This window comes from Salmonella sp. NW38, from assembly GCF_051807745.1.
Classification (GTDB): Bacteria; Pseudomonadota; Gammaproteobacteria; order Enterobacterales; family Enterobacteriaceae; genus Salmonella; species Salmonella enterica.
The window spans coordinates 2,883-114,205 of the sequence record NZ_JAMMTO010000010.1; the positions used below are offsets into that span (position 1 = coordinate 2,883).

Sequence of the window (111,323 nt, forward strand, 5' to 3'; positions counted from 1 at the left end):
GGGGCTATAGCTCAGCTGGGAGAGCGCTTGCATGGCATGCAAGAGGTCAGCGGTTCGATCCCGCTTAGCTCCACCAAATTTACTCCCGATAAATTTGGCGTATACGTAAAAGCACTATGGGGCTATAGCTCAGCTGGGAGAGCGCTTGCATGGCATGCAAGAGGTCAGCGGTTCGATCCCGCTTAGCTCCACCAATATTCAAACCCTCGCTGAAAAGCGGGGGTTTTTGCTTTTTGTCACAAAATTCATGGCGTCTGATCTGTTCTTCAGGTGCGTTTGTTTGCCGCTGCTTTTGCGGTCAATATGAGCTTTTGTTAGATTGCTTCATAATGCGAATATACTTATTATTCATGCGCCTTATATAATGATGTGAGCATTAAAGCAATGCCGGATAAGTGTAACATATTAAAAAATATAAAAATATTTTTACTGGCTTTCTGCCTGACCGTTCCGGCTATTCTGCTATCTCGTCTCATTTCTCCCCGCGCCACAATTGATTCCAGCTATATCTTTCTGGCCTGGCTACCGCTCTGCGTCATGTTTTCCGTGCTGTTCTTATTTGGCCGCCGTGGCGTCGCGCCGATGGTAGGCGGAATGATGTTGACTAATGAATGGAATTTTCATTTACCTCTGCCACAGGCGATGGTGCTGCTATTTTGCCAGACGTTTCCCGTGTTGCTGGTTTGCGCTATCGTACGCTGGCAGCTGGGCGCGCGCTGGCGCTACGGAATACCCAACCAAGGCATCTGGCTACGCGTTTTCTGGTTAGGGTTAATGACGCCGTTTGGCATAAAAATCAGTATGCATCTGGCGGGGCACTACCTGGCTTTCCCGGTGACCATCTCTACCTTCTTTGGCACCGGCACCGCTATTTTCTCGATTGTTGATTTATTGAGTCTGATTTCTGCCGCGCTTATTTTTACCCTCTTTTTCTATTATCCGCTGCGGATGATAGTCAGCCCGCACTATATTCGTATTTTCTGGCGGAGGGATATCGCTCCTTATCTCGCCAAAGAAAAACGCCTGTTTACGCTTCTCTGGTTTGCCACTCTGGCGACGCTATTAGCGGTGCTGTGTACGCCTTTCGAGACAAAGTATATTGCTGGCTATCTGGTGCCAGTCCTGTTCATTGGATTTACCATCGGCGTGGGGAAAATCAGCTATCCGCTGTTGAATTTTAGTTGGGCTCTCACTGCGCTATTCCTGCTTAGCTATAACCGCAATTTTCTGCAGGGCGTGGGCTCAGAATATTCGCTGGCATTTATCCTTTCAGTTCTCATTTCTTTTAGTATTTGTTTGTTGTACATGGCGCGGATTAATCAGCGTAGCGAATGGTTGAATCGACAATGGCACTCGCAGGCGTTGACCGATCCGTTGACGCAGCTGCCTAACCTGCGTGCGCTGGAGCAGTTTCTTTTACAGGATACCGGGCAAAGCGTGTGTTATCTACGCATGGAAAACCTGGAATTTCTGAGCCGTCATTACGGTATGCAGATGCGCGTGCATTGCGAACGCGAGGTGTTTCGCGTGTTGCAGCCGCTGCTGCTGGAAAAGGAGAAAATTTTCCATCTGCCGGGCAGTGAATTATTGCTGGTACTGACGGGATCGGAGACGGAAGCCCGCCTGCAATATATGCTCAATGTGCTTAATAACCGCAAAATTTACTGGAACAATACCGGTCTGGACATGGAATATGGCGCATCGTGGGGAACATTCGATGGTCGCCAGGAAACCTTGCAACCGCTGTTGGGGCAATTAAGCTGGCTGGCGGAGCAATCCTGTTCGCACCGTCGGGTGCTTGCACTGACCCAGAGTATTGAAGCCGCTTCCGGGCAGACGACGGAACGGGTGCTGCGGTTGCAGAAAATCCGTCAGGCGCTGGAGCGCGGCGCGCTTGTTTTGTATGCGCAACCCATTCGCGACGCGCAGGGAAAAGGGTATGACGAGATTCTGACGCGGCTTCGGTGCGACGACGGTATCATGATGCCCAATCAGTTCATTCCGCTTATCGCCCAGTTTAACCTGAGCGTACGGTTTGATATGCAGGTGATGGAAGCGCTGCTGCAATGGCTGTCCGCGCATCCTTCAGCGGAGCAGGGGGCGCGTTTCTCGGTTAATTTGATGCCGCTGACGCTGCTGCAAAAAGAGACGGCGTCGCGCATTATGCAGCTTTTTAAACGCTATGGCGTCCCGCCAGCTTCGGTCATCATCGAAATTACTGAAGAACAGGCCTTCTCTCATTCCGAAATCAGTATGCACAATATCAACCAGTTGCGTAAGTTTGGCCTAAAAATCGCCATTGATGATTTCGGTACCGGTTATGCAAACTATGAACGGCTAAAACGCCTTAAGGCGGACATCATTAAAATCGACGGTTGTTTCGTAAAAGATATTCTGACGGACTCCCTGGATGCGATGATCGTGAAATCCATCACTGATTTAGCGAAAGCGAAATCGTTGAGCGTCGTGGCTGAGTTTGTTGAAACGCCTGCGCAGCGCGATCTGCTATTGCAGCTTGGCGTACACAGTTTGCAGGGATATCTGATTGGCCGCCCGCGCCCGTTAGGTAAATAAGCGGCATAAAAAAACCGGGGATAGCTCCCCGGTTTCTACATTAAACGCAGACTTACAGTACCAGCGCCGCGATAGAGGCGGACAGTACGCTCACCAGCGTAGAACCGTACACCAGCTTCAGACCAAAACGGGAAACCACGTTGCCTTGCTCTTCGTTCAGGCCTTTAATCGCGCCCGCAATAATACCGATGGAAGAGAAGTTCGCGAAGGACACCAGGAAGACGGAGATAATGCCTTCAGCGCGTGGAGAGAGGGTAGAGGCGATTTTCTGCAGATCCATCATCGCCACGAATTCGTTGGAAACCAGTTTGGTCGCCATGATACTGCCCACCTGCAGCGCTTCACTGGACGGTACGCCCATTACCCATGCGACCGGGTAGAAGATGTAACCCAGAATGCCCTGGAAGGAGATGCTGTAACCGAACCAACCGGTAACCGTTGCGAACAGCGCGTTCAGCGCCGCGATCAGCGCGATGAAGCCGATCAGCATCGCCGCGACGATAATCGCCACTTTAAAACCTGCCAGAATGTACTCGCCCAGCATTTCGAAGAAACTTTGGCCTTCATGCAGGTTCGACATCTGAATATTTTCTTCGCTGGCATCAACGGTATAGGGGTTGATCAGCGACAGTACGATAAAGGTGCTGAACATGTTCAGAACCAGCGCTGCGACCACATATTTAGGGTCCAGCATGGTCATATACGCGCCCACAATAGACATGGAAACGGTCGACATCGCCGTTGCAGCCATGGTGTACATGCGGTTACGGGACATTTTGCCGAGGATATCTTTATAAGCGATAAAGTTCTCAGACTGGCCGAGGATCAGCGAGCTGACGGCGTTAAAAGATTCCAGTTTGCCCATACCGTTTACTTTGGACAGCAGGAAACCAATAGCGCGGATGACCACTGGCAGAACACGGATATGCTGGAGAATACCGATCAACGCGGAAATAAAGACAATCGGGCACAATACTTTCAGGAAGAAGAACGCCAAACCTTGATCGTTCATACTGCCGAAGACGAAGTTTGTCCCTTCGTTGGCAAACCCGAGCAGTTTTTCAAACATCTCGGAGAAACCTTTTACGAAGCCAAGGCCAACATCAGAGTTCAGGAAGAACCAGGCCAGTAGCACTTCGATAACAAGTAACTGAATGACGTAACGAATGCGAATTTTTTTACGGTCGCTGCTAACCAGCAGTGCGAGTACCGCAACAACGGCAAGCGCCAGGACAAAATGAAGGACGCGGTCCATATTTGCTCCAAATATGAGGCAGGTTTAATTTTCGTGCACATTCTATGCAACAGCCGTAAAGAAAACGAGATCCAACACACACTATAATAAGGACCTGTGACGAGATTCAAAATTAGTGATCTGTAATACACTTTTACTGTACTGAATATGAAAATGAAAAGTTATATCAGTGTGCTAATCTTGTAATGTTAAGCCAAACTGTTCTGATACAGGTCGCCATCGTATCGGTCTATCGTTTCACACTATCAAAGTAATCACCCGTACCCATTGAAATGCACTTGATAATCATTATCAATAAACATAGCATAAAACATAGCAAAGGCTATGTTTTTGAGGCAAAAGATGACTGACAATCGCGTAGAGAATAGCAGCGGACGGGCGGCGCGCAAGCTACGGCTCGCATTAATGGGACCTGCGTTCATTGCCGCGATTGGTTATATCGATCCTGGTAACTTCGCGACCAATATTCAGGCCGGCGCCAGCTTTGGCTACCAGCTACTCTGGGTGGTGGTCTGGGCGAACCTGATGGCGATGCTGATTCAAATCCTTTCGGCAAAACTCGGAATCGCCACGGGCAAAAACCTGGCGGAGCAAATTCGCGACCATTATCCGCGCCCGGTAGTCTGGTTTTACTGGGTACAGGCGGAAATCATCGCGATGGCCACCGATTTAGCTGAATTTATCGGCGCGGCAATAGGTTTTAAGCTGATCCTGGGCGTCTCTTTATTACAGGGCGCGGTATTGACCGGTATCGCGACGTTTCTGATTTTAATGTTACAACGCCGCGGTCAAAAACCGCTTGAAAAAGTCATCGGCGGTTTACTGCTTTTTGTCGCCGCTGCTTACATTGTGGAGCTGTTTTTCTCTCAGCCTGATATGGCGCAGCTCGGCAAAGGAATGGTTATCCCGGCGCTACCGAACCCGGAAGCCGTATTCTTAGCCGCCGGCGTGCTTGGCGCGACGATTATGCCGCACGTGATTTATCTGCACTCGTCATTAACGCAGCATCTGCACGGCGGAACGCGGCAACAACGGTACTCAGCAACAAAATGGGATGTCGCTATTGCCATGACGATTGCCGGTTTTGTCAATCTGGCAATGATGGCAACCGCCGCGGCGGCGTTTCATTTTAGCGGCCACACCGGCATCGCCGACCTCGATCAGGCATACCTGACGCTGGAACCGTTACTAAGCCATGCGGCGGCAACGGTGTTTGGTCTTAGTCTGGTAGCGGCAGGGCTTTCCTCCACCGTGGTAGGGACTCTGGCGGGGCAGGTGGTGATGCAAGGGTTTGTCCGTTTTCACATTCCGCTGTGGGTACGGCGCACCATTACCATGCTGCCCTCATTTATTGTGATTTTGATGGGGCTGGACCCTACCCGAATTCTGGTGATGAGCCAGGTGCTGCTGAGTTTTGGTATTGCGCTGGCGCTGGTGCCGCTCCTGATTTTCACCAGTAACGCTACGCTAATGGGCGAGCTGGTGAACACCCGGCGGGTAAAACAGATTGGCTGGATAATTGTCGTGCTGGTCGTCGCCCTGAATATCTGGTTGCTGGTTGGAACGGTAATGGGATTGTCATAAAGACAGAAAGATAGCAGGCCCGATGCGTGGGCGTCATCGGGCTGTTATTCAGCAGGAGGCTTAGTGATGATGTTTGTGACCCCGGCCTCGCCCGCGATGATCGTCGCGATCGCGCCAGCCTTCCCGATAACCGCGTTCATACGCTTTACGCTTATCCCAGCCGCGATGATAGCCGTTGTCATGGCGCCACCAGCGATTTTTACGCCATTCATAATGGTTGTGCCAGTAATCACGGTCGCGCCAGCGACCACCGTCCCAGTAGTTACCGTAATCATCGCGATCGCCAATCTGTAATTTTATTGAGGGCAACAGGGTGATTTCGCCCGCATTCGCGGCAAGCGGTGTAAAAGCCAGCAAGGCTGCCGCCAGAATCAGTGACCTGAACATACTTTCTCTCCTTCACGATCGAGCCGTCGCCGGCCTGTTAATGCAATATTACAAAGCAGTAAAGATTTGTTTCATCGCCTTAACTCTTAAATCATGAAGGAGAGCATTTTTTGCTAAAACCGGCCCTCCAGAATAGCGTCAATTTCTGCACATTCCGCCGCCGAAAAACGGCGATTGGCCAGCATTCCTACGGCGTCTTCGATTTGCGACGGTTTGCTGGCGCCAATCAGTACCGAGGTAACGTTATCGTTACGCAGCACCCAGGCGAGCGCCATCTGAGACAATTTTTGGCCCCGTCGCGCAGCCAGTTCATTCAACTGGCGAACTTTTTCCAGTTTGTCGGCGGTAATCTGTTCTGGTTTAAGGAAACGGCTTCCGCTCGCCGCGCGGGAATCTTCCGGAATGCCATTCAGATAACGGTCAGTGAGCTGCCCGCCCGCCAGCGGCGAGAAGGCAATACTACCGACGCCTTTTTCCTGCAACAGCGCCAGCAGCCCGTCCTCTACCCAACGCTCAAAAAGCGAATATTTAGGCTGATGAATCAGGCAAGGCGTGCCGAGATCCTCCAGAATATCGATAGCTTGTCTGGCCAGATCGGCAGGATAGTTAGAGATCCCCACGTACAACGCTTTGCCCTGGCGCACAAGGTGATCTAACGCTTTCATCGTCTCTTTAAGCGGCGTTTCGGGATCGGGACGATGGTGATAAAAGATGTCGACATACTCCAGCCCCATACGTTTCAGGCTTTGATCGAGGCTGGCGATAAGGTATTTCCGTGAACCCCAGTCACCATAAGGGCCATCCCACATGGTGTAGCCCGCTTTGGTGGAGATGATCAATTCATCGCGCCACGGTAAAAAATCTTCCTGCAGAATGCGGCCAAAATTGCATTCTGCGGAGCCCGGCGGCGGCCCATAATTATTGGCGAGATCAAAGTGGGTAATGCCCAGATCGAACGCGCGTTGCAGCAGCGCCCGGCTATTTTCTACCCGTGTCGCATCGCCGAAGTTGTGCCATAACCCCAGCGAAATGGCGGGAAGTTTGACGCCGCTGCGCCCGCAGCGACGATACTCCATTGTGTGATAACGATTTTCATCGGGCTGATAAATCATGACCTTTCCCCCTGTGGCGTGAATAAATAGTGTATACGGTTACACTCGCCAGGCGGTATCCGGATTTTACTGTTCGCCGCTGTAAACATTGTTTTCCAGGCTTTCATCCCCGTCGTGCTGGACAGCCATCGCCATTCCTTAATACTCAACATAATGTCAACGTCAGAAGGAAAGCTGTCATGCAAAACCCCTATACCGTGGCCGACTATTTGCTGGACAGACTGGCAGGATGCGGCATTGGCCATCTTTTTGGCGTACCGGGCGATTATAACTTGCAGTTTCTTGACCATGTGATTGACCACCCGACCTTGCGTTGGGTGGGATGCGCTAATGAGCTGAACGCCGCTTATGCCGCGGACGGTTATGCGCGCATGTCGGGCACTGGAGCGCTACTCACCACCTTTGGCGTGGGAGAACTTAGCGCTATTAACGGTATCGCGGGCAGTTACGCGGAATATGTCCCGGTCTTGCATATCGTCGGCGCGCCCTGTAGCGCTGCGCAGCAGCGTGGCGAATTGATGCACCATACCCTCGGTGACGGCGATTTTCGTCATTTTTATCGCATGAGTCAGGCGATATCTGTTGCCAGCTCAATATTGGATGAACAGAACGCCTGTTTCGAGATTGACCGTGTATTGGGTGAAATGCTTGCCGCACGCAGGCCAGGATACATCATGTTGCCCGCCGACGTGGCGAAAAAAACGGCCATCCCGCCTACGGAGGCGCTGGCGTTGCCCGTGCATGAAGCGCAAAGCGGTGTGGAGACGGCTTTTCGTTACCACGCCCGTCAGTGCCTGATGAACAGTCGGCGCATTGCGCTATTGGCCGACTTTCTTGCCGGGCGTTTTGGTTTACGACCACTGTTGCAGCGCTGGATGGCGGAAACGCCCATCGCTCATGCGACACTACTGATGGGGAAGGGGCTTTTTGATGAGCAGCACCCGAACTTCGTTGGCACCTATAGCGCAGGCGCCAGCAGCAAAGAAGTGCGTCAGGCCATAGAGGACGCCGATAGGGTTATCTGCGTCGGCACCCGTTTTGTAGATACCCTTACGGCCGGATTTACTCAACAATTGCCGGCGGAACGCACGCTGGAGATTCAGCCTTACGCGTCGCGCATCGGCGAAACCTGGTTCAACCTCCCGATGGCGCAGGCGGTGTCTACGCTGCGCGAACTGTGCCTTGAATGCGCTTTTGCGCCGCCGCCGACGCGTTCCGCCGGACAGCCAGTGCGGATTGATAAGGGAGAACTGACCCAGGAAAGTTTCTGGCAAACTTTACAGCAGTATCTCAAACCCGGCGATATTATCCTTGTCGACCAGGGGACCGCAGCTTTTGGCGCTGCCGCGCTGTCGCTTCCTGACGGCGCGGAGGTTGTGGTACAGCCGCTGTGGGGATCTATCGGCTATTCCTTGCCCGCCGCGTTTGGCGCGCAAACCGCCTGCCCCGATCGGCGGGTGATTCTGATTATCGGCGATGGCGCGGCGCAGCTCACGATTCAGGAGATGGGCTCGATGTTACGCGACGGGCAGGCGCCGGTCATCCTGCTGCTCAACAATGACGGCTATACCGTAGAGCGCGCCATTCACGGCGCGGCCCAGCGGTATAACGACATCGCGAGCTGGAACTGGACGCAGATACCACCGGCGCTAAACGCGGCGCAACAGGCGGAGTGCTGGCGGGTGACGCAGGCTATCCAACTGGCGGAGGTCCTCGAACGGCTGGCGCGCCCACAACGTCTGTCATTTATTGAAGTGATGTTGCCAAAAGCCGATCTGCCGGAATTACTGCGTACCGTGACCCGGGCGCTGGAAGCCCGCAACGGGGGATAATGGCCCCCGCTGCGCCGGATTAGGGTTCGTGACGGTTGGCGGCCAGCAACGGTTTTCCCGCCAGCAATAGCCAGGCGGGGAGCATCACAATGCAGAGCAGCGGCAGCAGATTGGTATCCGGTACGACAACTGCCGCCATAAACAGACTGAGCCAGCCATCACGCGTCACTACCAGCACTAAGCCAAGAATCGCGCAGGAGACGGTAATCGCCGCGGGTACGGCCTCAACATGGGCATGGAGCATGAGCCCCAGCGCCGCGCCGATAAACACAGCCGGAAAAATGCGCCCGCCGCGAAAGCCGCTCGCCGCCGCGATGACCAGCGCGGCGAGTTTGACGACGGCTAAGGTAAAATAATCTCCCGCGCCCAACGTCTGGCTAAACGCCATTTGTTGCATTTCGTCCAGTCCTTTAAACAGGGTAAGCGGCCCGCCAATGACGCCCAGAATACCCAGTATAAAACCGCCAATGCCGAGAATCAGGACCGGATTTTTTAGTCGGTGCAGCAACTCGTGCAGACGCGGAAGGCACCAGACGGCGACCATCCCTGCAGCAATGGCGATCGCCGCGACGATCGCTCCGCTGGCAATGTCCACCAGCCGCATCTGCGTGTAATGGGCGATGGGTAACGAAAAATGCGGATGAAAGAACAGGCTGGTAGTGAGTGACCCCGCCGCTGCCGCCATTAACGGCGCAAACAGGCGATCCCACATGGGAATATCGTTAGAGCCGCTAAGGGTTTGCGAAAAAATCAGCGCTGCGGCGACGGGCGTGCCGAATAGCGCGCCGATGGTGCCCGCTGAGGCCAGAATCGTCCAGTCTAACGCCGTGATACGCGGAAACAGGCGGGAACCGAAAGCCGCCGCCAGCGCGATATTTATTGTCATTATCGGATGCTCTGGCCCCAAACTTACCCCACCAGCAAGGCCGATGATTAAGGCGAGAAGCAGCCCGGGCAGCGCAGATGGCGAGACCGGCATACTGATTAACGGTTCGATGGCCGGATCGGGGCCAGCGTGTCCGGGACTGTAACGGATAATCAAACCCACCACGATCCCAGTTAGCGTGAGCATACCCACTATCCAGAACGGCGAATCATAAGCGATGCCGATGCTGGTGGGCAGTTGTTGCCAAAGAAATTGCTGAAAAACCGACGCGACTTTCATCGCAGCGATTAAAACCAGGCTTGACGCTACGCCAATAATCAGCGCGGGGAGCGACAGCAGCAGCATCGTTCGGGCACGCGGGTGGAACATAATCTCTTCCTTACACGGGGTCGTATACCTATTTTGCACAGCCTGCCCGACGGCATTGCTGCAATTGGTGCTGAAACAAGAAAGTAATTCTGTGATGAAGATCTATATTTATAGGCAGTCAGCCTGATGGCCGTTGTTGTTATGCCCCCATGAATTTACAGTGTGACAAAGACTTATTTTGACTTTAGCGGAGCAGTAGAAGAATGACAAAGTATGCTTTAGTAGGAGATGTAGGCGGCACGAATGCGCGTCTTGCCCTGTGTGATATCGCCAGTGGAGAAATCTCGCAGGCCAAAACGTATTCCGGCCTGGATTATCCCAGTCTTGAGGCCGTGGTGCGCGTTTATCTCGATGAGCATAGCGTCAGCGTGGAAGATGGTTGTATCGCCATAGCCTGCCCGATTACCGGTGACTGGGTAGCGATGACTAACCATACCTGGGCTTTTTCTATTGCGGAAATGAAAAAAAATCTCGGCTTTAGCCATCTGGAAATCATCAACGATTTCACCGCCGTGTCGATGGCGATCCCGATGCTGAAAAAAGAGCATTTAATTCAGTTCGGTGGCGGCGAACCGGTAGACGGCAAACCTATTGCGGTGTATGGCGCGGGAACCGGCTTGGGCGTGGCGCATCTGGTGCATGTGGATAAGCGTTGGATTAGCCTTCCGGGCGAAGGCGGGCATGTCGATTTTGCGCCTAATAGCGAAGAAGAAGCTATGATTCTGGAAATATTGCGCGCCGAAATTGGCCATGTTTCCGCCGAGCGCGTGCTGTCTGGCCCGGGGCTGGTGAATCTTTACCGGGCGATTGTTAAGTCCGACAACCGTCTGCCGGAAAATCTGCGCCCGAAAGATATTACCGAACGCGCCCTGGCGGATAGCTGTATCGATTGTCGCCGCGCGTTGTCGCTCTTTTGCGTCATAATGGGGCGATTTGGCGGCGACCTGGCGTTAACCATGGGGACATTTGGCGGCGTTTATATCGCTGGCGGTATTGTCCCGCGCTTCCTGGAATTTTTTAAAGCGTCCGGCTTCCGTGGTGGCTTTGAAGATAAAGGCCGCTTTAAAGATTATGTACACGGTATTCCGGTCTATCTGATTGTCCATGATAACCCTGGCTTGTTAGGTTCCGGCGCGCATCTGCGCCAGACATTAGGTCATATTCTATAAGCCAGATGGCGGCATAAACGCCTTAGCCGGCCTACAAAAGTGTGTCATCTGTAGGCCTGATAAGCGCAGCGTCATCAGGCAATTAATCATTCTCTTGCCAGTCTCAAACCGCGAGCCTCACGCGGTTTTTTTCATTGCCTTTCCTGTGCATGAATACTTCAACTGACTGAATTATTTCACTTTACTCTTGCTGAGCGAAAGGTCAAACACCAGCGCGTTGAGTCATCACGTCATGGCGGTTAGTCAGGCGAAAACAGGGATTTATTTTATTATACGTACCCGGTTCGCTGCCTTATTTACGGTTTCATCGCGGCATCTTGCCGGAAAGGATCTTTATTTTCGGGGAAATGTCCCTGAAAAACACCGCAATATGACATGATTGAATACCATTATCCTTAGTAAGGATTTTGGTTAAAGAGGAAAAGCCACAAAATCAAAAGGGGATTATTTGAGATAAGGTTTATTGACAGGAAATTATCGTCGGCTGCGCCACGTTACGTAAATTCAAAGATATCAAGTTGTTAATAATATGATTTGTTTGATGCTATAACTGACATGCTTAAAAGGTAAATTTTTACGCTTGTTCCTCTTTTTTCGACGCTAAAAAATATTTTCATTAGCCTCTCGACAGGAAGAAAATTTTCAGGCTATTTTCTAAAGGAGCCACCATCGTGGCAGCGTCGCTCGGACGGTCCGGGCGCTAACGTTAATCTGAGGATATTATGGCTGACTTCCGCCCTGAACGTCGCTTTACGCGTATCGATCGCCTTCCGCCCTATGTTTTTAACATCACCGCTGAACTCAAAATGGCTGCGCGTCGGCGCGGTGAAGATATTATTGATTTCAGTATGGGTAATCCTGATGGCGCAACCCCTCCCCACATTGTCGAAAAACTTTGCACCGTCGCGCAGCGTCCGGATACGCACGGTTATTCCACGTCCCGCGGCATACCGCGTTTACGCCGCGCGATTTCTCACTGGTATCAGGAACGTTATGATGTCGATATCGATCCGGAAACCGAAGCGATTGTGACCATCGGTTCCAAAGAGGGACTGGCGCATTTAATGCTGGCGACGCTGGATCATGGCGATACGGTTCTGGTGCCGAACCCCAGTTACCCGATTCATATCTATGGCGCCGTTATCGCCGGGGCGCAGGTGCGTTCGGTTCCATTGGTAGAGGGGGTGGATTTCTTCAACGAGCTGGAGCGCGCTATTCGCGAAAGTTATCCGAAACCGAAAATGATGATTTTGGGTTTTCCATCTAACCCTACGGCCCAGTGCGTCGAACTGGAATTTTTTGAAAAAGTGGTCGCTCTGGCTAAACGTTATGATGTGCTGGTGGTGCACGATCTGGCGTATGCCGATATCGTGTACGACGGCTGGAAAGCGCCATCCATTATGCAGGTGCCCGGCGCGCGCGACGTGGCGGTCGAATTTTTCACGCTGTCGAAAAGCTATAATATGGCGGGCTGGCGTATTGGGTTTATGGTGGGCAATAAAACCCTGGTCAGCGCGCTGGCGCGCATTAAAAGTTATCACGATTATGGCACCTTTACCCCGCTTCAGGTGGCGGCTATCGCCGCTCTGGAAGGCGATCAGCAGTGCGTGCGCGATATCGCCGAGCAGTATAAACGTCGTCGCGATGTGCTGGTGAAGGGGTTGCATGAGGCGGGCTGGATGGTTGAAATGCCGAAAGCCTCAATGTACGTCTGGGCGAAAATCCCGGAGCAATATGCGGCGATGGGGTCGCTTGAGTTTGCCAAGAAGCTGCTGAATGAGGCGAAGGTTTGCGTTTCTCCAGGGATAGGCTTTGGTGACTATGGCGACACCCATGTACGCTTTGCATTAATAGAGAATCGCGACCGCATTCGCCAGGCCGTCAGAGGGATTAAAGCGATGTTCCGCGCCGATGGCGTGCTGCCGTCACATCCAAAACCCGTTGAGGCGAGCACGGAGTAGAAAAGCAAACAGGAGCCCCATGGCTCCTGTTTTTCTTTGCATTGTACTTTTAAATCATCAGGGCGAAAGTACCGGCCCAAACGATGACCATAAATGAAATGCCCATAAAGAAATATTTCACGTTTCATCTCTCCGCGTACCTGTCGTACGCCTAAATGAACTTACACTTACCTGATTATAGAGAGTTGATGCCGGACAATACGAAATTGAGAATTATTCGTGTTTCGACCGCCTGCATCACCTCAGAATTCTGCGCGTCATCGCTCCAGACGGCGCTAATGTACGCCTAAAAATGAGGTGAAACAAGAGGCATTTTCTTATTTACTTTTAGTAACTTACAAGTGTCGGGAATCGGCGACAGTTTAATTTCTGACAGTGATGAATCGCTATTGAGCGACGCCGCCGACACAGTAAAAAATCGCCTGTAAACAGGAGACTTATCGCTAAAAGCAGGAATGAGTAATTTACGATATGAATATTATGGCAATGCGGAATGACAAAATAAAAGGCCTTGCGGCCTTTTTCAGATGTAGAGTGACGCTTCTCCCAACGGGCGAGTCTTGAAACGGCGATGAATCCAGAGATATTGCTCCGGGGCGCGCATGATCTCTTTCTCAATAATTTTATTCATATAGGCAGCGGCTTGATTTTCATCTGCCGGGTAACCTTCCATTTCAGGGGTAATATACAGACGATAACCCGAGTTATCGGATTTCCTTACCATTGTAACGGTCAACATGGCGGCGCCAGACAGCCTGGACAGTACATAGGTACCGTTGGTGGTGGCGACGTTTTCAACCGCGAAAAATGGCGCAAAGGAGCTGCCTTTAGGACCGTAGTCCTGGTCGGGAGCAAACCAAACGGCTTCCCCTTTTTTTAGCGCGCCCACAATGCCGCGCAGATTGTTTCTGCCGATCATCGCTTTATTTGAGCGCATACGACCGCGCGTCTGCACCCACTCCATGAGCGGATTGTTATGCGGACGATAGGTCGCCATCATCGGCTGGCAGAGACCCATTACCCGGCCTCCCAATTCCAGCGACATAAAATGCACGCCAACGACCATTACGCCGCGATTTTGCGCCTGCGCACGGGTAAGGTTGTCCAGCCCGTCCACATCAAACCATTTGCGAACCCGGCTATCAGGCCAGAACCAGGCCATGCCCGTTTCAAGCAGCGCCATGCCAAGAGAGTGGAAATTCTCGGCGATCAGTTTTTCCCTTTCTTCCCGGGAGAGGGTCGGAAAACAGAGTTCAATATTTTTCTGGGCGATCGACTCACGTCGCTTCAGGAAGGGGCGCGCCAGTTTACCGGTGCGGGTGCCCAGAAAACGCAAAACCGGGTAGGGAAGCTGCACCAGTAACCAGAGGACGCCAACGCCAAACCACGTCAGCCAGTAGCGCGGGTGCAAAAACGCGCGTGAAAATTTGCTTTGAGAAAACATAAAATACCTTCTGTAGATACGAAAATAATGTATCGCAGAAGAGTCATTATCCGCAGCGGTACACTCTGAAATACGCATCATCCTTCAAGTTGCGTTCGCTTATCCGAAGCACTTACTTGAGTAAGCTCATCAGGGTAACTTGAATGATTTGCGTATAGTTAGGCCATCATGTACGACAATGGTTCCCGTAAGGAGTGTAAAACTAAGTCAGTACTAAACCACGAGGGCATGAACGCCAGGCAGGCTAATGTACCACCAGTTATTTACTCGCGCCCAGAAATTCTTTATCAAGAAGCGTAAATATTTCTTCCGTAGCAAAAATAAGCTAATCATTATTTTTAATGCATTGTTTTTACAGTAATAATTTTATTTCAGACGAAGGTCATTGAAAAATGATTAGAAAAATAAAATGTGAGATAAATGTTATGGAAATGACGTGCTGATAAGGTTTATCTTAAAGGAGAAGTGAGAGGGACCGTAAGGCTATATGGAAGCCTTGCCATAGACAGGAGGTATTATAGATGATCTATTTATGGACATTTCTTGCAATAAGTATCCTTGCCGTGAGTGGCTATATCGGTCAGGTGATGGGGGCTTTTTCTGCGGTTTCTTCTTTTACGGGAATGGTTATCCTTGCCGCGCTGATTTATTTACTCAATGTATGGCTGCAGGATGGCGATGACATCGTTAGCGGATTATTGCTTTTTCTCGCACCGGCATGTGGGTTAATTATTCGCTTTATGGTGGGATACGGTAAGCGTTAGTCAGTACATACCCTTCATACTTCAAGTTGCTGATGTGTTGGCTATGGATTACTCGGCCCATTCATGGGCCTCGCCCTGACGGGACGTCGCTCACCCCAGTCACATCGTTATCTATGCTCCCGGGGACTCACTCCCTTGCCGCTTTTAAGCAACTCGAATTATTTTTGGTATACACGATGTCAGCGAATAGATAGCGCCGACAATGTCGGCGCTTCTGTTCCCCGGGAAGGCTAATCGTTTATTGCGCGTCCGCAAGCTGCAGCGAGTCCTGATTATGTAACGCATTCTGGCGCTGACGTTCTAGTTCCAGCGCGCCGCGATGGGAGAGGTAACAGAATAGAATGCAGCACACAATACCGCCCATCAGAAGATAAAATCCGCCGTACCAGCCCAGTTTATCCACCATGACGCCAAACAGGCTGGTGCCCAACGAGGCGCCGAAAATATAGCTCATGAATCCACGTAATCCGACGGCGGAACCTACGGCAAAGCTGGGGACTATCTCCATTGTCTGTACGGACGCGAGGAATTGCGGGACGTAAATCAGACAACCTACAATGGCGGCGAAAATCGTTACCATCAGCAAAGATTCACTTTTCCAGTATCCGATCAGACAGACAAAAATCAGCGCCATGCAAATCATGGCTAACGGCATTCTGCGGCCCTTAAACAGTTTATCTGACAGCCAGCCTGCCAGTAGCGTAGAGGGAATCGCCGCCCATTCGAAAAAGAGAAACGCGACGCTCATCTGTTCTTTTGAAAAGTGTTTTACTGTCAACAGATAGATAGGCAACCAGCTAATCATGCCAAACCGCACCATATAGACGAAGACATCCACCAGCGAAATATACCAGGCATTTTTATTGCGCAGCACATAAGTACAGAAGATTTGCCATGCGCTCATATTTTCCGGCGCTTTTGCCGTATTCTTCGTTTTCAGTACGACTTTTTCTTCCGGCATCATCTGTTCCAGGGAGGGAAGACCTTCTTCGCGCGGCGAACCTTTTCCCAATACCAGAACAATTAAGGCAAAAATGACGGCGACGCAGGCCGGAACGATATAACTGGCGCTTTGCCAGTGTTCGCTGCCCAATATCGCAAAAGCCGCACCGACGATAGGCGCGACGATCCCGCCGCCAACGTTATGCGAGATATTCCAGAAGGCGCCTACGCGTCCGCGCTCCCGACGAGGGAACCAGTTTGCAATAGTAATAAACGAGGGGCCGACGCCCATGCCCTGAAAAAGGCCATTGAAGACCACCAGAGCGGCAAATATCCAGAATGCGCTACTGAATCCCAGCCCAACGTTAACAATCGCGCAGAGTACCAGACCGCACGCCATGAAGACTTTTGGGCTGGCTTTATCCGCCAGACTGCTCATTACGCCTTTACTGATTCCGTAAGCAATAAGCATACAACTACTCAGCAGGCCGATTTGCGTAGCGCTGAGATCCAATTGCTCTTTTAAATAAGGCGTCGATAATGTGAAATTGTTTCTGACTATATAGTAAGCGAGATATCCCAGAAATACGCTTAACAATGCCTGTATACGATATCGACCATATGTGGTCTGGACTTTTTCCGGTGGGACTTTATGCGCCGATTGCCCTGTTTTTAATATTGTTAACATGGAGTCACCTGTATTTTATAGTGAGATGAACATCAGGAGGTTTTGTCGGTAGAGTGAAAGGAGTGACAATAAAATTCAAGTCGAAGAAATGTGTCAAAATTGACTCAATTGGGTGAATTTAAAGGTTATTTTTGACCCATCCTGAAGGGGGTGGTGAAACTTTAATTATTGGCATGGCCGTTTTATCGTTAGCATGTGCGGATATTAACAAATTTGCTGCCAGTAATCTGATACGCTTTATTGATGTTTTCGAGCGACGGACCCGTTATTATTCAAATAACGCTGTTCTGGATGCCAACAGAAATAAAAGGGTAAGTTTTGTCTCAATATTTTCTTTATGTGATATCGATATTTATGAACGGGATCACAAATCGACTTTTCTCATGCTGTGGTCGTTTCGCCAGAGTGGGCGCTTTTACGCTATGGCTGGCGGCGATGTTCGGTTCTTGCCAGGCGTACAGCCGCGAGCTGGTGATGGCAACGACCTTTTCACCCAGCGCGACCGCCTGGATTATCCAGCGCTGGCAGACGGAGCCGGGTTCCGTCATGATTCGTACGCTCAACCGCACCAGCGGTTCTTTAGAGCAATTACTTGATACGGCGAATGCGGAAAATGTCGATCTGATCCTGACGTCATCCCCCATGCTGTTGCAACACCTTCAGGAGCACCAAAAGCTGGCGCTATTAGATAGCGCGCCTGCCGCCAGCCAGAAGCTGGTGCCGCGTTCTATCCGCTCAACTTCAGTGGCGGTAGCGGTATCCGGATTTGGGCTATTGATCAATCGTTCAGCGCTCGCTGCGCGCCATCTTCCGCCGCCTGCCGACTGGCAGGATATGGGCCTGCCCAGTTACCAGGGCGCTCTATTAATGAGCAGTCCGTCACGCTCAGACACCAATCATTTGATGGTGGAGTCGCTGTTGCAGCAAAAAGGCTGGACGGCAGGATGGGCGACGCTGCTGGCAATCTCGGGTAATTTGGTCACGATTTCCTCTCGCAGTTTCGGCGTAGCGGATAAAATCAAAAGCGGGCTTGGCGTTGCCGGGCCGGTCATTGATAACTATGCTAATTTGCTACTTAACGATCCTAATCTTACTTTTACCTATTTCCCGTATTCTGCGGTGTCGCCCACTTACGTCGCGGTGTTGAAAAACAGCCGTCATGCAGACGAAGCGCGTGCTTTTATTCATTACTTATTAAGTCCGAAAGGGCAAAGGATACTGGCTGACGCGAATACCGGTAAGTATCCCGTCGCACCGCTTAGCGCCGATAATCCTCGCGCCGCGCAACAACAGCGTTTGATGGCCCAGCCGCCGTTGAACTATCGTCTGATCCTGAAGCGTCAGCAACTGGTACAACGCATGTTTGATACCGCGATCAGTTTTCGTCTTGCGCAGCTTAAAGATGCATGGCGAGCGTTGCACAGTGCAGAAACGCGGCTTAAACGCCCCTTACCTGAAATCAGAGCCTTATTGACCAGCGTCCCGGTGGATGCGGCAAGCAGCGAAGATGAAACCTGGCTGGCGCAGTTTGATAATAAAAGCTTTGCCGAACAAAAAATGATGGAGTGGCAGATCTGGTTTCTGAACAATCAGCGGCTGGCGATTCACAAACTGGAAGAGCTGAAATGAAGGGGAGATTATTGCAACGGCTTCGTCAGCTCAGTATCAGCAACAGTTTACGGGGTGCATTTTTAACGGGCGCATTACTGACGCTGATTGTCAGTATGGTCAGCCTTTATTCCTGGCATGAGCAAAGTTCGCAGGTTCGTTATTCGCTTGATGAATATTTCCCTCGCATCCATTCCGCTTTTTTAATTGAGGGGAACCTGAATCTGGCCGTGGATCAACTCAATGAATTTTTGCTGGCGCCGAACACGACGGTACGTTTGCAGTTACGTACGCAGATTATTCAGCATCTGGATAAGATTGAGCGTCTCAGTCAGGGGCTTCAGCTTGCTGAGCGCCGGCAACTGGCCGTCATTTTACAGGATAGCCGGACCTTGCTGGCGGAGCTGGACAACGCCCTCTACAACATGTTTTTGGTGCGGGAGAAAGTTAGCGAGCTTTCCGCTCGCATTGACTGGCTCCATGATGATTTCACCACGGAGCTAAATTCGCTGGTACAGGATTTTACCTGGCAGCAGGGGACGCTGCTCGATCAAATTGAGGCGAATCAGGGTGATGCAGCGCAGTATTTGCAACGTTCGCGCGAGGTGCAGAACGAGCAGCAGCAGGTATATACCCTGGCGCGAATTGAAAATCAGATTGTTGACGACCTGCGCGACAGATTGAATGAACTCAAGTCCGGCAATAATGACGGGATGCTGGTGGAGACCCATATTCGCTATCTGGAAAACCTAAAAAAAACGGCGGATGAGAATATTCGTGCGCTGGATGACTGGCCCAGTACGATCACGCTGCGGCAAACCATCGACGAACTATTGGAAATCGGGATGGTAAAAAATAAGATGCCCGATACCATGCGCGATTATGTTGCGGCGCAAAAAGCCTTACTGGACGCCAGCCGCGCCAGAGAGGCTACGCTAGGGCGCTTTCGCACGCTGCTTGAGGCGCAGTTAGGTAGTAGTCACCAGCAAATGCAGACGTTCAATCAACGCCTGGAACAGATTGTTCGCGTTAGCGGCGGGCTTATTTTAGTGGCGACGCTCCTGGCATTGCTGCTGGCCTGGGGACTCAACCACTATTTTATCCGTTCCCGGCTGGTAAAGCGTTTTACCGCGCTTAATCAGGCTGTGGTACAGATAGGGCTGGGGAGAACCGACTCGACTATCCCGGTTTACGGGCGCGATGAGCTAGGACGGATAGCCCGTTTGCTACGTCATACGCTGGGCCAGCTCAATATGCAACGCAGGCAGCTTGAACAAGAGGTCGCCGAGCGCAAAGAGATAGAAGCCGACCTGCGCGCCATGCAGGATGAGTTGATTCAGACGGCGAAACTGGCGGTAGTCGGCCAGACCATGACCACGCTGGCGCATGAAATTAACCAGCCGCTGAATGCGCTTTCAATGTATTTATTTACGGCGGGACGCGCGATTGAACAAGGTCAGAGCGGACAGGCGAGAAATACTCTCACCAAAGCGGAAGGGCTCATTAACCGGATTGACGCCATCATCCGTTCGCTGCGGCAGTTTACCCGCCGGGCGGAGCTGGAAATGCCATTGTATCCCGTTGATCTGCGCCAAACTTTCGTGGCGGCATGGGAGTTATTGGCCATGCGCCACCAATCCCGGCAGGGAGCGCTTTCACTGCCAACCGACACCGTATGGGTTAGCGGCGATGAAGTGCGTATTCAGCAGGTTCTGGTGAATGTACTGGCGAATGCGCTTGACGCCTGTTCGCATGATGCGGCGATCGCGGTGACGTGGCAGACGCAGGGAGAGGCGCTGGAGGTTTATATTGCAGATAACGGCCCTGGCTGGCCTGTGGCGCTGTTGCCCTCTTTACTCAAGCCATTTACTACCAGTAAAGCTGTCGGATTGGGTATTGGGCTGTCGATTAGCGTGTCGCTGATGGCGCAAATGAAGGGCGACCTGCGTCTGGCGTCGACGCTGACGCGTAACGCTTGCGTGGTGCTGCAATTCTCGGTAACGGATGTCGATGATGTTGAATGATGAATGTTCTATTTTGCTGATTGATGATGACGTTGATGTACTTGACGCCTATACCCAAATGCTTGAGCAGGCAGGCTACCGCGTGCGTGGCTTTACCCATCCTTTCGAGGCCAAAGAGTGGGTAAAAGCGGATTGGGAGGGGATCGTTTTGAGCGATGTATGTATGCCGGGGTGTTCCGGTATCGATCTTATGACGCTGTTTCATCAGGATGACGATCAACTGCCAATCTTATTGATTACCGGACATGGCGATGTACCGATGGCGGTTGATGCGGTGAAAAAGGGCGCCTGGGATTTTCTGCAAAAACCCGTCGATCCGGGCAAGCTGTTGATATTAATTGAAGACGCGCTACGCCAGCGCCGGTCGGTCATTGCACGGCGGCAATATTGCCAGCAGACGTTACAGGTTGAACTGATTGGGCGCAGCGAGTGGATGAATCAGTTTCGACAACGGTTACAACAACTGGCGGAAACGGACATTGCCGTATGGTTTTACGGTGAGCATGGCACTGGACGTATGACTGGCGCCCGTTATCTCCATCAACTGGGGCGTAACGCGAAAGGGCCGTTTGTACGCTATGAACTCACGCCGGAGAATGCCGGGCAGTTGGAGACATTCATCGACCAGGCGCAAGGAGGTACGCTGGTGTTGAGTCATCCCGAATATCTGACACGCGAACAGCAGCACCATCTGGCGCGTTTACAAAGCCTGGAGCATCGGCCTTTTCGTTTGGTGGGCGTTGGCAGCGCTTCGCTGGTGGAGCAGGCGGCAGCTAACCAGATTGCGGCCGAGCTTTACTACTGTTTCGCCATGACCCAAATCGCCTGCCAGTCTCTTTCTCAGCGACCGGATGATATCGAGCCGTTATTTCGCCATTATCTTCGAAAAGCCTGCCTGCGACTCAATCATCCAGTGCCGGAAATAGCGGGGGAATTACTGAAAGGAATAATGCGACGCGCCTGGCCAAGCAATGTGCGCGAACTGGCTAATGCGGCAGAGCTTTTTGCTGTTGGCGTGCTGCCGCTGGCGGAAACGGTCAACCCGCAGTTGCTTCTTCAGGAGCCGACCCCGCTTGACCGGCGCGTTGAAGAGTATGAGCGACAAATTATTACCGAAGCATTAAATATTCATCAGGGACGAATTAATGAAGTGGCGGAGTACCTGCAAATTCCCCGTAAAAAACTTTATCTGCGCATGAAAAAATATGGTTTAAGTAAAGAGCATTATAAATTCTGATATTACAGTTACTTTCAATCTGGCTGACAACATCAGCAACGATGTCGTTAGCCAGATAACGCCGCATCACCGTAATGGTAAATCATTCCATCATGATTATAGCTTGCTTATTATTCTCCTGAGCATCGAATTCTATTTCTTAACTTCAATATAAAGTAAAAATGCGTCAATTTCTCTGGCGTAATAAATGTACTCTTGTCCGACGATTTGACAAGATGAAAACTTCATTACCTCTCCAGATTACATCTGAATATGAGGACAAGAGAAATGAAAAAACATGCTATTGCAGTAATGATGATCGCCGTATTTTCTGAGTCGGCTTATGCGGAGTCTACCTTATTTATTCCGGACGTCTCTCCTGAGAGCGTCACGACATCCCTTTCCGTGGGAGTGTTAAATGGTAAATCCAGGGAGCTGGTTTATGATACCGACACCGGGCGGAAGCTGAGTCAACTGGACTGGAAAATAAAAAATGTCGCCACGTTGCAGGGGGATTTATCATGGGAACCCTATTCGTTCATGACGCTGGACGCCCGCGGCTGGACGTCTTTGGCGTCGGGATCGGGTCATATGGTTGACCATGACTGGATGAGCAGTGAGCAGCCAGGCTGGACCGATCGTTCAATTCATCCGGACACCAGCGTCAACTATGCTAATGAATACGATTTGAACGTGAAAGGTTGGTTATTGCAGGGCGATAACTACAAGGCGGGCGTAACAGCGGGCTATCAGGAAACCCGTTTTAGCTGGACGGCAAGAGGCGGGTCTTATATTTATGATAATGGTCGATATATTGGTAATTTTCCTCATGGCGTGCGCGGCATAGGTTATAGCCAGCGTTTCGAAATGCCCTATATCGGGCTGGCGGGTGATTATCGTATTAATGACTTTGAGTGTAATGTACTGTTTAAATACAGCGACTGGGTAAATGCGCATGATAATGACGAACACTACATGCGCAAACTTACCTTCCGTGAAAAAACGGAAAATTCACGATATTATGGCGCTTCTATTGACGCCGGATATTATATTACCAGTAATGCAAAAATCTTTGCTGAGTTTGCTTACAGTAAATATGAAGAAGGTAAGGGCGGTACGCAAATCATAGATAAAACCAGCGGTGATACGGCGTATTTTGGTGGCGATGCCGCAGGTATAGCTAATAATAACTATACGGTTACCGCGGGGTTGCAGTACCGCTTCTAGACCACATCAGCATGTCATCGGTCATAACCGGCCGATGACGACTTTTTGCTGAACGTATGGCATGTCCGGTGATATTGCATAGGGGCAATAAAAGCAACATGAAAGGGGAACCGCTCGAAAGGTTATGCAGCAAGAAGAGAATGTCCTGGGTCCTGCAGGAATGTGATTAATAAATTAAATAATTGATTTTTATGAATATAAAAATTTTAAAGTCATAATTCTATACACTTAGTTATACACATAAGAAAAAATCAATGGTTTTTATGGACTGGGTGTATCTTCCCCAGCCCAGCCCAGCCCAGCCCAGCCCAGCCCAGGAAGATAAAGCGGCACTTGAACAGGTTCGGGACTTCATGACGCGTAATCAGTTCAGTCGTTTTGCTGACTGGAATGACTATAGGAACCGGCCTGTTTCAATGATGGGATTCAGAAAAGTCGATAAAGAAGACAACGTGACAGAGCCGGTTGTGACGTTCTGCGTTCTCCCGTCAGGCTGGAAGGAGATCTGTAAGGGATTTTACTTGCGTAAGGTGGCCAGGTTGTGTGTGGATGCGGGCTGGCTGAAACCCGGTGAAGATGGCCGGACGCAAAACAGAATTCGCCTGCCAGAAATAGGGCTTAAACGTGTGTACCAGTTCAATACGCAGGTACTGGGAAGCGCCGAACCTGAGTAATTATCGCGTGAGTCTTAGTTTTATGAGGTAACACTGGTAACAAAAAATGGTGTGTTATCACGCGTTACCTCTTGATTATGCTGACTGGTAACAGGTTAAATCCTTTTAAATCAATGATGTTACACGTGTTACCAGTGTTACACGTTCAGAACAAGAGGTAGGGAACCAAATCCCTTCCTCTGGCGGGCAACAGGATAGGGCACAGAACTATGAAGATGATGAGAATGTACTGCTCCACATGTCAGGCAGTAGCGCGGATAGGCAAAACAAACAGGAAACACCCACAACTGTACGATGTGTAGTGCTATTGCTCTAATGTGGAGTGCGGTCACTCGTTTGTGATGAATGTTGCTTTCTCCCATTCCGTTAGTCCAAGCGCGTTGAACGGTCAGGGGAGGGTTAAAGAGCTAATTGATGTAATTCCACCCGAGGAACTGGCAAAGGCTTTAAAGTTGCTGCTGGCTGCGCAAAAGAATGGGTAAAGTATGCGTCGGGAATGGCCGCTCCGTCCCCGGAATCTGAACGCAGGATTTCAGTTTATGCAGACATAAAATTATTATTTTTCAAATTGTTATGTTTTTCATGTTTCACAAGCCTCCATAAAATTATACACCTAAAATAAATTATCCCTTTAATATCATAGTGTTGCGTATTCAGGCCACAAATGCGACGGACAGTAAAACTGAAAAAAGCTGAATTTCTTTTCATTCTTTTCAGTTCCTGTCTCGCAGAGCATCCCCAGAATGGGCGCGGACTGGCGATATCGTTTGTAAAAAATCACAACTGAAAAATTTTAGTGATATGAAAACCGCAGGTGGGTGCGGTGTAGTGCGATTTTGGTCATTTGAGCGTTTTATAATGTTGAGGTATGATTCTTCAGCAAAGGACGTGTCACTGATTTAGGAGGGAAAATTGTATATATATAAGTATCGAAGATTTGATGAAAATAGTTTGAATGCATTGAAGAATAATGAAATTTGGTTTTCTAGAGGTGTTAAGTTTAATGATCCTTTTGATTGCTCTTTAAATGTTCCTATTACATTAATGTCAATAACATCTATAAGAAAGTTTATTAACGTTAATAAGAATAACAGTCTATTATTGGAGTTGGCAAAAAATAATGAGGATTTAATTGATTTTATAGTTAACCAACAAATTGAAAAGAATAGGGAATATATAGAGAACAATAGTATTGAACGGACAGATCTTTATCCGGTTTATGAACTCGTAATGGCATCATTGTCAAGAGCATTTATATGTTGTTTTTCTCAGACTGCAACAAATTCTTTATTATGGTCTCATTATTCTAATTCACATACTGGTTTTTGCCTAAGATTTAAGAAAGATGTGTTATTGAATGATTTGTCGTTATTTGATTATGGGGAGGTTAAATATACTAATGAACCAATAAACCTTATGGAAGGATTGTATGATAATAGCAATCCAGCTAGAAATATAATTTTTACGAAGGATGAAAACTGGAGATATGAACAGGAGTTTAGATTAGTTCATCAGGATGTGGCGAGAAATAATGAGGATGACTATAGAGTATGTAAATATTCTGATGAATCTATTGACTGCATTATACTAGGATATAACTCAAGCCCTGAGTGTTATCAAGAAATAAGAAAAATAATAAACGACAAAAAAATAATACTTAAAAAAATAGAACGTTCAAATTATGGGTTTAAATTATACGTGGGAACTGATAGATATTAAAGGTAACGAAATGAAAGTTTATAAATATAGAGGTGGGAATAAAAGCATTCTTAAGAGAGATCTGCGTAGTCTTTATAATAATGAAATTTATAGTGCGCCATTTAATTTATTGAACGATATCTTTGAAGCAAGATTTACAATAAATGAAAATCATTTTGCATTAAGTCAAATGCGATCTGTTATAAAAGAGCAAGATCTTAAAAAGATAAACGCATCGACTTTGAAAGTTTTACGGGAGTATGCCGATAATGTTAATGAATTTGGTATTTATTCATTGAGCAAAACGTTTGAAGATGAACTCCTTTGGGCTTATTACGCAGATTCTCATCGTGGATTTTGTCTTGAATATGAATTAGATGAACTAATGGAATACAGAATGAGGGATGAATTGGTCATTCCAGTTGACTATCAGGAAAAAATGCCTTGTATAACGGATATAGATCTTCTTGATTTCTTTGAAAGTAAGAAAATGGCAGGGAACTTGAATAGGAAGATGATAGGTACAAAATCTCTTCGATGGAAGCATGAGGATGAAGTTAGAATAGTTACAGGGCAATCAGGATTGTATAAATATAAACCATCAAGTTTAAAATCAATATATTTCGGTTGTAGATGTGATTCTAGATTTATAAAACTTGTAATGAAAGTCTTATGTGGTCGTGGTTTAAAATACTATAAAATGTCTATGAAGGCGGATACTTATAAATTAGAAAGAAATAGATTGGAGGATTGTTACAAGGGCCGGAGTTATAACAATAAAGTGCTTGCTACAGTCGAGAATGGTGTTCCATATATCTTCGAAGGTAATGAAAAATATGTTAAATACATTAATGTAGCAATAGATATTGTAAGGCGACTACCTGATTGCAAAAATATTTTCAATGCTGACTTGTCAGTCAATAAAGGTACTCCATCTAATCCGGTTGTATATGTTCAGTATGAGTCTATAGATGGAAGAATACAAAGTGAATATTATACTTTAAATGTATTAGATTATTATTTTAGGAAGCAAAGTAAGTCGGAATAAAATTGCATCATCAATCTTCTTTTTTCAATATATTGCGCATAATTGTAAGTCCCTCGAATGGAATTCTTATCAACATGCGCAAGCTGCATTTCAATCCAAGGGCTTTCAAAACCATGTTCATACAAAATAGTACTCATGGTATGCCTGAAGCCGTGACCCGTTAACCGACCATGATAGCCCAGTAGTTTTATCACTTTGTTGATACTGGCCTCGCTCATTGGCTTTCTGACATCGTTTCGTCCAGGGAAAACGAGACTGTAATTCCCAGTTACTTCTTGCAGCTTTTTCAGGATGCTGATCGCCTGAGTAGATAACGGAACCAAATGGGGGCGCGTTTCTTCATCCGTTCTTTGGGGATCTCCCATAAGGCATTATCTAAATCAAACTCAGCCCACTCCGCTGCACATAGTTCAATTGTGCGCACTCCGGTTAGCATCAACAGATGCGTGGCATATTTAGTGACTAAACTGCCTTGATAGTTTTCCAGAGCATTGACAAAATCAGGCAATTCACTTTCAGTAAGGAACGGGAAGTGTTGAGTTTTAGGCTTGTTGAGTGCAATAGCCAAGTCAGGAGCAAAGTTATATTTAGCCCGTCCGGTGGCGACGGCATAACGTAAAACCTCACCGCAGCGGCGGCGGATCTTACTGGTTTGTTCCAGTGCACCTCTTTTCTCTATTTTTTGCAGGACGGTTAGCAGCTCTAGTGGTTCAATCTGCTCAATTGGGCGCTGACCGATAAAAGGAAAAATATCCTTTTCCATACAATTGAGAACCTCTTTTGCATATCCCTCTGACCAGGTAGCTTTTTTCGATGAGTGCCATTCTCTGGCCACAGACTCAAAGCTGTTCTCATGCGCGAACTGCAAAGTTATCTTATTTGCTTTTCTGGCTTCACTTGGGTTGATCCCTTTGGCCAACATCGAGCGCGCTTCATCACGGCACGTGCTTGTGCCAATGACACATCGCCATATACGCCAAAGGAAATCATCTTTGGCTTACCTGCAAAGCGATAGCGGAAACGCCAGCCTTTGCTGCCCGTTGTGTCGATGAGGAGTGATAGGCCCATACCATCGTTAAGCGTATAGGGTTTGTCCTTCGGTTTTGCTCTTTTTATTTGGATGTCAGATAGCAGCATATGTATAGAAAAAAGATCGAACTCAGTTATACACAATGTTATACGCAAAGATGTATAGATTCCATTAGAAATAATGGCATTTTGCTGGACAAGTAAAAGGAGATGAGAACAGTAGAAACAGTGAGTTATGGAATTAATTGGACTTAGTGAGAAGTGTTCATGGTGTCCCCTGCAGACACCTAATGAATGTCGTAAGTGCAGGGGATTTATGATGAATTACAGAAGTGAAGAATTTTATGCCCGCATTTATGCCCACAAAGGCAATTCATGAGACATTTTGAAGGGGTGAGAAGTGGCTGCGTTTCCAGTTTTGATAGTCGGCATAAACCCACCTGGATGCGCTGCCGATTTTGTGCGGGGAAGGCAATTTACCTTTCTTGATTTCTGAGTAAATGAACGTTTTACCCATGCCAGAATCCTCCATCATGAACTTCAAGTCAACAAGCGAGTCATCGCGTAATTCGCGCATAGGTTTTATCTCCGGTTTGGGAATCGAACTTGGAGGGAAGGGATATCTTGAGAAATGCACAGGCCTCATCGAGTGTGAGACTGTGTGATTCCATGGTTACTCCTGGTCAGAAAGAAGCTCTTTTATCCATTTATATGTTTTTGGTGCTCGCTTATCTGGCCTCTTAAGCTCAAGCTTAAGCAGAGCAATAAGTGAATCCCACTCACGTAAAATCGGAGAAAACCGCTTTACCTTTTTCGCTATGAGCGGAAAGCTATCTTTAATTTCAGGTATTTCATCTACGAGCATCATGCATCTTCGCAAATCTGCAGGGTCGCTTGGTGCGTCAAACCGTCCGTGGTAGAAGTTCTTTTCCAGCCCAAGAGCAATAGATGCCATAGTTGCGCTACTTATGCCAACATGGCCTTTCGTTTGCCACTTCAATACCTTCATTGCTAAATCAGACATCATTCACTCCATAAAACAAAACTCGCCGTAGCGAGTTCAGATAAAAGAAATCCGCATTAAGCGGCGTCGGTGAATTCAAATAAAAAACCGGCTTGCGCCGGCTCTCTCATCTTTCTGTCTACCCACGCTGATATCGATGGTGGGTGCACCTTTTCAATAGCTGCGCGAAGTACAGCTGTACGTGCCAGTTTGTCGGTAATCTCAGGAAATCGCCTCTCTGTCTTCGGTACGTTAACAGCAACATTAGTAGAATCCGCACTGGCGAACGGATACATACCAAGAACTCTCACGTCGAGCATTCGAAGACCATGAATTTTCACTTTCAAATTACGATTGATATAAAGCTCAGCGAAAACTTCATCCATTCTCTGTTGCCACCATTTAGAGCGTATGTGCCTGTGTGGGCCGCAGCATCCAATCGCTACCCATTCAAATTTGCCAGAAAGGCGTAAAAGACGTTCAATTGATTCGTCGGTGTGCCAGACCGGAACCGCTTTTGATTTGAGCCAATCAGGAACCAACTCAATCTGCTCGTCGTTTTCTGCCTCTGTCCCTTCGATAACGTCAGGTATAAGAAACCATTCAATTCTGCTGAACCACTTCCCAACAAAGTCGTAGAATTTTGCACGTCTCTTACTCCAGTCTACAGGAGTACCTTTCTTAAATGCTTTCATCCAGTCGCTAAAAGCGCCGTTATCAAGGCGTATGTCACAAGGGAACATGGCAATCTTTTTCATCTGCTCTGGTCTGGCAAATGAAACAAAAGCCCCACCATCACGGTAAAGGGCTTTAATCAGCATATCTGTAGGGGCATGCTCATCCCCCCATATTGGGCTGCCGTGAAAGTGGATGGTCATATTATTCCCATATAAAAGAAATCCCCGCGAGTGCGAGGATTGTCATTCATTGTCGATATTCACCTTTATCGCGAACACCTTTACCGGTTTATCGCCGAAGTGGGGATGTGTGATTGTCTTGATTTCATATCCTTCATACGGGACGTCAATTCTGCGGCTGGAATCGTCGCGCTTCGGATATCCCTTTGTGATAATCAGGCGGTCATACTCCCGGAACATAATTCGCTTATTCCAGTAATCATTACACAAGCGATACTCTTCCGTTTTCTCTCCGCGAATCATGGCATCGAAGTATTCACCTTTGACGGCAAGTTGCAGGTTAGCCACGGTTAACCTCCTGCTGCGGTTCCGGTAGCGGCATCCAGTGTGTGACATTGCTAATCAGGTCATATTCATTAGTTTGAGGATGGTTGCCGCTATCATCTCCATATTTAAGACTCTCCATAAAACCATAATGCTTATTCCCATTAACTCTCACAAAGCCGTAATAAGCAGGTATAACGCCGATCTCACACGTAATCAGCAAAGGAAAACTAGTTCTCCAATTTAGCTCGCCAATTATAGGCATTCTCTCACTACAGCTTATCCAACCATCCTGAGTTACTGGAGAGCTTCCGGCGAACCCGGGCATATCTGGACCTTTTCTGATAGCTTTAGCCAGCTCCAGCGGGTCATCGTAAAGCCAGTCGCCTGTAAGCGGGTGGTTTGCTTCTGCAAGCTGCGCAGCCCATTCAAGGCCGTCTTTTTGACCTTGCAGATAATACAGCGCCAACTCATCATGATTACTTACAGGTTCAGCACCCTGAAGCATGGCGGCGCGGCAGGAATTCATAAATTCCAGCGCAGTCACCAGGTCGCGCCTGTTGACCTTGCAAGAATGCTCATCGATGTGGTGCCATTCACTTAGATGGTCTGCCTGATACTGGAAACGCTCAATGATGCCACTGATATCTTCCGGCACTACCGGAACTGGCTGGGCGTGACGATAGAGCGGGATATCTCCCACCTCCTGGTTTTGTTTACCCCAAATCAAAGAGGTTTCTCGACCCCTGGCAATATGATGAAGATTTCGTTCGTCGGTGAACACAACGGGGTCGGCACCTTTCTCCGCTTCGAGCGATGCCAGCGCTATACGCGCCAGATCCTCCGCCTCTTCTGCCGGCAGCATAACGTTGCTATCAGCTCCATATGTTTCGCGCCAATGCTGAATTTTGAGCAGGCGTTCTTTGGTAATAGTCATGGTGTACTCCAGTTATCTTCGATAGCCACACTAAGTCGGTGCAGCCAGTCAGCTAATTTCAGCATGCTTCGCGTTCGCTAAACCCTTCCGGAAAACCTTCAAGTTCAACGAAAGGCTTAAACCGCCCGAAGGAGTCGTTCTTAACTGTAAGTTTCTGTTCAAGCGTGGTCTTCTTAACCTTGCTGTGATGCCGTAGAAGGTAAACAGACTGAGATTTTTGGGTTTCCGGATCGTATTCGTAGGAAGTCAGAATCATCTGGCTGCCGCCGCGATTTAATCCTCGCCACATGGTCACTCCCCCTCAACCTTGATGCCAGCGGCATGGATTGCATTAGCACATTCATTTCTCATGCTGGATGCACCATCAGCAAATCCCTCGTACCGCTCAGCAGTAGAGCCAAGAACTGGAAGTTTAGGGAGGCAAACTGTCCGCGCCTCCAGCTCTGCTATGCGACTCTCGGCACTGTTTGCACGGGTGTGTTGTGTAATAAGCGATCGATTCGCCATTACTAATTTCTCGCGCTCTGCATTTAATGCAGCCGCCAGCTTATCTGCGCGGTACCGCTCATTATCAAAGCTGATACGCCAGTTTTCCCGCTCCTGCTCTGCGGCTGCCAGTTGCTCCCGTGCCTGTCGCATATCATCACGCAGCGCCAGCGCCACGGCCTCTATTGCGTCTTTTTCCCGCTGGAGTTGAATATTCTCGTCAAGCAGCGCCAGCACATCCGGGTCGCTCACATCGACGACAGTGACGCGTGATTGCTCGTAGTGGTCATCTGCGATACTGCGACCTTCTGCGTAGTGGCAACCTTTAGCGTCGTATGTCGCGCCCGTGCAGCCATAGGTAATTCGACTGGCAGACATGCGCTGTATAGTCATTTCTTTGCCGCAAATATGGCATTCAGGTACAGGTTTTGGTGAATAGCGCTCACGAAGCGCCTGTTTGTCGATGTTGCTCATTGGGCAGTCTCCATTAGTTGCATTACGTGTCGCTTGTGCTCTTCGCTTTGCGGAACGCCAGTAAAGTTCACCACCATGAAATAAGCCAAGCGATCCTTGTACGTCACCTCATCCAGCACAACTGCTGGGAGTGGACGACGCCCAAATCCCAATTGCTCCGCACGAGTCATGTCTCGCCAGTAAAGCGGACCATCAGCTAGGATGATTGGAATCTCATTGGTGATGAATTTTTTCAAAGTGGTGAGACGCTGCTTACCGTCAACAACTTCTATGTAAGGAAGTTCACGCGAACACCAGTCAGGTGCCTTTGCCAGCGCCACTGAGCCGATAGGAAAACCAGAAATAACTGCGTTTAAGAATGCCTGCTGCTCTTCATGCCCCCAGACATACCCGCGCTGATAATTGGCATCAAAATCAAGTTCACCGCCAATGATCCAGTGAATGTACATATAAACCGGGTACTCACCGGTGCGCGCGTCGAATACCTGAGCATTGCGAATTCGGTTGCTCATTGAGCTGCCTCCTCGCATTTGTGATTTTCTGGATCATCGGCTTTGAAATAACCGCCGCAGATTTTGCAGGGTATCGTCGGCACTTCGTCGTAATTTGAGGTTCCCGTAATCATGACTGCACTCCTTTGCGAAGCTGGGCGGCGATATCTTCGATAACGCCATCGGCGAATGAGCGATCAAAATCGCCTTCCGGCGCATCAGCCATAAATTCTGTGGAGGTCAGTATCATTCGTGCGATGTCCGCAGCGTTCTTTGCTGTGTCGTCGATAAATCCTGCATCCCATGCGGCCAGCATTCGGTTAGCAACAAAGTAAGCGCCTTCCTTGTGGGCCTTAGCCCGCACCTCAGCCAGAAAAGCGTCAGTGGCTGGGGTCTCAGTGAAATCGTCCACCCACGTATCGCCAACGTCCTCGCACTCGCGACGACAATATTCGTTGAATTCGACATCTGATTTTTTCAGTGCAGTGTTCTCCGCTGCCATCGCCGAAAACTTCTCGTGTGCCAACTTAACAACTGCATTAGCCTGCTTAAGTGACTCCATTGCTTTATCGTTATCCGCCGCTAACGCCGCGTATTTAGCATCAAGTTCCGCATAATCACTATGACGCACCATATCAGTACAGAATGATTCTCCTGTTATTGGTGGTGATAACTGGTCACTGACAATCGTGTATATTTTCACTTCTTTCATTTCTTCCCACTCCGCAACATTGCATTCAGATATTTGTTTTCATTCACTGATGGAAAACTCTTTCTCGCCAGCATTTCTTCGCGTGGAATATCGTTGATGGGCTTGAAGCGGTGTCGAATAATCATTTCAGATGGCAGGATACCGGGGTCATAGGACAAACCTCTCATGATGAATTCCTCAGTTATTGCTGATAGCGCCGTAACGCGAACGGTAATTTTTAAGGCGCGGGTCTATTTCAATGAATTGGGTGTAAGTGGCTTTGCGGAATGGCCGGATGGATGTCTGGTAAATTCGCTCGCGTTCTTCTTTCTCTGCGAGCCACATACAGTGGCGAAATTCCTTTTCCTCTTTCGTTTCCTGCGGTAGTGACATTATCAGGTCGTAGTTTTTTCTGAATTTATCCAGCACCTCCGAGACGGAATTGCCGGAACAGCGGCGCGGGTCATCCGCACCATACAAAGGCGCTGGCATAATTTACTCCAGGGTAGGTTATCCGAATAATGTGGTACGTATAGGGTTATTTCTTTCGTAAACGTGATAGCCTGCTTTTTACCGACTCTTCACTTCGCCCGAGAATTTTTGCTACATTTCTTTGTGTATAGCCTGATGAGATAAGCGTCTGCATTCTTTTGTCTTCGTCGTCGCTCCATCTTGGCTTAACGAATGCCGTTTTTAATGACAGTTTTTTTGCTATGTAATAAAACTGATTTATGTTTAGGCCCAGATGTTCTGCTGCACGGCAAGCTACCATGCGACCGCAAACTGACTCCATCTCAGCTGGAGTTATGTTTAATCTTCTCATTAAGCCACCTGTTTAAGCTCATTTATTCTGATATTCATTACCTGAACGCATTTATCCTGCGCCTCCTCGTTGCCAGCCAATAATTGCCAGTCATGCTGATAACGCTCGATGAGTTTTTTCTTATCAGTTTCTTTCGAAGCATAATCGCTGAAGTCTTTCAGGATTTGTTCGCAGTCAACCGATGGAGATTTCTGGTTGGTATTTTCTGGTGATGGTTGATTGCCTGATGCTGGCATGGCCCAGTTCGGCAGCGATGGAGGGAGCCAGTAAAATCCTGTTCCATCCTTCAGTTTGGCCCTGTGCCATCCTTGTTTCTTATCACTGGATATCTGCGCAAAACCTTCCTCAAGGTTATACAGATACCGACCAATTCCCCACTGAACGGCAGCACGCTTCATTGCGCCGGAGCGACCACCTTTGACGGCTTCTACCTGTGTGTTTTCAGCAGCATCCCATTTAGTTACCCATTCGGAATCAATCTTGATTGATATGCCGCATTCAACGCCACCGTTGTTGGGTATATCGCGGTATTCATTGCGCCATCCTGCTTTGCCGCAAACATCGTCCAGGCGTTTCATGATTGCCCTGTTTGTGACATAAGCCAGCACCAAAGCCCACACTTTGCCATCGCGTGTTTTACCGCTTTGCTGTATTCGCCACTCAATATCTTCAGCTGCGAACGGTTCATCTAACTGATCCAGATTCATGAGTAATACCCCGCAAATTCATCCCAGCTAATAACCGGATTCTGCCGTTCTGCGGCTAAGTTAATTTGCTGCTCCACTTCCTCATCAATTTCAGGAGAAATGAGAGCAATAAATTCTTCATCATCAAAATCATGCAACATGACGCGCCTCCCATTCTTCGTCCTGCCACTTATCCCAACCAAGAGCTATTCCGGCAGCCCATGTATACGCATCAGACATTCCCTGTTTTGTATCCGGAAATACTTTCTCATATAGCTTGTTGAACTCCCTGTTTCCTTGCTGAACAAGAATTGTTCCATTAACAGGCGTAATGGTCATGGCGTGGCACTCCTGGCTGATTAAGAATTTCACCGAGACGTTTCCATCCGGCCCGTAATTTTCTGGTTATACGCTCTAAAAGTGATTCATTAAGTTGGGCGATACCCATGACGGCACCGCCCGCGATAGCAAATGTCATCGTGGGATTCTCCATTTTCATTTATTGGCATAGCTAAAACGCCTCGATATGAAGCGCTGTGGATATGCGATAAAACAGCCGCACTCAGGCGGCGGCTGTTGTTTCTTCTTTCAGGCTTTCGATATATTCACGCGGGTCGTCGTAACACTGGCATTCGCTATACCAATCCACCCAGCGATCCGTAAGCTCCATTTCTTCCAAATCCTGGTCAGTAAGGCTCTCATCCCACATCTCAAGGCCGTTAGCGTTGCAGTAATCAGGTTTGATGTTGTTGTCATACTGAAATGCGTCATAATCAGCCAGTGCATCCATCACTCGCACACCCTCTTCAACACTTGCTACTTCTACAATGAATGGCTTCATAGGAACTTGCGGGATATGCCAGACACGTAATTTCATATTTCCTCCAGGTAAAAAGAATGCCGCCCATATAGAGCGGCAAATAACATCAAGGGATTATTTTTCGATTAACCAGAACGAGTCGTCGTCCTCGCTTGGTTACGAGCGATATTGCTCACATAGCAGACTCGTAAATCTGCTATAGGTGCTTATTCGCTGCCAAAAATACGCTTACCCAGTTACTTCATCTGCATATTCTTTACTTGTTAACCAATCCGGGCGTTCACCTTTACCAATATAGAAATCGATAATGTCAAGAAGACGTGGATAAAATTTAAGAGCTTTACGACCATCCATCTCAGCAATTTCCTGCTTACTATATTTTCTCCATTCCTCAACTGTGTGGTTCTGGCATCCTGCTCGTACATATTCACCGTTCGTTATACTTATGAAGTATTTCTCACCCAGAATTACGAAAGTGAGATCAGGCAGGTCGGCACCGCACAGGTCGGCACCGCACAGGTCGGCACCGCACAGGTCGGCACCGCGCAGGTTGGCACCGCGCAGGTCGGCACCGCACAGGTCGGCACCGCACAGGTCGGCACCGCGCAGGTTGGCACCGTACAGGTCGGCACCGCGCAGGTTGGCACCGCACAGGTAGGCACCGCACAGGTCGGCACCGCGCAGGTTGGCACCGTACAGGTTGGCACCGCGCAGGTTGGCTCTCGATCCGCTCTCATGTATTGAGGTAATCCACACTTTGTGCTCTTCAAGAATCTTCGATAAATCTGCTGAATTCATGTTGTTATTCCTTAAATTTTGGCAATAAAAAAGGCCGCATTGCGACCTGATTAGATATTTGAAGTGAGATAAAAGAAGGCCAACTATGCTTTTCTGGCAAATTCAGCAGGTAGTTCATCAACTATCTGGTGGCTTAGGATTAAATACTTTCCATCCTTCACCACATATGCATACTTCTGATTTTTAATCATCAGATGTTCAGCTACCGCTTTAACTGCTTGCTCAGTAACATCTTCCTTTTTTCCCACCCACATTCCTTTTTCAGTATTCAAGGTTCCCTGAAAAATCTGGCCTGTTAGTGGGCTTGCACCCATAGTTTTGATTTTCATATTCACCTCAAATAAGCGGCTTACTGCTCAGCTTCATGCGCTGAACTGCGTGGATTTTGTTCCCGAGCGGATTAGCGTCCCGGTAGTAAATGCGGTTCTTCTTAACCGCTGTTACTTCAACTTTCTTCTGACGCGTTCCGGAAAGCAAAATGGCTTTGGTAACGCGGTCAATTCTTTTGGCTTTAACTTCCTGAGAAGCATCAGGAGCATCGCAGCCAAAAATTGAATCGATGATATTGCAGATGGTGTCGCGCTCTATGGCTAGCTTTCTGCGCCGCTCATGACGGCGAGTTTTAGCATTGCCTGCAAACGTTGACTTCCCGTAGGTGATAACCGTCATGATTTAATCCTCATGTGAAATGGCTTTGGTGGTGTGACCAGACTTGAACTGGTGACGCGATTCCACGGCTTAGCCCACGAATCCGCTCTACCTGCTGAGCTACACACCGCCAAACCCATCTCGTTTGGTATCTGTTCGCGCTTTGTCAGCGCATCATCGAAGTTAAAGAGCGTTGCCTTTCCGTTTGGCTACCAGCGTCCTGCTGATGGCTAAACAATACAAAATGTACTTAACATCGTCAATACAAAATGTACTGAAAATTGATAAATAAATACTATGTGTATGAAATTGAATGGAAAAAATATTTTGGTATTAAAAAACCCGCATAAGCGGGCTAGGGGAGGGAATTGTTAGAGGCCTTGCCATTTTGCTTCAATGACAACACCGATAATGCGGCAATTTCCGTTTATGGGGATCATGTGATAGCTGGGGTTTAACGGTTTAAGATATTTCTGTCCAGCGTCAACAATATATTTCTTGAAGGTTGCCTCGTTTTCAGACTCAAGCTTTGCCACCACGAGTCTTCCATTAGTCGGTTCGATAGCCGGATCAACAAGAATTTGCATTCCTTCCGGTATGCTTAATCCTGTGGGAGATGTCATAGAGTCGCCACGAACGGTTAGCCAGAATGACCTTTCGCTTGCATGTGCAGTTGTCTCAGGCCACACCTCTATTTCTCGGAGTTGGTAAGGTTCAATAGCCTCACACCAGTTACCTGCGCTCACCCAGCTAATCAGGGGAAATCTCCTTATTTCTGTGTGTGGACGAGGACTTGAAACATTGTTCAGGTTGGAGTCTGGATAATCAACCATCCCATCAGAACTTAATACTAGCTCCTTCAATCCTAGCTGCTTCATGATCGCTGCAATATCTTCAATACTTGGTTCGCGGCGGCCATTAAGCCAATGACCTATCGCCCCCTGAGTCTTACCGAGAGCTTCAGCAAGTTTATCCTGGGTTAGGCCTATTTGTTTCATTCTGGCTTTCGCCAGCTCATTCCACGGTGTCTTCATGCGCCGATTATTACGAGATGTATTGACTGTGACAACACACATATTGTATTAATTACCTTGCTTTTATTTAGTACGAAATGTATTATTAGGTTACGTACCATCCTGAGGAGATATACCGATGAGCAATCTTCGGAAAATCCGGGAAACCATGAAGGTATCCCAGGCCGTTCTGGCCGAAAAGGTTGGGTGTACTCAGGGAGCAATTGGTCATTACGAATCAGGGCGACGCCATCCGGATTTGAGAATGTGCCGCCAGCTCGTAGAGGCGCTCAACAGTTTTGGCGCGAATGTTCAGTTAGACGATGTGTTCCCACCTGAACTTAATGCTGCCTAAGTAGTACCGCTCTTTACCAATCTGAACCGCCGACAACGCGGTAAATCTATTAAGCGGATTTGCGTGTATTTGCGAATCCAACTCTATCTAATTTCTAAGGAATATTTTGAATGAACGTAGTTGCAACTAAAAGCAAGAAGGCGGCTCGCATTGAGTCCACTTTACTCAACAAGTTAGCCATGATGGGACAGAAGACATTCGCTAAAGCTATGGGTGTTCCTGAATACCAGGTAAGCCGATGGAAGAACGGTTTCTTCTCTCAGGTCAGCATGATGCTTGCGGTTCTGGAGTATGGAATCGAAGACGAGGAAATGGCAGAGCTCACCAGGCGACTTGCTACCTACCTGACAAAAGAAAAAGCCCCGAAGAACGGCGAATTCTTCGAGGCCTGATGTAGAAATACTGGATCAATCCACAGGAGTAATTATGCCAAAACAACTCAGTCCTGACCAGGACAAATTACACAAAAACATACTACGTGATCGGTTCTTATCCAGCTTCAAACAGCCTGGTCGATTTCGGGCTGAGTTGGAGAAAGTGAAGCTAATACTGAAGAGGAAAGGTCATGAGTAATCTTGCAACAGTTACACCGATAAAACCTCATCTGGAGGTTGTGGAGCATCGCGTGGCAGAACTCGACGATGGCTACACCCGGACTGCAAATACACTGCTGGAAGCTGTCATGCTTTCTGGGCTTACTCAACATCAGCTACTGATTGTTATGGCTGTGTGGCGCAAGACATACGGTTATAACAAAAAAATAGATTGGATCGGAAATGAACAGTTCGCTGAACTCACTGGCATGGCGCCAACCAAATGTTCTTCCGCCAAAAACGAGCTTATCAGAATGGGAGTTCTCACTCAGGTGGGGCGTCAGGTTGGTATGAATAAAAATATTTCCGAGTGGAAGACGAAGGTTAACGGATTCGGTAAAACATTTACCAGATCGGTAAAACTAACCTTCACCAAATCGGTAAAAACCAATTTACCGAATCAGTCAAACACAAAAGACAATATACAAAAGACAATAAATACAAATACCCCCTTACCCCCTAACGGGGGCGGCAATGAGCAGGTTAAACCTGAACGTCGCAAGGCAGAACGAATCGACTATGAATCCTTCCTGAACGCCTACAACACCGAAGTTGGTGACAGACTTCCACATGCTGTTTCGGTCAACGAGAAACGGAAACGCCGCATGAAGAAAATCATCCCGCAACTGAAAACGCCAAACGTGGACGGTTTCAGGGCGTATGTCAGGGCGTTTGTGCATCAGGCCAAGCCGTTTTACTTCGGAGACAACGACACAGGCTGGACGGCCGATTTTGATTACCTGCTGAGGGAAGATTCGTTAACGGGAGTTCGGGAAGGGAAGTTTGCAGACAGGGGGATTGCATGAGACAGGATATCGAAGCGAGCGTTATCGGTGGCTTGCTGATTGGTGGATTAACACCAACCGCGAGTGACGTTCTGGCAACGCTGGAGCCTGAAGCATTCTCAATTCCGCTTTACCGGAAAGCTTTTGAAATTATTCGAAAGCAGGCCAGAAACAGGAACCTGATTGATGGACTGATGGTGGCCGAGGAGTGCGGGGATGAATACGCAACGGCGGTGATGATGACTGCGCGGTCATGTCCCAGCGCTGCAAACCTGAAAGGTTATGCCGGAATGGTTGCAGACAGTTATCAACGGCGTCAGGTTCTACAGCTATTGGATGAGATGCGAGAGCCCATCAGTAACGGCACGCTGGATGCTTCTGGTAGAGCGATGGACGATCTAGTTAAGCGCCTTTCAGCCATCAGGAAGCCACGTGACGAGGTTAAACCTGTGCGACTGGGGGAAATTATCAGTGATTACACTGACACGCTTGACAGGCGTCTGAGGAACGGAGAAGAGTCGGATACCCTGAAGACCGGAATCGAAGAGCTTGACGCTATCACCGGAGGGATGAACGCAGAAGACCTTGTGATTATTGCTGCTCGTCCAGGTATGGGTAAAACCGAACTGGCGCTGAAGATAGCCGAAGGCGTGGCAGGTCGTGTTATTCCTGGTTCTGGCGTCCGGCGCGGTGTGTTGATTTTCTCGATGGAAATGAGCGCCATTCAGGTTGTTGAGAGAGGGATTGCCGGCGCAGGAATGATGTCGGTCAGTGTGCTGCGTAACCCGTCACGTATGGACGATGAAGGATGGGCGAGAGTTGCAAGCGGGATGAAGTTGCTGGCAGATCTGGATGTGTGGGTAGTTGACGCATCGCGTTTGTCTGTCGAAGAAATCAGGTCCATTTCCGAACGTCACAAGCAGGAGCATCCTAATCTGTCACTGATTATGGCTGACTATCTCGGGCTAATTGAGAAACCAAAAGCGGAACGTAATGACCTCGCCATAGCACATATCTCCGGTAGCCTGAAAGCGATGGCGAAAGACCTGAAAACTCCAGTTATCTCCCTAAGCCAGCTCTCCCGCGATGTTGAGAAGCGGCCAAACAAGCGCCCGACAAACGCAGATTTGCGGGATTCAGGAAGCATTGAACAGGACGCAGACTCAATCATCATGCTCTATCGGGAAGCGGTATATGACGAGAACAGTAGCGCCGCGCCATTTGCTGAAATCATCGTGACGAAAAACCGTTTTGGCTCGCTTGGTACGGTTTACCAGCGGTTCTGCAACGGACACTTTGTTGCATGTGACCAGGATGAAGCCAGACAGATTTGCACAGCATCAAATGCACCTGCTGCGCGTGGCAGACGATATGCACAAGGGGCTGACGTATGACCATCTACATCACTGAGCTAATAACAGGCCTGCTGGTAATCGCAGGCCTTTTTATTTGGGGGAGAGGGAAGCATGGTTAATTGGATGCTCGTCGCCATCAAATGCATTGGCGTTGGATGGATTCTTCTGACGTTTTTTATTGTTCTGCGTAGCTACATTAGCCTTGTTAATGGCGGTAAAGACCCATTCTCTATGTTGTTTGGTGCTGCGTTTACCTGGGTACTTATCGGAATTGTACCTGTAGCGATAGCAAAAATGGCGTGGTGTTTTATCAACTAAAAGTGAGAGTAATGATGAAAATATCCGAGATTAACTATTCAGTGATTTTTGACGCGCTTAAAGCGTATTACGAAGTGGAAGAAGATGACTCAGTATGGGAAATATTTAATCAGGCAGATGACCAGATTGAAGAAATCGCTAATGCACTGAAAGTGTTAGGCGAGTGATGGAGAGGAATATGGACGAATCAAGAAAGCAGTTTGAAGAATGGTTTAAAAACAAATATCACGTTTCAAGTGACGTGATGAAGATTATGCATATCAAGGTCGAGATTGCATGGGAGTCGTGGCAGGCATCGCGAGCAGCTATTGAAATTAATTTGCAAAAGCCAAAGCGAGGACCACTTTACGGTGATTATCACATTGGCTATGACTCAGGTGCAGAATCACAATACGAAAGCGATGTAGAGGCCATCCGTGCCGCTGGAATCAAAGTGAAGGAGTGAGTATGAGCGCATACGAAGAAATCATGTTAGCCCTGCGATTCTTTTTCGATGTGGAAGAAGATGAAAACGTAAAAAAGATTATTGGCTACGACCGTGACCCGATAGGCACTATTTCTGCCGCACTTGACGATTACAGGAGCGTGGAAGATGAAGCAAACATACCTGCTTCGCAACGAAGCAATCAGAAATAACGCCATAGACGCCATTCTCTCACTACCCATCGACGACAAGTCACCCCACGAAGTCCACGTCAAAGAACCTAAGCGAACCAAAGCGCAGAACGACCGTATGTGGCCGATGCTTCAGGACGTCTCCCGTCAGGTGCCTTGGCATGGTCAACGACTGTCTCCGGAAGACTGGAAAGACATCTTCACCGCGCTGTGGCTCAAGACTAAAAAGCTGGAGCAAAGAAGCGTACCAGGTATTGATGGCGGTGTTGTTCTTCTTGGGGTGCGTACCAGCAAGATGAGGAAGGCGAGCATGACAGAGCTTATCGAAATTATGTTCTGGTTCGGCTCAGAACGTAACGTGCGATGGAGTGATGATTCCCGGCGAGAGTACGAGTGGTCAAAACGAACAGGGAGAGTTGCATGAAACACTGCTACCGCTGCGGAGAAAGCAAAGACGATTATCGATTCCGGCCAAATCAACCTTATTGGCACCAATGGTGTATCAGATGTGAGCGGTCGCCAGTAGGTAATTTCCCGCTGCCAGAGACGAAGGAGGACGTATGGCACGACAGCGACGAAGTATCACCGACATAATCTGCGAAAACTGCAAATACCTTCCAACGAAATGCTCCAGAAATAAACGCAAGCCAATCCCAAAAGAATCTGACGTAAAAACCTTCAACTACACGGCTCACTTGTGGGATATCCGGTGGCTAAGACATCGTGCGAGGAAATGACAATGCTTTTAATTCAACCAGGATTTGGCCTGAGCATCAAAAAAGGGCACATGTTTGGCGAGAAAGAGTCTCAACGAAAAATGGTGTCTATCCGGTTGCCATTTATCAGTATTTATTGGTTAAACAGGGAGGCAACAAATTATTGGTATACATGCGCGCGTGCCGCATTTAATGACCCTGACTGGTTTATTGAAAACCATCATGCAGTTCGTCAGGCGAAACGAAAATCCACCATAACAAAAATGAAAGCGTATCGGGACGCTTGGGAAGAACATAGAAATCGATACCAAAAGGACATTGAAAAGCTGAAATCAGAAAACACTGAGATAAAACGAAGGCTAGGGGAAGCGAAAAGGGATATTGATGCCTATAAGCGGCTTGTAGGTGGTGATAGCCATGCTTAGCCCAACTCAAATCATGCAATACCAGAAAGAAAGCGTCGATCGAGCTTTAACGTGCGCTAACTGCGGTCAGAAGCTGCATGTGCTGGAAGTTCATGTATGTGAAGCGTGCTGCGCAGAACTGATGAGCGATCCGAATAGCTCAATGTACGAGGAAGAAGACGATGAGTGATTCGTTTAGTAGCTCTGATTATTTGTATTTTGTTTTAGTACCTGTGGCAGAAGTATTCCGCTCTCGATTTCCTGAAGGCTCAGCACCATTTAATGCCATTCGCACTTACTCAAAATGCAGAGTGAAATTTACAGGTAAGCGGCTGGAAAGAGAGTGGCAGGAATTCTGCAAAAAACATGACCTAAAAAATGACCCTGAACTGGAGTATTAAATGGCTAACTTACGCAAAGAAGCGCGCGGCAGAGAATGCCAGGTACGTATTTATGGCGTATGTAATGGCAATCCTGAAACTACAGTTCTGGCACATTACCGGATGGCTGGAATTTGCGGAACGGGGATGAAGCCTGACGACCTGATCGGTGCATGGGCTTGTAGCGCGTGTCACGATGAAATCGATCGACGAACCCATATTCTCGACAACAAAGACGCCAGACTTTACCACCTCGAAGGCGTGATCAGGACGCAGGCGATACTGCTGAAGGAGGGGAAGATTAAGGCATGAAAACATACCGAATAAAATTGCCGTGGCCTCCTTCAAACAACCGATATTGGCGACACTCAAGAGGGATCCACTACATCAGCGATTGGGGAAAGCGATACCGAAAAGAAGTAATCGAAATAATCCAGCAACAACAGTTAGATATCAAAATAACACCACGCATCAGAATCACCATCCACGCAGCACCTCCCGATAACCGCAAACGCGACCTAGACAATTTGCCAAAGGCCGTTTTTGACGCACTCACCAGTGCGGGATTCTGGCTGGATGACGGTCAGATAGACGATATGCGTATCAAGCGCTGTCAGGCGATTAAAGGAGGGATGCTTGTGCTGGTAGTGACTGAGACGTGCGGAAATTTGCCAATGATTACGGAACTACTGGAGGCCGCATGACACACACTATCAAAACCATTCCAGACATGCTCATAGAGACATATGGAAACCAGACAGAAGTAGCACGGCGCTTATCGTGCCACCGCAACACAGTCAGGCGTTATCTGTACGACAAAGAAGCCAGGTATCACGCCATCGTTAACGGCGTTTTAATGATTCATCAGGGCGGGAGAGGTATCTATGACCGTAACCAGCATTAACCAGGCCAAACAGCAGCGTGAACTGGTGAACCGGCTTGGATTGAACAAGCCGTCGGGAGGCAATGCTGCATGAGACTCGAAAGCGTAGCTAAATTTCATTCGCCAAAAAGCCCGATGATGAGTGACTCACCGCGGGCTACGGCTTCTGACTCTCTTTCCGGTACTGATGTGATGGCTGCTATGGGGATGGCGCAATCACAAGCCGGATTCGGAATGGCTGCATTCTGCGGTAAGCACGAACTCAGCCAGAACGACAAACAAAAGGCTATCAACTATCTGATGCAATTTGCACACAAGGTATCGGGGAAATACCGCGGTGTGGCAAAGCTTGAAGGAAATACTAAGGCAAAGGTACTGCAAGTGCTCGCAACATTTGCTTATGCTGATTATTGCCGTAGTGCTGCGACGCCGGGAGCAAGATGCAGAGATTGTCACGGTACAGGCCGGGCGGTTGATATTTCCAAAACTGAACAGTGGGGAAGAGTTGTTGAGAAGGAGTGCGGAAGATGCAAGGGCGTCGGCTATTCAAGGGTGCCGGCAAGCGCCGCATATCGCGCCATAACGATGCTAATCCCAAACCTTACCCAACCAACCTGGTCACGCACTGTTAAGCCGCTGTATGACGCTTTGGTGGTGCAATGCCACAAGGAAGAGTCAATCGCAGACAATATTTTGAATGCGGTCACGCGTTAATAGCATGATTGCCACGGATGGCAACATATTAACAGCATGATATTGACTTTTTGAATAAAGTTGGGTAAATTTGACTCAAGAATGGCAGATTTATATCAGTTCACATTCTTTCAGTTTTTACCCACCTCATCTTTAAGTTCTAAGCGCACTGACATGCGCATCATAAACTCGAGAGCACATAGGAATAGAGCCTGAGAAATATCGCTTTTGGCGACTTCTCTCGTGGTGATATTTCTATGTCAGCAGGCTCTAATATCTATGTGGTTCGCCTATGTTAAAACGTGAAGATGCATTGAGACTTTTTAATTACAATCCAGATACTGGAATTCTTACATGGAAGAATCCACCTCGGTCTTCTAGATTTATCTATGGCGCTGTTGTTGGCTATAAAACAAATGGATATCTGCAGGTAAAACTTTATGGAATGCGGCTATATGTCCATAGAATTGCATGGCTGATGGTTTACAATGATTGGCCAACCGATGTGATTGACCATATTAATGGTGATAGGTCTGATAACCGGATAGCCAATCTTCGTGTTGTTACTAACACTCAAAACTCATGGAACAGCAAGATGAGGAAAAACAATTCATCTGGTGTGAAGGGGGTGACTTTTAATTCTGCTGCAAACAAGTGGGTTGGAAGAATTAGGGTCAATGGTAAAAGGGTTCATGTGGGGTGTTTTGACGATATCGAGGAGGCGAGAAAGGCAATGGAAAATGCCAGGATAAAATATCATGGTGAATTCTCCAGTATGGGATAGATGGGTTAATTCGCTCGTTGTGGTAGTGAGATGAAAAGAGGCGGCGCTTACTACCGATTCCGCCTAGTTGGTATCTTCGACGCATCGTCTGGTACTCCAACCATCACAGGCTGAGAGGTCTGTAAAAGTTGACGCAGTACTGGTTGCAAATGTGACCATAGAAGCCCCGCAGAGATGTGGGGCTTTTGTTTTCTTACTTTAATAATTCCTGAGCTTCAACGATCAGTTCGGCATGTCTTTTCATTAGTGGTTCGATAAGATTTTGCTTGTTCTCATCAGAGAACGTTGACATAGATATCTCTAAAGTCTTGTCGGCGATTTCTTGAAGAGTTGCATGTATTGTGTTGAGTCTTCTCGTTTTAAAGTCGTTCATTAATGTTTATCCCTTTACTATGTGAATGCCGAAAATAACACGACATTTCTGAAAGCACATCAAATCAAATACCAGACAGACAAAAATAATCACCTTATCCGCTGTGGCTACGGTGCGGTGTACTTTGCATAAAAGAAAACCCGCGCAATGGCGGGCTTCGTGAAAATGGGCGGCAAGAGACTGCGCTAACAGCCCCCTGCCTGATTTGCTCATGCCATTAGTCACGAACAAACCACGTTACTAATCACTGTATCCTGGATTTGTTCTTTCCAATATCAACCAATTCATAACATTGAACAAATCCTCACGGCTGTGAGGTAAGACATGAAAAAGATGCCAGAAAAACATGATCTGTTAACCGCCATGATGGCGGCAAAGGAGCAGGGCATCGGGGCCATCCTTGCGTTTGCAATGGCGTACCTTCGCGGTCGGTATAATGGCGGTGCGTTTAAGAAAACACTAATAGACGCAACGATGTGCGCCATTATCGCCTGGTTCATTCGTGACCTTTTAGTCTTCGCCGGACTGAGTAGTAATCTTGCTTACATAGCGAGTGTATTTATCGGCTACATCGGCACAGACTCGATTGGTTCGCTAATCAAACGCTTCGCTGCTAAAAAAGCCGGAGTCGATGATGCAAATCAGCAGTAACGGAATCACCATATTAAAACGTGAAGAAGGTGAGAGTCTAAAAGCCTATCCAGATAGCAGGGGGATACCAACCATTGGGGTTGGGCATACCGGAAAAGTGGATGGTAATCCTGTCGTATCAGGGATGACAATCACATCCGAAAAATCGTCTGAACTGCTTAAAGAGGATTTGCAGTGGGTTGAAGATGCGATAAGTAGTCTTGTTCGCGTCCAGCTGAATCAGAACCAGTATGATGCACTATGTAGCCTGATATTCAATATAGGTAAATCAGCATTTGCTGGCTCTACCGTTCTGCGCCAGTTGAATTTAAAGAATTACCAGGCAGCGGCAGATGCTTTCCTGCTATGGAAAAAAGCTGGTAAAGACCCTGATATTCTCCTTCCACGGAGGCGGCGAGAAAGGGCGCTGTTCCTGTCATGATGTTCAACTGGAAAGCGATGTTTGTTGGCCTGTTGCTCGTCTCTCTAATTGTTGCTGTTCGGCTGGCAAATCACTACCGCAATAACGCTATCACTTACAAGGACCAGCGCGACACCGCTACCCACAAGCTGACACTGGCGAACGCGACAATTACCGACATGATGAAGCGCCAGCGTGACGTTGCCGCCCTAGATGCCAGATATACAAAGGAGCTTGCTGATGCTAACGCGACTATCGAAAGTCTCCGTGCTGATGTTTCTGCTGGTCGTAAGCGCCTGCAAGTCGCCGCCACCTGTGCAAAGTCAACGACCGGATCCAGCGGCATGGGCGATGGAGAAAGCCCAAGACTTACAGCAGATGCTGAACTCAATTATTACCGTCTCCGAAGTGGAATCGACAGGATAACCGCGCAGGTTAACTACCTGCAGGAGTACATCAGGAGTCAGTGCTTAAAATAATTTTAATTTCACTGAAATTTAACAAGTGACTTTCAGGAAAATGCCTCGCAGATGCGGGGCGTTTTTGTATAGGTGTTTCACCGCGCACCGCAGCGCACAACAACCACCGAACCTGACCCTTTGGAATGGGCCTTTGAGGATACCAGTTAGTGCTGGCGAGCCTCGGTGGGCTGGTTTCCTGTGCGGCAAAGGTTCATTTCAAATGGTAGGTAAACGTTATGAATATCGTGCCACTTAATTACAAAGGTGAAGTTGTCAGTTTCAACACTGATGGTTGGATCAACGTTACAGGTGTTGCTGAGAGATTTGGGAAACGCATTGATAACTGGATGCGTTTGGCAGAAACGCTTGAATACGTTCGTGCTTTAGACGAAGCGTTGACCGGGAAAGAATCTCAAATTTTACATCCCTCACAATCGAGGTATGTAAAAACCAGCAAGGCACGAAAGGACAGAGGTGGTGGTACGTGGCTACATCCAAAACTTTCAGTTGCATTTGCCCGTTGGTGTGATGCTCGTTTTGCTGTGTGGTGCGACCTGCACATTGATAGTCTGCTTCGCGGTGAACTGACTGAGCAGCAGAAATATGAGCAAGCGTGTCGCATTCGTGATGACCGGAAATCAAAAGCCAGCAATGGAGCAAGAGAGATGGCTCGCTGGCGATGGGATAAGCCGGTCATTGAAGCCAATGTTGAGTTCTGGCGCGAGCAACTACAGTTGACTCTCGATATCGCGTGCTGATGGTAAACGCAAAACTGTGTTATCGGAAAAATCAAAGAATTACGAGAACTGCTAAACGGCTATCCATTACAAAGCCTATCTACGGGTGGGCTTGATAATGAAACCTGAGTTTATTTCCTGTCAAACAATATTCAATTAGCAGCAGTACAGATAAACAACCCAAGCCAGTAAGTGAGGAAATAACAGCGTTGTATCGTCGCAGTATCACCGCATTAACAATGACCGCAGCCCTCAATGGGAAATCCTTCTGCGTGAGTGTGCAATGATAATCAATAACGATGCATACCGGGGTTTGCAGCTTTTACGATGGCTGGTTTATCCCTCATTGCTCGCCATCTCGATGCGGGGGTAGAAGAAATCGAGAGTGTTTTACAGAGCTTTCTATCGTAAAGGCTCGATAAAGCAGAATATGTTTTATGTGTGCCTGTAGGCATGATACTCAATAACTAGTGGAATATTCCAATATGACAGGTCTGACAATTAAGCAAGAAGCTTTCTGTCAGGCATACATCGAAACGGGTAATGCTTCTGAGGCTTATCGGACGGCGTATGCTGCTGACAAGATGAAGCCGGAGGCAGTACATGTTCAAGCATGTAAGTTGCAGGATAACCCTAAGATAGCCCTAAGGATAAAAGAATTGAGGGGCGAGATTAAGCAACGCCATAACGTCACCGTCGATTCTCTCCTCGCTGAACTGGAAGAGGCCAGACAAAAAGCCTTAAGCGCCGAGACGCCACAATCATCTGCAGCTGTAGCGGCGACAATGGGCAAGGCTAAGCTGGTCGGCCTTGATAAGCAGATTATCGATCACACCTCATCTGATGGAACTATGGCAACGAAGCCAACCACTATTCGCCTGGTAGGAGTTGACCCAGCAAATGGAAAGCCAAGTTGACCTCCAGATACCTGCCAAGTTAGTTCCTGTATTCGCGACAGAAGGAATCCGTTATCGTGGCGCTCACGGCGGACGTGGATCTGCTAAGACGCGTACTTTTGCACTAATGACTGCCGTCAAAGCGTACCAAGCGGCAGAAGCCAATATCAGTGGAGTTATCCTGTGCGCTCGAGAATACATGAACTCGCTGGAAGAATCCTCCATGGAGGAGGTAAAGCAGGCAATTCGCTCCGTGGCGTGGCTTGATGATTACTTCGACATTGGAGAGAAATACATCAGGACAAAGAATCGCAAGGTCAGCTATGTATTCTGCGGTCTTCGCCATAACCTAGACAGCATCAAATCAAAAGCGCGAATTCTTGTAGCCTGGGTTGACGAGGCCGAGTCCGTTTCTTCGACTGCGTGGAAAAAGCTTCGCCCGACCGTTCGTGAAGAAGGCTCAGAAATCTGGGTTACGTGGAACCCGGAGAAGGACGGCAGCGCCACCGACAAACTTTTCAGAAAGAATCCCCCAAAAAGCTCAATTATTGTCGAGATGAACTATGTCGACAATCCATGGTTCCCTGCTGTGCTTGAGGAAGAGCGACAGGAAGACTTGGCAAACCTTGATTACGCAGATTACGCGTGGATATGGGAGGGGGCTTACCTCGAAAACTCAGATAAGCAGGTGCTGGCTAACAAATACATCGTGCAGAGCTTCGAAGACAATCTATGGAGGAAATCAGAGCGCTTGCTGTTCGGTGCTGACTTCGGATTCGCGAAAGACCCCAGCACGCTTATTCGCATGTTCATTCTGGATAACAACCTCTACATCGAATACGAGGCCTACGGCAATGGCGTAGAGCTCGACGATATGTGGAAGTTTTATGCAGGCAAAACCGATGCCACGCCGAAACAGCTTGAGGACTGGGAGGTCACTGACGATGCGAAATTCCCCGGTATCCCTGAAGCGCGTAAATGGCCCATCAAAGCCGACAACTCTAGGCCAGAAACTATCAGCCATATCAAAGGGCAGGGATTCAATATCTCAGCTGCTCAGAAATGGCAGGGTAGCGTAGAGGACGGCATCACCTTCCTACGTGGATTTAAGAAGATCATCATCCATCCTCGCTGTAAAGAAACGGCGAAAGAGGCGCGGCTTTACTCGTACAAAACAGACCGTATCACTGGCGAAGTCTTGCCGATTATCGAGGATAAGAACAACCACTGCTGGGATGGAATCCGGTACGGTCTGGACGGGTATATCAAACGCAAACCTAAATCGATGGGGATGATGATTCCTAAGCGCCTTCAGGGCAGATAGCTTGAACATAAAAATCCACCGGTTATATTGGTATTCTTCATCACTGGAAAAGGATAGCGATATGATCTCTGGACTTCATCACTTTGATTCATGGCTTTCTCGTAGCACCTGGTACACTCTTCATCCCGATGAAGAAAAACTCTTCTATCTGGCGTTAAAAAAAATTATTGCGGAAAATCCAGGTGTATTGATCCACGAGCAGTACGTGAGGGATTACATTTTAAACAAAAAAGTCTCAACATTGGCTGATGATACCCTCAAGCAAGCTGCCAAAAAATATGGGAAGCTAGCTGAAGATATTTCAGATTACGTATTGAACACACAGTGAAATATCTTTAAATGTACAGGTCGCTACGGCGGCCTTTTTTATTGCCTGAAATTCACTAATGAGGACTCGGCGTGACCGAATATTGGTGCAGTGCATGCGGAAAGATCATCCGCTTCGATTATGTTTCGCTACTGTATTACAACCCAAGGCATTGCCGGTCGCTGACGCTCAGAAAGGTTGAATCATTCAATCCGGCAAAAGGACCAAAAATCCCACCGATGAAACGCTAACGGATAAACCATGACTGACAAATTAACTCTCGCCGTCAACCATGCGTTGAACGATGCGCGGATGGCACGCGCCCGTATGGGGTTGATGGTGCCGACGATGGGGTTGGATAATAAGCGCCATTCCGCATGGTGCGAATACGGCTTCCCTGAGCTGGTCACCTACGAAAACCTCTACTCCCTGTACCGGCGCGGTGGTATTGCCCACGGTGCTGTAGAGAAGCTTGTTGGCAAGTGCTGGCAGACCAACCCGGAAATCATTGAGGGTGACGATGCCGACGATAGCGAAGACGAAACCGCCTGGGAGAAAAAGTCCAAACAGGTATTCACCAACCGATTATGGCGCTCATTCGCTGAGGCGGATCGCCGTCGTCTTGTCGGGCGATATGCCGGAATCCTGCTGCACATCCGAGATGGAAAAGACTGGAATCTGCCTGCCACTAAAGGTCGTGGGCTACAGAAGGTTTCCGTGTCATGGGCTGGGTCGTTGAAGGTTGGCGAGTGGGACACTGGCATTAACTCGAAGACATACGGCCAGCCGAAGATGTGGAAGTACACCGAACGGTTGCCGAATGGTTCAAGCCGCCGTGTGGATATTCACCCTGACCGAGTATTCATCCTGGGTGATTACTCAGAAGATGCAATCGGATTCCTTGAACCAGCATATAACGCCTTTGTCAGTCTGGAGAAGGTGGAAGGTGGTTCAGGTGAGTCGTTCCTGAAGAACGCTGCACGCCAGCTTAATGTCAACTTCGAAAAGGAAATCGACTTCACAAATCTGGCGTCGCTGTATGGCGTGAGTATCGATGAACTACAGGATAAGTTTAACGAAGTTGCCGGGGAAATTAACCGTGGTAACGACGTGCTAATGACCACACAGGGGGCGACAGTTACACCCCTCGTTACATCAGTTGCGGACCCTACAGCAACATACAACGTGAACCTCCAGACAGCAGCCGCAGGGGTAGATATTCCTACGCGAATTCTGGTTGGTAATCAGCAGGCAGAACGTTCAAGTACTGAAGACCAAAAATATTTCAACGCCCGATGTCAGTCTCGCCGCGTAGACCTGTCATTCGAGATAGAGGACTTCTGCGACAAGCTCATTGAGCTGCAGATTATCGACTCCGTCAGCCAGAAAGCGGTGATATGGGATAACCTGAACGAACAGACCGGTACTGAAAAGCTCACCAACGCCAAGACCATGGGCGAGATTAACCAGACCATGCTGGGCAGCGGTGACAACCCGGCGTTTAGCCGTGAGGAGATTCGCACAGCTGCTGGCTATGACAATGATGACGAAGAGCCGTTAGGAGAAGAGGATGGTGACGAAGAGGGCAAAGCCACCGATTCTGCCGCGTAACTATCAGGATCCGACCGGAGCCGATGCGCTGGAACGCCGGGCAATGAAAGACTTCTCCAGGCGGATGAATAAGATTGGCAAAGCGTACAAATCAGCACTCGACAAAATACCTTCCTCCCTCGCAGTAAACGCCAGATACGAATACCAGCTAAACCCAACGCTGCTCTCCATCATCCTGAACGATGCCAGTTACCTGGTAGACCAGGTGCTGCTTGATGGTAACGAATACGACCTGTGGTTTTACGAGTACATCGACCTGGCTGCTGAGAAAGGGACAGGGCAAGCCTTCTACAACCTCAGCCAGCAATCACCTGTGTATGCAGCGGGACGCGAGTCACTGGCGGCAATCCTCGCGAGTGACCCGTATCAGCAACGTATGGCGCTGGTACATGCGCGTGTGTTTGAGGAAATGAAGGGGCTGAGCGCTGACGTTAAGCGCGATATGGCGCGCGTGCTGACTGATGGAGTGGGGCGAGGTCTTAATCCGCTGGATATTGCCAGGAACCTTACTGCACAGACTGGCATCGAGAAGCGCAGGGCTAACCGTATAGCGCGAACCGAAGTGACTACCGCGCTGCGTCGAGCCAAGTGGGATGAAGACCAGGAGGCGAATGACCTCTTCGGCCTGAAAACGCTTCTGGTTCACATCTCGGCGCTGTCACCGACAACGCGACACACCCACGCCGTGCGCCATGCTCACCTCTACACAAATGAAGAGGTTCGTGAATGGTATGCAAAGGATGCGAACAGTATCAACTGCAAATGCAGCCAACAGTCAGTTCTGGTTGACGACGATGGAAGGCCTCAGTTCCCAGACACCATTACCAAAATCAAACAAGAATATAAATCGATGCAGGCGCGCGGTTACGCTTGGGCGGAGAAATAACTATGCCTATTCAGGTAAACATCACCACGAAGGTGAACAGCCAGTCTATCAGGCGCGAAACATACAACGGGCGTGAGCACCTGGTGCTGCCGAGCTACACGCTGCCGGCGAACGTCGTAATGAATGGCGGGCTGTACACGCAAGAGCAAATCGACGCCCACTATAAAGGGCTGGAAGGCACCCTGGCACCGCTTGGGCATCCTCAGGTTAACGGTCAGTTTGTTTCTGCTTTCTCGCCTGAGGGGATTAACGCAGGCCATATCGGCGCGTGGAACCGCAACGTTAAGAAGTCCGGTAATCGCATCTACCTCGAAAAGTGGGTTGATGTGGCCCGCGCCAGCGAGTCTGAAGGTGGCAGGGAACTGCTTGAACGTGTCGCTGCCATTGAGCGCGGTGAAGACGTTCCGCCGATTCATACCAGTGTTGCCGCATTCCTCGACCAGCTTGAGCCCAACGATCAGCAGCGCGCCACAGGTGCTGAGTGGGTGGCAGATATCCACGGTATGGACCACGACGCGATCCTGCTGCACGAAGTTGGAGCCGCTACTCCGGAGCAGGGCGTTGGCCTGATGGTTAACGCTGATCTGGCGCAGCCGCTTAAGGCGAACTCAGGCGCGCTGGTGGGAGAATCCTACCGGGAGCGCGAGCAGCGCCTCGATCGCGCAGCCAAAGCGAAGTTTGCGGCGGGCGCGGATGAATATGCCTGGGTGGCTGATTTCACTGATTCTCAGGCGGTAATCGTCAGAAATGGCGGTACTGCTGAGGTATTTGGCTACAAGTCAGATGGCGGCGCAATCACCTTCGACGACACCGGAACGTCAGTCGCACGACAGGAATCATGGGTGGCTATCGTCGCCAACAAATTCAAATCTCTTTTCACACCGCAGGAGCAGCCTGCAACAAACCACAAAACGGAGGGCGACATGCCTTTAACCAAAGAAGAACTGGAACAACTCGGCAGCATGGTTAGCGAGGCCGTTGCCACCAATACCGAAAAAGCGATCAAGCCTCTCGCAGAAAAGGTAGATGCGTTGCAGGCCAACCAGCAGCAATTGGCTGAAACTCTGACTGCCAACTCCCGCGCAGAAGAGAAAGCCAAGCGTGAAGCGGTGGCGAAAGTTCACGGCGAGATCGTGGCTAACGCTCTTTCAGGCGAAGCACTGGATGCGATGTTTAAAACAATCGGTGAATCCGCGCCGCTGGGTACCAACTCTGCGCAACAGCAGAAAGAAACCGGTGCACCTGCCGCATCTGAATACTTCAAATAAGGAGCCTGGATAATGTCACGTTATCGTCGCGTTAATATCGACGGGAAATCGCTCTACAAGACCGAAACCCGTCTCACCGCCGCAGAACTACTGCCAGGCACCGCCGTCACTATTAACGGTGATGGTAAGTTCGCACAAGCCACAGCATTAACTGGCCGCATGTACATTATTGATTGTGCTTATCATCAGGGGCTTGGCATTCGTGATGCCGTTCCTGCTGGCGATTCTGCTGTTGGCAACTATGTCGAAGAAGGTCGTGAACTTGCGCTTCTGTGTGTACCTGGTGCGTACAAGAAGGACAGCCCGATTAAGCTTGGCGCGGCTGGTCAATTCACACTGGCAACTGGCGACACCGATTCAGTAATCGGCTACAGCCAGGACGAGTTCACCATCGCAGCCAGCACCACCGACTTCATTCGCGTTCGTATGCGCGTTGGCACTGCTGCCGCTGCAGGCGCGTAACAAAAGGATAAACATATATGTATTTCTCTAAAGAGACACTGGCGACTAACTCGCGCCTTGGTGGTCACTGGAATGAGCTTTGGGCAAACCGAAACATGTGGAACGCACAGCATGATGCTATGATTGCGGCAAATCGTTCTAATATGACTCCTGAATGGCTGGCGGTTAATGCTGTAGGCGGTTTTACGCGTGATTTCTGGGCCGAGATTGACCGTCAGGTGCTGCAACTGCGTGATCAGGAGGTTGGCATGGAAATCGTCAACGACCTGATTGGTGTGCAGACTGTTCTTTCTGTTGGCAAAACTGCAAAGCTCTACAACGTTATTGGTGATATCGCTGATGATGTGTCTGTGAGCATTGACGGTCAGGCTCCATTCTCATTTGACCATACCGAATATGCGAGTGATGGCAACCCGATTCCGGTATTCACCGCAGGTTACGGCGTGAACTGGCGTCATGCTGCTGGTCTTAACTCTGTAGGTATTGACCTTGTGCTGGATTCGCAGATGGCTAAAATGCGCAAGTTTAACCAGAAGCGCGTCAACTACTATCTGAACGGCGACCCGAATATTCAGGTGCAGTCCTACCCGGCACAGGGTATCAAAAATCACCGTAACACCAAGAAGATCAACCTGGGTTCTGGTTCGGGTGGCGCAAATATAGACCTGACCACTGCCGATATGACAGCACTGTTTGCTTTCTTCGGGAAAGGCGCATTTGGTACGCTGGCGCGCGCCAACAAAGTCGCTCAGTATGATGTGATGTGGGTGTCACCTGAAATCTGGGCTAACCTGGCTCAACCGTATGTAGTAAACGGCGTAGTTAGCGGCAACGTACTGAATGCTGTGCTGCCATTTGCGCCTGTTCGTGAAATTCGCCCGACCTTTGCGCTGAGTGGCAACGAGTTCATTGCCTATGTTCGCCGTCAGGACATCATTTCTCCGCTGGTTGGTATGGCTGTTGGCGTCGTGCCGCTGCCGCGTCCGTTACCTAACGTTAACTACAACTTCCAGATCATGTCTGCTGAAGGTTTGCAAATCACCGCAGACGACCAAGGCCTGTCCGGAGTTGTCTATGGCGCTAACCTTGTGTAAGGAAATGGTATGGCTAAATACGAAGTTGTACGACCATGGTTCGGCGTAAAGGTTGGCGATGTGGTGGATATAAAAGAACTGCATCCAGCCCTGAAGTCGAACGTTCGTCTGATGCGTGGAGAGGCGGGTAGTGACCTAACACCGGCAACTCCAGAAGCGAAATCAGGCCGACCCCGTAAAAACGAATAGCCGCGAAAGCGGTTTTTTTATGCCCTCTTCGGAGGGCTATAAGAGGCTCGCATGATTACCACAGAACAGGCCAAGGAATATCTGGAGTCAGTGGGTATCACGCTGCCAGATTTCATTCTGCAGGCTATCGTAGAGCAGGCTAACAGCATTCAGGAGTGCCTCGATGCACATTACCCGCCCGCAACGGCGCTGCTAATTCAGACCTATTTACTGGGTTTAATGGCGTTGGGGCAGGGTGATAGATACATCAGCTCTCAGACCGCGCCTAACGGCGCATCGCGTTCATTTCGGTATCAGTCTTTTGCTGACCGATGGAAGGGTTCCTTATCACTGTTGCGTGGCGCTGACAAATTCGGTTGTGCCAATGGCCTCATCCCCCCTGACCCAACAAATACCGCTTTCGCAGGTATCTGGATAGGCAAAGGCGGTTGCATGTGTAACGGGAGCCGCTGATGGCTTTAATATCGGTCAGGCAGAGACTTCCTGAGCCATTCGTAAAGGTATGGGTTATCACTGACAGCGGACGGCGGGTCACTGGCTACGTTAAAAGTAACGGTGAATGGTATTTGCTGTGCCGAAAGGTGGCAGCTGAGAACCCGGAGGTTATCCGGTGGGAGGATGATAGTGTCAGTCACGGCTAAGTGGTGTTATACCAACGTCGCCACTGTCTATCCTCGCGTCTATGACGACTGGAACAACACCTGGACAAACGGCATCCCATACCTGATTGACTGCACCTGGACGGCGAACAATGAAGTTGCTGTTGATGCCAGTGGTAAAGAGTTCACCACCAACCTGATTTTCTTCACTGAGCTGAAGCGTAATGGCGTCACCGCAAGCATGCCACAGCGAGACTGGTACATCGCCAGAGGTGACACCACGGCGCTATCAGATCCGCTTAAAGCCGGCGCGAACGTTATCAGGGCCGTAACCGACTGGGATATGTCATTTTTCGGCGAAGAGCCAGATTACAAAATAATGACGTGAGGTAATCATGCCCGTTAAAGGTATCAAGCGCGTCCAGATGAATACCCACCGGGTACTTAGTGACATAGCTGGCATACGCACGGAGAAGGTTCTCTATCTGGTGATGAATGCCGGCGCCAATCATGCCGCTGTAATTACCCCCGTTAAGTCGTCGACCCTCATAAATAGCCAGTACAAGAAGCTCGAACCAATACCGTCAGGAATGATTGGCAGAGTGGGTTATACGGCTAATTATGCAGCCGCGGTTAATGCTGCAAAGGGCAAGCTAAAAGGTAAGCCAAGGCCGGACGGCAGCGGGAATTACTGGGACCCTAACGGTGAGCCGGACTTTCTCCGTAAAGGCTTCGAGCGAGATGGGCTCAACGAGATTAAGGCCATCATCAGGCAAGGATACAAAGTATGACGCGTAGCGAGGTGTATGACGCGCTGAGAGTGTGGTTACAATCTCACGGGTTTGATGTCGGTTACCGCGTCCAGAAACGCTTCTGGAACGAGCTGGAAGGTACGGAAGGGGAAAGATACCTTGTTATCCAGCAAAACGGCGGTGGTAAGCCCGAGGAAGCCATAACGCGAGATTTTTTTCGCATCCTTGTTCTGTCAGGACAGAACGACAGTGATATTAACGAAGTTGAAGACCGCGCTGATGCAATCCGCCAGGCGATGATCGACGACTACCAGACTGAGTGCATCATCTCGATGCAGCCAATCGGCGGAATTACCGCCATCCAGACCGAAGAGGGTCGTTACCTCTTCGATATTTCCTTTCAAACCATCATTTCCCGATAATACGGAGATAAAGACATGGCATGTGAAGCAGGTGCTTTCACAGGGCGTGATGTCGTCGTTTATTACGCGATTGGCTGCCCGGAAGTACAACCTACCGCCAGCGCTTACCAGCGACTCGGCATGATGCGCGGTAAAACAGTTAATGCAGAGTGGGAAACCGCAGATGCAACTGCCGATATGAGCGCCGCGTTTACGCAGGAAAATCTTGTTACCTATAAGAACATTTCGTTCTCTGGTGACGGCGTTACCCGCAAAGAGGATGTATACGCGCAAAACGCGCTGAAGCGTCACGTTTATAACCCGCCAGCGGAGACCAGCAACCAGCCGTATGTGTGGTTCAAAATCATCTCTCCAAACGATATCACCGAAGGGCCATTCATGGTTACTTCATGGGGTGATGAAGCTCCACACGATGATGTGGCAACGTGGTCCATTGAGGCATCAAGTGCAGGTCAGGTTGATGTGCGTGATGTCGGGGCAGTTATTACCATTACCACCCAGCCGCAGGGTAAAACACTGACTGCTGGCGACATCCTGACTCTGACAGTTGCAGCTACTGTTTCAGATAGCTCGTCATTGACTTATCAATGGAAAAAAGACGGAACCAATGTGAGCTCCGGTGGTACGACAGCTACATATACTAAGCCCAGTGCGACAACAGGCGATTCTGGTTCATATACTTGTCAGATTAGTTCCAGCACCGCAGCCAGTGTAACCACCAATCCGGCCACGGTGACTGTCAACGCATCGTAATTTCTTACTCAGGAGGCTCCGTCCTCCTTTTTCTTATGGGAATTCATGAAAGCAATTACCGATATCGGCCAGGTTGTCATTCGCGCCGGCGACAAAGAGATATTTCTCAACCCTTCATTTCTGGCTATGTCCCGAATCGGAACGCCTGAACAAATCGTTGATGTTTTCGTAAAAGTTCATGCGGGCCATTACCCAAAGCACAGAATTGCTGACCCCCAGATACTAAAAGCGGCTAATGCCCGCTGCTTTGCTGAAATGGCGGCAGCTGCAGCCAACGTAGTCAAGCGCTGTTCTGAAGGTGACGTTGCTGAAGTTATCGGTTCCTACTCGGTGACTGGTGCGGGGAAACTTCTGTTCAAGCCGGGAGCCATCCCGATCGAGGATGTTATCCAGATTGCCCGCCATCTGATTCTTCATGGTGTAATGGGCGACCAGCCACCGGAAGAATTCGAAGGAAAGAAAGGTGAATACAGCGACAAATTCGATGTTCGGTCATTCGTCTACACCGCTGTTGCTCACCTCGGCATGAGTGAGTCAGACGCCTGGAATATGACAATGACCAGCTTCCGCGCCGCCATGAACGCCAAGTTCCCGCAGAAAGAGAAAGCCAAAGTACCCACTCAGGAGAAGTACGACGAAGTCATGGACTGGGCAGAACAAATGCTGGCGATGGATGCGCAGAGGCATGGGCCGCACTAAAAAATCTCTCGTCTTAAGAAATTCGACAAGTGACTTTTAAGACAATGCCTCGCATCCGCGGGGCTTTTTTGTATCCGCAGTAAATGCGCATTCCCCGCGCAAATAAAACCAGGAGCCCTTTTCGGGATATGAGACAGAGATAGGACGGTGGCTTCCATCGTGCCGCTCTTGGGCTGTCCATATCTGGGGAACTGGCTCATATCACCAAAAAGGAAGGAACGATGTCTAACATTATCCCAGTTGATTTCGAAGGCCACTCGATGCGCTTCTATGAGGATGGCTGGATTGATGCAACAACAGCAGCGGAAAAATTCGATAAAGTGCCAAATGAATTCCTCCGTCTGCCGGAAACTGAATCATATATTCAAGGACTTGAGCGTAGATACGGGAAAATCCCGTATGTAAAAACCAGTCGGGCGCGTAAAGATCGTGGCGGTGGTACATGGCTGCACCCAAAACTGGCTGTTCGCTTTGCGCGCTGGCTTTCTGTCGATTTTGAAATCTGGTGTGACGAACAAATAGACGCCATTATTCGCGGCCATACAGCACCTGTTGATGATGAGCGCATTAAGGCAATCTTTCTGCTTAGCGATCCGTCTTCGTGGGAAAAGCGTTTTAATGACCCGCTGTATGATGCACTATTCAGAATGACCGGGCTTCCACGCCATAGAAATGACCGAAAACCAATGTTATTCAGCCTTATTAGCGCTAAGTGGATTTACGGGCCGGTCCTGCCTGCTGAAGTCTACGCGGATGTAAAAGCACGACTGGCGGTCGGTGAGAAAATCCACCAACACCTAAAACCAGACGCACTTAAACTGGTTGAGAATCAGATTATTGCTGTGACCAGCATTGCTAACGGTTGTTCCGACTATCGAGATTTCGAATCCCGTTGCATGGCAGCATTCCCCGTCAAAGGGCAGATGAAGCTTCTTTATGCGGCAGCGTGATGAATGGTGCGTACAGCCCACTTAGGTGGGCTTATGCTTTTCTAAAATTCGACTTCGTTATCACCAAAAACCTTCTTAGAAGCATCTTGTCGTAAGCTTTTAAGAGCTTGATACATTTGAGAATAAGAATTTATGCTATCTAATAAGTAGAATATAGCTTTAATCATCTCACCTTCCCATTTTTCAAATTCCTCCTCATTGGTCGGGCGATTCTCAGCGAGATTAGAATAGAGTTTCATTATTCTTGAGTTATCTACATCTGCGGGAATGGGGGACTTCAAAGCCTCATCAATTATAAAGACAAGCTCAGTGTTCATGGAGCGACCGTTTTCCTTTGCCCTAAGAGCTATGGCTTCTCTCATTCCAGCAGGAAGTCTGATGTTAAATCTGTCCATCTCATGGCTGGGGAATTTGCTCATAAATCCTCGATAACGCAATTGTGATAACAAACAATAGCACCAACTTGACATTGTTTTAAATGGTGCTAAATTGGTTCTAGAACCAAGTTGGTATCATTTTGATGGAGAAAAAAATATGCACGACATGACTTATACCGGACGAAAAACCCAGAGCTTCCAACTCCGCTTGCCAGAACGTATGAAAGAAGAGATTCGGCGCATGGCTGAAATGGATGGTATTTCTATCAATTCTGCAATTGTGCAGCGTTTGGCAAAGAGTCTGCGAGAGGAACGTGCGAATGGGTAGTAAAAACAGCGAAGCCCCGAAGGCGGCAACCAACGAGGCTTCAAATTTGTCAGTAACTTCCAAGGAACTAACGAATATGAGTATAGCAGCGCAGATCACTACAATCAATGTGCCATTCCACGGCGATACGTTGTACTTGGTGAGCTATAATGGTGAGCCATTCACCCCGATGAAACCTATTGTTGACGGCATGGGGTTGGATTGGGCTTCGCAATTTACCAAGATCAAAAATCGTTTCAAATCATCCGTTGTGGAAATCACAATGGTTGCGGCAGACGGTAAAAACAGGGATATGTCGTGCCTGGCCCTCCGCAAACTACCAGGCTGGTTGCATACCATTAATGTAGGAAAGGTTCGCCCTGAGCTGCGCGAAAAAGTGTCTCGCTATCAGGAAGAGTGTGATGACGTCCTTTATCAATATTGGACTAATGGTGAGGTTAAGAACCACCGCAAGAAAACCACAGTAGATCAGCGCACACCTTTGCGCGACGCCGTGACTATGCTGGTAGGAAAGAAAGGACTCCGTTATGACGATGCATACACTATGGTTCATCAGCGCTTTAACATTGATAGTATTGATGAACTTTCACTCGAACAAATCCCGCTGGCCGTAGAGTACGTTCACCGCGTGGTGCTTGAAGGTGAGTTCATCGGCAGGCAAGAGAAGAAAACCAACGAGCTTTCAGCAAAAGAAGCAAACAGCCTTGTATGGTTGTGGGATTATGCCAACCGATCGCAGGCATTATTTCGCGAACTGTACCCTGCAATGAAACAGATTCAATCGAACTATTCAGGAAAGTGCTACGACTACGGCCATGAGTTCTCGTACATCATTGGAATGGCGAGAGACGTTTTAATCAATCACACGCGAGATGCTGATATTAATGAACCTGACGGAATAACTAATCTTTCCGCATGGATGAGACTCAAGAATAAAGAATTACCACCTTCGTTACATCACTACTAATCTGATGATTTTAGGTCCATTAAAAAGACCCGCTTAACCGCGGGTTTTCCTGTTGCTCCGATCCCTGATACGATTCCCTCATCTTTTACCAAAGGGGATAGGGATATGAAGAAGGTTTTTGGGAGTGTTGTGTTTGCGCTGGCGTTGTCAGGGTGTGCATCTCATGAGCAGCCAGTCGATTATCGAGCGGGTGATTATGTTATTATTTATCAAGCTTTTGGCAAACCAAATAACGTAGTATCGCGCGCTGCTGCTATGTGTAACACCAAGCCTTACAGGATGGCTTCTTATCCGAAGACTATCAGACCAGTAAGAAGCACTTATTTCTATCCAAATGTTTTCTCATGCGCTAAGGAAGCCGCCTTAGAATATGGTAGTGCAGAAGCTCAAGCAGATTTGATTGAGGAGACAAAAAGAGCAAGTCAGGAAGAAATGAAAATGGTGGAGAAACTTTCTCCAACAGATGCAAAAACCTTCTTCATGAAAGAAAAACATGCCTTCACAACTAATTGCTTAGTATTCGGTGATGTCACAATGATAACTGGTGAGTCTCCGGCCATGATTATAGCTGGGGGGGTTAGTATGGGAGCAAAACCTAAATGGAATGGCGAAGAGTATTCATTTGTCTTCAATGGAGGCTCAATGAAGGCATCATTCAAGCCATATAGGGGAGAGCATAAGTTCTTTATTATCGGCGGTGATAAAGTATACGGATGTGGTCCATCTATATTAGATCACAGATATGACTAACTAAGAAAATAATTCACTAAAAATCAACCTCGCTTCGGCGGGGTTTTTTATTGCCCGGAGAAAGTGAAATGGCCGAGAACGTAGGTGATATTGAATATGTAATTAAAGCTGATACGGCTCAGCTACTGCGTGCTGATAAGCAGGTCCGCGATATAACAGACGGCATGGAAGGTGGATTCAACCGCGCAGATAAGGCAGCTTCATCGTTAACATCATCCTTCGGTAGCTTAAGCCGGGTTGCCACTTCTCTTATGGCTATTTTGTCTGTGCAGCAGGTGGCTCAATACGCTGACGCATGGACTACTCTCAACAACAAACTAGCAAACGCCCTTCGGCCTGGCGAGCGGCTGGTTGACGTTACTGAGCGAGTATTCAACATCACGCAGCAAACTCGCGGCAGCCTCGACGCTACAGCTTCTTTGTATGCAAGGCTGGAGCGAGCAACTAGGGAATATGGAACCAGCGCTGATGATCTGGCTAAGCTGACTACCATCATCAACCAAGGGTTTGTTGTCTCCGGTGCGACCGCGCAAGAGGCCGAAAACGCTATTATCCAGTTGTCTCAGGGGCTGGCATCTGGCGCGCTGCGCGGTGAAGAATTTAACTCAGTGAATGAGCAGGGCAACCGTCTGATAGTTGCACTTGCCGACTCTATGGGTGTTGGCATTGGGCAGATGCGTCAGATGGCAGCCGCTGGAAAACTGACTACTGATGTTGTGGTTAACGGGTTACTTTCACAGGGGGTAACGATTGGCAATGAGTTTGCCAATACCACGACAACTATCAGTCAGGCGTTGCAGGTAGCCGGGAACAACATCACCAAGTTCTTTGGTGAAAACTCCACGGTAAAAACCGGCACAGCGATTTTCAACGATGCCGCAATCAGCGTCAGTGAGAACATCGGCGCTCTTAGTGCCATCCTGACCGCCGCTGCTGCTGTTATGGGTAGCCGTTATGTTGGTGCACTGACAATGGCTACCTCAAAGAAAATTGATGATATTGCAGCATCGCGCCAGCAGCTTGTCGCAGAAAGGCAGGCAGCACAGGCTGCTTTGTTCGCTGCTAATTCTGTTCAGCGTAAGGCTCTGGCTGATAAAGAGGCTGCTCTTTCTTCTCTCGCGCTGGCCCAGGCTGAATATAACGTTGCAAAGGGTAGCACTGCTGAAATGTTAGCGATGGATGCGCTTGTTGCAGCAAAATCAAGGGCCAGTACTGCGTCTCTTGCTCTTGCGGAAGCTGAAAACACACAGGCTGCTGCATCAACTAGGGCGGTCGCAGCGGCAAGGGCTGCCTCTGTCGGGGTTAGCGCTGCCGGGAAGGCTCTTTCTCTTGTTGGTGGCCCCGCTGGCTTTGCAATGCTTGCAGCGACTGCCGTGTATTACCTCTATCAAAAAGTACAGCAGGCGAAGCAGGAGAGCATTTATTTTGCTGACTCTCTTGATGGCCTGACAGCCAAAATGAAGGAGATGAGCTCTGTGCAGATAGCTTCCGCTATTGCGAAAACAGAGCAATCCATCATCGATCAGCAAGATGCAATTGCTAGTTTAAGAGCTGAATATGAGCAGCTTGAACAGAAAAAAACCTTTATTGAACAAGCCGCACAGATTAGAGGGACGGCAGCGGTAGCTGATGATTTAGCAGAGGCTAATCGCAATCTGGCCGTGCAAGCTGATAAGGTAGAGCAGGCCGAGAATAAATTAAGCAGAACAACCAGCTCTCTTGGCTTGCTTAGGGCTCAAGCTAACGGTCAGTTCCGTGAGGGAATTGACCTGCTTCGCCGGGATGGGGAGGAGGCGGGTGTTGCCGCTGGCATGATGGGCAAGCTTGGCGACATGATTAATTTCGCTGCAAAGGCGAAGGAGAAATACAACTCTTCTAGCCTGATGGTTATGCGTAGCGAGGATGGAGATAAACTCCTGTCCAGCCTTGAAAAGCAAAATGCCTTGCTTTCATTAACCGATAAAAGAGAAAGGGCTGTAGCTGAGGCAAGGCAGGCGGCGCTTGACGCCGGAGTGGATGCACATTCTAATCAGATGCGTCAGATTGAAGAAGCAGCAGCGAAACGATACGATCTTCAAAAGGCTGATTCCGCAGCAACAAAGTCCACAAAAGAAGGTTCTAAGGCTGTTGATGAGGCAGCTCAATCCCTTACCCGCCAACAAGCCGCACTCGATCGGCTGAACACTGGGTACGCCAATGGCTCTCTCGAATTAGCGAAATACGACGCTGTAGTTGCTCTTGGAAACAAAGCATCAGGAGAGCAGATTGCCAAAGCTGAACAGCAAGCGGAATCCATATGGAAAATACAGCAGGCAACCAAAGCGGCAGCAGAAGAGGAAAGGAAGCGCACACAGGCGGGTCAAAACTTTACCGGGCTACAGGGGCAGGTATCACCAGTTGCAGCAGTAGATAACACCTACGCACAGCAAATGGCGCAGCTTGACGAGTATGTGCAACTTTACCCACAAAAAATTGCAGAAGCAGAAGCCGTCCGTGCAGGAATTGAAGATCAGTATCATCAGAAACGCATGGCCGCAATGTGGGAGGAATGGCAGCAGCAAAGCGAGATTAATAGTATGCTCGGCGCGGCTGTTGATTCTCTTCAAGGTGGCGCTACCAATGCGATAACTGGTCTCATCAATGGTACCCAAAGCCTGCAGGAAGCATTCGCCAACATCGGCACGACAATCCTCAATAGTGTTGTCGGTAGTCTGGTGCAGATGGGGATAGAGTGGGTCAAGAGTCAGTTAATGGGTCAGGCCGCTGCTGCTGCATCACTGGCATCGACGATGGCTCAGGCTACAGCTGCTGCATCTGCATGGGCTCCGGCCGCAATAAGCGCTTCAATCGCAACCATGGGTAGCGCTGCTGCTGTTGGACAGACTGCATATGCCGGTTCATTGCTGGCTGCAAAAGGAATGGCGGTGGCAGGTGCTCGCTACAACGGTGGGCCTGTAGATGCAGGTTCTATGTATCGGGTAGGCGAGCACGGAAAGCCTGAAATATTTCAGGCCAGCAATGGTAGTCAGTACATGATACCGGGTGATAACGGGCGGGTGATTAGCAACCGAGATATGCATGGAAGTGGTAGTGGTGGCAGCAGCGTAGTTCAGCACATTACCTTCGAAATTAACACCACCGGCGGCATAGACGATGCAACAAAGGCGTGGATTGTTAAATCTATGAAGCAGGTTGCTCTGTTTCAGATCAATGACCAAGCCAACCGCCCAAATGGTATGATACAGCCTAGAAATAAGCGTTGATTTTGAATATTGAAAAGGAGCCAAGCAATGGCAATGGAAACAGAAGTTGGCAACATCACTGCTTTCGATAACGCGAATGGACAGGGTGTGCTGGTTACAGTTGAATTTAAGGATTATGCCCTTCGCCACGAGGGGATTCGTGTCTTTGTTAATCTCCCGCTAGATAAAGACGTTTCCTTGGCAGATATTGAAACTCAATCCATTGAAAACGCAAAGCAGCAACTGAAAGACTTGGTAGCTGGCTTCTGACAAGGTATCAAGATTCGTACAACCCGCCTCGGCGGGTTTTTTATTGGGAGTAATCAATGCCAGAAACATTCACATGGACACCACAGCGAGCGTACCAGGTTGAACGTACCCCAAACGTAGCCGTTGTTAAGCTCGGTGACGGTTACGAGCAGCGCCAGACCAAGGGTATCAATCCGCTCATGGATAAATACTCTCTCACCTTTCGCGGCGTCAGCGGAGCGTGCCGTAGCAATCCAGCGAAGGATGCTGAGGCATTTCTCAGGGCTCGAATGGCGGTAGAAGCGTTCTACTGGACGCCATCTGATACCGGAGTTCAGGCGCTGTTTGTCTGCCGCTCCTGGAGTTTAACGAAGACGGGGCCGCTATTTGAATTGACGGCAACGTTTGAGCAGGTACCACGATGATTAAATTATTGAAAGGTGCTGTGATTGCAAAGCCTCCAGTAAAGCCTCAATCGTTAAGCGAGAAGGAAAAGAGGCAGAGAGAGCACGATGATGTAGAGCACTGCTGTCGATATGAAGCGGATGACTGGAAGTATCCTGACTTTAGCGCAGTGGGTGGGCCTCATAACTGGCGAAACTATATCACTCCTCAACTAAAAGAGGCGTGGTCGACATTCACTGACTGGCAAAAGAAAGTGATAGCTCATGCGCTGAATGATGCAGCATCACACGAAGAATGGGATTAACAACAAGCCGCCTCCGGGTGGCTTTTTTTATGGGAGGTTGCTGTGCGCGACATACCAGACAATATGATTATTGATAGCGTCGATGCCGGAGTCGGCGCTTTCATTGACCTTTTCGAAGCAGACCTGCAACCATATGGCGGTGACCTTATCCGCTTCCATTCCGGTACAAATGGTTATTACGGTAATGTTATCTGGAAAGGCAACCAGTACCAGGCTTACCCGATAGCAGTGGAAGGATTCGAGTCGAAGAACGAAGGGACCTATGCTAGGCCAACAATGGTTGTGGCGAACGTGACCGGCCTGATTACCGGGATTAACCACGATTTTGATGACATGCTTGGCGTGGTAATCACCAGGCGTCAGGTGCCGGTAAAATATCTTGATGCGGTTAACTTTCCGAACGGTAATCCTGATGCAGACCCGACACAGGAGGCCGTTTCCCGCTACGTTGTCGAGGAGATGACGGAAGAGACGTTTGAACAGGTGACCTACACGCTGGCGACACCGATTGACTGCGATAACGCCATTATCCCGGCTCGCACTATTCTGGCTGACGTGTGCCAGTGGCAGTATCGCGGCGTTGGGTGTGGATATGACGGGCCGCCAGTTGCAGATGAGCGCGATAATCCAACCGCAGACCCGGCGAAAGATAAGTGCTCTCACCGCCGTAGCGGCTGCCGTTTCCGTTATCCGCGACCGGAACCAATGCCAATCAGCAGTTTCCCCGGCTCTCAAAAGGTCTCCTGATGCAAGAATTACTCGATTATGCGGCGTCATCGCAGGATGAAGTGTGCGGCTTAATCATTGATGACGAACGGCTGTTCCGCTGTCGGAACATACATCCCGATCCAGGTATGCATTTCCGTATCAGTGATGATGACTGGCTGGTGGCCGAGGAAGCAGGAGAGGTGACGGCAGTCTTTCACTCGCACCCACAAAACGTACCGTTCCTGTCTGGCGCTGATCGCCAGATGCAGGTTACCAGTGGTCTTCCGTGGTGGCTGGCGTGCGATGGCCGGATACTGAAATTCAGGCCTGTTCCATTGCTGTTGGGGCGCAAGTTCAAGCATGGTGTCATGGACTGTTACACCCTGTTCAGGGATGCGTATCATCTTTGCGGAATTGACCTTCCTGACTTCGAACGCACTAATGGGTGGTGGTTACGTGGTGAAAATCTTTATCTGAACAACATGCCTCTCAACGGCTTCCGCCAGGTATCGACGGGTGAAGCGCAACCAGGTGACGTCATCATCAGGCAGCCATTCCCCGGCGCTGACCCTTGCCACGCAATGATTCTCCTCGACGAAAACATGGTGCTTCACCATGACCACGCCGGACACCTGAGCCGGAGAGAGCCAATGCGTCCGGCATATGTTAAGCAGATGCATTCCATATGGAGACATGAACAGTGCTCATCTTTAAATTTGCTGGCAGTTTACGCCGATTTTACCGCCAAATCCCTCTGAACGTAGATACGCCCGCTCAGGGACTGCGACTGCTTCTTGCCCAGAATCACGAATTCAAAAAAGCATTCCTCAATACAAGACTTCGGATCCGAATAGCGGGCGAGGATGTTGAGGCATCGGCTATGCAATGGCATCTGGATCGCCACCTGAAAGATGGTTCTGTAGTCCTGTTTGTGCCGGTAGTCGAAGGCGCTATCACTGCCGCTGCTGCGGCATGGATTGCGGTTGCTGTCAGTGTGGCTTCAATTGCGTACTCGGTATACATGTCCCGCAACATGAAAACTAAAACGTCAGCGGAAGCGGCTGAGACAAACACGCTAACGAATAACTCATTTACCAGTGCGGAAAACCGTGTCGGGCAAGGTCGCCCGGTGCCAGTCCTCCTCGGGGAAATGGAGGTCGGCTCGAACGTCATTTCTCTCGGTATTGACACAAGTAACAACCAAGACTGGACGGAATCTATTAGCTAAGGTGGCATTATGTCTTCAGGCGGCGGCAAAGCATCAACCCCCAAACTCCTCGACGATAATCTCAAATCAAAGCAATTTTACCGGGTACTGGATCTAATTTCGGAAGGTCCAATTTTCGGGCCCGTTGACCAGGAACACCTTTCTTCATTCAAACTGAACAAGACGCCTGTTACCGATGCAAACGGAAATGTCAGTGTGAATGGCGTCAGTGTGGCATGGCGGCCTGGCTCAGATAGTCAGTTACCAATTAACGGTTTCTCAGCAATCGAAGCAACAACCATCGTTAATACGGAAGTCACATACGATACACCTTTGGTACGCACTATAACCGATCAGGACGTTACCCGGGTGCGGTTCAACGTTGGTGTGACCGGTCTGGTTGAGCGGGACACTAAAGGCAATCAGAATAACACTTCCGTCACTATGGTGCTGGAGAGTAGAACTGGTGCTTCAGGCTGGGTTATTGAAAAGACCGTGACTATCACCGGAAAGATATCAGGCGAGTATCTTGAGGCCCATCTGATTGATGCTCCGGATATCAAGCCGTTTGATATTCGCGTTCGCCGCATTACACCCGACAGCAGCAGCGATTTGCTGTCCAACGGCACTATCTGGAATAGCTACAGTGAAATCACCGACGACAACCTTAGCTATCCGTTCTCCGCCATTGCGGGTGCAGTTATTGATCGTGACCAGTACACCGACACCCCTAGTCGCACATACCATCTTCGCGGCCTGATTGTGGACGTTCCTGACAACTACGATCCAATTGCCAGAACTTACTCAGGGCTATGGACTGGCGGATTCAAAAAAGCGTGGACTAACAACCCGGCGTGGCTGTTCCGTGAACTGGCGAGGAATACCCGTTTTGGCCTGGCGAAACGTGCCGGTTATATCGATATAGATGACGGTGCGCTGTACGTCCTCTCACAGTATTGCGATCAGCTTGTTAACGATGGCTACGGCGGGCAGGAACCAAGGATGACGCTGAATGCCTATATTACCGAGCAGGTGAGTGCGCGTGACATTCTCGACAAGATAGCGAGCATGTTTCGCGGTATAGCACTGTGGGACGGGATGCGACTGTCTGTCATGCTGGATGCGCCACAGGACCCGATTGCGACAATCACGAATGCTAACGTGGTTGATGGCGAGTTCAAGCGTAGCTCCGTGAAGCGATCAGAGAAATACAATGCCGTTGTTGTGTCATGGACTGATCCGGATAACGGTTGGGAGCAGGTAAAAGAATACGTTTCCGACGATGAGATGATCGCTCGCGGAAACTACAACGAAACAACAATTGAAGCATTCGGTTGCACGTCTCGCGGTCAGGCATGGCGCGCTGGGAAATGGCTTCTTGAAACGGCGAAACGGGAAAGCAGCAGACTGTCTTTCCAGATGGCGCGCGATGCTATCCACTTCACGCCGGGTGATATCGTTGAAATCATGGATAACAACTATGCTGGTGCGCGTCTTGGTGGCCGCATTATGTCGCATGCAGGTAACAGAATTACCGTGGATGCGGTTGATTCATCCCTGATATCAGACGGCGACACCATGTCAATCATGGGTAGCAACGGGAAGTTCGTTAAATACGAGATTGGCAGCATTTCCGGCAACGTGGTGACGCTGAAAACGACTCCAGCATGGGTTCGTGACGGTACTGTATTTGCCATATCTACCAGTAACGTTTCTACCAGACTATTCCGCATCCTTAGCATTGCAGAGACCGATAACAACTCGGTCTACAGCATCACTGCATCACAACATGACCCGAACAAACAGGCCATTGTTGATGAAGGTGCCGTGTTTGAAGTTCCCAACGATACACTGAACGGGTATCGAGTGCCGAACGTAGAGAACCTGCGCATCATCAACACCAACTCTGAGACTGTTCAGGTTACTGCTACATGGGAGACAGCTACCACCACCAAAAAACTGATGTTCGAACTGTACGTGTACAACGATGAAGGCAAGGTTGTTGCTCAGTATGAAACAGACCAGTTCCGCTACGATTTCTACGGGCTGGAAGCAGGGAGTTACACTCTCGGCGTACGCGGTCGCAACGAAAACGGAATGAAAGGGGCGGAGACGCAGGTAAACATGGTTATTGGTGCGCCGCCAGCGCCATCCGGCGTTGTCTGGACTCCCGGCCTGTTCTCTGCTGACCTTGTGCCTGTCATGCGCATTACGGCAACGACAGACACATCGTTTGAGTTCTGGTACTCCGGGCAGAACCAGATTGTCAATCCTGACGATATTGAAGACCAGGCTCAGTTCCTCGGGCGCTCTAACCAGTGGACGCTTCATGGTCTACAGGCTGATAAGACGTATTACGTTTATGTCCGCACCAAAAATGCTTTCGGGGTATCGGAGTTCGTTGAGGCATCAGGCCAGGCGTCATCAGACATTCCTGGAATGATAGAGCTCATTGATGAGCAGATCCGCGAATCAGATGCGTTTAAAAATGTTCAGCAGGGTGTCAACACCAATCTGGACGGTATCATGTCGAACGCGCTGGCGAACCACGGCACTGTTGAGCACCAGTATCAGCAGTACGGTGAGGTACGTGCCGATATCCTTGTTGTGAAAACAACTGTCGCTACTGCCGAGCAGGGGCTCGCCGATCTTTCCACTTACGTACAGGCACAAATAGGTCCCGAAGGAGAGTTAACCTCAGCCGTAAATCAGAAAATGACCGCTGAGGTAAATAGTGATGGGACTGCAAAAGCCTCTTACACACTCAATATGGGGATTGTCAGGAACGGTGTGAAATATAACACCGGATTCGGCATGTCTATCGAGCCATCGGGGAATAGCTATAAATCTACCGTTGTATTTGCCGCGGAACAGTTCGGCATTTATTCCGGTAATAACCCCGGCAACTGGCAGGCTGCATTCTTCGTCTATAACGGACAGGTATTTATTCGTAGCGCATTAATTCAGGAAGCATCCATCGATTTTGCGAAAATTACCGATTCACTTCAGTCTGCAAACTTTATCCCCGGTGGTGGTGGACGCGGATGGAATTTACCAAAATCTGGTAGCCCAGAATTCCATGGGAAACTCTATGCCGACAGCGGTGAATTTGCATTTAACGGAGTGAATAACGTTACTCGCATTGACGGCAATGGGATCACAGTAAATCTCTCAGGAGGTGGTCGTGTTGTTGTTGGACGATGGACATAAGGTGAAATATGCCGGAAGGAATACTGATAGATTATAACGATGGCCGTCCTGCGATGGCGATTACAGCGGGGCTCCGTGCCCCGTCATTCTGCACAAGTTTTGCTGGTTACGGTACGGGGGCAAACCAGTTTCAGGTTAATACTCCATTAACGTCAGGCTCCACAGTTTTTGTTTTACCGACACGTCCGGTTGACGTTCAGGAGTTCGCAGACAATCAGACATGGATAGTTTTACCGATATATATGACATCCGTTACGAGAAACGGAGACAACGGTGTGACTGTTAACGGTACAAACAGGGGAAACTACCAGCGAATACCAAACTGGGCAGGAACTGTATTTGAAATTCTCCCTGCTGCTACTTACAACGAAGGACTTCTCGTTTCCAACTCTACTGATTTCACTGCAATTTCGAATCAGGCAAGATTAATGACATGTGCTTACGTTGGCACGGTGACAGTCAACGGCTCGATGGCGCTTCCCGTATCAGGAATACCATTCGGGAAGTGGAATAATAATAATGTGTCTGTAGGATTTGACGGAGCAAATATTATTGTAAGAGACATCAATTACTCAGGACGGGATGATGTTTCCGCATCTGTAACAATGGAACTGGTAATTTTCAATAATACCGCGCCTGTAGCCGGTGATGGCATTACCATGACAAATTCAGCAGGACAGGTAACATTTTCAACAGTGAAGCGCCCATTTGTATATGACCAGCAGCTAACGGTAACAGACAATAATCAATATATAGGTGATAAATATTGCCAGATAGTATTCACTGGCGCACAGTCAAGACGAGTGGATGGATATTTTAATATAAGGAAAAAGGGCGTGGTAATGTCAGGTGGAAACATCCGGTCAGCGTATAACCAGGTTGTTGGTAATTACAATGACAACAGATTTGATATGACATTTAATCAAAATATCAATATGCCAATTCTTGTCCTTCCGGATATGTATTGAGGAAATATTCATGTCAGCAGGAACCTTAACTCTTACCAATGACACAGATGCTGTTACTGGCAGCGGCACAGCGTTTACAGCAGAACTTGCTGCTGGCGATTTTATTGTCGTAACTGTCGGCGGCATCCCTTATACACTTCCGGTTAAAGCAGTAAATAACAATACATCACTGACGCTGGTTAGTGTTTACACAGGCCCGACACAATCCGGCGCTGCGTGGTCTGCCGTGCCTCGTGTTGCTTTGAACATGGTCACGGCTGCCTTGGTGGCTCAAAGCGCTGAGGCATTGCGAGGACTGAATTACGATAAGCAGAACTGGCAAAGCATTTTTAGTGGAACCGGCAACATAACAGTCAAATTACCTGATGGTTCTGCGTGGAACGGCCCTGCGTGGAATGGCATTACGACAGAACTAAATAAAAAGGCCAACGCCAGTGATCTCGGTTCTGCTGCTTCGAAAAACACTGGGTTAAATTCCGGTGACATAATGACGGTTGGGTCTTTTGGTATTGGTGCCAAAGATGGTGCCTATGCATTTGAAGTCAATGACTTTGGTGCAGTTCAGGTCGCAATGTCAGGTAGCGGACTCAGGACATATCGAAATAATGGTTTTCTTGGCGACGGTGATCAAAGTATTGCGCAATACAGCCCGACCATATGGGTTGGGACCGGGGATACCTGGGCATCATTATCGTTGCCGTATAGCCCTGCGGGGAAAATTGCGGTGGCATCAGGTAGTGAGTCTGCGGGCCGTATGGTAGTGAGGTTGCTATGGGATAATAGCAACACTGTCGTTGATGGTAATGGATTTATTAAACAGGCATCGCCGGTTGTCAGAATTTTCTCTGATGGAGGTTATGAAACGAATGATGAATCAGAAGGTGTGGTCGTAACCAGGATACAGACTGGCGAGTACCTTATCGAGGGGTGCACTGGCCTTAATGCAGATGCAGCATGGGGAGGGATTGACGGTGGATTTGAGATCCCCGTAGACCGAAATAAACTTGCTCGCATCTGGATCGATTATGAGGTCAATGCTGACGGTTCGGTACTGGTCAGAACGTATCACCGGGTTCATCCCTCAGCACCTCCGTTTGCTCAGAACAGAATAGGTAATACTGATATTAGCGGCATGTTTACTGAAACTGTTGCTGATGGTGAACCAGTCGACATTCCTGCAGATTCTTTTGTGTCTGTACGTGTGGAAATGCCGGAAAACAGCATCTGGAATAAGAAACAAGAGGCTACTCGTATCGCTATGGAGGAAGCCAGGATGAAAGAAGGGCGGACAGATGGTAATAATGTGTAGCGATTATTTATGATGTGGCGCTGTCGACGCTGTACAGAAAGTTCCCTGCTTCATAATTTGCTTTGGTGGTATTACGTCACCTTCTCATCAAGCCAGTCCGCCCAAAATTGCATCATTTCTCTGCGGGTAGCCAGATATGCAGCATGGTTGTAAACTGAGCGCGTCCCGCCGCTTACGTGTGCCAGCTGCATCTCTATTGCGTCGCTGTTCCAGTGCTTCTCGTTGAGTACCGTGCTGAATTGATGTCTGAAACCGTGTCCGCATGTCTGCCCTTCATATCCTATGCCGCGGATTACACCAAGGACGGCATTTTCGCTGATTGGCTTCTTCCTGTCATTCCTTCCCGGGAAGCAAAGTTCGTACTGTCCGGTGATTTGTTGCAGGAATTTGAAAAGCGCTGTAACTTGCTCTGACATTGGAACGACATGCAGTTTTCTTCCTTTCATGACTTCAGGGTCAACGGTGATCAGCCTGTTTTCAAAGTCAATTCCTGACCATACCAACGAACGTAACTCCACTGTTCGCATTGCTGTATAGTGAAGAACTTGAGCAGCAATCTTACCTATAACCCAGCCTCCATACCCATTCAGCGCCCTCTGGAATTCGTGAATGCGATGCATAGGTAGGAAAGGGTAGTTGTTTTTTCTGTAACCCTTCATTGCCCCAACAAGGTCTGGAGCCGGATTATATTTAGCTCTTCCGGTTACTATTGCGTAGCTGAAAACCTCGCCACACCTGCGACGAGCCTTATCAGCACGTTCCATCGCCCCTCTGTCCTCAAATAGCCTGATCACCTTCAGTAGCATCATCGGCTCCACCTCTTCCATTCTCAGATGTCCGATGAGCGGCAATATATCGTCAGTGAACATGTTCATCATTTCGTCAGCATATCCTTTCGACCATACCTTCGATTTATGAGCATGCCACTCCCTGAAGATATCACCGAACGAATCAGCTACTTCTTCCTTTTCCTTCTTCTTTATAGCCTGTTTCTGTTCTGATGGGTCCACGCCAGCAAGCAGCTTCATTTTCGCGTCAGATTGTTTTGCCCTGGCTTCGGTAAGGGAGATTTGCGGATAGGGACCGATGACCAGCGTCTTTTCCTTTCCTTCGAACCGGTAGCGCATTCGCCACACCTTTTTGCCTGATGGAGGTACGAACAGGAACAGGCCTCCAGAATCAGCAAGGCGATATGATTTTTCTGCAGGTTTTGCTGCGTCAATTTGCTTAACCGTGAGCATGTGGGCATAAATCCGTGGTCATTTTAACATGTGCCCACAATATGCCCGCATTATTGTGCGGTAGTCAACGATCTGCTACGAACGTCTAAGAACTTATTTTTGGTATAAGTAGTGATTATTAAGGGGATTCTAGAACTGTAACGAACGAGGAAGAACTGAAAAGTGGTGTCCCCTGCAGGAATCGAACCTGCAACTAGCCCTTAGGAGGGGCTCGTTATATCCATTTAACTAAGGGGACAACGCGGCGCCAGTATAGCGTTTTTTATTCGCCGGAGTAAGTGTAGCGCCGCCTGACTGGTTAAACCGTCGCCACTCAGCGCTGTTTTTCCGCTTTTTTCCGCTCCCGTTCCAGGCGCTCGCCGCGTAGCCTCGCTTCTTCCTTACGCTTATTGCTCATATCGTTGCGGATCTGCGCGTGGCTCATCAATGCGAAAATAAAGGTGCCGCCGCAGATATTTCCGGCAAGTGTGGGAAGGGCGAAGGGCCAGAGAAAGTCGCTCCAGGGCAGCGTGCCGTTGAAAACCAAATACAAAATTTCAACGGAACCGACGACAATATGGGTGGTATCGCCCAGCGCGATAAGCCAGGTCATCAAAATAATGACCACAATTTTTGCCCCGCCTGCAGCAGGAAACATCCATACCATTGTGGCGATGATCCAGCCAGAGATAATCGCGTTGGCAAACATCTCCGTTGGGCTATTTTTCATGACCTCCATGCCAATTTTGACAAAGGCGTCGCGGGTCTCTTCATCAAATATAGGCATATATTCAAATGCCCACGCCGCAACCCCGGTGCCAATAAGGTTGCCCAATAAGACTACGCCCCATAAGCGCATCAGCAGACCAACGTTACTCAGAGTGGGATTTTGCATTACCGGCAATACGGCAGTAACGGTATTTTCAGTAAATAATTGCTGGCGGGCCATGATGACAATGATAAAACCAAAGGTATAGCCGAGATTTTCCAGTAAAAAGCCGCCGGGAACGCCTTCAAGCTGCACGTGGAAAATCCCTTTCGCCAGGAGTGATGCCCCCATAGAAAGTCCTGCGGCAATGGCTGACCAGAGCAAAGCCATCGCATCGCGTTCCATCTCTTTTTCACCATCCTGGCGAATATGTTCATGAATCGCCATGGCGCGGGAAGGAAGACGATCTTCATCCACCTCAATCTCTTTACCGATTTGTTTTTCTTCGCTTTCAACTTCCAGGTCACTGCTGTGCCGGTTAATTTTATCGTCGTTAAGGCTATCCATGATGATCCCTGCTGATTAACACATATTAATAAAGCGTAGCGGTTTTTCATTTACCCAGGCCGGGGCATTCTCCGAAAAAATAAAAATGATCACGCTCGTTTTTATCTGTTTCGTTAGAATAGGGCCGTCACGTTGTTGCGTTACCAGGCTATGCTCAGAGCAATGAGATCGCGCATATAGACATCGTTTGACGTGCTGTTAAAATCGCTCACACCTAAACAGGCGGATACGGTAGCGTTCCGTCATGGATGGCAATCAGCGATAGCCATAATTCACAGGGAGACATCTATGAAGCTTCGCCTGTCGGCGCTGGCGCTGGGAACCACACTGCTGGTCGGGTGTGCGAGTTCCGGTACAGAACAGCAGGGGCGTTCAGACCCATTTGAAGGGTTTAACCGCACCATGTACAACTTCAACTTTAATGTGCTGGACCCGTATGTTGTTCGGCCGGTCGCGGTCGCCTGGCGTGATTATGTTCCACAGCCTGCGCGTAACGGTTTAAGTAATTTCACCGGCAACCTCGAAGAACCGGCGATCATGGTGAACTATTTCCTGCAGGGCGATCCTTATCAGGGTATGGTGCATTTCACCCGTTTCTTCCTGAACACCTTATTAGGGATGGGCGGCTTTATTGACGTCGCGGGAATGGCGAATCCTAAGCTGCAGCGCGTTGAACCGCATCGCTTTGGCAGTACGCTGGGCCATTATGGCGTGGGGTATGGGCCTTATGTGCAACTTCCGTTCTACGGCAGCTTCACGCTGCGTGAAGATGGCGGGGATATGGCGGATACCTTGTATCCGGTGCTCTCGTGGTTGACCTGGCCAATGTCCATAGGAAAATGGACTATCGAAGGGATAGAAACCCGCGCGCAGTTGCTGGACTCCGATGGTTTGCTGCGCCAGTCTTCCGATCCTTATATTATGGTGCGCGAGGCGTACTTCCAGCGTCATGACTTTATCGCCAATGGCGGAAAACTCAAGCCGCAGGAAAACCCGAACGCGCAGGCGATTCAGGACGAACTCAAAGAGATCGATTCGGAATAAACGGCAGTAAATAAAAAGGTGAGCGCAATGCTCACCTTTTTGATCCGTTTCAGAAAGAGATTAGAACGCGTAGTTAAAGTTAGTACCGAACAGCCAGGCTTTCCCTTCAGATTCAAACTGATAAGGGCCTTCATTAATTTTCACGCTCTGACCATGCATATAAGAGACGCCAACGTCGACAGACGCATCTTTATTAAAGGCGTAAGTCGTACCGGCGCTCAGCCAGAAACGGTCCTGGTCCGGAATAGAGATAGAACGGTTTTGTGCTGGTACCGGGCTGTCATCGAAGGCGATACCGGTACGGAACGTCCAGTTGTCATCGTAGTAATAGGTGGTACCCAACGCAATGCGATAAGCGTCTTTAAAGCCTTCATGCTTCTCAAAGAGCGTATCGCCGGCGGTCGATTTTGCCTTCAATTCCTGGAACTGACTCCAGCTGGTATAGGCCAGGCTATAGTGGATGGCCCACTGTGGCGCCACACGGTTATAACCGGACACTTCCCACATTTCCGGCAGATTCAGCGTCAGGTAGCCTGACTGCGTCGCGCCGCCGGTTGCCGTTGGGATGGGCAGATTAAATTGGTTTATAGCGATGGGAAGATCGCTACTGTAGTTGCCTTTAAAGTCAATTTTGACTTCCGAGCGGTAGGTCAGCGCGTAGCGGTTATTTTTATCCAGTTCATAAAGGATCCCGGCATTCCAGCCAAAGCCCCACTGATTACCGTTCAGGTGGGCAATCTTGGTGTCGCTGGGAATCCGACCCGCGACCGGCGCCAGCGCCGGATTCTGTGCCGCGACCAACTGGCCTAAATCGCCCGCAAAACGTTCGATTTTCGCGCGTGCGTATACCGCATCAAAGCCAAGGCCGAAGCTCCAGGCCTCATTTAAGCGATAAGCGCCGCTTAAATTCAGGTTCATGGTTTCAAGATCGGTCGTACCGCCAACCGAGCCGCCGGCGTATGTGTCGTTAAACTCTGTCGCCAGACCATAGTTAGAGGTAATAGAAGCCCCCCAGCCAAACTGATCGTTAATCGGGGCGACAAAATGGACGTTCGGCACCCAGGCCGTCGGTGCGATGTTATCCGCATCTAACGTCCGACGAGATGGCGATGTCCCGCTAATATTAACATCAGGATCTATATAAACCGCGCCCGCTGAAAACGTCGGGCGGTCAAACATGGTAATTAACGCCGGGTTGCGGCTAACGTTACCCGCATCATCTGCGATTGCGCCTTCACCCGAATAGGCCCGGCCAAGGCCAGAGGAAGAAAATTCGTTTAACTGAAAGCCTGCAGACCAGGCTTGGGTGGAGATGATTGCCACTGCGACTGCGAGAGCAGACTTTGTAAACAGGGTTTTCTGGCTCATGACCATAACCTCATTGATTATTTTTATACAAACTATGTTACATGCTGTAACAGGAGCGCGAAGTGTAGGGTCTGCGGTACGACTTAGAAATCAGACCAGTGGCGAGAGTATAGGTCTGACCAGCTGGAATGTTGCAAGTATGTTTATAAGTTTTTTCAATTGTGATCTTAGAAACGAGATCTGGCTGGCAAAATCGGCGGGCTTAACGGTCACCCGATCGCGCGATTTTTGTTTTAGATCATTTTTAAGTGTGATTTCGGTCACTTAACATGTTTCTCACCATTAACGACTGGAGAGGCGAATGCCGGGAGCGTAAAATATCCCCATCGTTTATCTGGCACCCTGGGTGCAAATACAGAGGAAATCTACAAATGAGTAAATGCAGTGCTGATGAAACCCCGGTTTGCTGCTGTATGGACGTTGGAACCATCATGGACAACTCCGATTGCACCGCGTCATACAGCCGCGTATTCGCTACCCGCGCAGAGGCTGAAGAGACGCTGGCGGCGTTAACCGAAAAAGCGCGTAGCGTGGAGTCTGAACCTTGCCAAATTACGCCAACCTTTACCGAGGAATCCGAAGGCGTTCGTCTGGATATTGATTTTGTTTTCGCCTGCGAAGCAGAAACGCTGATCTTCCAGCTCGGCCTGCGTTAATCCGTTCATTCACGACGCCTCCGTCATCATCTGGCGGAGGCGTTTTCTTTTTTTGTCGCTTCCCTTCACTGTGCCTTAGCTCCCACTTTCTTTTCTCTCTGCTTGGCTAAATGTAAAAAATTGGTTAAGACTGTGATCAGGTCAGACCACTAATTTATTTTTTACAGGGGAGTACTATGCGTCAGGCTTTACCGTTGGTCACCCGCCAGGGCGATCGCATTGCTATTGTCAGTGGGTTACGAACCCCCTTCGCTCGTCAGGCCACTGCATTTCATGGTATTCCCGCTGTTGATCTCGGCAAGATGGTGGTAGGCGAGCTGCTGGCGCGCAGTGAAATTCCAGCCGATGCCATTGAGCAACTGGTTTTTGGTCAGGTAGTACAAATGCCGGAAGCGCCCAACATTGCGCGCGAAATTGTGCTGGGTACGGGGATGAATGTTCATACCGATGCCTATAGCGTAAGCCGCGCCTGCGCCACCAGTTTTCAGGCGGTAGCGAATGTGGCGGAAAGCCTGATGGCCGGCACGATACGCGCGGGTATCGCTGGCGGCGCAGATTCGTCGTCGGTACTGCCAATAGGCGTGAGTAAAGCCCTGGCGCGGGTACTGGTTGATGTCAATAAAGCCCGGACGACCCGCCAACGGCTGACGATTTTTTCTCGTCTGCGCTTACGCGACCTGCTGCCCGTTCCTCCCGCCGTTGCTGAGTATTCCACCGGTCTGCGCATGGGCGATACCGCCGAACAGATGGCGAAAACGTATGGTATTACGCGTGAACAGCAGGACGCGCTGGCGCATCGTTCACATCAGCGCGCCGCGCAGGCATGGGCGGAGGGCAAACTGGCGGAAGAAGTGATGACGACCTATGTGCCGCCGTATAAAAACCCCTTTGCAGAAGACAACAACATTCGCGGCACCTCCACGCTGGCGGACTACGCCAAACTGCGTCCCGCTTTTGACCGAAAACATGGCTCTGTGACCGCCGCCAATAGTACACCGCTGACCGACGGCGCTGCCGCCGTTATTCTGATGACCGAATCCCGCGCTAAAGAGCTGGGGCTGCACCCGCTTGGTTATCTGCGCAGCTACGCCTTTACCGCTATTGATGTCTGGCAGGACATGCTATTGGGGCCGGCCTGGTCAACGCCGCTGGCGCTAGAGCGGGCCGGGTTGACGATGGCCGATCTGACGCTTTTTGACATGCATGAAGCGTTTGCCGCCCAGACTCTGGCGAACTTACAACTGCTGGGCAGCGAACGATTTGCCCGTGAGGTGCTTGGTCGTGCGCAGGCGACAGGGGAGGTGGATGACGCTAAATTCAACGTGCTCGGCGGCTCAATCGCCTACGGGCATCCTTTTGCCGCAACGGGCGCGCGGATGATAACCCAAACGTTGCATGAATTACGGCGTCGGGGCGGAGGTTTTGGCCTGGTCACGGCCTGCGCGGCTGGCGGTCTTGGCGCGGCGATGGTTCTGGAGGCGGAATAATGACTACCACATCAGCTTTTATGCTTAACGTGCGTCTGGATAATGTCGCGGTTGTCGCTATTGATGTCCCTGGAGAAAAGGTGAACACCCTGAAAGCGGAGTTTGCCGCGCAGGTACGCGCCATCCTGAAGCAAATCCGGGAAAATAAAGCGTTGCAGGGCGTTGTTTTTATCTCAGCCAAAGCAGATAACTTTATTGCTGGCGCTGATATCAACATGATAGGCCACTGCCAAAACGCGCAGGAAGCGGAAACGCTGGCGCGTCAGGGGCAACAACTGATGGCGGAGATCCAGGCATTGCCTGTTCCGGTTATCGCCGCCATTCACGGCGCCTGCCTGGGGGGCGGCCTTGAAATGGCGCTGGCCTGCCATCGGCGCATCTGTACCGACGACGTTAAAACCGTTCTCGGACTGCCGGAGGTACAGTTAGGGCTTTTACCGGGATCGGGCGGAACGCAGCGACTTCCGCGGCTGGTGGGGGTCAGTACCGCGCTGGATATGATCCTGACAGGTAAACAGCTTCGCGCCAGACAGGCGCTTAGAGCCGGGCTGGTTGATGATGTGGTGCCGCAAACTATTTTACTGGAAGCGGCTGTCGAGCTGGCTAAAAAAGAACGTCTGGCGCAGCGGACATTACCGGTCCGGGAACGTATCCTGGCGGGGCCGTTGGGACGCGCGCTGTTATTTCGCCTGGTGCGTAAAAAGACGGCGCAAAAAACGCAGGGTAATTATCCGGCGACGGAGCGGATCATTGATGTGATTGAAACTGGACTGGCGCAGGGCAGCAGTAGCGGCTATGACGCGGAAGCGCGCGCTTTCGGCGAGCTGGCGATGACGCCTCAATCGCAGGCGCTGCGCGCTATTTTCTTTGCCAGTACCGAGGTGAAAAAAGATCCCGGTAGCGATGCGCCGCCCGGCCCGCTGAACAGCGTGGGCATCTTAGGCGGCGGGTTAATGGGCGGCGGTATCGCCTGGGTTACGGCCTGTAAAGGCGGCTTGCCAGTACGAATTAAGGATATAAATACTCAGGGGATCAATCATGCTCTGAAGTACAGCTGGGATCTGCTTGAAACAAAAGTACGCCGCCGCCATATCAAAGCCAGCGAACGCGATAAACAGTTGGCGTTGATATCAGGTTCGACCGATTACCGTGGTTTCAGTCATCGTGATCTGGTCATTGAAGCGGTGTTTGAAGATCTGCCGTTAAAACAACAGATGGTGGCGGAAGTGGAGCAAAATTGCGCTGCTCACACCATTTTTGCCTCCAATACTTCTTCCCTGCCGATTGGCGATATTGCGGCGAATGCGGCCAGACCGGAACAGGTGATTGGATTGCACTTTTTTAGCCCGGTCGAAAAAATGCCGCTGGTTGAGGTTATTCCTCATGCGTCTACTTCCGCGCAGACCATCGCCACGACCGTTAAGCTGGCGAAAAAACAGGGTAAAACCCCGATAGTCGTCAGTGATAAAGCCGGGTTTTATGTTAACCGAATTCTTGCGCCGTATATCAATGAGGCGATTCGGATGCTGACTGAAGGCGAACGCGTCGAACATATTGACGCCGCCCTGGTAAAATTTGGTTTTCCGGTGGGGCCAATCCAACTTTTGGATGAGGTAGGAATCGACACGGGCACTAAAATTATTCCTGTGCTTGAGGCGGCGTATGGAGAACGTTTTAGCGCGCCTGCAAATGTTGTCGCTTCAATTTTGAATGACGATCGCAAAGGTAGAAAAAATGGTCGCGGTTTCTATCTTTATGGCGAAAAAGGGCGTAAAAGCAAAAAACAGGTTGACCCTGCTATTTATAAGCTTATTGGCGTGCAAGGGCAGAGTCGACTGTCTGCGCAGCAGGTGGCAGATCGCTGTGTCATGTTAATGCTTAACGAAGCGGCGCGCTGTTTCGACGAAAAAGTGATTCGCAGCGCGCGCGATGGCGATATTGGCGCCGTGTTTGGTATCGGTTTTCCGCCGTTTCTCGGTGGCCCGTTCCGCTATATGGATGCTCTCGGGCCGGGTGAAATGGTGGCGACATTACAGCGCCTGGCCGCACTTTACGGTCCTCGTTACGCGCCTTGTGAACAATTAGTGCGCATGGCGGAGCGCAGGGAACATTTCTGGACGAATGGGGAAACTGACCAGGGAAATTGAGGTCAAAGAGAATATGAATCCGCACTGAATGCCTCCTTAGTGGCGAAATAATAATCAAGGATTGACTATACTTACGCCATTGAGGTAAAAAACAGCGTTTCATTCAGTGAATGGATAAGGCACAATGCCGGCCACCGCATTTTTGCCGCAGCCAATAGGGGCATGTGGTAAGCGTGTTGGTGAAACTGGTTAACAAAAGCGGTGCAATATGCAAGTTTTTATCATGCGTCACGGCGACGCAGCCCTCGATGCCGCCAGTGATTCGGTTCGTCCCTTGACCCCTTGTGGGTGTGACGAGTCTCGCCTGATGGCGAACTGGCTGAAAGGTCAAAAAGTGGATATCGAACGTGTTCTGGTGAGTCCGTTTCTTCGGGCCGAACAGACGTTAGATGTGGTCGGCGATTGTATGAATCTGCCGGCTCAGGTGGATGTCCTGCCGGAGCTAACGCCCTGTGGCGATGTCGGTCTGGTCAGCGCCTACCTCCAGGCGCTGGCCAATGAAGAGATCGGATCGGTGCTGGTGATCTCTCACTTACCTCTGGTCGGATACCTGGTATCTGAGCTTTGTCCGGGCGAAACGCCGCCGATGTTCACGACGTCCGCAATTGCCAACGTTACGCTTGATGAAAGCGGCAAGGGGACATTCAACTGGCAAATGAGTCCCTGCAATCTGAAAATGGCGAAAGCGATTTAATCTTTGCTGCCTGATGGCGCTTCGCTTATCAGGCCTACGACAGCGTTGGCTGTTCGTAGGCTGGATAAGGCGCTTGCGCCGCCATCCGGCAATTCCGCATCAGGGTAATTCGGGCGGTTGCCACTCTTCCACTTCAATCAACACCAGCAGCGCGGCGTCGCCGCCGTACTCTTTCGGCGCCTGATGAAAGGCCATCACATGCGGATGCTGCGCCAGCCATAACGGCGTTTGCTGTTTCAGAATATGTTTACCGTGTCCATGCATGACGCAGGCGCAAAAAATATGTTCCCGACGGCAGGCGGCAATTAGCGCCCCCAGTTCCTGCTTGGCCTGAAGCTGCGTTAAGCCGTGTAAATCCAGAAACAGTTCCGGCGAATAGTCGCCGCGACGCATTTTTTTTAGCTCGAAATGGCTGACATCTTCACGGACATACTTTACCGGCCCTTCCGTATTGAGCAGCGGCTGGAACTCATCAGAAAAATAGTGGCTGGCGTCCGCCTGTTCCTGAATTAACCTTCGGGTAGGGACTTCCGTGATTTTCTTGCGCAGTGGCCGATGGACGATAGTATCCTGTTTAATCTTTCGGGTGCCGACCATCAGCTGACGGAACAGCGCCTGGTCCTCCTCGCTGAGCGATGTTTTCTTTTTCATTCGTGGGTCTCGTCTGATCTTTTGCCTTAGTTTACCCGACCCGGAGGATATCCGAACGGTCAAAACGGATTTTTCGTATTCTCCCGCCGCGTCAATGCTGATTTATCCCTGTCTTCGTGGCAAACTAGCCGCCGAATTTAATGCGAGCATGCCCTGGAGGAATACGTGGATAAAATTTTCGTCGATGAAGCAGTAAGTGAACTGCATACCATTCAGGACATGTTGCGCTGGGCGGTAAGCCGCTTTAGCGCGGCGAATATCTGGTATGGACACGGTACCGATAACCCGTGGGATGAAGCGGTGCAACTGGTGTTGCCGTCTCTTTATCTGCCGCTGGATATTCCGGAAGATATGCGGACCGCGCGGCTGACGTCCAGCGAAAAACACCGCATTGTCGAGCGAGTGATTCGTCGCATTAACGAGCGTATCCCGGTCGCCTACCTGACCAATAAAGCCTGGTTCTGCGGCCACGAATTTTATGTCGATGAGCGCGTGCTGGTGCCGCGTTCGCCCATTGGCGAGCTGATTAATAACCACTTCGCCGGCCTTATTAGCCAACAGCCGAAATATATTCTGGATATGTGTACCGGCAGCGGCTGCATCGCCATCGCCTGTGCTTATGCTTTCCCGGACTCAGAGGTTGATGCGGTCGATATTTCGCCGGATGCGCTGGCTGTCGCCGAGCATAACATTGAAGAACACGGTCTTATCCATCACGTGACGCCAATCCGTTCCGATCTGTTCCGCGATCTGCCGAAAGTTCAGTACGATCTGATTGTCACTAACCCGCCTTATGTCGATGCGGAGGATATGTCCGATCTGCCGAACGAATATCGCCACGAACCTGAGCTGGGGCTGGCGTCCGGCACTGACGGCCTCAAATTGACCCGTCGTATCCTGGGGAATGCGCCGGATTATCTGTCCGATGACGGCGTTCTGATTTGTGAAGTCGGAAACAGCATGGTACATCTGATGGAGCAGTATCCGGATGTGCCGTTCACCTGGCTGGAGTTTGACAACGGCGGCGATGGCGTCTTTATGTTGACCAAAGCGCAGTTGCTCGCGGCCCGTGAACATTTCAATATTTATAAAGATTAAAACACGCAAACGACAACAACGATAACGGAGCCGTGATGGCAGGAAACACAATTGGACAACTCTTTCGCGTAACCACTTTCGGCGAATCACACGGGCTGGCGCTTGGGTGTATCGTCGATGGCGTGCCGCCCGGCATCCCGTTGACGGAGGCCGATCTGCAGCACGATCTCGACAGACGCCGCCCTGGCACCTCGCGCTATACTACCCAGCGCCGCGAACCGGATCAGGTAAAAATTCTCTCCGGCGTGTTTGATGGCGTGACGACCGGCACCAGCATTGGCCTGCTGATTGAAAACACCGATCAGCGCTCGCAGGACTACAGCGCGATTAAAGATGTTTTTCGTCCGGGACACGCGGATTACACCTATGAGCAGAAATACGGCCTGCGCGATTACCGTGGCGGTGGACGTTCTTCCGCGCGTGAAACCGCGATGCGCGTAGCGGCAGGGGCGATTGCCAAGAAATACCTGGCGGAAAAGTTCGGCATCGAAATCCGCGGCTGCCTGACCCAGATGGGCGACATTCCGCTGGAGATTAAAGACTGGCGTCAGGTTGAGCTTAATCCGTTCTTTTGTCCCGATGCGGACAAACTTGACGCGCTGGACGAACTGATGCGCGCGCTGAAAAAAGAGGGTGACTCCATCGGCGCGAAAGTGACGGTGATGGCGAGCGGCGTGCCGGCAGGGCTTGGCGAACCGGTTTTTGACCGACTGGATGCGGACATCGCCCATGCGCTGATGAGCATCAATGCGGTGAAAGGCGTGGAGATCGGCGAAGGATTTAACGTGGTGGCGCTGCGCGGCAGCCAGAATCGCGATGAAATCACGGCGCAGGGTTTTCAGAGCAACCACGCTGGCGGCATCCTCGGTGGCATCAGTAGCGGGCAACACATTGTGGCGCATATGGCGCTGAAACCTACCTCCAGCATTACCGTGCCGGGACGTACGATCAACCGGATGGGTGAAGAAGTCGAAATGATCACCAAAGGGCGCCACGATCCGTGTGTGGGGATTCGCGCAGTGCCGATCGCAGAAGCCATGCTGGCGATCGTGCTGATGGATCACCTGCTGCGCCATCGGGCACAGAATGCGGATGTAAAGACAGAGATTCCACGCTGGTAAGAAATGAAAAAAACCGCGATTGCGCTGCTGGCATGGTTTGTCAGTAGCGCCAGCCTGGCGGCGACGCCGTGGCAGAAAATAACCCATCCTGTCCCCGGCGCCGCCCAGTCTATCGGTAGCTTTGCCAACGGATGCATCATTGGCGCCGACACGTTGCCGGTACAGTCCGATAATTATCAGGTGATGCGCACCGATCAGCGCCGTTATTTCGGCCACCCGGACTTGGTTATGTTTATCCAGCGGTTGAGTCATCAGGCGCAGCAACGGGGGCTCGGAACCGTCCTGATAGGCGACATGGGGATGCCTGCCGGAGGCCGCTTTAATGGCGGACACGCCAGTCATCAGACCGGGCTTGATGTGGATATTTTCTTGCAGTTGCCGAAAACGCGCTGGAGCCAGGCGCAGCTATTACGCCCGCAGGCGTTAGATCTGGTGTCCCGCGACGGTAAACATGTCGTGCCGTCGCGCTGGTCGTCGGATATCGCCAGTCTGATCAAACTGGCGGCACAAGACAATGACGTCACCCGTATTTTCGTCAATCCGGCTATTAAACAACAGCTTTGCCTCGATGCCGGAAACGATCGTGACTGGCTACGTAAAGTACGCCCCTGGTTCCAGCATCGCGCGCATATGCACGTGCGTTTACGCTGCCCTGCCGACAGCCTGGAGTGCGAAGATCAACCTTTACCCCCGCCGGGCGATGGATGCGGCGCTGAACTGCAAAGCTGGTTCGAACCGCCAAAACCTGGCACCACAAAGCCTGAGAAGAAGACACCGCCGCCGCTGCCGCCTTCCTGCCAGGCGCTACTGGATGAGCATGTACTCTGATGGACAATTTTTATGATCTGTTTATGGTCTCCCCGCTGCTGCTGGTGGTGCTGTTTTTTGTCGCCGTACTGGCAGGATTTATCGATTCTATCGCCGGGGGCGGAGGGCTGCTCACTATCCCTGCGCTGATGGCCGCCGGGATGTCGCCGGCAAACGCGCTGGCGACCAATAAATTACAGGCGTGCGGCGGCTCCCTCTCATCTTCGCTCTATTTTATTCGCCGTAAAGTGGTAAACCTGGCCGAGCAAAAGCTCAATATTCTGATGACGTTCATTGGCTCGATGAGCGGCGCGCTGCTGGTGCAGCACGTGCAGGCGGATATTTTGCGCCAGATCTTGCCCATCCTGGTGATTTTCATCGGCCTCTATTTTTTATTGATGCCGAAGCTGGGCGAGGAAGATCGCCAGCGCCGCCTGTATGGATTGCCGTTCGCGCTGATAGCCGGGGGATGCGTCGGGTTTTACGACGGCTTTTTCGGGCCTGCCGCCGGGTCGTTTTACGCTCTGGCGTTTGTCACCTTATGTGGCTATAACCTGGCGAAATCCACGGCACATGCCAAAGTGCTTAACGCTACCTCCAACGTTGGCGGCCTGCTGTTATTTATCATCGGCGGCAAAGTGATCTGGGCGACGGGCTTCGTGATGCTGGTTGGTCAGTTTTTAGGGGCGCGAATGGGGTCGCGTCTGGTGTTGAGCAAAGGCCAAAAGCTTATCAGACCGATGATCGTTATTGTCTCGGCGGTAATGAGCGCCAGGTTACTTTATGATAGCCACGGACAGGAGATCCTCCACTGGTTGGGGATGAATTAATGAACAATACGCACCATTACGAACAGTTAATTGAGATTTTTAACGGCTGCTTTGCCGAAGAATTTAATACCCGTCTGATTAAAGGCGACGACGAACCGATCTATCTTCCTGCTGACGCGCAGGTACCGTACCACCGCATCGTCTTTGCGCATGGGTTTTACGCCAGCGCGCTGCATGAGATTTCTCACTGGTGTATCGCCGGTAAGGCGCGTCGCGAACTGGTTGACTTTGGTTACTGGTACTGCCCGGATGGACGCGACGCGCAGACCCAAAGTCAATTCGAAGACGTGGAGGTGAAGCCACAGGCTTTCGACTGGTTGTTTTGCGTGGCGGCGGGGTATCCCTTTAACGTCAGTTGCGACAATCTGGAAGGCGATATTGAGCCGGATCGCGTGGCGTTTCAGCGCAGGGTTCATGCGCAGGTAATGGCGTATCTGGAGCAGGGCATTCCTGAACGTCCGGCCCGCTTCATCAAAGCGCTACAGAATTACTATCACACGCCCGAACTTAAGGCGGAACAGTTCCCGTGGCCGGAAGCGCTTAATTAAAGCCAGCGCCACGTTTACAATGAGGAAAGAAGATGATCGCGGAGTTTGAATCACGCATTCTGGCATTAATTGACGATATGGTAGAGCACGCCAGCGACGATGAGCTTTTTGCCAGTGGATACCTGCGTGGCCACCTGACGTTAGCCATTGCCGAGCTGGAGAGCGGTGATGACCACTCCGTCGAGGCGGTCTATGCCAACGTTAGCCAAAGTCTGGAAAAAGCGATCGGCGCCGGCGAACTGTCGCCGCGCGATCAGGCGTTAGTCAAAGCGATGTGGGACAATTTGTTCGACAAGGCAAAACAATAACGCCGTGGGCCGGAAGGCGACGCTTGCCGCCTTCCGCTATTGACTGGCCCATTACTTCACCGCTTTTCCCTTCAATAACTTTCTCACCCATAACCGATTCGGATTTAACGCCGCCAGCGTACTGGCATCCAGTGGAATCGGCTCGTTACTCATCTGCGCCGCCAGAATTTCTGCGCATAATGGCGCTGAGCACAAACCGCGCGATCCCAGCGCGCCGAGCATAAATAAACCCGGATACACAGGTGCAGGCGCCGCCGACGTTTTATTATCGGCTAAATCGGCGTAATGCGTCAGCGTGGCATGGTAATCCGGGACATTGCCCACCATCGGCAGATGGTCGCGGGTGGCGCAACGCACGCCGCAACGGGCGCTGTTGCCGCTAACGTCAACCTCTGTGGCCCAGTTCGCATCCGGAAAACAGTCAAGCAGACGCTGTCGGTTCTGACGCTGATCTTCTTCGCGCCAGACGGTGCTTTCGTCGCCCCGGTGATAGCTGGCACCAATACAGTGCTGCTGATTATGCGGATTTTGCGGCGTCAGATAGCCGTCGTAGCATAACACCTGACGCAACGCCGAGAGAGCGGGGGTGGTGGGAATATGGCTGACCTGCCCCCCGACGGCATACACCGGCAGCGGCTGGGTCTGATCAAAACGGTTAATCTGATGGCCGTTCACCAGGACGACGGTCTCATGGCTGACGGTTTCACCTGACGTAAAGCGCAGTTGCCAGCGCGACTCCTGCGCAACGAGCGACGTGAGCGTATGGCGAAAGCGCGTTTGTAAACCCTGTTCAGTCGCCAGTGCGATGACTGCGCGAGTTAATTGTTCCGGGCACAGCCAGCCGCCTGCCGGATAGGTAATTCCTCCGCAGCGTGTCGTCACGCCAACCGCCTGTTCCGCCTCTTCGGCATTGAGCGCCGAGGCCAGTCCGGCGGGCAGCGCCAGGGACAGCATCTGGGCAATTTTCTGCTGGCTTTTCTCATCCCATCCGAGCTGCGTCACGCCGCACCAGTCATGATCAAAAGAGACGGGCAGGGCATCATACAGGCGACGGGCAAAGGTGAATGCGGTCGGGAAAAAGCGATTAATGGCGGCGTCATGTTTGCTAAGGAGCGGATAAAGCGCGCCCTGTCTATTACCGGAAGCGCCCTGGGCGGGCTGATCATCTGCGCAATAGAGCGTCACCTGCCAGCCGCGACGCAGTAACGCCAGTGATAACAGCGCGCTGGCGATGCCGCCGCCAATGATCGCCGTTTCACGTTTTTCGCTTCCGCTGCGGTAAAACCAGGGCGCGGAAAGGGTCGGCATGAGGTGTTGTTCCATCACTCCGCAAAGCATCTCGCGTTTACGTCCGAAGCCTTTGCGTTTTTGCATGGTAAAACCGGCTTCCTGTAATCCCCGACGAACGAAGCCCGCCGAGGTAAACGTCGCCAGCGTTGCGCCGGGCCGCGCCAGCCGCGCCATCGCGTTAAACAGGTTTGGCGTCCACATATCCGGATTTTTCGCCGGGGCAAAACCGTCGAGGAACCAGGCGTCGACTGTTTGATTCAGCGTGGCGTCCAGTTGGTCGGTCAGTTCATTAATATCGCCAAACCACAAATCCAGCGTCACCCGGCCCCGATCCAGCAATAGGCGGTGGCACCCCGGGAGCGGCAGCGGCCATTGCGCCTGCAGCTGCTCTGCCCAGGGCGCGAGCTCCGGCCAGTATTGGTGCGCCAGCGCCAGATCGTCGCGCGTTAACGGGAATTTCTCAAAACTGATGAAATGTAACCTTTGCAGCGTCGCCTGTGGATGCTCAGAACGAAAGCCGTCAAACGCCTGCCACAGCGTCAGGAAGTTGAGTCCGGTGCCAAAACCGCTTTCCGCGACTATAAATAATGGATGTGAATGTACGGGAAATCGCTCCGCAAGACGATTGCCGCCAAGAAAAACGTAGCGTGTCTCTTCGAGTCCATTGTCATTAGAAAAATAGACATCATCAAAATCTCGGGAAACAGGTGTACCCTCAGCGTTAAATTCGAGTGTGGCGGGTTGTATGGCGTATTGTTTCACGTAAGTTACTCGTCTGACGGGCGGTATCGCGATCTTAACGATGTGTGCCTGATGGCGCAAATTTCCGTACTAAATGGCTGATCGGACTTGTTCGGCGTACAAGTGTACGCTATTGTGCCAATCGAAACTTAAAAATAGTGCGAATTACAGAGGTATTGAATGAAACGTGCAGTGATTACTGGCCTGGGCATCGTTTCCAGCATCGGTAATAACCAGCAGGAAGTCCTGGCATCTCTGCGTGAAGGACGTTCAGGGATCACTTTCTCTCAGGAGCTGAAGGACGCCGGCATGCGTAGCCAGGTATGGGGCAACGTAAAACTGGATACCACTGGCCTCATTGACCGCAAAGTCGTGCGCTTTATGAGCGACGCCTCCATCTATGCTTATCTGTCTATGGAGCAGGCAGTGGCCGACGCCGGTCTGGCGCCGGAAGTCTATCAAAATAACCCGCGTGTCGGCCTGATTGCAGGTTCCGGCGGCGGCTCCCCGAAATTCCAGGTCTTTGGCGCAGACGCCATGCGTAGCCCGCGTGGTCTGAAAGCCGTGGGCCCGTATGTGGTGACGAAAGCAATGGCATCCGGCGTTTCCGCCTGCCTCGCTACGCCGTTTAAAATTTATGGCGTGAACTACTCCATTAGCTCCGCTTGCGCGACCTCCGCACACTGTATCGGCAATGCGGTTGAACAGATCCAACTGGGCAAACAGGACATCGTTTTTGCTGGCGGCGGCGAAGAGCTGTGCTGGGAAATGGCCTGTGAGTTCGATGCGATGGGCGCACTGTCCACCAAATATAACGATACGCCTGAAAAAGCGTCCCGTACCTATGATGCGCACCGTGATGGGTTTGTCATCGCGGGCGGTGGCGGTATGGTTGTTGTCGAAGAGCTGGAACACGCTCTGGCGCGCGGCGCGCATATCTATGCGGAAATCGTCGGTTACGGCGCAACATCCGATGGCGCAGACATGGTTGCTCCGTCTGGTGAAGGCGCAGTACGTTGCATGCAAATGGCGATGCACGGCGTAGACACGCCGATCGACTACCTGAACTCTCACGGTACCTCTACTCCGGTAGGCGACGTGAAAGAACTCGGTGCAATCCGTGAAGTGTTTGGCGATAACAGCCCGGCAATTTCTGCAACCAAAGCGATGACCGGCCACTCGCTGGGTGCCGCAGGCGTGCAGGAAGCTATCTACTCTCTGCTGATGCTGGAGCACGGTTTTATCGCGCCGAGTATCAACATCGAAGAGCTGGATGAGCAGGCCGCGGGTCTGGACATCGTGACCGAAACGACCGAGCGTGAACTGACTACTGTAATGTCTAACAGCTTCGGTTTTGGCGGCACCAACGCCACGCTGGTGATGCGTAAGTTGTAAGCCTGACTATTACGTTGTAGTATCAATAATGAAACAGGTCGCTAATGCGACCTGTTTTTTCATTCAGGGAACAACAAATTATATGGATATTCTATAAATGCCAACTAATACATTAGATAAAATTAGGCATAGTTTGAGTTGTGTGGCTGTTTTATTTGGTTTGCTTGGCATTTTTGTTTTTGCCTCATTTTCGCCTTCCTATGCCTGGCTTTATTTGGGAGGTCTGGCTGCGCCTTTTATATATAGTATTGTTTTTGTCTATGCGATTGCCGCCTGGAGTATTTATTCAAAGTATTATCCGTTTTTATCATTGGGCCGCTTATCATTTGTGGAATGTTTTTTTCCGGCGCTGGCCCTGGTGTGCCTTACCGTTCTCTACAATGCTTTTAGTGGCCCGGAACCCTGGATGGCCGAGTTATCAAGGCAATTTTTTCTTCATAAATTTCTTAACACGCTGGCGATGTGCTTTCTGGCTCCTGTGGCGGAGGAAATTATATTCAGAGGGTTTTTATTAAACAGCAGTATCGGTTGGGGTCGGTACTCGAGAGTTTCCGGTATTATTATTACCTCACTCGCTTTTGCAATTATGCATACACAATATCTCTTTGCGGTGACTTTTGTTTATCTGTTTGTGTTTTCATCGATATTATGCGTTGTTCGAATGAGAAGCCGTGGGCTAATGATACCGATAATACTTCATATTTTAAATAATGCCTGGGTTATTTTCGGCTTACTGTTTTCAGCGACGGAATAAGCGCCTGATGCAAGAGGCGCTTTAACCTCTCCGGTACGAACAAGAGACCGATGGCGGTTCCCTTTTTTAATGCTTCTTATATTCCGGCGCGACTTTCGCTGACCAGGCCTCAGCCTGGGTGATGGCGCCTGCGTCATAAATCGGCTGTTCATAACCCCTGTCAGCATCCCGAACGCGGTAAATTTTCCAGCGTCCCTCTTCCCAACGGGTATAAACTTCCAGGTGGATGGGCGTTGACTCTGTACCCAACAGAACATCCACTTTTTCTCCGCCGAGGAAAGGGTGTGCCTTCCCAACCCGTAACTGTGGAATCCACTCTGGCGCATAGTCCTGCGCATACATAAAATAATCTGCCCCCACAATCTCCTGTTCATAAAGGGACTGTATTAGCGCCAGGCGATGAATAACCTCTTTAGCAACGTAACGTTGCATTAAGGCGGTGGTGTCGTCAGGGGTATTCACATCGTTCGTGAACGTCGTCATCCATGAGGTATAGAACTGCTTCACGGCCTGCGTACTGTCGTGATGAGGCGCAGAGCAACTACAAAGCAACAGGATAAGCGCGACAAGGGAGAACGTTTTCATTAATTCTTCCTGTAGATGGTATATGAGGGCCTGGCTGCCCGGTAGCCCGGGCCGGCCCACATATCGCGTTGTTTAAAATCTGAATACCACTCTGCGCCATCGTATATCGCCATGTGACCGCTCGGGTTTCCGCCAGCGTAAGGTTGAATAATAATGACGTCACCCTCGCGCGGCATTTCATAGGTACCAATAGCGGTGAATCCGGCGCTTCTTAACATTGGGCCATAATCTTTCGCATGATATGTATGCCCCAGCGTGATACCGCCCGCCTGAATTGCCTTTCGGGTAAATTCCGCACACCAGCCTGACGAGAAAGATCTCTGAGCGTAATACCTCTTTTTTCAAGTGCACTTTTAATATCTGCACGATGCCAGTCCTGGCTTTTTGGTTCCATTCTGTAATCCTAAGAAGATGTGTTATCGGCACCGATATTTTTAAGGTAAAAATTAGCGTGATAAAAAGAAAGTTACTTTCTTTTTCACTCTGAGAATAGTGCCAGAAAGAAAGCAAAATTTCGCGAAAAAGAAGAAATATTTTTATTTCATCAGGGGAAAGGAAAGAAACCGATGGCAAAGGAATGGTTCACGGTTAAGGAATGTCTTGGCTTACCGGGGTTTCCGGGAAGCGAGCCTGCGGTTCGCGAACGTTTGTATAAGTACAGCGAAGGGAAAGAGGGGGTCAGGCGTAAGCGTGTTAAATCAAAGGCCGAGGAGTTTCATATATCTGTTTTCCCTCTTTATGTTCATCGTTATCTGGACGACAGCGGAGAGGAACCGACGCCAGAACCCATTTCCTTACAGGAAGCGGAGCCTGAAGATATCTGGGAGATGATGTTCAGGTTACTGACGCCAGAACAGCGCAAGCAGGTGACCGGACGCTTTAAGGTGAGAGGAATGAAAGCGGTCTTTCCCTTTCTGTTTGATGACACGCCGCCACGTTGATAGCCTGGCTGCAATTTCAAGGTTGACAAGTTTCGCGTCTCACAGGCAGACTTCACTTTCTACATTATCCTTCCGATAATGCGTAAGTGTTTAACGTTATCCAACGCACCTTAATCCTGACGTTCAGGTAGAGGGGGGCGTGGCCTTTCCCCGCCTTACTCTGCATTCTGGAGTAATGCATGACAGCAGTTAGCCAAAAAACAACGACCCCGTCTGCGAATTTTTCGCTGTTCCGCATCGCCTTTGCGGTTTTCCTGACCTATATGACGGTCGGCCTGCCGTTACCCGTCATCCCGCTTTTTGTCCATCACGAACTGGGCTATAGCAATACGATGGTTGGGATCGCCGTGGGCATTCAGTTTTTTGCGACGGTACTGACGCGCGGCTATGCCGGACGGCTGGCGGATCAATATGGCGCTAAACGATCGGCGTTACAGGGGATGTTTGCCTGCGGGCTGGCGGGCGCCGCCTGGCTCCTGGCCGCGCTGTTGCCAGTTTCCGCGCCGATAAAATTCGCGCTGCTTATTGTCGGGCGTTTGATCCTCGGATTTGGCGAAAGCCAGCTGCTGACCGGAACCCTGACCTGGGGACTGGGGCTGGTTGGCCCAACGCGTTCCGGTAAGGTGATGTCGTGGAACGGAATGGCGATTTACGGCGCGCTGGCGGCCGGTGCGCCGTTGGGCTTGCTGATCCATAGCCACTTTGGCTTCGCGGCGCTGGCGGGGACGACGATGGTTTTACCGCTGCTGGCCTGGGCATTCAACGGCACCGTGCGTAAAGTGCCTGCGTATACGGGGGAGCGACCTTCACTGTGGAGCGTGGTCGGGCTTATCTGGAAACCGGGCCTGGGCCTGGCATTGCAGGGCGTGGGCTTTGCCGTCATCGGTACGTTTATTTCACTTTATTTTGTCAGCAATGGCTGGACGATGGCGGGATTCACCCTGACCGCGTTTGGCGGTGCGTTTGTACTGATGCGCATATTGTTCGGTTGGATGCCGGACCGCTTTGGCGGCGTGAAGGTCGCCGTTGTCTCATTGCTGGTTGAGACGGCAGGACTGCTGCTCTTGTGGCTGGCGCCGACGGCCTGGATAGCGCTGGTAGGCGCGGCGCTCACCGGGGCTGGGTGTTCACTGATTTTCCCGGCGCTGGGCGTGGAGGTTGTGAAACGCGTACCTGCACAGGTACGCGGTACGGCGCTCGGCGGCTACGCCGCGTTTCAGGATATCTCCTACGGCGTTACCGGCCCGCTGGCGGGCATGCTGGCCACGTCATGCGGCTATCCTTCCGTATTTCTCGCGGGAGCGATCTCCGCAGTGGTTGGCATCCTGGTGACGATATTATCGTTCCGGCGTGGTTAAGAAACCAGCCAGAAAAGCGCCAGTACAATTATTAGCGCGATAAACAACAGGCCTGGTCGCGCAGACAGATTTTTCACGGTTTCAATCATCGGCGCGAACGGACGGTAGATGGGTTGAATAGAGAGCGGTTCCAGCTCATCCGCCTCCCGCTCTACGCGACGCAGGAAAATATGGTTAAGTAAGTCCTGCACCTGGGCGGTGGTCAACACCGTTTGCGGCTGAATTTGATAAGTGTGTTGGGCATACTCTTTGATCGCTGTGAGCTCGTCCGGCTCAAGCGGTTGTTTTAACGCAGCCTGCAGCGTATGTAGCGTAGGCGCGTGTTGTAGTGACAGCGTCTGCCGCGCCTGTAGCCATGTCGCCAGATGAGTAAACTGTTTTGCCGGAATGAGCTCGCCGCTTTTCACGCCGGAGAGTTCCAGCATTGATTGCCAGATAAGTTTGTTTGACTCGCCGGTCGCGGCTGCCAGCTTCGTCACCAACTGATTCAACGTATTATGTTCAGCAGGCAATAATGGCCGATCCGTTGCCGGACGTTGCTGCGGCTGCGGAATGGAAAGCTGCCCCTGTTGCAGGAGCGTCAGCACGTTTTTGAGTTGATCGGGCGTAAGCTGGCTAAGCGCGGTTTGACCGTATTGCTGACGGATAAAATCGCTGACGGCCTGACGATTATTCCCGACGCCAAGCAGCTCTGTTAGCTGTGAAAGTACCTGACGATTGGCGTGATTTTGCTGCGCTACGCCCAGACGCTGGGTAAGATTCTGTTCAGCGGCGGGGAAGTGGCGCGACAGTAGCGGCGCGTCATTTTTTATCCCCAGATCGTGTTTCATTCCGGCCCATACTTCCGCGCTTTGCTGCTGGGTCAGTGAAATCAGGCGCGTGATCAGCCTTTCCAGTACCGTACGCTGTTGCATGGAAAGCGGCTGCTCGCTCGCAGCGGAAAGAGGATTACGCCCTTCGCCTGGAGGCTGTGCAGGGGCGCCGGAGATGGGATGCATAATTAATTATCCTTTAACCATAAATCTGAGCAATATATGCCTGGCGGCCAGATTATGGCACACTTGTCCGGTTAACTCTCGTTCTCAAACAGGTACGACAGTCGTGAAAATTCTCGTTGATGAAAATATGCCTTACGCCCGCGAATTATTTAGCCGCCTGGGTGAGGTAAAGGCAGTGCCGGGTCGCCCGATCCCCGTTGAAGAATTGAACCATGCCGATGCGTTAATGGTGCGTTCGGTCACGAAAGTGAATGAATCGCTGCTGAGCGGCACGCCGATTAACTTCGTTGGTACTGCTACGGCAGGCACCGATCATGTGGATGAGGCATGGCTGAAGCAGGCGGGCATCGGTTTTTCAGCCGCGCCCGGCTGTAATGCTATCGCCGTGGTGGAGTATGTGTTTTCCGCGCTGTTGATGCTGGCCGAACGTGACGGCTTTTCGTTACGCGATCGCACTATAGGGATTGTCGGCGTGGGTAACGTCGGAAGCCGGCTACAGACCAGGCTTGAAGCGTTGGGTATCCGCACGTTGCTGTGCGATCCGCCACGCGCCGCACGCGGGGACGAGGGTGATTTTCGTACGCTGGATGAGCTGGTGCAGGAAGCGGATGTCCTGACTTTCCATACGCCGCTTTATAAAGACGGACCGTACAAAACGCTGCATCTGGCCGATGAGACGCTGATCCGTCGACTGAAACCCGGCGCCATTCTCATTAACGCCTGCCGCGGTCCGGTGGTGGATAACGCCGCGTTGTTGGCGCGACTTAATGCCGGGCAGCCGCTGAGCGTGGTGCTTGATGTGTGGGAGGGCGAACCGGATCTTAACGTCGCGCTACTGGAAGCCGTGGATATCGGCACGTCGCATATTGCCGGCTATACGCTGGAAGGCAAAGCGCGCGGCACCACCCAGGTCTTTGAGGCGTATAGCGCGTTTATCGGTCGCGAGCAGCATGTCGCGCTGGAGACATTACTGCCTGCGCCTGAGTTTGGTCGTATTACGCTTCACGGCCCGCTGGATCAACCGACGCTGAAAAGACTGGCGCATTTGGTGTATGATGTGCGCCGCGACGATGCGCCACTGCGTAAAGTCGCTGGAATTCCGGGTGAATTTGATAAATTGCGTAAAAATTATCTTGAGCGCCGTGAATGGTCGTCTTTATACGTGATGTGTGACGACGAAACGGCAGCCGCCTTGCTGTGTAAGCTAGGTTTTAACGCTGTTCATCACCCGGCACATTAATGTCTTCTTAATGCTCCCTGTCGAATAATGCGACAGGGACGCTTATGTATTTCTGGAGTAAATCACCATGTCTGAAGGCTGGAACATTGCCATTCTGGGCGCAACGGGCGCCGTAGGCGAAGCCCTGCTTGAAACACTGGCTGAACGCCAGTTCCCGGTCGGTGAAATTTATGCGTTGGCGCGTCATGAAAGCGCGGGCGAGCACCTCCGTTTTGGTGGCAAGTCGGTCATTGTCCAGGATGCGGCGGACTTTGACTGGACGCAGGCGCAGTTGGCGTTTTTCGTTGCCGGCGCAGAGGCATCGGCTGCCTGGATAGACGACGCGACCAATGCAGGTTGCCTGGTGATAGATTCCAGCGGTCTGTTCGCGCTGGAGCCTGATGTGCCGCTGGTCGTGCCGGAAGTTAACCCGTATGTACTGGCGGATTACCGTAACCGTAACGTGATTGCGGTCGCCGATAGTCTGACCAGTCAACTGCTGGCGGCGCTCAAGCCGTTAATCGATCAGGGGGGACTGTCGCGCATCGCCGTCACCAGTATGTTATCAGCGTCCGCACAGGGGAAAAAAGCGGTCGATGCGCTGGCCGGACAGAGTGCGAAGCTGCTTAACGGCATACCGATTGATGAAGATGATTTCTTTGGCCGCCAGTTGGCGTTCAATATGCTGCCGCTGCTGCCGGATCGTGAAGGCAGCGTGCGCCAGGAACGTCGTATCGTCGATGAAGTGCGTAAAATTTTGCAGGACGATGGCGTGATGATCTCCGCCAGTGTCGTGCAGTCGCCGGTGTTCTATGGCCATGCGCAGATGGTGAGCTTTGAAGCGCTCCGTCCGCTGGCGGCGGAAGAGGCGCGCGAGGCGTTTTCCCGCGGTGAAGATATCGTACTGTCAGAAGAGACGGATTACCCGACGCAGGTGGGCGACGCTTCCGGCAATCCACAGCTTTCTATTGGCTGTGTGCATAATGATTACGGTATGCCGGAACAAATTCAGTTCTGGTCAGTGGCGGACAACGTGCGTTTCGGCGGCGCGCTGATGGCCGTTAAAATTGCGGAGAAGCTGGTGCAGGAGTATCTGTACTGATGTCCGGACAGCAATCATCGCCGGTCTATAAAATTGCGCTGGGTATTGAGTACGACGGCAGCAAGTATTATGGCTGGCAGCGTCAGAATGAAGTGCGCAGCGTGCAGGAAAAGCTGGAAAAAGCGCTCTCGCAGGTGGCAAATGAACCTATTAACGTGTTCTGCGCCGGGCGTACCGATGCCGGCGTTCACGGCACCGGGCAGGTTGTCCATTTCGAAACGACCGCATTGCGCAAAGATGCGGCATGGACGCTGGGGGTAAATGCGAATTTGCCTGGTGACATTGCCGTGCGCTGGGTGAAAACTGTACCGGATGATTTTCACGCGCGATTTAGCGCTACGGCTCGCCGTTATCGCTATATCATCTACAATCATCGACTGCGTCCTGCGGTGTTAGCAAAAGGCGTGACGCATTACTATGAGCCGCTGGATGCAGAGCGGATGCATCGCGCGGCGCAGTGTCTGCTTGGTGAAAATGATTTTACCTCGTTTCGCGCGGTGCAGTGCCAGTCGCGCACGCCGTGGCGTAATGTGATGCACATCAACGTTACCCGCCACGGCCCTTATGTGGTGGTCGATATCAAAGCGAATGCCTTTGTTCATCATATGGTCAGGAATATTGTCGGCAGCCTGCTGGAAGTAGGCGCTCACAACCAGCCGGAGAGCTGGATCGCAGAGCTGTTAGCGGCCAGGGACAGAACGCTGGCGGCGGCAACGGCGAAGGCGGAAGGGCTATATTTGGTTGCGGTGGATTACCCTGACCGGTTTGACCTTCCAAAACCACCAATGGGCCCGCTATTTCTGGCGGACTAATCCGAATCGCACACCCGAAACGTGTCGGGTAGAAAGGCAAAGACAAATATGGACCTGATCTACTTTATTATTGATTTTATTCTGCACATCGATGTGCATCTGGCGGAGCTGGTCGCGGAGTACGGCGTCTGGGTGTACGCTATTTTGTTTTTGATTCTGTTTTGTGAAACCGGCCTGGTCGTCACGCCGTTTCTGCCGGGCGACTCGCTGCTGTTTGTCGCCGGGGCGCTGGCTTCGCTGGAAACCAACGATCTCAATGTGCATGTCATGGTGGCGTTAATGCTGATCGCCGCAATTGTTGGCGATGCGGTAAATTACACGATTGGTCGACTGTTCGGCGAAAAACTGTTCAGTAATCCGAATTCGAAAATTTTCCGCCGCAGTTACCTGGATAAAACCCACCAGTTTTATGAAAAACACGGCGGTAAAACTATCATTCTCGCTCGCTTCGTGCCGATCGTCAGAACCTTTGCGCCGTTTGTGGCAGGGATGGGGCACATGTCCTATCGGCATTTTGCCGCTTATAACGTCATCGGCGCGCTGCTGTGGGTGCTGCTCTTTACCTACGCCGGTTATTTCTTCGGTACGATACCGTTGATTCAGGATAACCTTAAGCTGCTGATTGTGGGGATTATCGTGGTTTCGATATTACCTGGCGTCATCGAGATTATTCGGCATAAGCGCGCTGCGTCGCGTGCCGCAAAATAGAAAGTAACTCAGCGGTTCGACCACTTTTTTATCCAAAGTTTCGGGCTGTTATGTTTTAATGTGCAACATTCATGGTCTGTTGGGGGCAAAAATGGCATTATGCGCCCCTTATAATAAAGCTGACTAAGGTTCAGGCAGAAAGGTCACCAATGAGCTGGATTGAACGAATTAAAAGCAACATTACTCCCACCCGCAAGGCAAGCATTCCTGAAGGGGTGTGGACCAAGTGTGATAGCTGCGGTCAGGTTTTATACCGCGCTGAGCTGGAACGTAATCTTGAGGTCTGTCCTAAGTGTGACCATCATATGCGCATGTCGGCGCGCAATCGCCTGCATAGCCTGTTAGATGAAGGTTCCCTTGTGGAGTTGGGTAGCGAGCTGGAGCCGAAAGACGTGCTCAAGTTCCGCGACTCCAAAAAATATAAAGACAGACTGGCGTCCGCGCAGAAAGAAACCGGCGAGAAAGACGCGCTGGTGGTCATGAAAGGGACGCTTCACGGTATGCCGGTTGTCGCCGCCGCGTTTGAATTCGCGTTCATGGGCGGCTCAATGGGGTCTGTCGTTGGCGCACGCTTCGTTCGCGCCGTTGAACAGGCGCTGGAAGATAACTGTCCGTTAGTGTGTTTCTCTGCTTCCGGCGGCGCGCGTATGCAAGAAGCGCTGATGTCTCTGATGCAGATGGCGAAAACCTCTGCTGCGCTGGCGAAAATGCAGGAACGTGGTCTGCCCTACATCTCGGTATTGACCGATCCGACAATGGGCGGCGTTTCCGCCAGTTTTGCGATGCTGGGCGATCTCAACATCGCCGAGCCAAAAGCCCTGATTGGCTTCGCCGGCCCGCGCGTTATCGAACAGACCGTTCGCGAAAAACTGCCGCCAGGATTCCAGCGCAGTGAGTTCCTGATCGAAAAAGGCGCTATTGATATGATAGTCCGCCGCCCGGAAATGCGCCTGAAGCTGGCGAGCATTCTGGCGAAGCTGATGAATCTGCCCGCGCCGAACCCGGACGCCCCGCGTGAAGGCGTGGTGGTGCCTCCGGCGCCGGATCAGGAGTCTGAGGCCTGATAACTGAAAAGGGCAGGGCCGCAGGCTCTGCCCTTTTGCTTTTCACCGTAAAGAAGCAGCGGAATCAATGAAAAACAAATCTATACCTCAAGCTGCGTCGCCCCTGGCCTCGTGGCTTTCTTATCTGGAAAACCTGCACAGCAAGAGTATCGATTTAGGCCTTGAGCGCGTAAGCCAGGTGGCAGCGCGTCTGGACATCCTCAAGCCTGCGCCGTTCGTTTTTACCGTTGCGGGAACCAACGGCAAAGGTACGACCTGTCGCACGCTGGAGTCGGTGTTAATCGCGGCGGGATACCGTGTGGGCGTCTATAGTTCGCCTCATCTGGTACGTTACACCGAGCGCGTGCGCGTGCAGGGGAAAGAATTAGCGGAATCCGCGCATACCGCGTCCTTTGCGGAAATAGAAACGGCGCGCGGCGATATTTCATTGACCTATTTTGAATATGGTACGTTGTCGGCATTGTGGCTGTTTAAACAGGCTAACCTTGACGTGGTGATTCTGGAGGTCGGGTTGGGCGGGCGCCTGGACGCCACGAACATTGTGGATGCCGATGTAGCGGTAATTACCAGCATCGCGCTTGACCATACTGACTGGCTGGGGCCGGATCGCGAAAGTATCGGCCGCGAGAAAGCCGGGATTTTTCGTGCGGAAAAACCCGCTATCGTCGGCGAACCGGAAATGCCGGCAACCATCGCGGATGTCGCGCAGGAGACCGGCGCGCTGTTGCTGCGTCGCGGCGTTGACTGGCGTTATGAGGTGACAGCGACCCAGTGGGCGTTTACCGATGGCGACGGCACGCTTGCCGGACTGCCGTTGCCGCAGGTTCCCCAGCCGAATGCCGCCACCGCTCTGGCCGCGCTGCGCGCCAGCGGGTTGAACATTGACGAACAGGCGATTCGCGACGGTATTGCGCAGGCTACCTTGCCGGGACGTTTTCAAATCGTGAGTGAGTCGCCGCGCGTTATCTTTGATGTCGCCCATAATCCCCACGCGGCGGAATACCTGACGGGTCGTCTGAAAATGTTGCCGAAACGCGGGCGCGTGCTTGCGGTGATTGGTATGCTGCATGATAAAGATATCGCCGGCACGTTAGCCTGGTTGAAAAGCGTGGTTGACGACTGGTATTGTGCTCCGTTAGAGGGGCCGCGCGGCGCGACGGCGGAACAACTTCTGGAACATCTGGGGAAAGGGAATGTCTATGATAGCGTCGCGCAGGCATGGCAGGCCGCTATCGACGCGGCGCAGCCAGAAGATACCGTGCTGGTGTGCGGATCGTTCCACACCGTCGCACATGTTATGGAAGTGATAGACGCGGGGAGAATCGGTGGCGAGTAAGTTTCAGAATCGTTTAGTCGGCACGATTGTGTTAGTCGCGCTGGGGGTTATTGTGCTTCCCGGTCTGCTGGACGGACAGAAAAAGCATTATCAGGATGAATTTGCTGCGATTCCACTGGTACCGAAGCCTGGCGACCGCGATGAGCCGGATATGATGCCTGCCGCAACGCAGGCGCTGCCGACACAGCCGCCGGAAGGGGCGGCTGAAGAGGTGCGGGCGGGAGATGCGGCAGCGCCATCGCTGGACCCGTCGCGCATGGCGTCTAACAATGTCGAGCTTGATCCGATACCGGCGGAGACGCCTAAACCGAAGCCGGTTGAAAAACCGAAGCCGCAGCCTAAACCGCAACAGCCGGTTGTCGTCGCTTCCACGCCGACGCCCGCGCCGAAACCGGCCGCCGACGATAAACCTGCGCCGACCGGCAAAGCTTATGTCGTACAGTTGGGCGCGCTGAAAAACGCGGATAAAGTCAACGAGATAGTCGGCAAGCTTCGTTCCGCCGGGTTCCGGGTTTATACTTCCCCCTCAACGCCGGTACAGGGTAAAATAACCCGTATTCTCGTCGGGCCGGATGCGTCGAAAGATAAGATGAAAGGATCGCTTGGCGAGCTCAAGCAGATTTCCGGGTTAAGCGGCGTGGTGATGGGATATAGCCCGAACTAAGGCGCGTTTTGCCTGAGCGCGCAGCGCTAAAGCCTACGGTGTTCATCTGGTAATAGCCGAAGTTCTGTAGGCTGGATAAGGCGTTTACGCCGCCATCCGGCAGAAGGAATAAACCTGGTATCCTGCGCTTATCAGGCCGATGGCAGCTCTTCTGGTCGTGCCCGAAGAGATAAAAAGTGTGATGGCGTTGAATATTTTTTCAGCGCCATTTTTATTTACGCGTGGGAAGGAAATCCCTACGCAAACGTTTTCTTTTTCTGTTAGAATGCGCCCCGAACAGGACGACAGGGCGTAAAATCGTGGGACATCTATGGTCTGGATTGATTACGCCATTATCGCGGTGATTGCTTTTTCCTGTCTGGTTAGCCTGATCCGCGGCTTTGTTCGTGAAGCGTTATCGCTGGTGACGTGGGGTTGTGCTTTCTTTGTCGCCAGTCACTACTACACTTACCTGTCTGTCTGGTTTACGGGCTTTGAAGACGAACTGGTTCGTAATGGGATTGCTATCGCGGTACTGTTTATCGCGACGCTTATCGTCGGCGCTATCGTGAATTTTGTGATAGGTCAGCTAGTAGAAAAGACCGGCCTGTCGGGAACTGACCGGGTGTTGGGGATCTGTTTCGGCGCACTGCGAGGCGCGCTGATTGTCGCCGCCATTCTGTTCTTCCTTGATACCTTTACCGGCTTGTCGAAAAGCGAAGACTGGAGCAAATCGCAGCTCATCCCGCAGTTCAGCTTCATCATCAGATGGTTCTTTGACTATCTGCAAAGCTCGTCGAGTTTCTTGCCCAGGACGTAACAGGTTCTGAGATGTGGCTTAACGAGGAAAATGACGTATGTGCGGTATTGTCGGTATCGCCGGTGTTATGCCGGTCAACCAGTCGATTTATGACGCGTTAACAGTGCTCCAGCATCGTGGTCAGGATGCTGCCGGTATCATCACCATTGATGCGAATAACTGCTTCCGCTTGCGTAAGGCAAACGGGCTGGTGAACGATATTTTTGAAGCTCGCCACATGCAGCGTTTGCAGGGCAACATGGGGATTGGCCATGTACGCTACCCTACCGCAGGCAGCTCCAGCGCTTCGGAAGCGCAACCTTTTTACGTTAACTCGCCGTATGGCATCACGTTGGCCCATAATGGCAACCTGACTAACGCGCATGAGCTACGTAAAAAGCTGTTTGAAGAAAAGCGCCGTCATATCAACACCACCTCCGATTCCGAAATCCTGCTCAATATTTTCGCCAGCGAGCTCGACAACTTCCGTCACTATCCGCTGGAAGCCGACAATATTTTTGCCGCGATTGCCGCGACTAACCGTCAAATCCGCGGCGCCTATGCCTGCGTAGCGATGATTATCGGCCACGGCATGGTGGCTTTTCGCGATCCGCACGGCATTCGCCCGTTAGTGCTGGGCAAGCGTGACGTTGGCGATGGTCGTACGGAGTATATGGTCGCTTCTGAAAGCGTGGCGCTGGATACGCTGGGCTTTGAATTCCTGCGCGATGTTGCGCCAGGCGAAGCTATCTATATTACCGAAAAGGGGCAACTGTTCACGCGCCAGTGCGCGGATAATCCGGTCAGTAACCCCTGTCTGTTCGAGTACGTTTATTTTGCTCGCCCGGACTCCTTTATCGACAAAATCTCCGTCTACAGCGCTCGTGTGAATATGGGCACCAAACTTGGCGAAAAAATCGCTCGTGAATGGGAAGATCTGGACATCGACGTCGTGATCCCTATCCCGGAAACCTCCTGCGATATCGCACTGGAAATTGCCCGTATTCTCGGCAAGCCGTACCGCCAGGGATTTGTCAAAAATCGTTACGTGGGACGTACCTTTATCATGCCGGGCCAACAGCTACGCCGTAAATCCGTGCGCCGTAAGCTCAATGCTAATCGCGCGGAATTCCGCGATAAGAACGTCCTGCTGGTGGATGATTCCATCGTGCGTGGCACCACATCAGAGCAGATCATCGAGATGGCCCGGGAAGCCGGCGCGAAGAAGGTTTATCTGGCGTCCGCCGCGCCGGAAATTCGTTTCCCCAACGTCTATGGCATTGATATGCCGACCGCCAATGAGCTGATCGCGCATGGTCGCGAGGTGGATGAGATTCGTCAGATCATCGGCGCAGACGGGCTTATCTTCCAGGATCTGAACGATCTGATCGAAGCCGTACGCGCGGAAAACCCGGATATCCAGCAGTTTGAATGTTCGGTATTTAACGGGGTATATGTCACCAAAGACGTAGACCAGCAATACCTCGACTTCCTGGATTCATTACGTAATGACGACGCCAAAGCGGTGCTGTTCCAGAACGAAATGGAAAACCTGGAAATGCATAACGAAGGCTAATGGCTTTGCCAGCGGCGCAATGCCGCTGGCCGATGTCAATTACGCACCACGCCGAAGCGAATAGCGTATTTTTGTACTTTGTACTGTAACGTGGTGCGCGATACGTTAAGGCTGCGGGCCGCGGCGGCAATATTCCCCTGATGCGTATCCAGCGCGGTTTCTATTAAATGCCTTTCGTAGTTGGCAACCCGTACCTCCAGCGACCCTTCATACTGCGGATCGGGTGACGAGGGAAGGGGATTTTCCGGCGCGGTTTCCGGTACGCCTAAATTTAACTCGTCCTGTTCAAAAATGATGTGTTTGAGCAGCCCGTCTTTTTCCTGCATGATCATGCTGCGTACAATCGCGTTTTCCAGCATCCTGACATTACCCGGCCAGGCGTGATTGAGCAGATCAGCACGCGCCGTCTCGCTTAATCCGTGAATGTCCTGCGGCACGTCATTACGGTATTTATCAATAAAATAATTCGCCAGTAAGGGAATATCTTCCGGGCGGGCGCGCAGCGGCGGTAACGTCAACATTCCGACGCTCAACCGATAAAAAAGATCTGCCCGCAGGCGTTCTTGTTGAATTAATTTGACGGGCGCTTCGTTCATGGCGGCAACGATCCTGACATCAGAGTGGAGTTGCTGTTGTCCGCCGAGCCGCCAGAAGGTTTTATCCTGCAAGAATCGCAGCAGCTTACTTTGCATCTCTATCGGCATGGCGTTCAGCTCATCAAGAAAGAGCGTTCCCCCGTTTGCCAGCTCCAGATAGCCCTGGCTATTTTCCGCGCCGGTATAGGCGCCGCGCACGGTGCCGAAAAGCGTACTTTCGATAAGCGTAGGCGGTAGAGCGCCGCAGTTCAGGGCGATAAATGGTTTATTCGCCCGCTTGCTGCATTGATGGATCAGGCGGGAAAATAGCTCCTTACCCGTACCCGTCTCCCCGACAATCGTCACCGGAATATTACTGGCGGCCAGCCGTTTGGCTTTGGCGATATTACTGAGCATTTCCGGGTTTTCGGTAATAATGGCATGGTGCTTCTCATGGTGATCGGCATACAGCAGTTGGTTCAGTTCTACCACCTGCTCCTGGAGCCGCCTGACGCCGGACATATTCCTGCCGATTTCGATAACGCCGACCATGCCGCCATCGCTTGCATAGAGCGGCGCGGTGGTGTGCTGATAGTCAACGGCCTGGCCTCGCGCATTGTAATAAATTTGATAATGGCCAATGTATTCCACGCCTTTTTTTAACGATGAAAGCATCGTACTTTGGGTCTCTTTCATGCCCGGATAGACATCCAGCATATGTTTTCCCATTGCCCGTTCAATACTGTAGCCGTCCAGATCCGCGCTTTCCTGATTGTAGTAAACGTATTCACCACGCTCATTAATGACGGCCAACGGCTGATGAATCAAATCGAAAAAGCGGGAAAACATCCTGAGCGCCGAGGCCAGTTCCTGATTGGTGGATGCCATACACGCATTCCTCATATCTATTGTTCATGTTGCCATTATAAAAGTGACGAATTTTCGTCGTTGTGATGAATAGCAAACTCAATGACGAAAATGAGAAAAAGCTTATTTTTATAAGTAATTGATTATTATTATAAAAAATAGTGGCATGCCTTTTGCTTTATCCATGTAAAGAATGCGGATTTTTACCATAAACATTAAGCAGAGGGCGTTATGACTGACTCGATTATGCAGAATTACAACCAGCTACGTGAGCAGGTAATCAACGGCGATCGCCGTTTCCAGCACAAAGACGGTCATTTGTGTTTTGAAGGGGTCGATCTGGACGCTCTGGCGCGCCAGTACCCCACGCCGTTCTATGTGTTTTCTGAGCCGGAGATTATTCGTAACATTCATGAAATCCAGCAGGCATTTGCGGCGCATAAAAATACCAAAACCTTCTTTGCGTCAAAAACCTGCTCGGTCATGGGGGTGTTGAAAGCCATTCGTGACGCCGGAATTTGCGCGGAGGCAAACTCACAATATGAGGTTCGCAAGTGCCTGGAGATAGGCTTTCGCGGCGATCAGATCGTCTTCAACGGCGTGGTGAAAAAGCCTGCCGATCTGGAGTATGCCATCGCCAACGATCTGTATCTTATTAATGTTGATAGCCTGTATGAGCTGGAACATATTGATGCCATCTCTCGCAAGCTGAAGAAAGTCGCCAATGTTTGCGTCCGCGTAGAGCCGAATGTTCCCTCGGCGACGCATGCGGAACTGGTTACCGCTTTCCATGCGAAGTCGGGTCTCGACCTGGAACAGGCGGAAGAAACCTGCCGCCGCATTCTGGCGATGCCTTATGTGCATTTGCGCGGCTTGCATATGCATGTGGGCGATCAGGTGCCGGAGTCAGAGCCTTTCGCAAAAGCGACTAAAGTGCTGGTGGATGAATCCCGTCGCCTGGAAGAGGTGCTCGGTATTAAATTTGATTTGATCAACGTAGGCGGCGGAATTCCGGTTCCCTATAAATATGACGACGAGAATGGCGACCCGTTAAAAGATAATATGTATGCCGGTATTACCGCCCAAGATTTTGCCGATGCGGTCATTCGCGAAGTGCATAAATGGCGTACCGATGTGGAAATATGTATTGAACCGGGACGTAAAGTGACCGGGTCGGCGGCGGTTTTACTGACGGAAGTCTCCTGCGAAAAACGTAAAACAAATTACGATCTTAACGGCAATGTGGAATGCCACGTTGAATGGAAATTTGTCGACGCTGGTTACAGCGTACTCTCTGACAGCCAGCATTTTGACTGGTTCTTTTATGTCTATAACGCCTCTCGCATGACGGCAGCGCACGACGCCTGGGTAAAATTAGCCGGGCCGCTGTGTGATGGCGGAGATTATTTCCACATGGGGGTGAAAGGCGAAGAGTTTTTACTGCCGAAGGAGACTCATGTTGGCGATATTGTCGCGTTTCTTGATGCCGGGGCATACACCATTGAAAGTCAAACCGTTTATAACAACCGTCCGCGCACGGGCGTGGTGATGATCGATAAAAATGGTGAAACGCGTCTGATTCGTCGGGAAGACAGTTACGAAGATATGGTCAAGTACGACATTTATTAATACTGTTTTGGGCTTCAGTTTTATGCTGAAGCCCGTCGTCAGATGATAAGAAGAGGGCAGTGATGCCTGAATGCATAACAGGAGATGGCCATGAGTAACACGAATTCTGGCTTACTTGGCATCAAAGACATTGTCTTTATGAATGTCATCGCTATTCTGAGTTTGCGGCAAATCCCTAACGTGGCGCCTTACGGGGCATCGGCCATGTTGTTATGGGTGATAGCCGCATTCTGCTTGTTTTTTCCTTTAGCGATGGTATGCGGCGAGCTGTCAACCGGCTGGCCGAAAGATGGCGGGATATTTGTCTGGATTAAAGAGGCATTTGGTAAACGTATTGCATGGATTGTCGTGGTTTGTTTTCTCTTTTCCTGCGTACTGTTTTTCCCATTAATGCTGCAATTCGGCTTTACCGCGTTGGGCTATATGATCGGCGGCGGCCTGGCGGAAAATAAAGCATTTATCGGTATTGGTTCCGCGGTAATTTTCTGGCTATTAACGCTGATGAATATCCGCGGGATGGAATGGACAAAAATTATTAATAGCATCAGCGCCTGGTGCGGCGTATTTATTCCCTCCGCCATCCTCATTTTGCTGGCGGTGGTATGGCTATGTACCGGACACCAGATGCAGACGGACTACACTACAGCGAAAAACTGGATTCCGGATCTCGGACACTGGGATACGATCGTTTTCTTATCCAGCATGATGTTTGCGTTTGCCGGACTGGAGGTCGCCCCGATGATTGCCGGGCGTACCCGTAATCCACAGCGTGATTTTCCGCGAGCGATGGCCGTCTCCGCCGCCGTTATCGTTGGGATCTATATGGTCGGCACCTGGGCGCTAAACACGCTTTTACCCGCCGGGAAAACCGACATCGTGGCAGGCGTCATGCAGGCTATGCATGCTGCTGCGGACACGCTGCATATGCCGTGGTTAATTCCTGTTATGGCCATCTGTATGTTTTTTGGCGCTCTCGGGCAGATTAACTCCTGGCTGGTGGGGCCGATTTATATGCTCCAGGAAGCCTCGCGTGAAGATAATCTGCTGGGGGACCGAATCGGCAAATTACATCCGGTGTGGAAAACGCCCGCCTTTGCCTTGACTGTACAGGCGATTATTGTCACGGTCCTGTGTTTTTCGACTTTTATTTCGCCAAGCGTTGCGGCGGCTTACTGGATGTTAACGGCGCTAACGACCATCACCTATTTTATTCCTTATCTGGTGATGTTCCCGGCGTTCTGGCGTTTACGTAAGACTCAGCCGGATACGCCAAGAAGTTTTAAAATTCCGGGCAAGGTTTTACCGGCTATTTTACCCGCGCTGGGTTTTCTTTCTATCGCCTTTGCCGTTGCGCTGTTATTTATTCCGCCTTCTCAAATTGATATGGGAGGATAT

130 protein-coding genes, 4 tRNA genes and 6 pseudogenes (1 of these 140 only partly in view) are annotated in these 111,323 nt (G+C 50.4%); 97 read left to right on the forward strand and 43 right to left on the reverse strand.

Annotated features, from left to right (window positions below):
• The 3 genes from NA624_RS16990 (at nt 1) to NA624_RS17000 (ending at nt 2,574) form a co-directional block, all read left to right on the forward strand.
• Nucleotides 1–76: transfer RNA gene (locus NA624_RS16990), tRNA-Ala, on the forward strand.
• A 42-nt stretch (nt 77–118) separates the two neighbouring features.
• Nucleotides 119–194: transfer RNA gene (locus NA624_RS16995), tRNA-Ala, on the forward strand.
• Between the two features lie 190 nt (nt 195–384).
• The gene (locus tag NA624_RS17000) at nt 385–2,574 is read left to right on the forward strand and encodes an EAL domain-containing protein (protein WP_439040280.1); all 2,190 of its coding nucleotides are present in this window, start codon (nt 385–387) and stop codon (nt 2,572–2,574) included.
• A gap of 52 nt (nt 2,575–2,626) precedes the next feature.
• On the opposite strand, the gene nupC is transcribed toward NA624_RS17000, so the two are convergent.
• On the reverse strand, nt 2,627–3,829 hold the full coding sequence (gene nupC, locus NA624_RS17005; RefSeq protein ID WP_000376343.1) for a nucleoside permease NupC: 1,203 nt from the start codon (nt 3,827–3,829) through the stop codon (nt 2,627–2,629).
• Between the two features lie 272 nt (nt 3,830–4,101).
• Between nupC and NA624_RS17010 the strand changes: the two genes are divergently transcribed.
• Together NA624_RS17010 and NA624_RS17015 are read left to right on the forward strand one after the other, a co-directional pair.
• Nucleotides 4,102–4,179, forward strand: a complete 78-nt coding sequence (locus NA624_RS17010; protein WP_419146551.1) for a hypothetical protein — start codon at nt 4,102–4,104, stop codon at nt 4,177–4,179.
• Entirely contained in the window at nt 4,172–5,413 is a 1,242-nt protein-coding gene (locus NA624_RS17015; RefSeq protein WP_000131734.1) for an Nramp family divalent metal transporter, read from the forward strand. Before NA624_RS17010 ends, NA624_RS17015 begins: the two co-directional genes overlap by 8 nt.
• A 60-nt stretch (nt 5,414–5,473) precedes the next feature.
• On the opposite strand, the gene ypeC is transcribed toward NA624_RS17015, so the two are convergent.
• Complete coding sequence (ypeC, locus tag NA624_RS17020; protein WP_000490091.1) at nt 5,474–5,800, reverse strand: DUF2502 domain-containing protein YpeC; 327 nt, start codon at nt 5,798–5,800, stop codon at nt 5,474–5,476.
• 113 nt (nt 5,801–5,913) lie between these two features.
• A complete protein-coding gene (mgrA, locus tag NA624_RS17025; protein ID WP_000640283.1) occupies nt 5,914–6,912 on the reverse strand; it encodes an L-glyceraldehyde 3-phosphate reductase in 999 nt (332 codons plus the stop codon).
• Nucleotides 6,913–7,091: 179 nt separating this feature from the next.
• Between mgrA and NA624_RS17030 the strand changes: the two genes are divergently transcribed.
• Entirely contained in the window at nt 7,092–8,744 is a 1,653-nt protein-coding gene (locus tag NA624_RS17030; protein WP_001180875.1) for an alpha-keto acid decarboxylase family protein, read from the forward strand.
• Between the two features lie 19 nt (nt 8,745–8,763).
• Here NA624_RS17030 and NA624_RS17035 read toward each other — a convergent pair whose 3' ends face one another.
• Nucleotides 8,764–9,999 (reverse strand): ion channel protein, encoded by a 1,236-nt coding sequence (locus tag NA624_RS17035; RefSeq protein WP_000468914.1) that lies wholly within the window; start codon nt 9,997–9,999, stop codon nt 8,764–8,766.
• A 203-nt stretch (nt 10,000–10,202) separates the two neighbouring features.
• Here NA624_RS17035 and glk point away from each other — a divergent pair, with 203 nt between their 5' ends.
• Together glk and alaC are read left to right on the forward strand one after the other, a co-directional pair.
• Complete coding sequence (gene glk / locus NA624_RS17040; RefSeq protein ID WP_000170380.1) at nt 10,203–11,168, forward strand: glucokinase; 966 nt, start codon at nt 10,203–10,205, stop codon at nt 11,166–11,168.
• Nucleotides 11,169–11,890: 722 nt separating this feature from the next.
• Entirely contained in the window at nt 11,891–13,129 is a 1,239-nt protein-coding gene (gene alaC / locus NA624_RS17045) for an alanine transaminase (RefSeq protein ID WP_000763118.1), read from the forward strand.
• A 49-nt stretch (nt 13,130–13,178) separates the two neighbouring features.
• Here alaC and ypdK read toward each other — a convergent pair whose 3' ends face one another.
• Nucleotides 13,179–13,250, reverse strand: coding sequence for a membrane protein YpdK (gene ypdK, locus NA624_RS17050; protein WP_010723117.1), 72 nt, complete (start codon nt 13,248–13,250; stop codon nt 13,179–13,181).
• Between the two features lie 402 nt (nt 13,251–13,652).
• Nucleotides 13,653–14,573: a kdo(2)-lipid IV(A) palmitoleoyltransferase gene (gene lpxP / locus NA624_RS17055; protein WP_000492778.1), complete on the reverse strand. Its 921-nt coding sequence runs from the start codon at nt 14,571–14,573 to the stop codon at nt 13,653–13,655.
• A gap of 521 nt (nt 14,574–15,094) precedes the next feature.
• Here lpxP and NA624_RS17060 point away from each other — a divergent pair.
• A complete protein-coding gene (locus tag NA624_RS17060; RefSeq protein WP_000639889.1) occupies nt 15,095–15,337 on the forward strand; it encodes a YfdY family protein in 243 nt (80 codons plus the stop codon).
• 238 nt (nt 15,338–15,575) lie between these two features.
• Here NA624_RS17060 and pgtP read toward each other — a convergent pair whose 3' ends face one another.
• Nucleotides 15,576–16,967: a phosphoglycerate transporter PgtP gene (gene pgtP, locus NA624_RS17065; protein ID WP_000955753.1), complete on the reverse strand. Its 1,392-nt coding sequence runs from the start codon at nt 16,965–16,967 to the stop codon at nt 15,576–15,578.
• Nucleotides 16,968–17,402: 435 nt separating this feature from the next.
• Here pgtP and pgtC point away from each other — a divergent pair, with 435 nt between their 5' ends.
• From pgtC to NA624_RS17105, 8 genes and pseudogenes are all read left to right on the forward strand, one after another.
• Nucleotides 17,403–18,596: a phosphoglycerate transport regulator PgtC gene (pgtC, locus tag NA624_RS17070; protein ID WP_000467985.1), complete on the forward strand. Its 1,194-nt coding sequence runs from the start codon at nt 17,403–17,405 to the stop codon at nt 18,594–18,596.
• Nucleotides 18,593–20,599 (forward strand): two-component system sensor histidine kinase PgtB, encoded by a 2,007-nt coding sequence (gene pgtB, locus NA624_RS17075; protein ID WP_000678488.1) that lies wholly within the window; start codon nt 18,593–18,595, stop codon nt 20,597–20,599. The genes pgtC and pgtB overlap by 4 nt, the downstream gene beginning before the upstream one ends.
• Nucleotides 20,589–21,836: a two-component system response regulator PgtA gene (pgtA, locus tag NA624_RS17080; RefSeq protein WP_000930843.1), complete on the forward strand. Its 1,248-nt coding sequence runs from the start codon at nt 20,589–20,591 to the stop codon at nt 21,834–21,836. Before pgtB ends, pgtA begins: the two co-directional genes overlap by 11 nt.
• Before the next feature lie 267 nt (nt 21,837–22,103).
• Nucleotides 22,104–23,042 carry an omptin family outer membrane protease PgtE gene (pgtE, locus tag NA624_RS17085; protein ID WP_000716005.1) on the forward strand — a complete coding sequence of 313 codons (939 nt, stop codon included), beginning with the start codon at nt 22,104–22,106 and terminating at the stop codon, nt 23,040–23,042.
• A 314-nt stretch (nt 23,043–23,356) separates the two neighbouring features.
• Nucleotides 23,357–23,716: pseudogene (locus tag NA624_RS17090) on the forward strand (helicase); the annotation flags it as partial.
• 209 nt (nt 23,717–23,925) lie between these two features.
• Nucleotides 23,926–24,198, forward strand: a pseudogene (locus NA624_RS17095) (ogr/Delta-like zinc finger family protein).
• Between the two features lie 469 nt (nt 24,199–24,667).
• Entirely contained in the window at nt 24,668–25,435 is a 768-nt protein-coding gene (locus tag NA624_RS17100) for a DUF2971 domain-containing protein (protein ID WP_000992783.1), read from the forward strand.
• A gap of 10 nt (nt 25,436–25,445) precedes the next feature.
• Nucleotides 25,446–26,462, forward strand: a complete 1,017-nt coding sequence (locus NA624_RS17105; protein ID WP_000870313.1) for a DUF2971 domain-containing protein — start codon at nt 25,446–25,448, stop codon at nt 26,460–26,462.
• Here the strand turns inward: NA624_RS17105 and NA624_RS17110 are convergent.
• From NA624_RS17110 to NA624_RS17220, 23 genes and pseudogenes are all read right to left on the reverse strand, one after another.
• Nucleotides 26,432–27,599, reverse strand: a pseudogene (locus NA624_RS17110) (tyrosine-type recombinase/integrase). The gene NA624_RS17105 and the pseudogene NA624_RS17110 sit on opposite strands and share 31 nt — an antisense overlap.
• A 265-nt stretch (nt 27,600–27,864) precedes the next feature.
• The gene (locus tag NA624_RS17115) at nt 27,865–28,068 is read right to left on the reverse strand and encodes a helix-turn-helix transcriptional regulator (protein ID WP_001208732.1); all 204 of its coding nucleotides are present in this window, start codon (nt 28,066–28,068) and stop codon (nt 27,865–27,867) included.
• A 96-nt stretch (nt 28,069–28,164) separates the two neighbouring features.
• Nucleotides 28,165–28,515: a hypothetical protein gene (locus NA624_RS17120; protein ID WP_001281207.1), complete on the reverse strand. Its 351-nt coding sequence runs from the start codon at nt 28,513–28,515 to the stop codon at nt 28,165–28,167.
• 56 nt (nt 28,516–28,571) lie between these two features.
• The gene (locus tag NA624_RS17125; protein WP_000152199.1) at nt 28,572–29,372 is read right to left on the reverse strand and encodes a hypothetical protein; all 801 of its coding nucleotides are present in this window, start codon (nt 29,370–29,372) and stop codon (nt 28,572–28,574) included.
• Between the two features lie 42 nt (nt 29,373–29,414).
• Entirely contained in the window at nt 29,415–29,699 is a 285-nt protein-coding gene (locus NA624_RS17130) for an ASCH domain-containing protein (RefSeq protein WP_000002112.1), read from the reverse strand.
• Nucleotides 29,692–30,612: a DUF551 domain-containing protein gene (locus NA624_RS17135; RefSeq protein ID WP_000156434.1), complete on the reverse strand. Its 921-nt coding sequence runs from the start codon at nt 30,610–30,612 to the stop codon at nt 29,692–29,694. The genes NA624_RS17130 and NA624_RS17135 overlap by 8 nt, the downstream gene beginning before the upstream one ends.
• A pseudogene (locus NA624_RS17140) lies at nt 30,609–30,901 on the reverse strand (hypothetical protein). Before NA624_RS17140 ends, NA624_RS17135 begins: the two are co-directional and overlap by 4 nt.
• Before the next feature lie 2 nt (nt 30,902–30,903).
• Nucleotides 30,904–31,572 (reverse strand): ead/Ea22-like family protein, encoded by a 669-nt coding sequence (locus NA624_RS17145; RefSeq protein WP_000065096.1) that lies wholly within the window; start codon nt 31,570–31,572, stop codon nt 30,904–30,906.
• The gene (locus tag NA624_RS17150) at nt 31,569–32,084 is read right to left on the reverse strand and encodes a DUF262 domain-containing protein (RefSeq protein ID WP_000071069.1); all 516 of its coding nucleotides are present in this window, start codon (nt 32,082–32,084) and stop codon (nt 31,569–31,571) included. Before NA624_RS17150 ends, NA624_RS17145 begins: the two co-directional genes overlap by 4 nt.
• Before the next feature lie 109 nt (nt 32,085–32,193).
• Entirely contained in the window at nt 32,194–32,775 is a 582-nt protein-coding gene (locus NA624_RS17155) for a hypothetical protein (RefSeq protein ID WP_000665848.1), read from the reverse strand.
• Complete coding sequence (locus NA624_RS17160) at nt 32,772–32,942, reverse strand: DUF2737 family protein (RefSeq protein WP_001214770.1); 171 nt, start codon at nt 32,940–32,942, stop codon at nt 32,772–32,774. The genes NA624_RS17155 and NA624_RS17160 overlap by 4 nt, the downstream gene beginning before the upstream one ends.
• Nucleotides 32,943–32,952: 10 nt before the next feature.
• On the reverse strand, nt 32,953–33,246 hold the full coding sequence (locus NA624_RS17165; RefSeq protein ID WP_001111301.1) for a phage anti-RecBCD protein: 294 nt from the start codon (nt 33,244–33,246) through the stop codon (nt 32,953–32,955).
• 46 nt (nt 33,247–33,292) lie between these two features.
• Nucleotides 33,293–33,577: a sigma-70 family RNA polymerase sigma factor gene (locus NA624_RS17170; protein ID WP_001253476.1), complete on the reverse strand. Its 285-nt coding sequence runs from the start codon at nt 33,575–33,577 to the stop codon at nt 33,293–33,295.
• Nucleotides 33,577–34,284 (reverse strand): Rad52/Rad22 family DNA repair protein, encoded by a 708-nt coding sequence (locus NA624_RS17175; protein WP_001046983.1) that lies wholly within the window; start codon nt 34,282–34,284, stop codon nt 33,577–33,579. The genes NA624_RS17170 and NA624_RS17175 overlap by 1 nt, the downstream gene beginning before the upstream one ends.
• Nucleotides 34,281–34,424 (reverse strand): hypothetical protein, encoded by a 144-nt coding sequence (locus tag NA624_RS17180; protein ID WP_000902089.1) that lies wholly within the window; start codon nt 34,422–34,424, stop codon nt 34,281–34,283. Before NA624_RS17180 ends, NA624_RS17175 begins: the two co-directional genes overlap by 4 nt.
• Nucleotides 34,414–34,602 (reverse strand): DUF5444 family protein, encoded by a 189-nt coding sequence (locus tag NA624_RS17185; RefSeq protein WP_000156731.1) that lies wholly within the window; start codon nt 34,600–34,602, stop codon nt 34,414–34,416. Before NA624_RS17185 ends, NA624_RS17180 begins: the two co-directional genes overlap by 11 nt.
• Entirely contained in the window at nt 34,583–34,741 is a 159-nt protein-coding gene (locus tag NA624_RS17190) for a protease FtsH-inhibitory lysogeny factor CIII (protein ID WP_000141641.1), read from the reverse strand. Before NA624_RS17190 ends, NA624_RS17185 begins: the two co-directional genes overlap by 20 nt.
• A gap of 84 nt (nt 34,742–34,825) precedes the next feature.
• Nucleotides 34,826–35,140 carry a superinfection exclusion protein gene (locus tag NA624_RS17195; protein ID WP_000776962.1) on the reverse strand — a complete coding sequence of 105 codons (315 nt, stop codon included), beginning with the start codon at nt 35,138–35,140 and terminating at the stop codon, nt 34,826–34,828.
• A gap of 171 nt (nt 35,141–35,311) precedes the next feature.
• Nucleotides 35,312–35,881, reverse strand: a complete 570-nt coding sequence (locus NA624_RS17200) for a pentapeptide repeat-containing protein (RefSeq protein ID WP_439040279.1) — start codon at nt 35,879–35,881, stop codon at nt 35,312–35,314.
• 83 nt (nt 35,882–35,964) lie between these two features.
• Complete coding sequence (locus tag NA624_RS17205) at nt 35,965–36,210, reverse strand: DUF7446 family protein (protein WP_000695605.1); 246 nt, start codon at nt 36,208–36,210, stop codon at nt 35,965–35,967.
• Between the two features lie 7 nt (nt 36,211–36,217).
• Nucleotides 36,218–36,550, reverse strand: a complete 333-nt coding sequence (locus tag NA624_RS17210) for a hypothetical protein (protein ID WP_000216174.1) — start codon at nt 36,548–36,550, stop codon at nt 36,218–36,220.
• 28 nt (nt 36,551–36,578) lie between these two features.
• A tRNA-OTHER gene (locus tag NA624_RS17215) sits at nt 36,579–36,659 on the reverse strand.
• A 241-nt stretch (nt 36,660–36,900) separates the two neighbouring features.
• Nucleotides 36,901–37,563, reverse strand: a complete 663-nt coding sequence (locus NA624_RS17220; RefSeq protein ID WP_000856894.1) for a LexA family protein — start codon at nt 37,561–37,563, stop codon at nt 36,901–36,903.
• Between the two features lie 118 nt (nt 37,564–37,681).
• Here NA624_RS17220 and NA624_RS17225 point away from each other — a divergent pair, with 118 nt between their 5' ends.
• The 20 genes from NA624_RS17225 to NA624_RS17320 all read left to right on the forward strand — a co-directional run bounded on the left by NA624_RS17225 (nt 37,682) and on the right by NA624_RS17320 (nt 45,423).
• The gene (locus tag NA624_RS17225) at nt 37,682–37,897 is read left to right on the forward strand and encodes a helix-turn-helix transcriptional regulator (RefSeq protein WP_000067726.1); all 216 of its coding nucleotides are present in this window, start codon (nt 37,682–37,684) and stop codon (nt 37,895–37,897) included.
• A gap of 110 nt (nt 37,898–38,007) precedes the next feature.
• The gene (locus NA624_RS17230) at nt 38,008–38,289 is read left to right on the forward strand and encodes a CII family transcriptional regulator (RefSeq protein WP_001103492.1); all 282 of its coding nucleotides are present in this window, start codon (nt 38,008–38,010) and stop codon (nt 38,287–38,289) included.
• A gap of 34 nt (nt 38,290–38,323) precedes the next feature.
• A complete protein-coding gene (locus NA624_RS17235; RefSeq protein WP_001125981.1) occupies nt 38,324–38,470 on the forward strand; it encodes a DUF2740 family protein in 147 nt (48 codons plus the stop codon).
• A complete protein-coding gene (locus NA624_RS17240) occupies nt 38,463–39,296 on the forward strand; it encodes a replication protein (protein WP_000067072.1) in 834 nt (277 codons plus the stop codon). Before NA624_RS17235 ends, NA624_RS17240 begins: the two co-directional genes overlap by 8 nt.
• A complete protein-coding gene (locus NA624_RS17245) occupies nt 39,293–40,669 on the forward strand; it encodes a replicative DNA helicase (protein WP_001248379.1) in 1,377 nt (458 codons plus the stop codon). The genes NA624_RS17240 and NA624_RS17245 overlap by 4 nt, the downstream gene beginning before the upstream one ends.
• A 72-nt stretch (nt 40,670–40,741) precedes the next feature.
• Complete coding sequence (locus NA624_RS17250) at nt 40,742–40,948, forward strand: hypothetical protein (protein ID WP_000248684.1); 207 nt, start codon at nt 40,742–40,744, stop codon at nt 40,946–40,948.
• 11 nt (nt 40,949–40,959) lie between these two features.
• Nucleotides 40,960–41,115: a hypothetical protein gene (locus NA624_RS17255; RefSeq protein ID WP_000975822.1), complete on the forward strand. Its 156-nt coding sequence runs from the start codon at nt 40,960–40,962 to the stop codon at nt 41,113–41,115.
• A gap of 11 nt (nt 41,116–41,126) precedes the next feature.
• Nucleotides 41,127–41,393, forward strand: a complete 267-nt coding sequence (locus NA624_RS17260; protein ID WP_000344564.1) for a hypothetical protein — start codon at nt 41,127–41,129, stop codon at nt 41,391–41,393.
• Between the two features lie 2 nt (nt 41,394–41,395).
• Nucleotides 41,396–41,584 (forward strand): hypothetical protein, encoded by a 189-nt coding sequence (locus tag NA624_RS17265; protein ID WP_001277266.1) that lies wholly within the window; start codon nt 41,396–41,398, stop codon nt 41,582–41,584.
• Nucleotides 41,541–41,987, forward strand: coding sequence for a recombination protein NinB (locus tag NA624_RS17270; RefSeq protein ID WP_000815504.1), 447 nt, complete (start codon nt 41,541–41,543; stop codon nt 41,985–41,987). Before NA624_RS17265 ends, NA624_RS17270 begins: the two co-directional genes overlap by 44 nt.
• Entirely contained in the window at nt 41,984–42,157 is a 174-nt protein-coding gene (gene ninD, locus NA624_RS17275) for a protein NinD (protein ID WP_000679702.1), read from the forward strand. The genes NA624_RS17270 and ninD overlap by 4 nt, the downstream gene beginning before the upstream one ends.
• Complete coding sequence (locus tag NA624_RS17280) at nt 42,124–42,300, forward strand: NinE family protein (protein WP_000113761.1); 177 nt, start codon at nt 42,124–42,126, stop codon at nt 42,298–42,300. Before ninD ends, NA624_RS17280 begins: the two co-directional genes overlap by 34 nt.
• A gap of 2 nt (nt 42,301–42,302) precedes the next feature.
• The gene (locus NA624_RS17285; protein WP_000924597.1) at nt 42,303–42,704 is read left to right on the forward strand and encodes a hypothetical protein; all 402 of its coding nucleotides are present in this window, start codon (nt 42,303–42,305) and stop codon (nt 42,702–42,704) included.
• Entirely contained in the window at nt 42,697–42,873 is a 177-nt protein-coding gene (locus tag NA624_RS17290) for a protein NinF (protein WP_000950997.1), read from the forward strand. The genes NA624_RS17285 and NA624_RS17290 overlap by 8 nt, the downstream gene beginning before the upstream one ends.
• Complete coding sequence (locus NA624_RS17295; protein ID WP_001283993.1) at nt 42,866–43,084, forward strand: hypothetical protein; 219 nt, start codon at nt 42,866–42,868, stop codon at nt 43,082–43,084. The genes NA624_RS17290 and NA624_RS17295 overlap by 8 nt, the downstream gene beginning before the upstream one ends.
• Nucleotides 43,085–43,375, forward strand: a complete 291-nt coding sequence (locus tag NA624_RS17300; protein ID WP_000002241.1) for a DUF1364 domain-containing protein — start codon at nt 43,085–43,087, stop codon at nt 43,373–43,375. It abuts the gene before it with no gap.
• Nucleotides 43,372–43,767 carry a crossover junction endodeoxyribonuclease RusA gene (rusA, locus tag NA624_RS17305; RefSeq protein WP_000861014.1) on the forward strand — a complete coding sequence of 132 codons (396 nt, stop codon included), beginning with the start codon at nt 43,372–43,374 and terminating at the stop codon, nt 43,765–43,767. The genes NA624_RS17300 and rusA overlap by 4 nt, the downstream gene beginning before the upstream one ends.
• On the forward strand, nt 43,764–43,967 hold the full coding sequence (locus tag NA624_RS17310; RefSeq protein ID WP_000149882.1) for a phage NinH family protein: 204 nt from the start codon (nt 43,764–43,766) through the stop codon (nt 43,965–43,967). Before rusA ends, NA624_RS17310 begins: the two co-directional genes overlap by 4 nt.
• A gap of 69 nt (nt 43,968–44,036) precedes the next feature.
• A complete protein-coding gene (locus NA624_RS17315) occupies nt 44,037–44,660 on the forward strand; it encodes an antitermination protein (protein WP_001235465.1) in 624 nt (207 codons plus the stop codon).
• Between the two features lie 271 nt (nt 44,661–44,931).
• Entirely contained in the window at nt 44,932–45,423 is a 492-nt protein-coding gene (locus tag NA624_RS17320) for an HNH endonuclease (RefSeq protein WP_000919141.1), read from the forward strand.
• 193 nt (nt 45,424–45,616) lie between these two features.
• Here NA624_RS17320 and NA624_RS17325 read toward each other — a convergent pair whose 3' ends face one another.
• Complete coding sequence (locus tag NA624_RS17325) at nt 45,617–45,796, reverse strand: hypothetical protein (protein ID WP_000997682.1); 180 nt, start codon at nt 45,794–45,796, stop codon at nt 45,617–45,619.
• 324 nt (nt 45,797–46,120) lie between these two features.
• On the opposite strand from NA624_RS17325, the gene NA624_RS17330 reads away from it, so the two are divergent.
• From NA624_RS17330 to NA624_RS17430, 21 genes are all read left to right on the forward strand, one after another.
• Nucleotides 46,121–46,447: a phage holin, lambda family gene (locus NA624_RS17330; RefSeq protein WP_000738703.1), complete on the forward strand. Its 327-nt coding sequence runs from the start codon at nt 46,121–46,123 to the stop codon at nt 46,445–46,447.
• A complete protein-coding gene (locus NA624_RS17335) occupies nt 46,431–46,868 on the forward strand; it encodes a lysozyme (RefSeq protein WP_001167369.1) in 438 nt (145 codons plus the stop codon). The genes NA624_RS17330 and NA624_RS17335 overlap by 17 nt, the downstream gene beginning before the upstream one ends.
• Before the next feature lie 17 nt (nt 46,869–46,885).
• Nucleotides 46,886–47,326, forward strand: a complete 441-nt coding sequence (locus tag NA624_RS17340) for a lysis protein (RefSeq protein ID WP_031603417.1) — start codon at nt 46,886–46,888, stop codon at nt 47,324–47,326.
• Nucleotides 47,327–47,544: 218 nt separating this feature from the next.
• Nucleotides 47,545–48,066, forward strand: a complete 522-nt coding sequence (locus NA624_RS17345; protein WP_001028471.1) for a KilA-N domain-containing protein — start codon at nt 47,545–47,547, stop codon at nt 48,064–48,066.
• A 464-nt stretch (nt 48,067–48,530) separates the two neighbouring features.
• Nucleotides 48,531–48,962, forward strand: a complete 432-nt coding sequence (locus NA624_RS17350; protein ID WP_000147264.1) for a terminase small subunit — start codon at nt 48,531–48,533, stop codon at nt 48,960–48,962.
• Complete coding sequence (locus NA624_RS17355; RefSeq protein WP_000445798.1) at nt 48,946–50,265, forward strand: PBSX family phage terminase large subunit; 1,320 nt, start codon at nt 48,946–48,948, stop codon at nt 50,263–50,265. Before NA624_RS17350 ends, NA624_RS17355 begins: the two co-directional genes overlap by 17 nt.
• A gap of 61 nt (nt 50,266–50,326) precedes the next feature.
• Nucleotides 50,327–50,593 (forward strand): hypothetical protein, encoded by a 267-nt coding sequence (locus tag NA624_RS17360; protein WP_000623181.1) that lies wholly within the window; start codon nt 50,327–50,329, stop codon nt 50,591–50,593.
• A 240-nt stretch (nt 50,594–50,833) separates the two neighbouring features.
• Nucleotides 50,834–52,183: an anti-CBASS protein Acb1 family protein gene (locus tag NA624_RS17365; RefSeq protein ID WP_000130169.1), complete on the forward strand. Its 1,350-nt coding sequence runs from the start codon at nt 50,834–50,836 to the stop codon at nt 52,181–52,183.
• Nucleotides 52,143–53,069, forward strand: a complete 927-nt coding sequence (locus NA624_RS17370; RefSeq protein ID WP_000256772.1) for a phage minor head protein — start codon at nt 52,143–52,145, stop codon at nt 53,067–53,069. Before NA624_RS17365 ends, NA624_RS17370 begins: the two co-directional genes overlap by 41 nt.
• A 2-nt stretch (nt 53,070–53,071) precedes the next feature.
• The gene (locus tag NA624_RS17375; RefSeq protein ID WP_001122569.1) at nt 53,072–54,337 is read left to right on the forward strand and encodes a hypothetical protein; all 1,266 of its coding nucleotides are present in this window, start codon (nt 53,072–53,074) and stop codon (nt 54,335–54,337) included.
• A 12-nt stretch (nt 54,338–54,349) separates the two neighbouring features.
• Nucleotides 54,350–54,799, forward strand: coding sequence for a gp53 minor capsid family protein (locus tag NA624_RS17380; RefSeq protein ID WP_000092740.1), 450 nt, complete (start codon nt 54,350–54,352; stop codon nt 54,797–54,799).
• A 17-nt stretch (nt 54,800–54,816) separates the two neighbouring features.
• On the forward strand, nt 54,817–55,893 hold the full coding sequence (locus NA624_RS17385) for a major capsid protein (RefSeq protein WP_000273927.1): 1,077 nt from the start codon (nt 54,817–54,819) through the stop codon (nt 55,891–55,893).
• 9 nt (nt 55,894–55,902) lie between these two features.
• Nucleotides 55,903–56,082, forward strand: coding sequence for a hypothetical protein (locus NA624_RS17390; protein ID WP_001151798.1), 180 nt, complete (start codon nt 55,903–55,905; stop codon nt 56,080–56,082).
• 51 nt (nt 56,083–56,133) lie between these two features.
• Entirely contained in the window at nt 56,134–56,535 is a 402-nt protein-coding gene (locus tag NA624_RS17395; protein WP_000633372.1) for a DUF7370 family protein, read from the forward strand.
• Nucleotides 56,535–56,723, forward strand: a complete 189-nt coding sequence (locus tag NA624_RS17400; protein WP_001174016.1) for a hypothetical protein — start codon at nt 56,535–56,537, stop codon at nt 56,721–56,723. Before NA624_RS17395 ends, NA624_RS17400 begins: the two co-directional genes overlap by 1 nt.
• Nucleotides 56,707–57,069 (forward strand): hypothetical protein, encoded by a 363-nt coding sequence (locus tag NA624_RS17405; protein WP_000117091.1) that lies wholly within the window; start codon nt 56,707–56,709, stop codon nt 57,067–57,069. The genes NA624_RS17400 and NA624_RS17405 overlap by 17 nt, the downstream gene beginning before the upstream one ends.
• 7 nt (nt 57,070–57,076) lie before the next feature.
• Nucleotides 57,077–57,472, forward strand: coding sequence for a hypothetical protein (locus tag NA624_RS17410; RefSeq protein ID WP_001144356.1), 396 nt, complete (start codon nt 57,077–57,079; stop codon nt 57,470–57,472).
• Nucleotides 57,469–57,855, forward strand: coding sequence for a phage tail termination protein (locus NA624_RS17415; protein ID WP_000198520.1), 387 nt, complete (start codon nt 57,469–57,471; stop codon nt 57,853–57,855). Before NA624_RS17410 ends, NA624_RS17415 begins: the two co-directional genes overlap by 4 nt.
• A gap of 15 nt (nt 57,856–57,870) precedes the next feature.
• The gene (locus NA624_RS17420) at nt 57,871–58,608 is read left to right on the forward strand and encodes a phage tail tube protein (protein WP_000742045.1); all 738 of its coding nucleotides are present in this window, start codon (nt 57,871–57,873) and stop codon (nt 58,606–58,608) included.
• A gap of 45 nt (nt 58,609–58,653) precedes the next feature.
• On the forward strand, nt 58,654–59,307 hold the full coding sequence (locus NA624_RS17425; protein ID WP_000644473.1) for a DUF6246 family protein: 654 nt from the start codon (nt 58,654–58,656) through the stop codon (nt 59,305–59,307).
• A 221-nt stretch (nt 59,308–59,528) separates the two neighbouring features.
• Nucleotides 59,529–60,257, forward strand: coding sequence for a KilA-N domain-containing protein (locus tag NA624_RS17430; RefSeq protein WP_000065273.1), 729 nt, complete (start codon nt 59,529–59,531; stop codon nt 60,255–60,257).
• Between the two features lie 41 nt (nt 60,258–60,298).
• Here NA624_RS17430 and NA624_RS17435 read toward each other — a convergent pair whose 3' ends face one another.
• Complete coding sequence (locus tag NA624_RS17435) at nt 60,299–60,676, reverse strand: Arc family DNA-binding protein (RefSeq protein WP_000033148.1); 378 nt, start codon at nt 60,674–60,676, stop codon at nt 60,299–60,301.
• Nucleotides 60,677–60,791: 115 nt separating this feature from the next.
• Here NA624_RS17435 and NA624_RS17440 point away from each other — a divergent pair, with 115 nt between their 5' ends.
• The 13 genes from NA624_RS17440 (at nt 60,792) to NA624_RS17500 (ending at nt 74,281) form a co-directional block, all read left to right on the forward strand.
• Entirely contained in the window at nt 60,792–60,962 is a 171-nt protein-coding gene (locus tag NA624_RS17440) for an Arc family DNA-binding protein (RefSeq protein WP_000543813.1), read from the forward strand.
• The gene (locus tag NA624_RS17445) at nt 60,955–61,929 is read left to right on the forward strand and encodes a phage antirepressor Ant (protein ID WP_000534978.1); all 975 of its coding nucleotides are present in this window, start codon (nt 60,955–60,957) and stop codon (nt 61,927–61,929) included. Before NA624_RS17440 ends, NA624_RS17445 begins: the two co-directional genes overlap by 8 nt.
• Before the next feature lie 105 nt (nt 61,930–62,034).
• Nucleotides 62,035–62,679, forward strand: coding sequence for a hypothetical protein (locus NA624_RS17450; RefSeq protein ID WP_000755142.1), 645 nt, complete (start codon nt 62,035–62,037; stop codon nt 62,677–62,679).
• A gap of 68 nt (nt 62,680–62,747) precedes the next feature.
• Complete coding sequence (locus tag NA624_RS17455) at nt 62,748–65,942, forward strand: tape measure protein (protein WP_000829987.1); 3,195 nt, start codon at nt 62,748–62,750, stop codon at nt 65,940–65,942.
• A 27-nt stretch (nt 65,943–65,969) separates the two neighbouring features.
• On the forward strand, nt 65,970–66,191 hold the full coding sequence (locus NA624_RS17460; RefSeq protein WP_001240563.1) for a hypothetical protein: 222 nt from the start codon (nt 65,970–65,972) through the stop codon (nt 66,189–66,191).
• Nucleotides 66,192–66,247: 56 nt separating this feature from the next.
• Nucleotides 66,248–66,595, forward strand: a complete 348-nt coding sequence (locus tag NA624_RS17465; RefSeq protein ID WP_001115296.1) for a phage tail protein — start codon at nt 66,248–66,250, stop codon at nt 66,593–66,595.
• Nucleotides 66,592–66,879 (forward strand): hypothetical protein, encoded by a 288-nt coding sequence (locus tag NA624_RS17470; RefSeq protein ID WP_000593667.1) that lies wholly within the window; start codon nt 66,592–66,594, stop codon nt 66,877–66,879. The genes NA624_RS17465 and NA624_RS17470 overlap by 4 nt, the downstream gene beginning before the upstream one ends.
• Nucleotides 66,880–66,921: 42 nt before the next feature.
• Nucleotides 66,922–67,626 (forward strand): phage minor tail protein L, encoded by a 705-nt coding sequence (locus tag NA624_RS17475; RefSeq protein ID WP_001204737.1) that lies wholly within the window; start codon nt 66,922–66,924, stop codon nt 67,624–67,626.
• On the forward strand, nt 67,626–68,345 hold the full coding sequence (locus tag NA624_RS17480; RefSeq protein ID WP_001156982.1) for a C40 family peptidase: 720 nt from the start codon (nt 67,626–67,628) through the stop codon (nt 68,343–68,345). The genes NA624_RS17475 and NA624_RS17480 overlap by 1 nt, the downstream gene beginning before the upstream one ends.
• Complete coding sequence (locus NA624_RS17485; protein ID WP_000904513.1) at nt 68,288–68,815, forward strand: tail assembly protein; 528 nt, start codon at nt 68,288–68,290, stop codon at nt 68,813–68,815. Before NA624_RS17480 ends, NA624_RS17485 begins: the two co-directional genes overlap by 58 nt.
• A 9-nt stretch (nt 68,816–68,824) precedes the next feature.
• On the forward strand, nt 68,825–72,004 hold the full coding sequence (locus NA624_RS17490) for a host specificity protein J (protein WP_000094331.1): 3,180 nt from the start codon (nt 68,825–68,827) through the stop codon (nt 72,002–72,004).
• A gap of 8 nt (nt 72,005–72,012) precedes the next feature.
• The gene (locus tag NA624_RS17495; protein ID WP_001113927.1) at nt 72,013–72,972 is read left to right on the forward strand and encodes a DUF6453 family protein; all 960 of its coding nucleotides are present in this window, start codon (nt 72,013–72,015) and stop codon (nt 72,970–72,972) included.
• A gap of 10 nt (nt 72,973–72,982) precedes the next feature.
• Complete coding sequence (locus tag NA624_RS17500) at nt 72,983–74,281, forward strand: hypothetical protein (protein ID WP_001272647.1); 1,299 nt, start codon at nt 72,983–72,985, stop codon at nt 74,279–74,281.
• 71 nt (nt 74,282–74,352) lie between these two features.
• Here the strand turns inward: NA624_RS17500 and NA624_RS17505 are convergent, their stop codons facing one another.
• The 3 genes from NA624_RS17505 to NA624_RS17515 all read right to left on the reverse strand — a co-directional run bounded on the left by NA624_RS17505 (nt 74,353) and on the right by NA624_RS17515 (nt 76,777).
• Entirely contained in the window at nt 74,353–75,522 is a 1,170-nt protein-coding gene (locus NA624_RS17505; RefSeq protein ID WP_000958643.1) for a tyrosine-type recombinase/integrase, read from the reverse strand.
• Between the two features lie 163 nt (nt 75,523–75,685).
• Nucleotides 75,686–75,760, reverse strand: a tRNA-Arg gene (locus NA624_RS17510).
• A gap of 75 nt (nt 75,761–75,835) precedes the next feature.
• The gene (locus tag NA624_RS17515) at nt 75,836–76,777 is read right to left on the reverse strand and encodes a formate/nitrite transporter family protein (protein ID WP_000377765.1); all 942 of its coding nucleotides are present in this window, start codon (nt 76,775–76,777) and stop codon (nt 75,836–75,838) included.
• Nucleotides 76,778–77,065: 288 nt separating this feature from the next.
• On the opposite strand from NA624_RS17515, the gene mlaA reads away from it, so the two are divergent.
• Nucleotides 77,066–77,821, forward strand: a complete 756-nt coding sequence (mlaA, locus tag NA624_RS17520) for a phospholipid-binding lipoprotein MlaA (protein WP_000776789.1) — start codon at nt 77,066–77,068, stop codon at nt 77,819–77,821.
• 60 nt (nt 77,822–77,881) lie between these two features.
• Here the strand turns inward: mlaA and fadL are convergent, their stop codons facing one another.
• Entirely contained in the window at nt 77,882–79,189 is a 1,308-nt protein-coding gene (gene fadL, locus NA624_RS17525; protein ID WP_001549822.1) for a long-chain fatty acid transporter FadL, read from the reverse strand.
• A gap of 371 nt (nt 79,190–79,560) precedes the next feature.
• On the opposite strand from fadL, the gene NA624_RS17530 reads away from it, so the two are divergent.
• From NA624_RS17530 to sixA, 4 genes are all read left to right on the forward strand, one after another.
• Nucleotides 79,561–79,845 (forward strand): YfcZ/YiiS family protein, encoded by a 285-nt coding sequence (locus NA624_RS17530; protein WP_000030904.1) that lies wholly within the window; start codon nt 79,561–79,563, stop codon nt 79,843–79,845.
• Nucleotides 79,846–80,021: 176 nt separating this feature from the next.
• Nucleotides 80,022–81,332, forward strand: coding sequence for an acetyl-CoA C-acyltransferase FadI (fadI, locus tag NA624_RS17535; RefSeq protein ID WP_001248116.1), 1,311 nt, complete (start codon nt 80,022–80,024; stop codon nt 81,330–81,332).
• The gene (gene fadJ / locus NA624_RS17540) at nt 81,332–83,479 is read left to right on the forward strand and encodes a fatty acid oxidation complex subunit alpha FadJ (RefSeq protein WP_000214151.1); all 2,148 of its coding nucleotides are present in this window, start codon (nt 81,332–81,334) and stop codon (nt 83,477–83,479) included. The genes fadI and fadJ overlap by 1 nt, the downstream gene beginning before the upstream one ends.
• A 208-nt stretch (nt 83,480–83,687) precedes the next feature.
• Nucleotides 83,688–84,173, forward strand: a complete 486-nt coding sequence (gene sixA, locus NA624_RS17545) for a phosphohistidine phosphatase SixA (protein WP_001195800.1) — start codon at nt 83,688–83,690, stop codon at nt 84,171–84,173.
• Nucleotides 84,174–84,272: 99 nt separating this feature from the next.
• On the opposite strand, the gene smrB is transcribed toward sixA, so the two are convergent.
• On the reverse strand, nt 84,273–84,824 hold the full coding sequence (smrB, locus tag NA624_RS17550) for an endonuclease SmrB (protein ID WP_000730794.1): 552 nt from the start codon (nt 84,822–84,824) through the stop codon (nt 84,273–84,275).
• A gap of 165 nt (nt 84,825–84,989) precedes the next feature.
• Between smrB and prmB the strand changes: the two genes are divergently transcribed.
• From prmB to NA624_RS17580, 6 genes are read left to right on the forward strand one after another with little or no spacing between them, the layout of a single operon-like run.
• Nucleotides 84,990–85,922, forward strand: a complete 933-nt coding sequence (gene prmB, locus NA624_RS17555) for a 50S ribosomal protein L3 N(5)-glutamine methyltransferase (protein ID WP_001542449.1) — start codon at nt 84,990–84,992, stop codon at nt 85,920–85,922.
• Between the two features lie 35 nt (nt 85,923–85,957).
• Nucleotides 85,958–87,043, forward strand: a complete 1,086-nt coding sequence (gene aroC / locus NA624_RS17560; RefSeq protein WP_000918457.1) for a chorismate synthase — start codon at nt 85,958–85,960, stop codon at nt 87,041–87,043.
• Between the two features lie 3 nt (nt 87,044–87,046).
• Complete coding sequence (gene mepA, locus NA624_RS17565; RefSeq protein WP_000750428.1) at nt 87,047–87,871, forward strand: penicillin-insensitive murein endopeptidase; 825 nt, start codon at nt 87,047–87,049, stop codon at nt 87,869–87,871.
• Nucleotides 87,871–88,680, forward strand: coding sequence for a sulfite exporter TauE/SafE family protein (locus tag NA624_RS17570; RefSeq protein WP_000368599.1), 810 nt, complete (start codon nt 87,871–87,873; stop codon nt 88,678–88,680). Before mepA ends, NA624_RS17570 begins: the two co-directional genes overlap by 1 nt.
• Entirely contained in the window at nt 88,680–89,228 is a 549-nt protein-coding gene (locus NA624_RS17575) for an elongation factor P hydroxylase (protein WP_001066345.1), read from the forward strand. Before NA624_RS17570 ends, NA624_RS17575 begins: the two co-directional genes overlap by 1 nt.
• Nucleotides 89,229–89,260: 32 nt before the next feature.
• Nucleotides 89,261–89,536, forward strand: a complete 276-nt coding sequence (locus NA624_RS17580) for a YfcL family protein (protein ID WP_000559749.1) — start codon at nt 89,261–89,263, stop codon at nt 89,534–89,536.
• Nucleotides 89,537–89,587: 51 nt separating this feature from the next.
• Here the strand turns inward: NA624_RS17580 and mnmC are convergent, their stop codons facing one another.
• The gene (gene mnmC, locus NA624_RS17585; RefSeq protein ID WP_000816076.1) at nt 89,588–91,588 is read right to left on the reverse strand and encodes a bifunctional tRNA (5-methylaminomethyl-2-thiouridine)(34)-methyltransferase MnmD/FAD-dependent 5-carboxymethylaminomethyl-2-thiouridine(34) oxidoreductase MnmC; all 2,001 of its coding nucleotides are present in this window, start codon (nt 91,586–91,588) and stop codon (nt 89,588–89,590) included.
• A 159-nt stretch (nt 91,589–91,747) separates the two neighbouring features.
• On the opposite strand from mnmC, the gene fabB reads away from it, so the two are divergent.
• Nucleotides 91,748–92,962, forward strand: coding sequence for a beta-ketoacyl-ACP synthase I (gene fabB, locus NA624_RS17590; RefSeq protein ID WP_000817159.1), 1,215 nt, complete (start codon nt 91,748–91,750; stop codon nt 92,960–92,962).
• Nucleotides 92,963–93,059: 97 nt separating this feature from the next.
• Nucleotides 93,060–93,716 (forward strand): CPBP family intramembrane glutamic endopeptidase, encoded by a 657-nt coding sequence (locus tag NA624_RS17595; protein WP_001142914.1) that lies wholly within the window; start codon nt 93,060–93,062, stop codon nt 93,714–93,716.
• A 66-nt stretch (nt 93,717–93,782) separates the two neighbouring features.
• On the opposite strand, the gene NA624_RS17600 is transcribed toward NA624_RS17595, so the two are convergent.
• The 3 genes and pseudogenes from NA624_RS17600 to NA624_RS17610 form a co-directional block, all read right to left on the reverse strand.
• Nucleotides 93,783–94,301: a YbjP/YqhG family protein gene (locus NA624_RS17600; RefSeq protein ID WP_000847542.1), complete on the reverse strand. Its 519-nt coding sequence runs from the start codon at nt 94,299–94,301 to the stop codon at nt 93,783–93,785.
• Nucleotides 94,301–94,618: pseudogene (locus tag NA624_RS17605) on the reverse strand (hypothetical protein); the annotation flags it as partial. The gene NA624_RS17600 and the pseudogene NA624_RS17605, both read right to left, overlap by 1 nt.
• A pseudogene (locus NA624_RS17610) lies at nt 94,564–94,695 on the reverse strand (helix-turn-helix domain-containing protein); the annotation flags it as partial. The pseudogenes NA624_RS17610 and NA624_RS17605, both read right to left, overlap by 55 nt.
• A gap of 172 nt (nt 94,696–94,867) precedes the next feature.
• Here NA624_RS17610 and NA624_RS17615 point away from each other — a divergent pair.
• Together NA624_RS17615 and NA624_RS17620 are read left to right on the forward strand one after the other, a co-directional pair.
• Nucleotides 94,868–95,242, forward strand: coding sequence for a hypothetical protein (locus NA624_RS17615; protein WP_001051266.1), 375 nt, complete (start codon nt 94,868–94,870; stop codon nt 95,240–95,242).
• A 179-nt stretch (nt 95,243–95,421) separates the two neighbouring features.
• Nucleotides 95,422–96,600, forward strand: coding sequence for an MFS transporter (locus NA624_RS17620; RefSeq protein WP_000127720.1), 1,179 nt, complete (start codon nt 95,422–95,424; stop codon nt 96,598–96,600).
• On the opposite strand, the gene flk is transcribed toward NA624_RS17620, so the two are convergent.
• Nucleotides 96,597–97,598: a flagella biosynthesis regulator Flk gene (gene flk / locus NA624_RS17625; RefSeq protein ID WP_000553395.1), complete on the reverse strand. Its 1,002-nt coding sequence runs from the start codon at nt 97,596–97,598 to the stop codon at nt 96,597–96,599. The two genes, NA624_RS17620 and flk, sit on opposite strands and share 4 nt — an antisense overlap.
• A gap of 103 nt (nt 97,599–97,701) precedes the next feature.
• On the opposite strand from flk, the gene pdxB reads away from it, so the two are divergent.
• The 9 genes from pdxB to purF all read left to right on the forward strand — a co-directional run bounded on the left by pdxB (nt 97,702) and on the right by purF (nt 106,857).
• Complete coding sequence (pdxB, locus tag NA624_RS17630) at nt 97,702–98,838, forward strand: 4-phosphoerythronate dehydrogenase PdxB (protein WP_000699176.1); 1,137 nt, start codon at nt 97,702–97,704, stop codon at nt 98,836–98,838.
• A 67-nt stretch (nt 98,839–98,905) separates the two neighbouring features.
• Nucleotides 98,906–99,919 carry an aspartate-semialdehyde dehydrogenase gene (locus NA624_RS17635; protein WP_001289141.1) on the forward strand — a complete coding sequence of 338 codons (1,014 nt, stop codon included), beginning with the start codon at nt 98,906–98,908 and terminating at the stop codon, nt 99,917–99,919.
• On the forward strand, nt 99,919–100,731 hold the full coding sequence (truA, locus tag NA624_RS17640; protein ID WP_000016631.1) for a tRNA pseudouridine(38-40) synthase TruA: 813 nt from the start codon (nt 99,919–99,921) through the stop codon (nt 100,729–100,731). Before NA624_RS17635 ends, truA begins: the two co-directional genes overlap by 1 nt.
• 48 nt (nt 100,732–100,779) lie before the next feature.
• Nucleotides 100,780–101,439 carry a DedA family protein gene (locus NA624_RS17645; protein WP_000364317.1) on the forward strand — a complete coding sequence of 220 codons (660 nt, stop codon included), beginning with the start codon at nt 100,780–100,782 and terminating at the stop codon, nt 101,437–101,439.
• 149 nt (nt 101,440–101,588) lie between these two features.
• A complete protein-coding gene (accD, locus tag NA624_RS17650; protein ID WP_000118383.1) occupies nt 101,589–102,503 on the forward strand; it encodes an acetyl-CoA carboxylase, carboxyltransferase subunit beta in 915 nt (304 codons plus the stop codon).
• Nucleotides 102,504–102,570: 67 nt separating this feature from the next.
• Nucleotides 102,571–103,839 (forward strand): bifunctional tetrahydrofolate synthase/dihydrofolate synthase, encoded by a 1,269-nt coding sequence (gene folC, locus NA624_RS17655; protein ID WP_000792286.1) that lies wholly within the window; start codon nt 102,571–102,573, stop codon nt 103,837–103,839.
• Nucleotides 103,829–104,503, forward strand: coding sequence for a cell division protein DedD (dedD, locus tag NA624_RS17660; protein ID WP_000157032.1), 675 nt, complete (start codon nt 103,829–103,831; stop codon nt 104,501–104,503). Before folC ends, dedD begins: the two co-directional genes overlap by 11 nt.
• A 310-nt stretch (nt 104,504–104,813) precedes the next feature.
• A complete protein-coding gene (gene cvpA, locus NA624_RS17665; RefSeq protein WP_000262102.1) occupies nt 104,814–105,302 on the forward strand; it encodes a colicin V production protein in 489 nt (162 codons plus the stop codon).
• Between the two features lie 37 nt (nt 105,303–105,339).
• The gene (purF, locus tag NA624_RS17670) at nt 105,340–106,857 is read left to right on the forward strand and encodes an amidophosphoribosyltransferase (protein ID WP_000334205.1); all 1,518 of its coding nucleotides are present in this window, start codon (nt 105,340–105,342) and stop codon (nt 106,855–106,857) included.
• 35 nt (nt 106,858–106,892) lie between these two features.
• Here purF and NA624_RS17675 read toward each other — a convergent pair whose 3' ends face one another.
• Entirely contained in the window at nt 106,893–108,320 is a 1,428-nt protein-coding gene (locus NA624_RS17675; RefSeq protein WP_000168925.1) for a sigma-54 interaction domain-containing protein, read from the reverse strand.
• 210 nt (nt 108,321–108,530) lie between these two features.
• Between NA624_RS17675 and NA624_RS17680 the strand changes: the two genes are divergently transcribed.
• Together NA624_RS17680 and NA624_RS17685 are read left to right on the forward strand one after the other, a co-directional pair.
• The gene (locus NA624_RS17680) at nt 108,531–109,928 is read left to right on the forward strand and encodes a diaminopimelate decarboxylase family protein (RefSeq protein ID WP_000132307.1); all 1,398 of its coding nucleotides are present in this window, start codon (nt 108,531–108,533) and stop codon (nt 109,926–109,928) included.
• A gap of 90 nt (nt 109,929–110,018) precedes the next feature.
• Nucleotides 110,019–111,323, forward strand: partial view of an APC family permease gene (locus NA624_RS17685; protein ID WP_000072512.1) — the 5' portion only. Its footprint extends 117 nt past the window's final position; 1,305 of the gene's 1,422 nt are visible here — the first part of the coding sequence; its start codon is at nt 110,019–110,021; its stop codon lies beyond the right edge, outside the window.

Bases quoted from the DNA above. Each gene is read 5' to 3' on its own strand.
- NA624_RS17000 (WP_439040280.1), top strand. From the start codon at position 385: ATGCCGGATAAGTGTAACATATTAAAAAATATAAAAATATTTTTACTG.
- nupC (WP_000376343.1), bottom strand. From the start codon at position 3,829: ATGGACCGCGTCCTTCATTTTGTCCTGGCGCTTGCCGTTGTTGCGGTA.
- NA624_RS17010 (WP_419146551.1), top strand. From the start codon at position 4,102: ATGCACTTGATAATCATTATCAATAAACATAGCATAAAACATAGCAAA.
- NA624_RS17015 (WP_000131734.1), top strand. From the start codon at position 4,172: ATGACTGACAATCGCGTAGAGAATAGCAGCGGACGGGCGGCGCGCAAG.
- ypeC (WP_000490091.1), bottom strand. From the start codon at position 5,800: ATGTTCAGGTCACTGATTCTGGCGGCAGCCTTGCTGGCTTTTACACCG.
- mgrA (WP_000640283.1), bottom strand. From the start codon at position 6,912: ATGATTTATCAGCCCGATGAAAATCGTTATCACACAATGGAGTATCGT.
- NA624_RS17030 (WP_001180875.1), top strand. From the start codon at position 7,092: ATGCAAAACCCCTATACCGTGGCCGACTATTTGCTGGACAGACTGGCA.
- NA624_RS17035 (WP_000468914.1), bottom strand. From the start codon at position 9,999: ATGTTCCACCCGCGTGCCCGAACGATGCTGCTGCTGTCGCTCCCCGCG.
- glk (WP_000170380.1), top strand. From the start codon at position 10,203: ATGACAAAGTATGCTTTAGTAGGAGATGTAGGCGGCACGAATGCGCGT.
- alaC (WP_000763118.1), top strand. From the start codon at position 11,891: ATGGCTGACTTCCGCCCTGAACGTCGCTTTACGCGTATCGATCGCCTT.
- lpxP (WP_000492778.1), bottom strand. From the start codon at position 14,573: ATGTTTTCTCAAAGCAAATTTTCACGCGCGTTTTTGCACCCGCGCTAC.
- NA624_RS17060 (WP_000639889.1), top strand. From the start codon at position 15,095: ATGATCTATTTATGGACATTTCTTGCAATAAGTATCCTTGCCGTGAGT.
- pgtP (WP_000955753.1), bottom strand. From the start codon at position 16,967: ATGTTAACAATATTAAAAACAGGGCAATCGGCGCATAAAGTCCCACCG.
- pgtC (WP_000467985.1), top strand. From the start codon at position 17,403: ATGTTCGGTTCTTGCCAGGCGTACAGCCGCGAGCTGGTGATGGCAACG.
- pgtB (WP_000678488.1), top strand. From the start codon at position 18,593: ATGAAGGGGAGATTATTGCAACGGCTTCGTCAGCTCAGTATCAGCAAC.
- pgtA (WP_000930843.1), top strand. From the start codon at position 20,589: ATGTTGAATGATGAATGTTCTATTTTGCTGATTGATGATGACGTTGAT.
- pgtE (WP_000716005.1), top strand. From the start codon at position 22,104: ATGAAAAAACATGCTATTGCAGTAATGATGATCGCCGTATTTTCTGAG.
- NA624_RS17105 (WP_000870313.1), top strand. From the start codon at position 25,446: ATGAAAGTTTATAAATATAGAGGTGGGAATAAAAGCATTCTTAAGAGA.
- NA624_RS17115 (WP_001208732.1), bottom strand. From the start codon at position 28,068: ATGCGCGAATTACGCGATGACTCGCTTGTTGACTTGAAGTTCATGATG.
- NA624_RS17120 (WP_001281207.1), bottom strand. From the start codon at position 28,515: ATGTCTGATTTAGCAATGAAGGTATTGAAGTGGCAAACGAAAGGCCAT.
- NA624_RS17125 (WP_000152199.1), bottom strand. From the start codon at position 29,372: ATGACCATCCACTTTCACGGCAGCCCAATATGGGGGGATGAGCATGCC.
- NA624_RS17135 (WP_000156434.1), bottom strand. From the start codon at position 30,612: ATGACTATTACCAAAGAACGCCTGCTCAAAATTCAGCATTGGCGCGAA.
- NA624_RS17145 (WP_000065096.1), bottom strand. From the start codon at position 31,572: ATGAGCAACATCGACAAACAGGCGCTTCGTGAGCGCTATTCACCAAAA.
- NA624_RS17150 (WP_000071069.1), bottom strand. From the start codon at position 32,084: ATGAGCAACCGAATTCGCAATGCTCAGGTATTCGACGCGCGCACCGGT.
- NA624_RS17155 (WP_000665848.1), bottom strand. From the start codon at position 32,775: ATGAAAGAAGTGAAAATATACACGATTGTCAGTGACCAGTTATCACCA.
- NA624_RS17160 (WP_001214770.1), bottom strand. From the start codon at position 32,942: ATGAGAGGTTTGTCCTATGACCCCGGTATCCTGCCATCTGAAATGATT.
- NA624_RS17165 (WP_001111301.1), bottom strand. From the start codon at position 33,246: ATGCCAGCGCCTTTGTATGGTGCGGATGACCCGCGCCGCTGTTCCGGC.
- NA624_RS17170 (WP_001253476.1), bottom strand. From the start codon at position 33,577: ATGAGAAGATTAAACATAACTCCAGCTGAGATGGAGTCAGTTTGCGGT.
- NA624_RS17175 (WP_001046983.1), bottom strand. From the start codon at position 34,284: ATGAATCTGGATCAGTTAGATGAACCGTTCGCAGCTGAAGATATTGAG.
- NA624_RS17180 (WP_000902089.1), bottom strand. From the start codon at position 34,424: ATGTTGCATGATTTTGATGATGAAGAATTTATTGCTCTCATTTCTCCT.
- NA624_RS17185 (WP_000156731.1), bottom strand. From the start codon at position 34,602: ATGACCATTACGCCTGTTAATGGAACAATTCTTGTTCAGCAAGGAAAC.
- NA624_RS17190 (WP_000141641.1), bottom strand. From the start codon at position 34,741: ATGACATTTGCTATCGCGGGCGGTGCCGTCATGGGTATCGCCCAACTT.
- NA624_RS17195 (WP_000776962.1), bottom strand. From the start codon at position 35,140: ATGAAATTACGTGTCTGGCATATCCCGCAAGTTCCTATGAAGCCATTC.
- NA624_RS17200 (WP_439040279.1), bottom strand. From the start codon at position 35,881: ATGAATTCAGCAGATTTATCGAAGATTCTTGAAGAGCACAAAGTGTGG.
- NA624_RS17205 (WP_000695605.1), bottom strand. From the start codon at position 36,210: ATGAAAATCAAAACTATGGGTGCAAGCCCACTAACAGGCCAGATTTTT.
- NA624_RS17210 (WP_000216174.1), bottom strand. From the start codon at position 36,550: ATGACGGTTATCACCTACGGGAAGTCAACGTTTGCAGGCAATGCTAAA.
- NA624_RS17220 (WP_000856894.1), bottom strand. From the start codon at position 37,563: ATGAAGACACCGTGGAATGAGCTGGCGAAAGCCAGAATGAAACAAATA.
- NA624_RS17225 (WP_000067726.1), top strand. From the start codon at position 37,682: ATGAGCAATCTTCGGAAAATCCGGGAAACCATGAAGGTATCCCAGGCC.
- NA624_RS17230 (WP_001103492.1), top strand. From the start codon at position 38,008: ATGAACGTAGTTGCAACTAAAAGCAAGAAGGCGGCTCGCATTGAGTCC.
- NA624_RS17235 (WP_001125981.1), top strand. From the start codon at position 38,324: ATGCCAAAACAACTCAGTCCTGACCAGGACAAATTACACAAAAACATA.
- NA624_RS17240 (WP_000067072.1), top strand. From the start codon at position 38,463: ATGAGTAATCTTGCAACAGTTACACCGATAAAACCTCATCTGGAGGTT.
- NA624_RS17245 (WP_001248379.1), top strand. From the start codon at position 39,293: ATGAGACAGGATATCGAAGCGAGCGTTATCGGTGGCTTGCTGATTGGT.
- NA624_RS17250 (WP_000248684.1), top strand. From the start codon at position 40,742: ATGGTTAATTGGATGCTCGTCGCCATCAAATGCATTGGCGTTGGATGG.
- NA624_RS17255 (WP_000975822.1), top strand. From the start codon at position 40,960: ATGATGAAAATATCCGAGATTAACTATTCAGTGATTTTTGACGCGCTT.
- NA624_RS17260 (WP_000344564.1), top strand. From the start codon at position 41,127: ATGGACGAATCAAGAAAGCAGTTTGAAGAATGGTTTAAAAACAAATAT.
- NA624_RS17265 (WP_001277266.1), top strand. From the start codon at position 41,396: ATGAGCGCATACGAAGAAATCATGTTAGCCCTGCGATTCTTTTTCGAT.
- NA624_RS17270 (WP_000815504.1), top strand. From the start codon at position 41,541: ATGAAGCAAACATACCTGCTTCGCAACGAAGCAATCAGAAATAACGCC.
- ninD (WP_000679702.1), top strand. From the start codon at position 41,984: ATGAAACACTGCTACCGCTGCGGAGAAAGCAAAGACGATTATCGATTC.
- NA624_RS17280 (WP_000113761.1), top strand. From the start codon at position 42,124: ATGGCACGACAGCGACGAAGTATCACCGACATAATCTGCGAAAACTGC.
- NA624_RS17285 (WP_000924597.1), top strand. From the start codon at position 42,303: ATGCTTTTAATTCAACCAGGATTTGGCCTGAGCATCAAAAAAGGGCAC.
- NA624_RS17290 (WP_000950997.1), top strand. From the start codon at position 42,697: ATGCTTAGCCCAACTCAAATCATGCAATACCAGAAAGAAAGCGTCGAT.
- NA624_RS17295 (WP_001283993.1), top strand. From the start codon at position 42,866: ATGAGTGATTCGTTTAGTAGCTCTGATTATTTGTATTTTGTTTTAGTA.
- NA624_RS17300 (WP_000002241.1), top strand. From the start codon at position 43,085: ATGGCTAACTTACGCAAAGAAGCGCGCGGCAGAGAATGCCAGGTACGT.
- rusA (WP_000861014.1), top strand. From the start codon at position 43,372: ATGAAAACATACCGAATAAAATTGCCGTGGCCTCCTTCAAACAACCGA.
- NA624_RS17310 (WP_000149882.1), top strand. From the start codon at position 43,764: ATGACACACACTATCAAAACCATTCCAGACATGCTCATAGAGACATAT.
- NA624_RS17315 (WP_001235465.1), top strand. From the start codon at position 44,037: ATGAGACTCGAAAGCGTAGCTAAATTTCATTCGCCAAAAAGCCCGATG.
- NA624_RS17320 (WP_000919141.1), top strand. From the start codon at position 44,932: ATGTTAAAACGTGAAGATGCATTGAGACTTTTTAATTACAATCCAGAT.
- NA624_RS17325 (WP_000997682.1), bottom strand. From the start codon at position 45,796: ATGAACGACTTTAAAACGAGAAGACTCAACACAATACATGCAACTCTT.
- NA624_RS17330 (WP_000738703.1), top strand. From the start codon at position 46,121: ATGAAAAAGATGCCAGAAAAACATGATCTGTTAACCGCCATGATGGCG.
- NA624_RS17335 (WP_001167369.1), top strand. From the start codon at position 46,431: ATGCAAATCAGCAGTAACGGAATCACCATATTAAAACGTGAAGAAGGT.
- NA624_RS17340 (WP_031603417.1), top strand. From the start codon at position 46,886: ATGTTTGTTGGCCTGTTGCTCGTCTCTCTAATTGTTGCTGTTCGGCTG.
- NA624_RS17345 (WP_001028471.1), top strand. From the start codon at position 47,545: ATGAATATCGTGCCACTTAATTACAAAGGTGAAGTTGTCAGTTTCAAC.
- NA624_RS17350 (WP_000147264.1), top strand. From the start codon at position 48,531: ATGACAGGTCTGACAATTAAGCAAGAAGCTTTCTGTCAGGCATACATC.
- NA624_RS17355 (WP_000445798.1), top strand. From the start codon at position 48,946: ATGGAAAGCCAAGTTGACCTCCAGATACCTGCCAAGTTAGTTCCTGTA.
- NA624_RS17360 (WP_000623181.1), top strand. From the start codon at position 50,327: ATGATCTCTGGACTTCATCACTTTGATTCATGGCTTTCTCGTAGCACC.
- NA624_RS17365 (WP_000130169.1), top strand. From the start codon at position 50,834: ATGACTGACAAATTAACTCTCGCCGTCAACCATGCGTTGAACGATGCG.
- NA624_RS17370 (WP_000256772.1), top strand. From the start codon at position 52,143: ATGGTGACGAAGAGGGCAAAGCCACCGATTCTGCCGCGTAACTATCAG.
- NA624_RS17375 (WP_001122569.1), top strand. From the start codon at position 53,072: ATGCCTATTCAGGTAAACATCACCACGAAGGTGAACAGCCAGTCTATC.
- NA624_RS17380 (WP_000092740.1), top strand. From the start codon at position 54,350: ATGTCACGTTATCGTCGCGTTAATATCGACGGGAAATCGCTCTACAAG.
- NA624_RS17385 (WP_000273927.1), top strand. From the start codon at position 54,817: ATGTATTTCTCTAAAGAGACACTGGCGACTAACTCGCGCCTTGGTGGT.
- NA624_RS17390 (WP_001151798.1), top strand. From the start codon at position 55,903: ATGGCTAAATACGAAGTTGTACGACCATGGTTCGGCGTAAAGGTTGGC.
- NA624_RS17395 (WP_000633372.1), top strand. From the start codon at position 56,134: ATGATTACCACAGAACAGGCCAAGGAATATCTGGAGTCAGTGGGTATC.
- NA624_RS17400 (WP_001174016.1), top strand. From the start codon at position 56,535: ATGGCTTTAATATCGGTCAGGCAGAGACTTCCTGAGCCATTCGTAAAG.
- NA624_RS17410 (WP_001144356.1), top strand. From the start codon at position 57,077: ATGCCCGTTAAAGGTATCAAGCGCGTCCAGATGAATACCCACCGGGTA.
- NA624_RS17415 (WP_000198520.1), top strand. From the start codon at position 57,469: ATGACGCGTAGCGAGGTGTATGACGCGCTGAGAGTGTGGTTACAATCT.
- NA624_RS17420 (WP_000742045.1), top strand. From the start codon at position 57,871: ATGGCATGTGAAGCAGGTGCTTTCACAGGGCGTGATGTCGTCGTTTAT.
- NA624_RS17425 (WP_000644473.1), top strand. From the start codon at position 58,654: ATGAAAGCAATTACCGATATCGGCCAGGTTGTCATTCGCGCCGGCGAC.
- NA624_RS17430 (WP_000065273.1), top strand. From the start codon at position 59,529: ATGTCTAACATTATCCCAGTTGATTTCGAAGGCCACTCGATGCGCTTC.
- NA624_RS17435 (WP_000033148.1), bottom strand. From the start codon at position 60,676: ATGAGCAAATTCCCCAGCCATGAGATGGACAGATTTAACATCAGACTT.
- NA624_RS17440 (WP_000543813.1), top strand. From the start codon at position 60,792: ATGCACGACATGACTTATACCGGACGAAAAACCCAGAGCTTCCAACTC.
- NA624_RS17445 (WP_000534978.1), top strand. From the start codon at position 60,955: ATGGGTAGTAAAAACAGCGAAGCCCCGAAGGCGGCAACCAACGAGGCT.
- NA624_RS17450 (WP_000755142.1), top strand. From the start codon at position 62,035: ATGAAGAAGGTTTTTGGGAGTGTTGTGTTTGCGCTGGCGTTGTCAGGG.
- NA624_RS17455 (WP_000829987.1), top strand. From the start codon at position 62,748: ATGGCCGAGAACGTAGGTGATATTGAATATGTAATTAAAGCTGATACG.
- NA624_RS17460 (WP_001240563.1), top strand. From the start codon at position 65,970: ATGGCAATGGAAACAGAAGTTGGCAACATCACTGCTTTCGATAACGCG.
- NA624_RS17465 (WP_001115296.1), top strand. From the start codon at position 66,248: ATGCCAGAAACATTCACATGGACACCACAGCGAGCGTACCAGGTTGAA.
- NA624_RS17470 (WP_000593667.1), top strand. From the start codon at position 66,592: ATGATTAAATTATTGAAAGGTGCTGTGATTGCAAAGCCTCCAGTAAAG.
- NA624_RS17480 (WP_001156982.1), top strand. From the start codon at position 67,626: ATGCAAGAATTACTCGATTATGCGGCGTCATCGCAGGATGAAGTGTGC.
- NA624_RS17490 (WP_000094331.1), top strand. From the start codon at position 68,825: ATGTCTTCAGGCGGCGGCAAAGCATCAACCCCCAAACTCCTCGACGAT.
- NA624_RS17495 (WP_001113927.1), top strand. From the start codon at position 72,013: ATGCCGGAAGGAATACTGATAGATTATAACGATGGCCGTCCTGCGATG.
- NA624_RS17500 (WP_001272647.1), top strand. From the start codon at position 72,983: ATGTCAGCAGGAACCTTAACTCTTACCAATGACACAGATGCTGTTACT.
- NA624_RS17505 (WP_000958643.1), bottom strand. From the start codon at position 75,522: ATGCTCACGGTTAAGCAAATTGACGCAGCAAAACCTGCAGAAAAATCA.
- NA624_RS17515 (WP_000377765.1), bottom strand. From the start codon at position 76,777: ATGGATAGCCTTAACGACGATAAAATTAACCGGCACAGCAGTGACCTG.
- mlaA (WP_000776789.1), top strand. From the start codon at position 77,066: ATGAAGCTTCGCCTGTCGGCGCTGGCGCTGGGAACCACACTGCTGGTC.
- fadL (WP_001549822.1), bottom strand. From the start codon at position 79,189: ATGAGCCAGAAAACCCTGTTTACAAAGTCTGCTCTCGCAGTCGCAGTG.
- NA624_RS17530 (WP_000030904.1), top strand. From the start codon at position 79,561: ATGAGTAAATGCAGTGCTGATGAAACCCCGGTTTGCTGCTGTATGGAC.
- fadI (WP_001248116.1), top strand. From the start codon at position 80,022: ATGCGTCAGGCTTTACCGTTGGTCACCCGCCAGGGCGATCGCATTGCT.
- fadJ (WP_000214151.1), top strand. From the start codon at position 81,332: ATGACTACCACATCAGCTTTTATGCTTAACGTGCGTCTGGATAATGTC.
- sixA (WP_001195800.1), top strand. From the start codon at position 83,688: ATGCAAGTTTTTATCATGCGTCACGGCGACGCAGCCCTCGATGCCGCC.
- smrB (WP_000730794.1), bottom strand. From the start codon at position 84,824: ATGAAAAAGAAAACATCGCTCAGCGAGGAGGACCAGGCGCTGTTCCGT.
- aroC (WP_000918457.1), top strand. From the start codon at position 85,958: ATGGCAGGAAACACAATTGGACAACTCTTTCGCGTAACCACTTTCGGC.
- mepA (WP_000750428.1), top strand. From the start codon at position 87,047: ATGAAAAAAACCGCGATTGCGCTGCTGGCATGGTTTGTCAGTAGCGCC.
- NA624_RS17570 (WP_000368599.1), top strand. From the start codon at position 87,871: ATGGACAATTTTTATGATCTGTTTATGGTCTCCCCGCTGCTGCTGGTG.
- NA624_RS17575 (WP_001066345.1), top strand. From the start codon at position 88,680: ATGAACAATACGCACCATTACGAACAGTTAATTGAGATTTTTAACGGC.
- NA624_RS17580 (WP_000559749.1), top strand. From the start codon at position 89,261: ATGATCGCGGAGTTTGAATCACGCATTCTGGCATTAATTGACGATATG.
- fabB (WP_000817159.1), top strand. From the start codon at position 91,748: ATGAAACGTGCAGTGATTACTGGCCTGGGCATCGTTTCCAGCATCGGT.
- NA624_RS17595 (WP_001142914.1), top strand. From the start codon at position 93,060: ATGCCAACTAATACATTAGATAAAATTAGGCATAGTTTGAGTTGTGTG.
- NA624_RS17600 (WP_000847542.1), bottom strand. From the start codon at position 94,301: ATGAAAACGTTCTCCCTTGTCGCGCTTATCCTGTTGCTTTGTAGTTGC.
- NA624_RS17615 (WP_001051266.1), top strand. From the start codon at position 94,868: ATGGCAAAGGAATGGTTCACGGTTAAGGAATGTCTTGGCTTACCGGGG.
- NA624_RS17620 (WP_000127720.1), top strand. From the start codon at position 95,422: ATGACAGCAGTTAGCCAAAAAACAACGACCCCGTCTGCGAATTTTTCG.
- flk (WP_000553395.1), bottom strand. From the start codon at position 97,598: ATGCATCCCATCTCCGGCGCCCCTGCACAGCCTCCAGGCGAAGGGCGT.
- NA624_RS17635 (WP_001289141.1), top strand. From the start codon at position 98,906: ATGTCTGAAGGCTGGAACATTGCCATTCTGGGCGCAACGGGCGCCGTA.
- truA (WP_000016631.1), top strand. From the start codon at position 99,919: ATGTCCGGACAGCAATCATCGCCGGTCTATAAAATTGCGCTGGGTATT.
- NA624_RS17645 (WP_000364317.1), top strand. From the start codon at position 100,780: ATGGACCTGATCTACTTTATTATTGATTTTATTCTGCACATCGATGTG.
- accD (WP_000118383.1), top strand. From the start codon at position 101,589: ATGAGCTGGATTGAACGAATTAAAAGCAACATTACTCCCACCCGCAAG.
- folC (WP_000792286.1), top strand. From the start codon at position 102,571: ATGAAAAACAAATCTATACCTCAAGCTGCGTCGCCCCTGGCCTCGTGG.
- cvpA (WP_000262102.1), top strand. From the start codon at position 104,814: ATGGTCTGGATTGATTACGCCATTATCGCGGTGATTGCTTTTTCCTGT.
- purF (WP_000334205.1), top strand. From the start codon at position 105,340: ATGTGCGGTATTGTCGGTATCGCCGGTGTTATGCCGGTCAACCAGTCG.
- NA624_RS17675 (WP_000168925.1), bottom strand. From the start codon at position 108,320: ATGGCATCCACCAATCAGGAACTGGCCTCGGCGCTCAGGATGTTTTCC.
- NA624_RS17680 (WP_000132307.1), top strand. From the start codon at position 108,531: ATGACTGACTCGATTATGCAGAATTACAACCAGCTACGTGAGCAGGTA.